A 115,343-nucleotide genomic window follows, 5' to 3' on the forward strand; every position below is an offset into this window, starting at 1 on the left:
GCAGTCACTCGTACCACCAATCCAGCGGAGCTGTCCGGACTTCCGGGTCCCGCGGGAAAGAGGAACAATGACCGTCTCAACCAGCACCGTCCGCGCCGTCGGAGTGACGACCTACGGGGGCCCCGACGCCCTGCAGGTCGTTGATGTTCCCGCCCAGGAACTCGGGCCGACCGAGGTTCGCGTCCGCGTCACGGCCGCCACCGTCAACCCCACCGATACCTACACGCGCAACGGTTCTCGTTCGAAGACCGCAACCCCGCGCGGAGCTGCAGACGTCCCGGGCATGGACATCGCCGGAGAGCTCGTCGAGATCGGCGAGGACGCGCAGACCTCCCTCTCGGTCGGCGACCGTGTCATGGGGATCGTGGTGCCCCGCGACGAGCACGGCGCGTACCGCGAGGACATCGTCCTGCCCGCACAGTCGATCGCCGCCGCGCCCCGCGATGCCGACGACATCGCCGCGTCGACGCTGCCGATGAACGGGCTCACCGCCCGGCGCGCTCTCGATCTGCTGGGGTTTAAGCCCGGTGAGGTGCTGGCAGTCACCGGCGCGGCCGGATCCACCGGTGGGTACGTGGTGCAGCTGGCCAAGCATGCCGGCCTCGTGGTGGTGGCCGATGCGTCCGAGTCTGACGAGGAGCTGGTGCGGTCGCTCGGCGCCGACCAGATCGTGCGGCGGGGCGAGGGCGTCGCCGACCGCATCCTCGAGCTCTACCCCGACGGCGTCGACGGCCTCTTCGACGGAGCCGTGCAGGACGCCGCCGTCCTCCCCGCGGTCAAGACCGGTGGCGGGGTCGCGACGGTCCGGTGGTACCAGGGCGACGGCAGCCGCGACCTCAAAGTCCACGCCGTGAGCGTGGCGGATATGGCCGAGGAGCAGGGCAAGCTCGACGAGCTACGGCAGTTGGCGGAGGACGGCGTGGTCACCCTCCGTGTGGCGGACAGCTACGCGCCCGAGGATGCGTGGCGGGCGCATGAGCGACTTGAGGCCGGTGGGACTCGCGGGCGGTTGGTGATCGACTTCAGGCGGTGATGGTGGGGGCGCAGCGTGGGCCCGTCGCGAGCCGGTTTCGGTCGCGGGCCGGCGTCGTCGGTCGTACCGTTCTCCCGCCGACCTCTCACCGGCAGCGCCAACAGCTCCGATCGGTCAGCAACACCGCCGAGCCCCTCAGCGGAGTGCGCAGCCTGCTTGCCTCACCATAGCTGTACGCTCCCCGGAAAAAATTCGTACCGTACACTTTGCGAACGCCCACCAGCAATTTCATCACCAAGTCGAACGGTTCGATTACTTCTTCCCACGCGTACACATTGGAGCGACATGGCACGAGGCCGACCATCGCGTTCAGACATCTACACCCGCCTCGACACCCAGATCGCCGAACTCTGGCAGCGTCTTGGGGGCCTACCGAGTCCCGCCGAGGCAGCGGACATCTGGACCGACATCTGGACAGAGGAGGCCCATCATTCGACGGCGATCGAAGGCAACACGCTCATTGGCCGCGAGGTCGAGCAACTGCTGAAAGAGGGACGAGCCGTCGGAGGGAAGCAATTGCGGGAGTACATGGAGGTCCGCGGGTACGCCGATGCCTCGGAATGGGTGTACAAGCAGGGAATTCAACCAGAGAGCTTCGACCCCGAGCGGGCCATAACACTGACGGAAATCCGCAACATCCACCACCGGGTCATGCAGCCAGTGTGGGATGTCGAGCCGCACCCCGAGGCGACCCCGGCAGAGGGGCCCGGCTCGTTCCGGCAGCACGAAATCGCCACTTTTCCGGGCGGGATGAAGCCACCGAGCTGGCCTATGGTGCCCGCCGAGATCGACAGCTGGCTCGAGCGGGTAAGCGCACTCGAACCCCGCACCCCCACGTTCGCTGAGGATATCGCCTCACTCCATCGCGATTTCGAATACATCCACCCCTTCCTGGACGGAAACGGGCGGACGGGCCGCCTGGTCCTCAACCTGATGCTTGTTCGGCTGGGCTACCCGCCCGCGATCATCTACAAGAACGACAGGTCGCGCTACCTGCGGGCGTTGCAACGGGCCGACGGCGGCGATTGTGGGGCTCTGGGGGAATTCATTGCCAGAGCAATCCTGGACAACCTCTACAAATTCATCGTTCCAGCAATCGCCGGGCCCACGCGGATCGTCCCGCTCGCTGCACTCGCGACACCCGAGGTGTCGGCCAGCGCCCTACGAACCGCCGCCAACCGAGGAACTTTGCAGGCGACCAGAGGGGCCGACGGACAATGGCGTTCCAGTGCCAAGTGGGTCGAGGACTACCTGACGAGTCGCTACAAGCGGCAATGACACCGAGCCCCGACAATGTGAACTGAGCCTCTAGCAGCGGGCGGGCCGGTCGCTGATGTCCGACCCGAGTGCCAGAGTGGACCCATGGCGAGCAAGGGGACCAAGGAGTCGGTCGAGGTCGACGGGCGCACCATCCGGTTCACCCACCCCGACAAGGTGCTCTACGAGGCCACCGGCACCACCAAGGCCGACGTGCTGGAGTACTACCTGGCCGTCGCCCCGCTGCTCATGACGTACGCGGGGCGGCGGCCGGTGACGCGCAAGCGGTGGCCCGACGGCACCAACGCCGACTCGTTCTTCGAGAAGAACCTCCCCTCCCACGCGCCCGACTGGGTGCCGCGCGTGGCGATCGAGCACTCCTCGCGCACCGTCCGCTACCCGGTGCTGGACTCCCCCGCCACGCTCGCGTGGTTCGCACAGCAGGCCGCGCTCGAACTGCACGTGCCGCAGTGGACCCTGGAGAACGACGAGCCGGGGCGAACGCGCCGGATCGTGATCGACCTCGATCCGGGCGAGGACGTGGATCTGGATACGACGGCGAAGGTGGCCCTCCGCGTCCGCGACCTGCTGTCCGAGGCGGGACTCGACTCCTTCCCTGTGACCTCCGGGTCCAAGGGGATCCACCTCTACGCCCGCCTGGAGAAGGCCGTCACCGCCGCCAGCGCCTCCAAGGTGGCCAAGCAGATCGCGCAGTCACTCGCCAAGCAAACCCCCGACCTGGTCACCGCCACCATGAAGCGCTCCATCCGCGAGGGCAAGGTGTTCGTCGACTGGAGCCAGAACAGCGGCGCAAAGACCACCGTCGCGCCGTACTCCCTGCGCGGGCGGGCCGAACCGTGGGTCGCCGCTCCCCGCTCGTGGGAGGAACTCGGCGACGGCGGACTCGCGCACCTGCACTGGGACGAGGTCCTGGGGCGCCTGGAGTCCGATGGCGACCTCCTCGACGGGCTCGAGAGGCCGGCCACAAAGAAGCCCACCAAGAAGAAGTCGACCTCCTCCACCGGTTCGGCATCCCGGGCGAAGAAATCGGGAAGCGGCAAGAAGAGCTCGTCGTCGTCCGATGACGAGGACCCCGAGCCCGCCGACACAGCCTCCACCGACGACAACACCACGCAATCTACGGACGTCGAGGGCTGCGACGCCGAACCCGCCAACGAGGACGCGGTGGTCACCAGCCTGGCCGAGTACCGGCGCAAGCGGGATCGTCGGAAGACGCCGGAGCCGTTCGACGGTGAGGTCGAGACCGATCGCGACGACGTCGACGGGCCGATCTTCGTGATCCAGGAGCATCACGCCCGCCGCCTGCACTTCGACCTGCGGCTCGAGCACCACGGGGTGCTGGCGTCGTGGGCCGTGCCCAAGAACCTGCCGACCGAGCCCAAGGACCGAAGGCTGGCGGTGAACACCGAGGACCACCCGCTCGGCTACGAGACGTTCGAGGGCACCATCCCCAAGGGCGAATACGGCGCCGGCCACATGACCATCTGGGATCAGGGCTGGTACGAGTGCCAGAAGTGGCGCGAAGACGAGATCATCGTGTGGCTCCACGGCGAGAAGGTCTCCGGCCGCTACGTGCTCGTGCGCACCAGCGCGGAGAAGAACCAGTGGATCGTGCAGTACATGAAGGACCAGTCGCCGGACTCCTTCTACGGCGGGCGCGACAACCCGAAGTCGTCGTATCCCGAGGGCGACAAGCGCGCGCGGTCGGGCGGCTCGTCGTCCGGCGGCTCGGGCGGCGGGGCGTCCCGCGACTCGGACAGCGCCGACCGCCCCGACGCTCCCCCGCTGCCGATGATCCCCACCGCCGCGACGGTGACCGAGCTGCCCGACGACAAGTGGGCGTTCGAGGGCAAGTGGGACGGCTACCGGGTAACCATCGCGACGAGCGGCGCCGGCGGGCAGGCGCGCCTGGTCAGCCGCAACGGCAACTCGATGGACTGGCTGACCGACGGATTCCCCGGGCTCGCCGACGCGCTCGAGCGGCCCGCGGTGATCGACGCCGAGCTGGTGATCCTGGGCTCCGACGGCGTCCCGGACTTCGCGTCACTGGCAAAGCAGGCCGCGGCCGAGGGGCAGGACTCGTCGCTGCCCGCCGTCGAGCTGTTCGTCTTTGACGTGCTGGAAGTCGACGGCGTGGACCTGCGGACCCAGGCGTGGGAGCGGCGACGCGAGGTGCTGGACCTGCTGGCCCCGGCGCTGACCGGGGTGGATCGGGTGCACGTACCGGAGGTGCTCGACGGCCCCGGCGACCGCGCGCTGGCCGAGGCGGAGGAGTTCGGCTGGGAGGGCATCGTGGCCAAACGCCGGGACTCCCGCTACGAGTCGGGCCGGCGATCCAAGGCTTGGCTCAAGGAGAAGCTGCTCACCACCACCGAGGCCGTGGTGGGCGGCTGGCGGCCGGGCAAGGGCGGGCGCTCCGGGTCACTGGGCTCGCTGCTGCTGGGCCTGCCCGCCGAGACGGGCCTCACCTACATCGGCCGCGTGGGCACCGGCTTCTCCGACAAGCAGGCCCGCGCGCTGCTCGACGAGCTCGAGCCGCTGACGCGCAAGACCAGCCCGTTCGTCGAGCAACTGCCCGCCGATGCCCGCCGCGACGCCATCTGGGTGCTGCCCAAGCTCGTCGTGGAGGTTCGCCACCAGGGCTTCACCGAGGACGGCCACATGCGCCAGTCCTCCTGGCGCGATATCCGCCGCGACAAGCTGCCCGGGGATCTGTAGGCGAGCTGCGGCAGATCTGCGGAGCAGTCAGCGTCCGCAGCTGCGGGTCCGCTCCCCCCACGGCAAAGCCAGCCGGTTCGGCGCACCGAGCGAGTGAATGCGTTGGCGGAGGCGGCCGGCCCTCGTCATCGTCGTACCCCTCCCGGCGGGACCGGCAGCATGCGCACCCACAGCCACTGATCCCCTGCCTTCTAGAGCTGGCCGGTGGCGGAGAACTCCCCGTGACGGGCTCGCTGTAGCGCGGCGGACCACCTGGTGGTCGCCGAGGGTCTCTCTTCTGTACATACCGTCCAGGACGGTCGTCCAGACCGGTCGGTTCAGCATTCTGCCCACTTCAAACCTGAAGTAGACCTCATATGTGCTGGTAAGGAGCATTTGTCAGCCGATCCGGCGGATTGTGACGTTACAGACAAATGTCAACTGTCAGGTTGCTACTGGTTGGTAGGTAAGCGATAATAAATGAGATGCATCAACAAGGTGTGTTGATGCCAGGCCCTCCCTCTCAGAAAGGCTCCCCCCGATGAGCACCGCGCCCCAGACCCCCCAGCCCGCCGCCAAGAACCAGAACCGCCGCAAGAAGGTCCGCGCCGTCATGGCCTCCGGTCTCGTGCTGGGCGTCGGCGCCGCCGTGACCCTGGCCGCCTGGTCGGACACCGTGTGGGGCGAGGGCACCTTCGGTACCGAGAACACGTCGTTCAACATCCAGGGCAACTTCGAGGGTGGCGACAACTGGGCGGAGTACGTCTCATCCGCGGCCGTCGACGGCGAGGGCGGGCCCGGTTCGATGGCATTCGCTCAGAAGGCCGACTCCCTCATCCCCAACGAGCCCGTGTACCAGCTGGTCGGCCTGAGGGAGACCAAGCGCAATCTGGGCGCCGACATCGTGCTCAACCGCACCAACGCCGACGAGTCAGCGCTGGCATCGCATGTATCGGTCGCTGTTGTCGACCTCGGCAAGACGGCTACGGATGACGCTCCCACCTGCGACGCCAGCACCGACTTCAGCGGTGCCAAGGCCTCGACAATTGGCGCGGAAGCACCCGAGGTCATGGCCACCACCGACATCGACGCCGGCGGCTACCGCTGGGTATGCTTCTCCGCCACTCTCGCCGACGGCGCCCCCCTCGAGGTCGGCGACGAGCTCTCCGACGCGATCCTCTGGGAGTTCACCGCCACCTCCAAGGACCCCGTCGCGTAATAACTCGTGACCGCGGTGGCGGGCGACGCTCCCGCCGCCGCACCCATCCCGACTTCTCCCTCCCCTCCCCCTTTTGACTCCCAGCCCTCACCAGGAGAACGCCATGAGCACACCGACCGTGCAGACCCCCTCGGAAGGCCCGGCCTCAGCTGCCACCTCCCACCGGGCACCGCGCACACGGTCGGTGTGGTCGTACATCGGCGGCGGCATCGCCAATCTCCTGGCGGCGGGCGGAGTCGTGGCAGTGGGGCTCGTGATCGCCGCGGTCACGATGAACATCTCGCTGATCATGTTCAAGACCGGATCGATGAGCCCCACCATCCCCACCGGAGCCGTGGCGGTGGTCAAGGAGATCTCCGCCGACGAGATCCGCGTGGGCGACGTCATCACGGTCGACCGCGGAGAGGGCAAACTCCCGGTGACCCACCGGGTCGTGGAGGTGCACCCGCAGACGCCCGGCGAGGCGCTCGTGCAGATGAAGGGCGACGCCAATCCCAACATCGACCCCGGCATGTACCGGGTCGAGACAGTCCGCAAGGTGCTGTGGTCGGTGCCCGAGCTCGCGAACGTCATAGTCTGGTTCAGCAACCCGATGGTGCTTGGCGGCATCACCGGACTGGCCGCGCTCGGAGTGCTGTGGGCCTTCTGGCCCAAGGACGAGGACGAGGACGAGGTCGAGGTCGACGGGGGGCCCGCTCATGCGTGAGTCAATCAAGCAGCCGCGCATTCTCCTTGCACTCGCCGGCGTCCTGGCGCTGCTCGCGACCCTGACTCTCGGGGCCGCCACCATGCGTCCGACCGAGGCGACGTGGCAGGACACGGTCAATGGTCAGTCGGTGTTCGGCGCGGACCCCGCCGGGATCAAGAGCTACGCGCGGGCCATCTCGGGCAACGGTGTGATCAAACGCCCCATCACCTCGGACGCCATCGGTCCGGCGCGCGCCGTCGCGAACCCGGCGACCCGGAGCGCCTCTGCTCGGTTGGCGTACGACGACAGCGGGGCCTTCGACGTTCTGCCCCTGGAAATGTCGGGCAACGCGTGCGCCGGTGTGGGCGCGCAGCAAGCCGCGAGTTGCGGGGCCACTGCGACCGTTCCCCCGGCTGGCAGCTTCGCAAAGTCCGACGTACGAAACCTCAAGTTGTGGGCGGCGGGCATCAGAGGCGTTCAGAACGTGACGTTCGAATCGTCGTCGACCCAAGCTCCCATCACCGCGACCGCAACGTGTGTGGCAGGTCAGACGATTGAGCCTCGCGTCTCCGCCGGCGGCCCAATCCTGCTTCGCGGGCGGACGCCTCTCTACCTGCCGCCGGCCAATCGCCAGACATCCGCCACCGACCGCGGGTTCCTATCGCACAACATCAGCGGCGTCTTACAGGTCCACCAGGCGCAAGGGCCGGGCTGGGCCAAGGTGGAAGTTCGACTCCACGTCGAGAACGTCTATCCGCTCTCGGATTGGACCCTGCACGTAGTCCTCGCGTCCGCCGAATGCGGCATCGCGCAGGACATGCCCGCCGAATCGCCCCGGCCCACCACCGCCCGGCCGAAGTCTCTGACGGAGGCCCCCAACCAGCCGGCAACGGCAACCTTCGCGAGCAGGACTGCTCTGCGGATGAGCCCGGAGGTGGAGCCGACCGTCGAGTCCACCACGGTGCTTCCCACCGAGGACAGCAGTGCGATCGACGGTGACACGCCTGAATCGGAGCTGCCCACGCTCGACGACGCCGCGAGCGACCGCGAGACCGCCGACAACTCCGCGGCCACCACCACGACGAGCGCAACTCCGTCGCCGACGACCTCTACTTCCGCGACGACCACAGCTGACGCGACGTCGACCACCTCGAAGCCGGAGTCCTCCGAGTCGAGCACGACCGTGCCCGGGACCTCCGAGCCGGCCAGCAGTGAGTCTTCCGTCCCGACCGAGGAAGCGGCGCCGGAGACCACCGAGCAGACCGCCGTGGCCGAGGGGCCGCAGGACCCAGAGGCGGTGCGAGTCGGCCAAGAGTTCGCCGTGATCAACCGCGAGGGCGTTGAGCTCGGCATTGCGAGGATCGACGACATCGTGCGGACACCCGGCTGCGGAGTGGAGCTCGCCCTCAGCATCCGCACCTCTTCCGAGGCTGGTCCGGAACGGTGGGCGTCCATCGGCCCGCGCGACTTCGCCGAGGTCCGCGCCGGCGGGTCCACCCGCGAGGCCACCAAGCTCAACTCTGACTGCGCGCAGGCCGCCAACTCGACGACCACCGCCCTATCACCGGGGCGGGGCTACGAGATCGTCATCGCCTTCCAGCTCGACGACTCCGCACAGCAGGCCATGCTCCGGCCCGACGGCACCGCCGGGTGGATCTTCGACCTGCCGCCCCTGCCCCGGGTGTCGGTGACGACCAGCCCGTCGTCGCCGGCGACCACCGAGAGCCCGACCCCCGACGCGAGCGCGCCCACCGTCGAGAGCTCCGTGCCCACTGCCGAGGCGTGAGCACACCTCGGTAGGCATGCTCCGAGGCGCCGCGGGGCCCTCGTCGTCAGAATCGTCTGAACGTACGACACACCCGGCTGACCTGGCCAGATACCTTCGACGGCCGTCCCGACAGTCCCACTCATCACGCTGGCCCATCCGGCACCACCCTGTGCGGTGAGTACGACCGTCGAGACGACCACATCGGATAAGCGAAGCCTTAACGTCAACTCCGTCAGATCCACTCCGGCGTCCGCCGCCCGATCGACGGGACCACGTTATGCCACCTTCCAGACGACCACTCCGGGCCACGTTCAAAGCGTCGGCAGTCGCCCTCGCCGCCGCCCTCCTGGTGACCACCGCCGGCACGCCCCTCGCCGGAGGCCAGAACTCCGGGTCACTCGACACCGACTCCCTCAGCCCGGGCACCGGCTCGAGCGGCTCGCTCGGATCGGCAGGCAGCTCCGGCGGCGGTGCCAACGACGAACTCGTCGGCCCCGACGCACCGCCGCTGCAGGACATAGAGCACAGCATTATCCCCAAGGACGACACGACGATCGCCGATCCCGGAACGGTGGTGAGCGTCACCGGCGAGACCGGCGATAACCAATCCACCGTGATCACCCCTGACCAAGACGATCTCCCGACAGTCGGAGATCCATTTGTCGTCGACGTGGCTCCGGGTTCGCCGGTCGGCGTCCTCGGCAGAGTCACCGGGCTCACGACCCTGCCCAGCGGACTCGTCCAAGTAACAACTGAACCGGCCGACATCGACGAGGTATACGACGAGTTCTCCATCAACACAACGGTCCGGCTCGAAGATGCGGTGTCCACCGATGGCGGGTCCGGGACAGGGCCGATGGGACGGATGCAGGCGAGGTCCGGGGCGTCCATGCCATTCAGGGGGCTGGGTTCCCACCTCGTGTGCGAGGACTCCGTTCCGGTCGACTTCGACGTGGACCTCAACATTGCAGACATGTCCGCGCAGGTGGTATTCAATCCCCTCGACAAGTACCTCAAGATAGTCATGACCTACGAGCAGTCGGTCGAGTTCTCCCTCTCGTACAACGACGGGTTCGAATGTCACGTTCCTCCGGAGCGCATGCCACGCGCCCTCCTGCCGCTAGCCGGACCCCTCGGACTCCAAACGGGCCCCGCCCTCGAAATCGAGGGAGGCTCAGCGATCACACTGAGCGCCACGAGCAGGTCAACGCGCTCGGACGGCATCGAGATCTCCGACGAAAGATCGCGTGCCATCTCCGATGCCGATTACTCACTCAATGAAATCAGTCTCGATGCCGGCGCCGAGGCCACGGTGTTCCTCGGCATCAAGGCCGAAATCGCGGCCGATATCGCAGCCGTGAGAGCCGCCGCCGGAGTTTCGGCCGGGCCCGAATTCACCGGGAGCCTGAACTCACGGGACTGCGCCGAGCTCACCGCGTCGATCCGGCTCGCCGCGACGGTATCTGCATCAGCTTTCTGGACGTTCCGGTGGACCGTCAACATCGTGCTTGCCCGCATCGGATTTCTCTCGCTCATCATCGAGTGCGGATCCACCGGCACCACGACGACCCGTCCGACCGGAACGACGACCACCACCCCGACGACCACCACGAGCGCGCCCCCGCCCGGATTCCAGGACGGCGCGATCACCAACCTCGTTGTGGGCCAGGGCCTGAACTGCGACGTCCAGTCCCCCACCGACGGCAGAAGCGTCTACTACGGGCCCGGCGCCTGCGCGACGATCGCGTTCGTCGACGGCCAGTCCTACGGCACCGCCGTCCCCGCGAGCGGTGGATTCAACACCGGCTGGACCCCGGTGGCCCAGTCCACCACGGGCAGCGCGACCGCAGCCGACCCTCTGGTCATCCGGACCACCGTCCGCGCCGGCGACACCGGGATCGAGCTCACCCAAGTGGACTACTTCGTCGACGGCAGCCCCGGCTACCAGACCGACATCACGGTCCGGAACTCCAGCGGAGTGGCGAAGGACGTCACGATCTACCGGGCCGTGGACTGCTACCTCAGCCGCAGCGACTACGGCACCGGGTCGGTGTACAGCCGGTCGGTCTCCTGCAACGACAACAGCGGTCGACGCATCGCCTTCACCGACCTCACCGGAGGCGCACTACGGCAGGAATCGAGCTACGGCCAGATCTGGGACGTCGCCCGGACCGGTGCCGATTACAGCGATACCTCCCTGTCCACCGAGCACGACAACGGGATGGGCATCAACTGGAACCGGACGATCCCGGTCGGAGGGTCCGCAATCCTCAGGTCCCGCTTCCAACTGGACGAGCCCGTCAACCCGGCCAACGGCCGTGCCGCCGCCCGAATCGCCCCGCTCGGCGCCGGCCCCGACGTCAAGCGCGACCAGCCCACCGAGGGGGTGCAGAACCTACCGACGAGCGTGCCGACCAGTTGATGCGCTGAGCGTGACACACACGGCCCCGGCCAGGAGAACTCCTGGTCGGGGTCGCTGCGTCTCAGTCGCCCGGACTCGGGCCGGCTCGGGGACTGTCGACGACCCGAGCCGGCTACGTCGGCCGGTTCGGCATGGCGGGTCGGCGCGCGCTTGAGGAGAAGGGCGCACCTCGTCGTCGTCGTCGTCGAAGGGCCGATCAGTCCCACCCGCGTGCGGAACCGGCGCGCTTCACATCAGAGGGTGATGACGCGGGGACCCACCGAGCCCGACTCGGGATACCCGGGCGAACCGCGCACGAACCTACTGAACTCCCAGAGCACCCGATCCCACCACCAGAACACCATCTCGGACATGGCCCTACCTCCTGCTCGGTGAGCCAGACGGACTCCGGCCCGCTGGACCAAGTGTGGACCGGCACCCTGGGAATCGCCCCTGCGGTGGGCTGAGAGTCAGGGAGGAGAGTGCGAGGATCTCCTACTTCACCCGCTGACTTACAACGAAAAAATCACCCATCCGTCCGAGTGGGCGAGCAGCCTCTCGGCGCGGAATGGCGTTGCGCGGCGCGGCGCGGAATGGAGTTGCGTGGCGATCACTTCGCGGCGTACGGATTGGTCGCGGCATGACGGCGGACGCGGGCGGGGACCACGAACAGCATGACCGCCACGAAGGCCGCCATCACCGCCGCCGCAGCAAGGCCCCACGCGGTCCCCAGCACCAGCGGGAACACCAACGCGACCAGACCCACGAGCGCGATCGACAGGATCGCCAACCCGATACGAGCGAGCGTCGCCGACAGCCGGAGCACCCGGTCCTTGCGGTGAGAGCGGAACACCGCGCGGTGGATCATCACCGGCGCCAGTAGGAGCACCGTCGACACCAGCGCGAGAGACAACACCGCCAGATAGAGGGCGCGAGCGCCGCCGCCGATCTCCGCGAAACGATCCTGGAACGGCAGCACGAGCAGGAAGCCGGTGAGCACCTGGCCGCCGGTCTGCACGATGCGCAGCTCCTGGAGCAGCTCGATCCAGTTGCGGTCGATGCGCTGCGCCTCGGTTTCGTCTCGTTCTCCGTCTGCCTCACCGTGCATAACGGTCCTCTCGCCGCGTGTCCCCCATCGTCGTCCCGTCGACGCGGGCGCCGGACGGCTTCCGCGGAATCCGTGGGCCGTGTCCTTGCTATGTGTCTGCCCGTCGTGGGGTCGCAGTTCGGCTCCCTCGGCTGGCCGCGGTGATGAGGCGGGCCGGTCGCGGGCGTCGTACTCCGGTGCCAGACGGCACCGCCGAGTGGAGCTACGACCTGCCGCCGCCGACCCAGGTCGCAGCCACGACCAGTCACGAGGCGGCGCCGGTCAGCAGTCCGACCTATATAGCGAGTCAGGCAACGGCGGCCTCAGCTGTGCCACAGGACAGCTCCGTAGCGTCAACTCCGTGAGAGCTCGCCCCCGGCACCGCCGAGTCGCACTCCTTGCGGCGACTCTATGCTCCTGGCGGTAGCAGTAAGCAGGCTGACCGCCGCACGCGCGGCGCTGTCCCCTCGGGTCGACGCACCTGATCGCGCCGACGCAATCGTGGTAGCAGCGGAGTCGAGGCCGATCCCTAGACCATCTGACCGATCCGGCCCGAATACCACCGCTCCCGGCTCCTACTGCGCCACGCCCCCAGTCGTCGCCCCGTCCGAGCCGTGCGGCGCAATTGCCGGCGACGGGCGGAGAGTACCTCGATGTTTTGCTCCTCCCCTCCGCAGTGGCATAGCTCAGTGGCCGGGGATTCGCGTTGAGGCTCGACGAAGAAGTGTAGCCGGCACAGTCCGGTTCGCGTCCGGTCCGGGGTCCAAGCGTCGGACCATCATCGCGACCAATTCCTCGCCGAGTCGTTCCGGGTGGAGGTCAAATGACGTGAGGGGCGGCGCTCCATTCCGTGAGACGGCGCTATCGCTCGACGTGACCACTTGGATCTCTCGCGGGATGAGAAGACCAAGCTCCTCGATCGCCTGCACAGTGGGCTGCACCAAGGCCTCTACCAGAATGTAGACGGCGTCGATTGCATCCGGCGATGTGCACGCCGAGCCGGACGAGGCGCCGACACTCCTCCGCCGAGATCGAGGGCGGAACCTCGAGCACGGTTCCTCTACCTCCGGTCAGTTCGCGGAAAGCGACCGCGTTGTCGTGCATATAGGACTGTCCGGAAGAGGCCACAAGGAGGAGCGGACGCCGAGCGCCTGTCTCGGCAAACAGATTTAAGACGATTCGGCACTGCTCGTACTTGTCGTTGTCTGCCCACACGGTGCGCGTCGGATGGTCGAGATCGCGCCCCATCGTCACGGTCGGCACGCCGCTGCGCTCCAAGCCAGTCAAGAGCGGGTCCGAGGGGACGGGGTCGATCACCACGGCCCCATCGACTGGCAGGCCGGCAAGTGGGAAGTCGATGGCGTCAGCCGGGAGCAGAACTGGGTAGAGTCCCCGAGCCCAGACCGCGCCGCAGATCGCGTGCGTCAGGCGGACGGTGAATTCGAGGTCGGTCCAGCGCCAGGTGCTATGGTGCGGCACCCTGTCAACGATGGCCACCAGCCCTGATTTGCCCGACCGCAAGGCTGCAGCTCCCGGCGCCGGCCGATAGCCGAGCTCTTCAGCGGCACGCCTGACCCGAGCCCGGGTGAGATCGCTAATGCGTCCGGTGCCATTGAGTGCAAGGGAAACGGTTGCTGTCGAGACGCCTGCACGGGCGGCCACCTCCCGGATGCCCACTCTTGCAGGGCGGGACTCATCCATCAGACGTCCACCTCGGCCTTCACTCGAAGGAATCACACTTCGCACCAGCTTAACCCCATCGTTACCAGGCGTAATTCCGGAGAAACTACTTCCCTTTACGGTTTCAGCTCGTGAGGTTAAACGGTTAATCAACGGAGGTGCTTGTACATGGACAATGTCTCTTTCAAAGTTGGCTTCGAGGACCGGGTCACCCCTTTTCGCGCCATGTTCTACGGCGGACAACACCTACTGGCGCTCACCGGGCTATGGGTCTTCCCCGCGACCCTCGGAGCGGCGCTCGCGCTCCAACAGACGGACGTCGCCAAGATCATCCAGGGTTGCTTCTTGCTAGCGGGGATTGTCACAGTCCTCTCGTCCTCCCGCATCCTCAAACTGCCCATCGTCCAGGGGCCTACCGCAGCGATCCTCGTTGCGCTAATCGCGATCGGAGCCCAATCAGGCCTCGGCACTGCTTTCGGGTCGATGATGGTGGCCGGGTTGCTCTCGATTGCGCTCGCGATCCCTTTCAAGCGCCTCGGTGTCTACGGGCACATCTCGCAATTCGTCGCCAATCCCATCGTTTTCGGCACGATGTTCCTTGTCCTTGGTGCCCAGCTGGCCGGGATCGGCGTAGGCGGATGGGTGGGCACCGCCGGTACGCCGGGGTACGGATGGCCTAGCGTGATCGTCGCACTATCCGGCCTCGTGACGGTGTTCCTGTGTATGGCGCTCGGAGGAGAGACGCTCATCAAGAGAGGCGCCGTGGTGTGGGGCATCGTAGTCGGGACGTTGGTCGCCTGGACGACCGGTGTCTCCACCGTTCCCGACGTCTCGAACACCCCGCTCTTCGGAGCCCCGGAGTTCCTGCCGTTCGGCTTCTCTGTCTCGTGGGCTGGTGTGGTGCTCATGATGATCGCCTTTCTCCAGGCGGCATCCGAATCCATGGGGGTCTACGGACTGCTCGGACGGTGGAGCGGGACGCGAATTTCTGTCGACCGCGCTAACCGCGGACTCACCGCGGAGTTTCTTGGCTCCGCTCTCGGTGGACTTTTCGGCGGAATCGGAACGACCTCGTATCCGGAGAACGCGGGGGTGCTCCGGATGACTGGTATCGCTAGCCGGATGGTTACTGGAGCTGCGGGCGTGTTGTGCATCGTGCTGGCCTGCATCCCCAAGTTCGCTATGTTTCTGGCCGGACTGCCCGGGCCCGCGCTATCCGCCGCGGCAACGATCCTGTTCGGTGTCCTAGCGTTCTCCGGCGTGCAGCAGCTGGCCACCGTGGAATGGGACGACCTCAACATCCTCATCGGCGCCGTGTGCTTCATAATCCCGATCGGACTGCAATTCCTTCCGAGCGATCTGGTGGAGACGCTCCCGGAGGTTGTCTCCGGGGTGATCACGAGCCCGATGATGGTCAGCACCATCCTGCTCCTGACCATTCATCCCCTGGTCAACTTCGGCATCCGGAGACTTCTGAACGCACGCCACAACAAGATCGCGGCGACGACCGCCCCTGAGAACGTAGGAGCAAGTAAATGACCTCGACAGATGGACCCAACGATGTTCCCCGCCAGCGACCGCCAGTAAGGGCAGCGAAGCCGGAATCGCCCCAACGTCAACACTGCATCGCGGTCATCGGCCCGTCTAACCCCGCGCGCGTCGCCCGGGCCAGCGGGATGCCGGAGGAGGCCTACGCTTTGGCCGCTTACCGCGTCGGTGAGCTCCTCGCCGCCCGCGGCGCCCGTATGGTCGTCGTCCCCGACCGCGGTGTGGCCTTGGACGCAATGTCCGGGTACCTGGACGCAGGGGGGACCGATCTCATCGGCCTCGCGCCGTCCAGCGGCGTATGCGAACCTGCTGCGCGTGAATCGATCTCGGCGAACCGCGATCGGTGTCACGCAATTGTCGACGACCTGTCGTGGTACGAACAGCACAGCCGGATAGGAGCCGTGTCGGACGCAATGATTTGCGTCGGCCTCAGCAGTGGCACCCTCGTCGAGATTGCGTGGACCAAATGGAATCCCGGACCCTCGATAGCCCTGGTGGAAGGAACGTGCACCGCGTTGCCGCCGGAACTCGAGGCCGAGGTCGACGCTAAAGTGCTGCCACTGGTCGAACTCAACGCCTGGATCGACGCGCAACCCCTCACTGGCATACCCATACCGCGCACCATCGACCCAGATGTCAAAGAGTGGATCGGTGGTCGATCATGAGCGAGCGCACGTACACCGCCCAGCTCGGGAGTCAGTCGGTGGAGCTTCCCCTGGTCGACATAGACGACAATCTGACCATCGCGCTTCTGATGACTATCGATCACGGCATCAAGTTCAACGAGATCGCAGGGCAGGAGCTGGCCGCGGTGCTCAGCGACGACCGCATCGACGTGGTCGCATCCGCGGCGACACTGGGAATCCCGGTCGCCATGGAGGTGTCGCGGACCCTGGGACTAGACGACTTCCTAATACTGCAGAAGTCTAGGAAAGTGCACCTGCGGGACGCGATGAGCGAAGAGGTGAAGTCGATTACGAGCGATGGAGGGCAGCGGTTGCTCCTCGACAACGCCAGGGTCCCTTGTCTCGCTGGGAGACGAGTGGCTTTCGTTGACGACGTCATCTCCACGGGCGCCTCGGTCAGGGCTGCGGTAGCCCTCTTGGAGAGAGCAGGGGCCGAGGTGGTCGCCATCGGAGCCCTCTTTACCGAGGGCAGCCTGTGGCGTGAGGCCCTCGGCCCTCGGGCAAATTTGGTGCGAGCACTCGGGACACTCCCGACGTTCGCCAGGTCCGGGACACCGCGATAGCGGCTGGCTGGAAGTCACCTCCTACGCTGAGCACCCCAGGGTGCGCAAAGTATGGCCGGGATACCCGATACCAGTCCGCCCCTAATCAGCGCACCGCTGCACGTCGGTTTCGTTGAAGGTGCAAAACGCCAAAGCGAGAAAACGGCAGCGCCGCCGTAAATCACAACTATCTCGCCGATGGCTGCGGCACCGTGAGGGCACGGAGTACCGGCTTTGATCGAAGGAGGCCAAGTGCGAGCCACGCCCTCTGGAGCGAGAGCTTTACAAGGGTGCCTCTACTACCGGCAACATCGATCTCGCCATATCCGAGGTTGAGGCGGGGCTTCTTCGCCTTGAACTCGACGCGCTCGGCGGCGAGGTGTTTGCAAGGGTCGAGCAATCTCCGACCGCGCGTTCGATTGCCGCCGATCCGGATCCTGCCGGATCGGCGGCAATTGCGTACCGGGCGTACTCCTCCACCAGGCCACATTGCACGCCCGGCCGCCTCAGGGGGACTCACGAGGGAGAACGGTCGGACCGCATAACGGGATGGGAAGACCTACCACGCCGCCCCCGCTGGTGCGGCACCATGAACACATGACCAAGCCCTCCATCACCACGGCCATCGCCTCCGCCACCGGCCGCCCGTGGGATGAGTGGGTCGAACTGCTCGAGGAAGCCGGGGCGCGGGAGATGAACCACACCGCGATCGCCCGGCTCACGCTCGAGCAGATGCCCGAGTCGGTGGAACGGGCCGAATGGTGGGCGCAGGGCACGGCCATCGCCTACGAGCAGCACGCCGGCCTGCGCGTTCCGGGGCAGTCCTGCGACGGCGACTTCCAGCTATCCACCTCGCGGACCGTGGCCGGGGACAAGGACTCGGCCCTGCAGGCGTGGACCGAGCTCGTCGCCGGACGCGAGGAGTTCGGCGGAATCCCGGTGGACGGCGAGGCGTCGGTGACGCGGTCGGAGAAGTGGCGCTACTGGCGCGTCCCGCTGGCCGACGGCACACGCGTGGCGATCAACTTCAGCGACAAGGCCGGCGGCAAGGCCAGCGTGGGGCTGGCGCACACCAAGCTCGACTCGGCCGAGGCGATCGCCTACTGGCGGCCGGTGTGGAAGGAGCTGCTGGGCCAGCTCAGCTGAACCGGTTCGGCGGACCCGGTGGACGGCGTCGGCTGTGGGTGGCTGCGCTCGTCGTCGTCGTCGATTCCACGCCCGCGATCCGGAGGGCACCCAACCCGGCGAGCACCCGCCCCGCCGGGCCTCTGACCTGCGGTGCCCTGAACGGCGTGAGCAGGGCACCGCAGGTCGGCGCCACTCGGCGCGCCGTCCGCCCTCACGCGGGCCGCTTCTCCGCCAGCGCCGCCGTCCGTTGCTCGATCCAACTGCGGAGCGTCGCCGCGTCTGCGTCGAGCGTGGCGCTGTCGACCTCGTCGCTCAGCGGGAACTGCTGCAGCACGCGGTCGAGCGTCTGTCCCGCCAGGCCGCTGCCGTAGACCTGGTCGTACAGCCGCCAGTAGGTCTGCTCGTAGAGTTCGTTGAACGCGTCGGACTCGAGGAACCGCGTCTTGAGCGGGTGATCCATCGACGGGCCGCCCCGCCCCTCGGTCGCCGCGTCCGTCGGGGCCTCGTCTGACTGGTTCTCGCCGGCCTGGCCGCCTGCGTTCCCGCCGCCACCGGGCGGTCCGTCCATCGGCATGCCGGCCGGGGGCTCCATCCCGGCGGGAGGCTCCATTCCGTCCGGCGGTTCCACGCCATCCGGCAGCTCCATCCCGGCAGGAGGCTCGGCGCCGGAGGGGCCACCCATACCACCGCGCCCGCCCATCGACACGGTGTCGTGCGGGCCGGCGGTCGCATCCCCGCTCATCGCCAGGTTGAGATCCCAGGACACGACGGTGAACTTCTCGGCGGTGAGGTCGTACCAGAGGTAATAGTTCTGGCCGGGGCCGGACATGTCGTCGGAGTTCGACAGCAGATTCTGCGTGGCCACGTACTCGGCGAACGACTCCACGTCGATCCACTGGTCGAGTTCGGCGGCGAACTCCTCGTCGCTCGCCGAATCCACCCACCGCAGGAGGTCGATGATCGGCTGCATGGTGCCGTCGCCCTCGGCGTTGACCTGAGTGAACTGGTCGGAGTAGTCCGACTGGTCCTCACCCACGTACTCGAACAGCGAGTTCGCGTCCGCCTTGTACAGGTAGCCGGGGCCGTCGAAAGCCGAGGACGTGTACCCGTCGTCGGGGTGCTCCAGCACGAGGCGCGTGGTGGTGTCGCCGTCGTTGACCGAGTACTCGCCGTACGCGTACCTCTGCGTAGCCTGCCCGGTGGCCTCGGTGAGTTCCAGCGCCACCGCCTCGTTGAGCACCGGCGTGCCCGGGCGCACCGACAGCTCGGTCATCCCCTGGTAGGCGCGGCCCTCGTAGTTCTTGTCGAAGCTGATGAGCAGGGGCAGCGACGCCGGATCGTCGGCCGAGATGCCCGAGCCCATCCCCTGACGCGCGAACCCAGCCGGCTGCTCGACCCTCTGCTGCTCGAACCCCTCCGGCGGCACAGGTCGCTCGTCGGCCTGGCGCTCGCCGCCGCCGGGCCCGGTGCCCTCGCCGCGCAGCCCCTGCAGCGTCGAGTTGCCCTTGAGCCGCACGGCCACGTCATTGACGAACTCGCCGTCGATCGTCAGGTCCGCGGTCACCCAATCCTTGTCGCCGTTGCGCTCGAACGCGTCGATCATCCGTGCGTACTCCGCGTCGTCGATCTCCAGGTGCAGTTCGTGCGCCACCGTGTCGTCGAACAGGTCCACCGTGCCCGTGATGTTCTGCGTGACCGCCGACGCGATCACGCTGGTGTCCCCGGTGATGTACGGCCGCACTCGGGTGTCACCGAAGACCACGACGACGACGAGGAACGCAGCCACCGCACCCACCAGCAGCTTCCAGTGTTGCCGCACGGACAGGGGCACGCGGTGCCGCAGCCGACGACGGGACGCGTCGGCGGAGACGCCGGAGTCGACGGGGCCGGCGGGGTCGGCGGGGTCGGCGGGGTCGACGAGGTCGGTGGGGTCGTCGGCCATCACAGGTCGGTCTGGTCGTACCCGGTCAGGACGGTGACCCGCTGTCCGGAGTTGACCTGGTTGAGCGCGGCGATGAGGTCGGCCGAGCTGCTGCCCTTCTTGAGCTGCGCGGTGAAGCTCATCTCCACGAGCGCCCCGCCGCGGGCGGAGTCGGTGGAGACCAGCTCGAACTCGGAGCAGTGGGCGACCAGGGCGTCCTCGACGAGCGCGTGGTACTCCGGCCCGGGCGGGACCTGTACCTTGACCACCTGACGCTGGACGTCGAGCTTGAACCAGTTGAAGCGGGACATGAGAACGATCACCACGCAGATCGCCACGGCCGCGGCGGCGGCGAGCAGGTAGAAGCGGGTGCCTGCGGCCATGCCGACGGCCATCACCAGGAAGATGAACCCGACGTCGCGGGTCTCTTTGATGGCGTTGCGGAACCGCACCACCGACAACGCTCCCACGAGGGCGAACGCGCGGGCGATGTTGGAGCCCACCACCAGCATGATCAGCGCGATCACCATGCCCACGATCACCAGTGTCTGAACATACGACTGGCTGTAGGAGACGTTGCGGTGGGTGTAGCGGTAGACCCAGCCGATGAGCGAGGACAGCACGAAGGACAGGGTCAGGGCCACCGCCACGTCGAAGGCGGTGAAGGTCCCGCTGAGGTCTTGTAGGTCGAAGTTCATGATGCTTCCTGTTCGATGAGGTGGGAGCCGCCCAGGACGGACCGCGGAGCCAGCCCGACGGTTTCCACGGAGCGGCAGTACTTGGAGATGCGCGCCACGCTGAGGTCCAGCCGGGCGGCCAGGTCGGTGGCCCAGTACGGGACCCGCTCGTCGGCCTTGAGCTCGACGATCGCCAGCTTGGGCGGGATGATGAACCGGTTCTCGGCCCCGGACGCGAAATGAAGGTCGCGGTCGCGGCCGTGGACACGGTGGTCGATGGTGACCCGCAGACCGGCGTCCGCCCCGCGGCCGACGAAGGCCTCCCGCAGGTACCCGGTGGTCGCCACCGGCCGCAGGTCCAGGGCGGCGACGAGACCGGTCACCTCGGCCACGAACCCGCGATGCTCGTCCGGCAGATCCGGCCGGTGCAGCTCGTCCAGCCACCTCCGGGCCTCACCGTAGGGCAGGCTGGCCCGCCGCTTCTGGGTGACGCGGTTGACGCGCTGCTTGATCTCCACGTGCACGGTCGAGTCATCGGTGCACGCCGCGGGCTCGCCGTAGAGTCGCATCCGCAGCTTGCGCCGGAACCGCAGGCCCTCGATCTTCTCCCAGTAGAACCGCAGGTCGGCGGTGTCGTAGTAGAGCGAGGTCACCGGGTACCCGCCGTGCGGCGAGTACGGGTCGGTGTCCATTCGGGCGGCCAGTTCCTCGCGGAGGGCTGGCACGTCCTTCTCATCGATCAGGTACTTGATCTCGTACCGGTTAAAGGCATGAGCCATGGGCGGCGACTCCTCTCCCGTCCCCCGCGCCGGCGGTGGATCCCGCCGGCGCAGACGGACTCTGTCTGACTGTGAAGTCAGTACAGCGGGTGAACTGTCGGGAACGCTCCGGTGAAGCTGGCAGTTGCCTGGCAGCTTGTGTCGGTGGTCGCCGCCGCGTCAGTCCCGGGCGCGCGGCAGCCGCACCCGGAATGTCGCACCCCGCCCCGGGCTGGTGTCGACCCCCACCGTCCCGTGGTGCGCCTCGACGAGAGCCTGCACTATCGCCAGCCCGAGCCCGCTGCCGCCGGTCGTGCTGGTCCGTGAGGCGTCCGCTCGGTAGAACCGCTCGAACGCCCGCGCCGCCTCCTCCACAGCCATCCCCGGCCCCGAGTCGGCCACCTCGAGCAGCGCGTCGCCCGCCTCGGTGCCCACCCGAACGGTCACCGGGACGCCTGCCGGGGTGTGGCGCAGAGCGTTATCCACGAGGTTTCCCAGCACCTGACGCAGCCGCACCTCGTCGCCCAGGACCTCCGGCGTGCCGGGGCCGTCGATGACCTCCAGCCCGATCGTCCTGTCGGGGGCCAGCACGCGGGCGTCGTGGACGGCGTCCGCCGCCAGCGACAGCAGGTCCACCCGGTCCCGAGCGATCGGGCGCTGCTCATCCATCCGAGCGAGGGTGAGCAGGTCCTCGACCAGCACGCCCATTCGGCGGGCCTCGGACTCGATGCGCCGCATGAGACGGTCGGTGTCGTCGGCCGCGCCCTGACGGTGCAGCTCGGCGAACCCGCGGATCGTGGTGAGCGGGGTCCTCAGGTCGTGGCCGGCGTCGGCGACGAAGCGCCGCATGGCCGCCTCCGACTGACGCGCGGCGGCCGCGGAGTCGCGTGCCGCGTCCTCGGCTCGGGCGGCGTCGGCCATCGAGGTCTGGATGCGCGCCAGCATTTCGTTGACCGCCACCGCGAGCGTGCCGACCTCGGTGCGCGGATCGCCCTCGGGCACCCGGCGGGAAAGGTCGCCGCCCGCGATCGCCGCCGCCGTGTGCTCCACCTGACGCAGCGGCCGCAGACTCCTGCGGACCGTGAGATAGGCGGCCAGCGCGAGCGCCACCAGGATCGCCGCCCCGATACCCACCTGCAGGCGCACGAGCCGCTGCACCACCGCGTGGTTCTCCGTCAGCGGGGTCGCCACCGTCACCGTCTCACCCTCGGGCCCGTCGAACCGCAGAGCCCGCCACGGCGCCGAGCCGTCCTCCTCGGACGGCACGGTGGCCGGCTCCCCGACTTCGAGACCGTCGACCACGGGGGCGGAGTCCTCGTCGTTGATCTCCACCACCTCCGCGCCGCCGGCATCGCGGACCTGCACGTAGAAGCGGCTCGGCGGGCTTTGCGGGCCGGGCGCCCGCGCCGGCGGCGGCGGGTTCGCGGGCAGCTCGCCCGAGGGCCGGGCCCAGCCGCGCTCGGCCTCGTGCAGCGCGGCGTCGGTGCGGGCGAGCATCGATGCGTCGAGCGCCCGGGTCACCGCCACTCCCGACCCCACCAACGCAAGCGCGGTGAGCGCCACCGCGAGCAGGACCAGGCTCACCCGCAGAGGCAGGCGGCGCACGGCGGGCACCCCCGCTGCCGGCCGGTCGGCCGGCATCAGCGCGGCTGGCGCAGGACGTACCCCACGCCCCGGATAGTGTGGATCAGTCGCGGTTCTCCGGTGTCGAGCTTCTTGCGCAGGTACGAGACGTAGGACTCGACCACCCCGCCGTCGCCCCCGAAATCGTAGTCCCACACGTGGTCGAGGATCCGCGCCTTGGACAGCACCGTCCCCGCGTTGAGCATGAGGTAGCGCAGCAGGGCGAACTCGGTAGGCGAGAGCGCCACCGGGTGGCCGGCCTTGTAGACCTCGTGGGTGTCCTCGTCCAGCTCCAGGTCGGCGTACGTCAGCCGCGCACTGCGCTCGGCCGCCGACAGCGTGCCGGTACGCCGCAGGATCGTGCGCAGCCTGGCCACCACCTCCTCGAGGCTGAACGGCTTGGTCACGTAGTCGTCGGCACCCAGCGTCAGACCCGCGACCCGGTCCTCGATCGCGTCCCGGGCCGTGAGGAACAGCACGGGGGCGTCGCAGCCGTCCGCCCGCAGCCGCTTCACCGCGTCGAACCCGTCCATGACCGGCATCATCACGTCGAGGATCACCGCATCCGGACGGAAGGTGCGGGCCCTGTCGATCGCTTCCGCACCCGTGCGGGCCGTAGCCACCTCGAATCCCTGGAACTTCAGGGAGACCGAGAGCAGCTCGACGATGTTCTCCTCGTCGTCGACCACCAGCACCCGGGCCTCTGGTGCGGCGGCTCCGGCGGCATCTGGACCGGCAGCAGGGCGGGGCATCGGGGCGGTGTTCACGGTTCTCAGTATGGCGGCTGTTCCCACGAGTCCCCGGCGGATTCGCTGGGAGATTCCTGTGTGCCACAGGTCACGGGTGGCTGGCGAGCATCACCGGTCAGGCGTCGACGGCGGCCAGCCGCTTCTCGTCGATGGTGCGGTCGAAGACGAACGCGTACAGCAGCCCCGCGCCGACGGCCGTGTAGGGCCAGACGAAGTAGACGATCACGCCCATCGCCATGGACAGGCCCCACAGGGTGGAGTCGCCGGCTTCGGCGAGGACCGACCACAGCACCAGAACGGACAGGCCCGCGCAGTAGGCCACGATCGCGATCGAGGAGGGCTTGTCCCAGGTGCCGTTGGAGCGCAGCGAGCCGAGCAGCATGGTGGTCACGGCGAACAGCGGGACGGCGAGGAACACCATCTGCCAGACGTCGAAGATCATGCCGAGCAGGGCGAAGGCGGCTACGCCGACGAACACGTGGATCAGGGTGCCGGCGCGCTTGTGCTCGGGCACGGGGACGCCGGCGCGGTCGAGTGCGGCGAGATCAGACATGGTCGGGCCTTTCGGTGGTCGCGGGAGCCGAACTGGAGGTGGTCGCGGTGGCGGTCGCGCCGGCGAGCGCGCCGTCGGTGCGGGCGCCCGGGCCGCCGTAGAGGAATCCCAGGGTGGCGTCGGGATGTCGGTTGGAGGTGACCAGCGAGATCCCGTAGAAGAGCAGGATCGACACGAGCAGCGAGATGCCGCCGACCTGCATGTACTCGGGCACGGTGATGACCTCGCGCGCGGCCAGCGAGCTGATGACCAGGTTGCCGACGATCGCGAAGATGACCGTGACGGTCGCCGCGGTGGCGGTGGCGCGCTCCCAGTAGATCGACATGACCACCGGGCCGAGAATCGCCGCCGCGAACGCCGCCCAGCCCAGCGCCCCGAGCAGGAACACCACCTGCGACAGGAACAGGGTGAGCAGCACCGAGAGCACGACCAGTGTCAGCGTGGCGATCCGGCTCCATAGCAGTTCACGGACCACGCGGACGCCGAACGCGGCGGGCAGGTCGCGCATCATCGACGAGGCGCCGATGGTGATGAAGCTGGAGGCCGAGGACATGATCGCGGCGAGTAGGCCGGTCAGCGCGATGCCGCCGACGATCGGGTGCGTGACCGAGTCGAGGAACCATATGGCGGTGTCGTCGATGTTCTCCAGTTCGGGGGCGTCGCCGGTGATGGTCATCGAGCGGGTGGCCAGGCCGATGCCGACCGAGAACAGGGTTGTCACCGCGTAGGCGATGCCGGCGACCGCGGCGCCCCACTTGAGCTGCGTCATGTCACGGAGCATGAGGAACTTGGTGAGCAGCTGCGGCTGCCCCACAGCACCGACGAAGATCAGCAGGCCGAATGCGAAGATGTAGGTGGGCGACTTCACGCCCTCGATCGCGAGCATCTCGGCGCTGGTCGTGGAGATGGTGTCGAGCATGGGAACCCAGCCGCCGGCCATCTGGACGGCGAAGAAGAACAGTCCGACGGACATGACCACCATGAGCACGCCCTGGATGAGGTCGGTCCACACGGCCGCGAGCATGCCGCCGGCCATCGTGTACGCGGCCACGACGAGCGAGCCGATCCACGCGCTGGTGGACACGGAAGTCCCCAGCAGCAGGGAGATGATCACGCCGATCGCGGTGACCTGGGCCGTCATGTAGGCGACCGAGGCGATGAACACCGCGACCGACATGGTGGCGTGCGAGGTGCGGTCCTGGAAACGGATGCGGATGAGGTCGGGCACCGAGTAGACGCTGTGCTTCTTGCCGATCCAGTTCAGGCGGCTCCCGAGGAGAAACCAGGCGACGGCGAAGCCGAACGGTGCGAACAGCCCGACGGCGATGAGTGCCTGGAAGCCCCACGCGTACGTCTGCCCGGTGCCGCCGACCATGCCCCAGCCGGACTGGATGGACGAGAAGCTGGCGATGGCCATCACGAAGAAGCCCAGCGACTGGCCCGCCACGAGGAATTCCTTGGCCGACTTCATCTTGGTGTTGGCCCAGGCGCCGATGGCGAACATGAGCACGAAATAGACGATGACCACGCCTATCACTACGGGATTGTTCATTTCGTGTCCTCTGAGTGGGTGGCACGCAGGTGCGCGCGGCGGATCTTGCCGGTGTTGGTGGTGGGGAGTTCGTCGAGGAAGACGACCTCCCGCGGGTACTGGTAGAAGGCCAGGCGTTCCTTGACGAAGGCCTGGATCTCGGCGGCGAGGTCGGCGGTGTGCTCGGCGGTGCGGTCGACTCCCTCCGCGGGGACGACGTACGCGACGATCGCCTCTCCGCGCAGCTCGTCCGGCACGCCGATCACGGCCACCATCTCGACGGACGGGTGGCGCAGGATCTGGTCCTCGATCTCGCCGGGGCCCACGCGGTAGCCGGCCGACGAGATGAGGTCGTCGTTGCGGCCGGAGAACCAGAAGTTCCCCTCGTCGTCGACCTTGGCGAGGTCCCCGGTGTGCAGGACGCCGTCGGCGGTCTTCTCCGCGGTCTTCTCGGGCGCGTTCCAGTAGCGCAGGAAGGCGTTCGGGCTGGGCAGTTTCACGCAGATCTCGCCGACCTCCCCCGCCGCGACCGGCTCGCCGAGGTGCTCGCCAAGGCTGTCGAGCAGCACGAGGTCGAACCCGGGCGTGGGGCGGCCCATCGAGCCGGGCGGGGCCTGGAACTCGGCGTGACACGTGCCCACGATGAGATTGCATTCGGTCTGGCCGTAGATCTCGTTGACCTGCACGCCCAGCGCTTCGCGCGCCCATTCGGCCACGGCCTCGCCGAGCGCCTCGCCGCCGGAGAACGCGGCCCGCAGCCCGGTGCGCGAGTAGTCCACGTCGGAGGCGCGCATCATCTTGAGGATGGTCGGCGGCAGGAATGAGCAGGTCACGCCGTGTCGACGGAGGATGTGCTCGACGGTCTCCGGGCTGGGCCGCCGGGTGGAGGCGACCACGGGCACCCCGCTGTAGAGGCTGGGCAGCAGCACGTCGAGCAGCCCGCCGGCCCACGCCCAGTCGGCAGGCGTCCAGAACACGTCACCGGACTCGCCTGACTCGCCGGCCGTCGAGCGCCGCGGGAACCCGTCGAGCGCGCGGACCACGCCGGGCATGTGGCCCAGTACGACCCGGTGCCCGTGCAGCGCGCCCTTGGGCTGGCCGGTGGTCCCGGAGGTGTAGATGAGCAGCGCGGGGTCGTCGGGTCCGGTGTCCGCGACGACGACGGCAACGTCGGGCTCCTCCGCCACCGCGAGCGGCAGCACGGTGAGCGCGCCGGCAGCAACGCCGGCTCCATCGGCGGCCGCCGCAGCGGACTCGTCGATCGCCGGCGCCGTACCGGCCGCGTGCATCGCCCCGGCGACCGGCGACGTCGCGTCCGGCACCGCATCGCCGGTGACGAGGACGGTGCGCAGCTCGGGCAGCTCGGTGAGTTCGTCGGCCAGGAGGGCGTAGCAGTCGGCGTCGAACACGGCCGCGACCGCTCCGGAGTCGCCCATGCGGAACAGCGCCGCCTCGGGACCGAACTTCACCGACAGCGGCACCGCGATGGCGCCCATGAGGTACGCGGCCATGTGCGCCACGGCGGTCTCGGCGGACTGCGCGCACATCACGGCGACGCGGTCACCCTCGCCGACCCCGCGCTCCCGCAGGAACGTGATGAGCCGGCGGGCGCGCTCGCCGAGTTCGCCGAAGGTGGTGATCTCCGGTGGGTCGTCCCCGCGGTCCACCACGATCGCGGGTGCGTCCTGGGGATGTGCGTCCATGCACGCGGCGCCGATGTTGAATCGATCCGGGATCTCCCAGTGAAAGCCCTCGGGCCGCAGTGGCGGACTCCACGGGCGCCGCTTTGTGATCTCGTTCACGTCGTCTGGCATGCCCTGAACCGTAGGAGTGGCTTGGACCACATACAATGGGGATTCCCCCTAGCTTCGGAGTGTGCCCATGTCTGAATCTCCATCCACCCCGTCCACCTACGAGTTCCTCACCCTCGAGGTCACCGACGGCATCGCGCTGGTCACCCTGGGCCGGCCGCCGGTCAACGCCCTGTCCCGCGCAATGCAGGAGGAACTCCGCGCGGTGGCCGGCGAGGTCTCCGGCCGCGACGACGTCGACGCCGTGGTGTTCACCGGCAGCGAGCGCGTGTTCGCCGCCGGTGCCGACATCAAGGAGATGCGGAACATGCCGTATGCCCGGATGGTCGCCGAGGCCCGCGAGCTGCAGTCCGCGTTCACGGCCGTCGCCGCGATCCCCCAGCCCACCGTCGCCGCCATCACCGGCGCGGCCCTGGGCGGTGGCATGGAACTGGCCCTGTGCTGCGACCGGCGCATCGCCGAGGACAAGGCCAAGCTCGGCCAGCCCGAGATCCTGCTCGGCATCATCCCCGGCGCCGGCGGCACGCAGCGCCTCACCCGGCTCGTCGGCCCGGCCGTGGCCAAGGACCTGTGCCTCACCGGCCGCACGCTCACCGCCGCCGAGGCCCTCGAGCTGCGCGCGGTCGAGGAGGTCGTGCCGGACGGGCAGGCCACCGCCCGCGCCCTCGAGTGGGCCCGGCAATTCGTCGGCGGACCCCGCATCGCGCTGCGAGCCGTCAAGGAGGCCGTCGACCGCGGTATCGAGGTGGACCTCGACACCGGCCTGGCCATCGAGCGCGCCCTGTTCGCCGGGCTCTTCGCCACCGAGGACCGCGAGATCGGCATGCAGTCGTTCATGGACTCGGGCCCCGGCAAGGCGCAGTTCACCGGCCGCTGAACCCCGCTCGAGCCATGGCCGTCGACCTCGCCCTGGGGCTGCGCGACATCCTCGACGCCTCCGCCGAGCTCGCCTCGGCGGAGGACGAGGACGCCGTGCTGCACATCGCCATCCGCCGGGCCCGCCAACTCGTGGGCACCGACCTGGCGTACGTCATGCTGCTCGACCCCGAACGAGGCGACACCTACATGCGGATGGCCGAGGGCGCCACCAGTCCCCGGTTCGACACCATCCGCCTGGGCATGGGCCTCGGCCTGGGCGGGCAGGTCGCCGAGGCCATGGCACCCCGCTGGACCCGCAACTACCTGGCCGACGAGCAGTACACCCACGTCATCGACCCGATCATCCGCGACGAGGGCGTCAAGGCGATCCTCGGCGTCCCCGTGCGCACCCACGGCCGGCTCACCGGGACACTGTTCACCTCCGACCGGCGCGAACGCGCCTTCTCCCAGGACGAGATCACCCTCGTCGCCCTGCTGGCCGACCAGGTCTCCGCCGCCCTCACCGCCGCCGAGCGCGCCTCCCGCCGCCAACGCGACCTCGACTCCACCCGCGACGCCCTCGACATCGCCCACGCCGAGACCGCGCGCCTGTCCGCCACCGTCGACCTGCACGAACGGCTCACCCGGCTGGTCATCGCCGGCACCACCGTCCCCGAGATCGTCGACCTCGTGGTGGACCTCGAGGGCGGCACCGCCGCCGTGTTCGACCTCGCTCACCGGGATATCGGCTCTGCCCGCTCCCCCGAGGGACCGCCCGCCGACCTGCTGCGGCAGGTGTTGGCCGAGGTCGGCACGGATTCCGAGCGATCGACCAGTGCGGTCACCCGGTCTGTGGACGGCCACCTCGTCGTCGTCACCCCTGTCGTCACCGGACCCGACCACCTCGGGTACGTCACGTTCGCCAGCCGCGGCTCCGTGCCCGCCATCCGGCCCGTCCTGGCGCGCGTGAGCTCGGTGATCGCGCTGATCCTGCTGGGGCACCGCGCGCGCGACGAGGCCGACAACCGCGTCCGCGGCGAGCTGCTCGCCGAGGTCCTGGCGCCCGGCGAGCACGACCTCGACGCCATCGCCCGGCGAGCCGCCCTGCTCGGGGTGGACGTGGACGCCGACCTCGTGGCGCTGGTGATCACGCCCGATGGCGCCCGGATGACGCGGGCGCTGGAAACCGAGTGCCGCTCCCTCGCCCGCGCCGACGACGGGCTGGTCACCACCTACGGCGACCGCGGCGTGATGCTGCTCCCCGGCACCGACGCAGGCGCCACCGCCCGCGACGTCGCCGCCCGACTGGCCGCGCACCGGGCGACCGTCGGCGCGTCCGGGCCCATCGCCGGGTTGGCCGGGCTTGCCGTGGTGGCCGGGGCCGGTGGGCTGGGCGACCACGTCGAGCGGGCCGGACGCGCCGCGCGACTGCTCATTGCGCTCGACCGGGCCGGCGACGGCGCCGCCACCGACGAGCTGGGACTGTACGGGCTGCTGTTTAGCGAAGTCGACCGCGAGACCGTCACGCAGCTCATCGAGCGCAACCTCGGCCCGGTGCGCGACTTTGACCGCACCCGCGGCACCGCGCTACTCGAGACGCTCGAGGCGTGGTTCGGCGCCGACGGCAGCCCCTCCGCCACCGCCGAGCGGCTGTTCGTGCACGTCAACACCGTGTACCAGCGGCTCGATCGGCTGGACCAGGTGCTGGGCACCGGCTGGCGCCGCGGCGACCGCGCGCTGGAGCTGCGGCTGGCGCTGCGGTTGGCGGAGTTGCGGAGGGCGTGAGGTGCGGGGGCCCGACCCAGACCTGGGGTGCCCTGAACGGGCCGTGCAGGGCACCCCAGGTCAGCGGCGGTTTCGACGCAATGCGGCAGGGGCCGGCTGTCCGGCGGCAGGCTCAGACGACGGTGCCCGGCACGACCACGGGGTCGACTGCCGGGAAGTTGCTCTTCGCGTAGCCGGCGATCGATCGGATGCCCGCGATGTTGATCGTCCCGCCCACGGCTGCGCCCGCCACGGGCACGACCTTGACCAGGTTGATGGACCCCGTGGTGCCGAACTTGGTGACCAGACGGAAGCCCACCGCCTTGTTGATCTTGGTCAGGACAGCGCCCGGAACCCTTTTCAGGGCCGCGACGGCCGTCTTGGTGCCGATCTCGACTCCGGCCTTGGACATCGCCTCGACACCGGCGGATCCGATCAGCGACACCGCGATGACACTGCGGACCTCCTCGCTGTGAACGTCATATCCGCGCAGGTGTGCGACCGCCGCGATCATGCGGGTGGCTCGCGTGTAGAAGACGGTGACATCCGTGGGAATGGCCACCGCCATCGTGGCCAGCCCACCGAGTCAGGACACGAACCCCGACGCGCCCACGACCCTGGTGTGCGTGGCGATGATCCGCTTGATGGCCTTTTCGGCGTCGCCACCGGAGTGCTTGAGTGCCTCGGCGGCGATGGTCTCGGCACCCTTGACCGGTCCGAAACCGTTCACTCCCGAATCGAGGATGAAGTTGATGGTGGCCGTGGCCGCCGTCTCCATATCGCCTTCAGAGATCGACTTGGTGATCTCCTTGACACGCTTGGGTTGGGCAATCGCCATGAGGGGGCGCCTTTCGCACAGGCCTGAGGGAACGGTTCGCTCTCACTGCGGCCGATCAGTGAGCCCGCGGCGCCGGGGAGGGAGTCTCGGCGCCGAGAAGAGAACAAGCAGTCTTTGCCCCGAGCGGTTAACGGTGTCGACAATTCGGTGTGGGACGCGCGCCCGCGGCGTGGCCGGTCCGACCCCTCTGACCTGGGGTGCCCTGAACGGGCTGAGCAGGGCACCGCAGGTCAGAGGCGGTATGTGCGGGCGGCGGCCCGGATGCAGGCGGTGGCGTGGGCGCGCGGGCGCGGAGTCAGATCGCCAGTGCCGCCGAGACCTCGTGGGCGGCGGTCGCATCAGAGGCGCCTGAGTGCGAGATCCGCCCGGACTCGATGACGTAGTAGACGTCCGAGGCACGTAGCGAGAAGCCCACGTGCTGTTCGACGAGCAGGACCGAGAGGTCGCCGCGGGAGGCGAGATCCACGATGATGCGCTCGATCTCGGCGACGACGTTCGGCTGGATGCCCTCGGTGGGCTCGTCCAGCACCAGCATCCGGGGTTCGGTGATGAGCGTCCGGGCGATCGCCAACTGCTGCCGCTGGCCGCCGGAGAGCAGGCCGGCCTTGCGGTCGAGCAGCTCCTTGAGCGCCGGGAAGAGGTCCAGCGACTCGTCGATCAGCGCCTTGCCGCGCTTGCGCCCATCGGCGACGAGCTGCAGGTTCTCGGCCGTGGTGAGCTGGGTGAACGACTGCTGCCCCTGCGGGACGTAGCCGATCCCGCGGGCCACCCGCGCGTGCGGACGCAGGGAGGTGATGTCCTCGCCGTCGAACTCGATCGTGCCGCCCTTGCACGGCAACAGTCCCACCGCGGTCCGCAGCAGCGTCGTCTTGCCCGCGCCGTTGTGACCGAGGATCGCAGCCACTCCCCCGGCCGGAACCTCGAGGTCGACACCGTGGACGACCTCCGAGCCGCCGTAGCCCGCGCGGACGCCGGTCATCTTGAGCAGTGCGGTCATCGTGGGGTCTCCTCGGTCTCGTCTGCCAGCTCGGTGCCGGTCGCGGCGGCGGTGCCCAGGTAGACCTGCTGCACCTTGGGGTCGGCCTGGATCTCGGCGACGGTGCCCTCGGCGAGCACCTTGCCCGCGGCCAGGACGGTGACGGTGGTGGCGAAGGCCCGCATGAAATCCATGTCGTGCTCCACCACCACGACGGTGCGGTCGGCGGCGATCCGCTGCAGCAGTTCCCCGGTGGCCTGCCGCTCCTCGGCGCCCATCCCGGCGACGGGCTCGTCGAGCAGCATGACGTCGGAGTCCTGCACCAGCAGCATGCCGATCTCCAGCCACTGCTTCTGCCCGTGCGCCAGCACCCCGGCTTTGGTGCCGGCCAGGTGCTCGAGCCCGATGGTCTCCAGCGCCTCGGTCACCTTGTCCTCCCGGCCGTGGCGGCGCCGCAGCAGGGTGAGCGGGCCGCGGCGGGCGCCGGCGGCGATGTCGAGGTTCTGCTCGACGGTGAGGTCCTCGAACACCGACGCCGTCTGGAACGTGCGGCCGATGCCCATCTTGGCGATCTTGTGCGTCTTGAGCCCCAGCACCGGCTGGCCGGACTTGTCGACGGTGCCGGTGGCGGGCACGAGCCCGGTGATCGCGTCGACGACGGTCGTCTTGCCGGCGCCGTTCGGGCCGATGAGGAAGCGCAGGTCGCCCTGGATCAGGGTGAGGTCGACACCGTCCACGGCCTTGAATCCGTCGAACCTCACCGTCAGGTCGCGGACCTCGAGGTAGGTGCCTGCGCCTCCTTCACCGGAGCGAGTGCGGGCGGACGCGCGGGCGGCGGAGCCGGGCAGGCCGATCTCGGCGCCGGTCAGGGTGCCGGCCGACAGCGCGGCACCGATGCCGAAGGCGGTGGACGGGGTCATCGGGACTCCTCGGGGGAAGCGGCGCCTGACGCCGTCGCATCGGGTTCAGGTTCGGCGGTGCCGGTGGTGGCGGGCCGGTCGGAGGTGGCGGAGTTCGTCGTCGTCGTGGTCGTCGTGGTCGGCTCCTGGCCCTTAGCGCGCCGACGTCGCATCACGAACAGCGACGCCAGGCCGCCGGGCAGGAACCCCACCACCACGATGAACAAGATGCCCTGCAGGTAGGTCCACTGCGACGGGTAGGCCTCGGAGAACGCGGTCTGCGCCCACGCCACCCCGATCGCGCCGAGCACCGGGCCGAGCAGGGTGGCGCGGCCGCCGATCGCGACGCCGATGAGGAACGCGATCGAGGGCGCGATACCGATCGCCGACGGCGAGATGATCCCCACGATCGGCACGAACAGCGCCCCGGCGAGCCCGGCGGCGAACGCGGCCACGGCGTAGGCGAACGACTTGACCATCGCCGGGTCGTAGCCGAGGAACCGCACGCGCTCCTCCTGGTCGCGGACGGCCACGAGCAACTCGCCGAACCGGGAATTCATGAGCTGCCGCACCAGCAGCACCACCGCGAGCAGCGCGCCGCCGGCGAGGAAGTACAGCATCCGCCGGTTCGCGGGGTCGGACAGCGCGAAGCCGAAGAACCCGGTGAAGCGGTTGAGGCCGTTGGAGCCGCCCAGCTCGGGTCGACTGACGAGGAAGATCGCGGCCGCGGCGGCCAGGGCCTGCGAGAGGATCGCGAAGTAGGCGCCCTTGACCTTGCGGTTGAATACCAGGTAGCCGAACCCGAACGCCAGCAGCGGCGGGACCAGCAGGATCACCGCGAGCGTGAACCCGGGCGAGGCGAACGGCACCCAGTACCCGGGCATCTCGCGCATCCCGGCGATCTGCATGAAGTCGGGCAGCGCGTCGGCGCCTCCGCGGTCGCGGGCGTCGGAGATCTTGAGGAACATCGCCATCGCGTAGGCGCCCACGCCGAAGTACACGCCCTGGCCGAGGGTCAGCATGCCGCCGCGCCCCCACGCCAGACCGATGCCGCTGGCGACGATCGCGTAGCAGAAGAACTTGGCCAGCAGGCTCAGCCGGAAGTCGCTGAGCAGCGCGGGCGCGAGGCCGAAGATGATCAGCGCGGCCACCGCGAGCGCGGCCCAGAACATCCACCGTGGCCGCTCGGCGTCGCCGGTGAGCAGGCGTCGGGCGCGGGTGCTCCGGGGCGGCGAGGCCGCGGGATCGGGGGCGGTGGTGGCAGCGGAGTCGGCGGAGTCGGCGCCGCCAGCCGCTCGGGTGACGGAGATGGTCTTGGTCATGCCAGGCTCCTGGTCTTGACGGCGAACAGGCCCTGCGGTCGCACCTGCAGGAAGAAGATGATGGTGACAAAGACGAGGACCTTGGCCACCGAGGCGGTGGTGGAGTACTCGAAGAACGAGTGGAGGACGCCGAGCGCGAACGCGGCGATCACGGCGCCCCGCAACTGGCCGAGACCACCCACGACCACCACGAGGAACGCGTCGATGAGATACGACTGGCCGATCGTCGGGCTCGTTGAGCCTATGAGCGTGAGCGCCACCCCGGCGACGCCGGCCAGGCCGGAGCCGATGAAGAACGTCGTGATGTCGGTCCGGCGTGAGCTGATACCCGACGACTCGGCGAGGTCCCGGTTGAGGGTGACGGCCCGGATGCGGCGGCCCATGGGCGTGAACTTCATGGCGGCCATGACGGCGGCGACGCACGCGATGGCCAGGACGAAGATGAACACGCGGGTCAGCGGCACCGACGCGCCCAGCAGCTCGACGCTGCCGCGCAGGAACTCCGGCACCTCGACGTTGACGGCGGGCGCGCCCCAGATGTCGCGGGCGATCTGCTGCAGCACCAGGCCCACACCGAACGTGACGAGCAGGGTGTCCAGTGGACGGGCGTAGAGGCGCCGGATGAGCGTCACCTCGAGCAGCACGCCGAGCAGGCCGCCGACGACGAAACCCAGGGCCAGGGACAGCAGCAGGCTCATCCCAGAGGCGGCGGTGATTTGCTGGACGACGTAGGCGGTGTAGCAGCCGGCCATGATGAACTCGCCGTGGGCCATGTTGATGACGCCCATCTGGCCGAACGTCAGGCTCAGGCCGAGGGCGGCGAGCAGGAGGATGGAGCCGATGCTCAATCCGGTCGCGAGTTGTCCGATGAGGATGTCCACATCGGCTCCTTTCTCCGGGTCCCGCCCTCCCCCTCCCCCGCTCCCGACTGACGGGCCGGGAGCGGGGTGGGTCGGGCGGGGTGGGCGGGGCTGGGTGATCCGGGCTGACGGTCGGGCGTCAGTTCCCGGACAGGTCGCCGGCCCAGTCGTAGGACTCGAGGAACGGGTCGGGCTCGATCGCCTCGCCGGAGCTCCACACCTCGTAGATCAGGCCGTCGGGGCGGATCTCGCCGACGATCGCGGTCTTGGAGATGTGGTTGTTCTCGCCGTTGATGGTGACGGTGCCCTCGGGGGCGTCGAAGCTGACGCCGTCGGCGGCGTCCTGGATGGCGTCGACGGCGAAGGAGTCCGCCTTCTCGACCGTGTTCTTCCACAGGTAGACCGACGTGTACGCGGCTTCCATCGGATCGGAGGTGACGCGGTTCGCGCCGTACTTCGCCTTGAACGCGTCGACGAACGCGGTGTTCTCCGGCGAGTCGATCGTCTGGTAGTAGTTCCACGACGTCAGCTGGCCGTCGATGTTCTGCGCGCCGATGCCCTGGACCTCCTCCTCGGCGATCGACACGCTCACCACCGGGGTGTCCTCGGCGGACAGGCCGGCGTTGGAGTACTCGCGGAAGAACGCCACGTTGGAGTCGCCGTTGAGCGTGTTGAACACGGCGTCCGGGTTGGCGGTGCGCACCTTGTTGACGATGGTCGAGAAGTCGGTCGAGCCGAGCGGGGTGTAGTCCTCGCCGAGGATCTCGACCTCGTTGGCCTCGGCCCACGCCTTGATGACGCGATTGGCGGTCTGCGGGAAGACGTAGTCCGAGCCCACGAGGTACATGGACTCCACGCCCTGCTCCTTGAGGTACTCCAGGGCGGGGACGATCTGCTGGTTGGTGGTGGCGCCGGTGTAGAAGATGTTCTCCGACGCCTCGAGGCCCTCGTACTGCACCGGGTAGTAGAGCAACGCGTTGGCGTCCTCGACCACGGGCAGCATCGCCTTGCGGGAGGACGAGGTCCAGCCGCCGAAGATCGCGGCCACGCAGTCACTGGTGATGAGCTTCTGCGCCTTCTCCGCGAACACGGCCGGGTCGGAGGCGCCGTCCTCCACCACGGGTTCGATCTGCTTGCCCAGCACCCCGCCCTCGGCGTTGATCTGCTCGATCGCCAGCGCAACCGAGTCACGCACGGTCTTCTCGGAGATGGCCATGGTGCCCGACAGCGAATGCAACGAGCCCACCTTGATCGTGTCGCCGGAGGTGTCCACGCAGGACTCGGCGGCGGCCGCGGCGGTGTCGCCGGTCCGGCTTCCGCAGGCGGTGAGCGCACCCGCACCCAGGATCACGAGGCCGGCGGTGGCCAGTGCACGCCGGGTGCGGATCGAGCGCGGCGTCTGGCTCGCGCGAGCTGTCTTCCCAGAGGAGATGGAGGTGGAGTTCACGTGATTGACCTGACCTTCACTGACCGGCTGTCGAGTGCTCCCGCGGGCTGCGGGGCTCGAAGCGCGATGTGGATAAAGGTAAGGACATGATGTGAGTCAGCTGAGTCGCCGGTGTTTCGCCACCGTTGCCTCTACCTGCGTTGTGTGAACGCTGTGTGACGCAGGACCGCGGGTGGCCGGGCGCGGAGCGCGGTCAGCTCTTGCGCAGGTCCGGCGCCGGCGCACCGAGGAGATGCACTCGCGCGGCGGACCAGACCGCGCGCACCGCTGCCTCCACGTTCTCCTGCCCGCGGCCGAGCACCCGCAGCCAGGCGCCGCAGCCGTCGGGCAGGGTGCTCACCCCGCACCGCACCGCCGCATCAAGGCCATCCGAGTTCGGGGTCGCGGACCCGATCGCCTCGGCCGCGTCGCGCATGACCGCCGCGAGCTCCTCCGCCGGGCCGGGCGCCACGACGAACAGGGTCCCGATCGCGTCGGCGTCTCCTGTGACCAGCGGGTGGCCGGCCTCGTCGCGGGTGATGTGGGTGGTGTCCACGGCGAGCAGGGTGCCGCCGGGGCGAGAGATCTCCACGGCCGAGACGTAGGCGTCCACGTCCCAGCTCTCCCCGCGGGCCACGCGTCCGGCGGTGAGGACGTCGCCGGCGATGAGCACGGCGTCCTCGGGCACCTCGGCCCGCAGCTGCTGCTGGAACCTGCTGCCGCCGTACGGAATGAGCGGGTCCGGCAGCCACTCGCACACCGCGCCCTCGCCCAGCGTCAGGGAGACGGTCTGCGTGGCGTAACCGACGTCCATCCGGTGCACCCGGTTCGCGGCCTGCGTGGTGACCAGCGCCTGCGCGCCCTCGGCCAGACGGACCTCCATGTCCAGCCGGTCGCCGCCGACGATCCCGCCGCCGGTCGACATCACGTACACCGTCGGCATCTCGCGGAGGACCGGGTCGATGTACAGCGACCGCATCACCTGCAGCGGCGACTTCTGGAACCGTTCGGCCAGTACCGTGCGGCCGCGGCCGTCCCGGCGGAAGGCCAGGTCCAGCACGCCGACCTTGCCGGGCGAGCCGACGGGCAGCGCGCCGGGCCCGGACTGCGGTCCGGCGGCGACGGCGGGCCACACGAACCCCGGGTCGGCGGCCCGGGTCAGCCGGTCGCTCACCGTGCGGGCAGCAGTTCCACCCGGCGGGACTCGAAATAGTCGAGCACCTCGGCGATGCCGGTCCCGGAGAGGCAGTCGGTGAGCGCGACGGGCTTGCCCGAGCGGACGCGGTCGGCGTCCGAGGACATGATTCCCAGATCGCAGCGCACGTACTGGGCGATGTCGATCTTGTTGATCACCAGCAGGTCGCACTCGGTGATGCCGGGCCCGCGCTTGCGGGGCATCTTCTCGCCTTCGGCGGTGTCCAGGACGAAGACGAACAGGTCGACCAGTGCCGGCGAGAACGTCAGGGTGAGATTGTCGCCGCCGGACTCGTAGATGAGGGTGTCGACGTCCGGGTGGTCCTCGAGCATCTCCGCCCCCACCGCGAGGTTCATGGTGGGGTCGTCGCGCACGGCGGTGTGCGGGCACGAGCCGGTCTCCACGCCCACCACCCGGGCGGGATCGAGGACTCCGGCCAGGGTGCGGCGGACGTGCTCGGCGTCCTCCTGCGTGTAGATGTCGTTGGTGATGACGGCCGGGGTGCGTCCCCGGGCGATCAACTCCGGGACCAGCGCCTCGATGAGAGCGGTCTTGCCCGAGCCCACCGGCCCACCGATCCCGATCCGCAACACCTGCTGTGCCTCTGCCATGCAACGAACGCTAGTGCAGCCGTGTTTCGGCAGTGTTGCGCGGCGTACGCAGCGCGGCCCTGCCCTCGGCGGGATCCGCCCTGACCTGGGGTGCCCTGCACCCGTCCTTCAGGGCACCCCAGGTCAGAGCGCTACCGGGTACGCAGGTACTCCGGTCAGGAGGGTGGAGGCCGGGTCACGAGGCGAACAGCCGGGCGTCGGCGCGTTCGTGGTGGCAGGACGCCAGGTCCAGCACTGGCGCGAACCCGCCGAGTTCCTCCAGCGACCGGCCCACCGCGGCGTCGGCGACCTCGGCGATCACCGGAGCCGCCCCGCGCACCAGCGCCTGCGCGGTGCGGTGATCGGCCAGTCGCAGCCGCAGCGCGGCCCCCGACAGGCTGATGACCAACGCTGTGAGGTCTGCGGCCACGGCCTCCCGCCGGCTCAGCCCGCCGCGGGCGTAGACCACGCCCATGACCACCGACTGCGACCCCGGCGACCGGCGGGCCCGGACGTGGTCGTTCCATGCGGACACCACCGGGTCGTCGAGTAGCTCGGCGGCCAGGTCGAGCACCTGTTTGCCGGTGCGGGTGGCGCCGTCGCGGAACTCGCGGGTCAAGCGGGTGGCGTGCAGCCGCCGGTCGATGCGGGTCAGCGCGGCGAGCAGGGCCTCGGGATCGGCGGACGCGGTTTCGCCGGCGTGCTCGTGTGTGGCCGCCCAGGCGAGGGCCAGCGCGGTCGCCTCGGCCGGGCCGGCGGAGTGGCGCAGGATCCCGTGCACGGCCTCGGCCACGGACCGAGCCCCGGCCCCGGCGCCGCCCTCCACAGCGCCCAACTGCCGGAGCCCCTCGAGCCCGTGCGAGAGCGTGTACATGCCCGAGGGGAACGACGAGTCGGTGAACTGCAGGGCCAGCAGAAGCGTCGACAGTTCGGCACGGCCCGCGCCCTGCACAGGGCCCGCAGGGCAGCCGCCGGCCGCGTCGTCGTCGTCGTGGTCGTGGTCGTGGTGGTCGGTCATCACGCGAGGTAGTGCAGCTGGGCCAGCGGCAACGTGGTGGCGGGGGCGATGGTGGCGGGCTCGCCGTCGACGGTCACCACGTAGGTCTCGGGATCCACCTCGATCGTCGGGCAGCGGTCGTTGCGGACCATGTCCTTCTTGCCGATCCCCCGGCAGCCACGCACGGGCAGGCACGGCGAGATGAGGCCCAGCTCCTCGGGCACGCCCGCCTCGATCGCGGCAGCGGACAAGAACGTCACCCGCGTCGACTGCAGCGCCCCGCCGTACGCGCCGAACATCGGGCGGTAGATCACCGGCTGCGGCGTGGGCAGCGACGCGTTGGGATCGCCCATCGGCGCCCACACGATCATCCCGCCCTTGATGATCAACGACGGCTTGGCGGCAAACGAGTCGACCGGCCACAACACGAGATCGGCGAGCTTGCCGGGTTCGACCGAGCCGAGGTGGTCGGCGATGCCCGCGGCGATGGCGGGGTTGATGGTCATCTTGGCGACGTAGCGCAGGACGCGCTCGTTGTCGTTGCGGTCGCTGTCCTCCGGCAGCGGGCCCCGCTCGACGCGGCAGTGGTGGGCGGTCTGGAACGCGCGCTGCCACGACTCCCCGATCCGGCCCATGGCCTGCGAGTCCGACGAGAAGATCGAGATGATCCCCTCGTCGTGCAGGACGGTCTCGGCGGCGATCGTCTCGGCGCGCACGCGGGAGTCGGCGAAGCTCACGTCCTCCGGGATGTCGTGCGACAGGTGGTGGCACACCATGACCATGTCCAGCAGTTCGTCCACCGAGTTCACGGTGTACGGCAGCGTCGGGTTGGTGGAGGCGGGCAGGACGTTGGGCTCGCCGCACACCCGCAGGATGTCGGGGGCGTGGCCGCCGCCTGCGCCCTCGGAGTGGAACGTGTGGATGGTGGAATCGCCGAACGCGGCACGCGTGTCCTCGTAGAAGCCCGACTCGTTGAGGGTGTCGGTGTGGATCGCGACCTGCACGTCGTACTCATCCGCGACCTCCTGCACGCAGCGGATCGCCGCAGGCGTGGTGCCCCAGTCCTCGTGGATCTTCAGCCCCGCCGCGCCTGCCACGATCTGCTCGACCGCCGACTCGGGCTGCGACGTGTTGCCCTTGCCCAGCACCCCGATGTTCACCGGCAGCCCGTCGGCGGCCTGCAGCATCCGCCCGATGTTCCACGCGCCCGGCGTGCAGGTGGTGCCCTTGGTGCCCTCGGCCGGGCCGGTGCCGCCGCCGAACAGGGTGGTCACGCCGTTGCTCAAGGCTTCCTCGACCTGCTGTGGCGCGATGTAGTGGATGTGGGTGTCCACGCCGCCGGCGGTGACGATCTTGTGCTCACCCGCCACCACCTCGGTGCCGGGCCCGATCACCAGCTCCGGATGCACCCCGTCCTGCAGGTGCGGGTTGCCTGCCTTGCCCACGGCCACGATCCGCCCGTCGCGCACACCGATGTCGCCCTTGACCACACCGAGCACCGCGTCGACGATGATCGCGCCCGTGATCACCAGGTCCAACGCGCCCGACGCCCGCGTGCCCGCCGGGTCCTGCGCCATCCCGTCGCGGATCGCCTTGCCGCCGCCGTAGACGGCCTCGTCGCCGTAGCCGCTGCTGCCGTCGGTGGTCACCGCGTTGTGGTCGGTGGCGATCTCGATCACCAGGTCGGTGTCGGCCAACTGAAGTCGGTCGCCGACCGTGGGTCCGTAGATATCGGTATAGGTGGCGCGCGGGAGCACGGTCGGCGGGCCCTCGGCTGCGGGCACAGCGTCCGGGGCGGGCGCGACCTCGTCGTCGTCGTTGTTGTCAGGGCTGTCGCCGCCCCCGCCGCTGTGCAGGAACCCCCGGCGACCATCCGCTCCAGCGCGCGCTCGCGCACGGCCGGGTCGTCGAGCGGGCCGTCGACCAACCCGGAGAACCCGTGGCACACGCGCTCGCCCGCGAAGTCGACCAGTCGCACCGTCCGCGTCTGGCCCGGTTCGAAGCGCACCGCCAGGCCCGCGCCGATCGCCAGGTGCCGCCCGTACGCCGCGAGCCGGTCGAAGCGCAGCTCCCGGTTGGCCTCGAAGAAGTGATAGTGCGAACCCACCTGGACGGCGCGGTCGCCGGTGTTGGTCACGCGCACCTCGATGGTCGCGCGGCCGGCGCCCAGCTCGATGTCCCCGTCGCCGTAGAGGTAGTGCACCGAACCGGACATGTGTGGCTCCTGGGGTCGTCGGGGTGGGGTGAGTCGGGGTGGAGTGGCTGGGGTGGCTAGTGGGAGTGGGTGTAGACGGAGCCGTCGGCGGCGACGTGCGAGTGGGCGTACCCGTGGCCGTCCTCGGCGTCGAGGGCGGCGTCGATGCCGTCGTCGCCGTGGTCGAGCCGGTGCACGGCCTCGCGGACGCGGGTGTCGATCACGCTGCGCAGCACGGCCGGGCCGAACAGGTGCTCGCCCTCGCCGGGCAGCTCGAGTCCGGTGACCGGCGCGGGGGCGAGGGTCGCCGAGACCAGCACCGGCCGTCGGCCGCCGAGGGCGCGGACGCGCTCGAGCCCCTCGGCGAGGTCGGGATCGGGTTCGTCGCCGCCGTGGAACGCCACCTCGACCAGGCCGGGCTGCCCGTACTGCCGCGCGAGCCGGGCGAGGCGGTACAGCTCGGCGTCGGCGAACGGGTCGATCGCGCGGCTCACCAGAAGCGCCGAGCACACCGCGCCGTGCCGCCGGATCACCGCGCGCAGGCGGGTGACGAGCATGGTCGCGTCGCCGAGCGGCGCCGCCAATGCCACCGGGCCCATGGAACCAGCGGAGCCCGGGGCGAGCCGTGCGCGGTCGGTGCTGCCCCGGACGTCGCGCAACGTCCGGGAGCAGTCGGCGACCATCGCGGGCGCGCGGCCGAACGTCATGGGGACGACGACGACGACACCGGCACCCTCTCCCGCCGAATCCGGTCCCCCGGGCCTTCGCGCCTGCTCCTCCACCAGGTCGGCCAGGTCGCGGCCCGGCCGTGCGGCGGGGATGTCCAGGTCCGGCATCTGCTCGGACTCCGGGCCCAACGCGAGGACGATCCGGGCGGTCGCCGGGTCGGTGGGCTCGTGGCCGTGCTCGTGGGCGTCGCCGTGCCCGTGGGCGTCGCCGTGCCCGTGGCCGCTCACGCGCTCTGCTCCACCGGCCCGATGGGGTCGTGCACGGTGACGAGTTTGGTCCCGTCGGGGAATGTGGCCTCGACCTGGATCATCGCCAGCCGCTCGACCACGCCGTCCATCACCCGGCCGGCGTCGAGCACCTGCCGGCCGAGGTCCATGCACTCGGCGACGGTGCGGCCGTCGCGGGCGTGCTCGACGATCTCCCACGAGATGAGCGCGGTGGCCTCGGGGACGTTGAGCAGCACCCCGCGCTCGAGCCTGCGGCGCGCGACCTCGGCCGCGGTGAACAGGGTGAGCTTGTCCAACTCGCGGGGGGTGAGCTTCATCCTGGGGTCCTCTCGTGCTCGGGCGGCGGCGCGTCGACGCTTCTGAACGCTAGCGACGTTGTGTGTCGGCAGTGTTACTTGGTTCCGGCCCGGCCCTTCCTCCCGCCGCGCCCTCGCCGCGCCCTCGCCGCGCCCTCGCCGCGCGAGCCCCTGACCTGCGGTGCCCTGCGGGCGGCGTGCAGGGCACCGCAGGTCAGGGCGCCGGGGCCGATTGTTACGCCGTGTTACGACTGCCGCGTCGGCGGTGTTCCGGGCCCCTGCCGCTGCGATGATGAGCCCGTGCCCGAGACCACCACACCCCCCGTTTCCTCTAATTCTGCCGAGACCGTCGATCCCGCCGTGAGCGGATTCGATGCCGCGCGCACAGAGGAACTGATGCCGGTCCTGACCGAACTCTCCGGGTCGAAGACCTGGGCGCGCGCGGTGTTGGAGGGGCGGCCGTACGGCTCCCGCGACGCGCTGCACGCACGGGCCCGGCGGGTTCTCGCCGAGCAGAGCGACGCCGAGGTACTGGCCGCGGTCGACGCGCATCCGCCGATCGGCGCGGGTTCGGGCGGCGCGGGCTCGGGCGGCGCGGGCGGCGGCGCAGACACGGGCGCGCCCCGGGAGGTCGGTCAGGCCTCGGCGCGGGAGCAGAGCGCAGCCGCCACCGCGGACGCCGAGCTCGCGCGCCGGCTCGCCGAGGGGCAACGTCGGCACGCCGAGCACTTCGGCCACGCGTTCCTCGTGTGCGCGACCGGGCTGTCGGCCCGGGACATCGTGGCCGAACTCGACCGGCGGATCGACCTCACCCCGGCAGAGGAGCTCGCGACCACCCGTGACCACCTGGCCGCCATCAACGCCCTGCGGCTGGACCGACTGCTCGAGACCGGAGCCCTCTGATGTCGCTGAGCACCCACGCCCTGGACACCGCCACCGGCACCCCGGCGGTCGGCCTGGGCTACCGGCTCACCGACTCCGCTGGCACTGACCTCGCCTCCGGGGTCACGGACGTCGACGGCCGGGGCCCCGATCTGGCGCAGGTCGAGGTCGGGGCCGGGGTGTACCGACTGGCCTTCGACACGGGCGGCTATCACCGGGCCGCCGGAGTGAGCGGCTTCTACCCGGAGGCGGTGGTGTGCTTCGAGGTGACGGACCCGGCCGCGCACCACCACGTGCCGCTGATCCTGTCGCCGTTCGGGTACAGCACCTACCGCGGATCCTGAGGCGCGGGGCTCTCCGACGCTCTGACCTGCGGCGCCCTGCACCGGGCCTGCAGGGCACCCCAGGTCAGTGCCGGTCAGCGTCCGATGCCCCGCCGGGCGCACTGCTCGCGCAGATCCGCGGCCAGGGCCCGCTCGTCGGCGGTGACGAGCTCGAAGTCCCGCACCACCACCTGGCCGCCCACCACCACGTGGCGGGGCCGGCGCCCGGGTGCGGCCCACAACAGTCCTCGGATCGGATCCGCGACGCCGGCGTCCGCGACCCCGCTGACGTCCCACACCACCAGATCCGCCGCCGACCCCGGGGTGAGCCGGCCCAATTCGGGGCGCCCCAGGCCGTCGGCGCCGCCGGCGGTGATCATCTCCAGCACCTCGAGCGCGTCCAGAGGCCTACCGGCGAGCGGGGCGACCTGTATCGCCAGGCGCGCGTCGGCCAGGAGGTGTCCGGCGTCGTTGCTGCCACCGCCCGAGGTCCCGAGTCCCACGGTCACCCCGGCGTCGCGCAGTCGGGCCACCGGCGCCACGCCCCACCCCATCGGAAGATCGCAGGCCGGGGCATGGGTCGCGGTGACCCCGCTCCCGGCGATCGACGCGATCTCGGGGTCGGTGATGTCGCAGAGGTGGGCGAGGGTGACGTCGGGGGCGAGCCAGCCCCACTCCTCCAGCAGGTCCAAGGGGCGACGGCCGTACAGTTCGGCGGCCCGGGCCACGTCGACCTGCTCGTTGGCCTGGGTGCGCCGCCGCAGACCGAGCCGGCGCGCGACCTCCCCCATGGCGGCGAAGGTCGCGGGCCCGTCTGCGTGCACACCCGACGGCCCCACGGCCAGCTGGCGCATCCCGTCGGCGGTGGTCCCGCCGGACGCGCCGGGCAGGTGCGCAGCGTGGATCGCCTCGACCGACGCCGCTGCGGCATCCGGGTCGTCTCCGGCGGTGCCGCGGACGAAGGCCAGTCGCGATCCCAGCGCCTGCGCGCCGGCGTACGCAGCACCGGCGATCTGCATGGGGTCCGCGCCCGCCGGCCAGGTGAGGTGGTGGTCGGCCACGGTGGTGACGCCGCACAGCAGTGACTCGGCCAGCGCCACGCGGGCGGACAGTTCGACCAGCTCATCGTCGACCCGCGCGGCGACGTAGGCCTCGCGCATCCGGGCCAGCCACACGGCCATCTCCACGCCGCGGGTACCGGGCAGGGTGCGGAACGCGCTCTGCAGCAGGTGATGGTGGGCGTTGACCAGGCCCGGGGTGACGACGCCGCCGCCAGCGTCGAGGGTCTCGACCACGGCAGCGCCGTCGGGCGCGGCGGCGATCCGCCCGTCCACGCACTCCACCGTGGAGGCGTCCGCCGACTCGAGCCCCGGCGACCAGACCGCCGAGGCACCGGTCACCCGCAACACCCGCGCGCTCACGCGCGGCCGCCGGTCGACACGGCGGCGGACGGGGTCCGGCCCGTCGCCGTGAGAGCCCGGCCGTCGCGACGCGCGAACGACCTCATCCACACCAGGTCCGGGGTCAGGGGGATGAGGTCCTGCCGCACGCCGGTGGCCCGCCGGACGGCGATCCCCACGGCCGCGGCGACCGGGCAGTACGGGGCCTCGGACATGGACTTGGCGCCCAGGACGCCCTCGGGCTCGACGGTGTCGGCGAAGAACACCTCGGTGCGCGGGACGTCGCCCATGCGGGGTGGGTGGTAGTGCCGCAGGGTCGCGTTGGTGACCACGCCGGTCTCGTCGAGCATCACCTGCTCGTACAGCGCCGCCCCGAGAGCCTGGGCGACGCCGCCCTCCACCTGTCCCCGCAGTTGCTGCGGGTTGAGGACCCGCCCGGCGTCGACGGCGTGGACACTGTGCAGGACCTTCACCGTCCCGGTGTCGGGGCACACGGCCACCCGCACGCCCTGCACGGTGAACGCGGCCTGCCGACCCAGCCCGTCGGCGCACCCCTCGGCGGACACCGGCAGGTGGGCTCCGGCGCGGAGCAGCTCGGCGACCCGGGTCGCCGCGCGGTGCAGGGCGCGCCCACCGACCACGGTGCCGGCGGAACCGAACGCGCCCGTGTCGTGGGTGAGCAGGGCGGTGTCGGAGGCGTGCAGGACCACCGAGTCGGACGGCACGCCCAGCGCCTCGGCGACGATCTGGGTGTGCACGGTCGCGGTGCCGTTGCCGAATTCGGCCGTGCCCACGTAGGCGTGCACGGTGCCGTCGGCGGTGATCTCGACGCGGGCCGAACCGTGGTGGCCCCCGGGCGGATTGGTGGCGATCATGCACAGCGCGATCCCGGTCCCCTCCGCCCACCCGGGCGGCGCGGTCTCCCCGCGACCGGAGGCCAGGGCACCTGCCACCAGGTCCAGGCAGTGGTCGAGTCCGTAGGAGGACAGGGCCAGCTCGTCGTCGTCGCCCGCGGAGCTCACCAACGTGTCACCCGGGCGCACCACGTTGCGCCGCCGCAGCTCCACGGGGTCCAGCCCGGCGGCGTCGGCGAGTTCGTCCAGCGCGCTCTCCAGGGCGAACCCCACCTCCCCCAGCCCGTACCCGCGGAACGCCCCCGACGGCACGGTGGTCGTGTAGACGGCCTCGGCGGTCACCCGCTTGGCCGGGCAGCGGTACAGCTCCACGGACTCGGTGATGGAGTGGAACATCACGCCCGCGGAGTGGCCCCCGTAGGCGCCGGCGTCGGACAGCACGTCCAGGTCGAGGGCGGTGAGCCGGCCGTCGTCGTCGCAGGCCACGGTGACGGTGGTGCGGTACGGGTGGCGCACGGTGGCGGAGGTGAACTGCTCCGCGCGCGAGTACTCCCACACCACGTCGCGGCCGGTGCGCAGGGCCGCGAGCACGGCCAGGTCCTCGACGATCATCTCCTGCTTGGCGCCGAACCCGCCGCCCACCCGCGCGGCGTGGACGCGCAGCTCATCGCGGTCGAGGCCGAAGATCCACGCCAACTCGTCGCGCACGAGAAACGGCACCTGGGTAGAGGAGCGGATGTCGAGCGACCCACCGACCCGGGGCCCGCCGTCGACGTGCCGCACGATCACCGCGTGGGTCTCCAGGTGCGTGTGCTGGACCCGCGAGGTGCTCCACGTGCCGGTCACCGTGTGCGCCGCGCGGGCGATCCCGGCGTCGACGTCGCCCACCTCGCCGAACCAGTCGGCCACCACGTTGCGCGCGGGGTCGGCGATCCGGGACTCCGGACCCTTGTCGCCGTGGATCGCTGGCGCTCCGGCGGCACGCGCGGCCTCGGGATCGAGGACCGACGGCAACACCTCGTAGCGCACCTCGATCAGCTGGCAGGCTCGCCGGGCGAGTGCCTCCGACTCGGCGACCACCGCCGCCACACGCTGACCGTGGTGGCGCACGACCGGGTCGAGCACGCGGGTGTCGTCGGGATCGTCGGTACGTCGCTGGTGGCGGGCGGTGGAGAACAGGACGTCGGGGTCGTCGTGGTGGGTGAGCACGGCGACCACCCCGTCCATCGCGAGGGCGCGGGAGGCGTCGATCGACACGATGCGGGCGTGCGCGTGCGGGGAGCGGAGCACCGCGAGATGCGCGCAGCCCGTCTGGTCGGTGTCCAGGGTGAAGGGTTCGGCGCCGCGCACCACGCGCTCGGTGGCCGGGGCGGCGACCGGGCTCCCGATCCCCCCGGCGGCGCACGCATTCCGGGCGCCGTCGAGGGCGTCCTCGACCGCCCGGTAGCCCGTGCAACGGCACAGGTTGCCCTTCATGGCGGCGATCCTCGGCGCCGGCCCGCCGTCCCGGGCGCACGGCGCGTGCCCCAGCCCGGTGACCGTGGTGACCATCCCCGCCGTGCAGAACCCGCACTGGAACCCGGCGGCGCGGGCGAACGCGGCCGGCACCTCGTCGGGCACCCCGGCGGCGGTGCGAACGTCGGCGCCCTCGGCGCGGTGCGCGGGCAGCACACAGGAATGGGTGGGCACGCCGTCGACCAGCACGGAACACGCACCGCAGTCGCCGGTGTCGCAGCCCTTCTTCACCGCGTGCACCCCCGACTCGCGCAGCAGCGTCCGCAGGCACTGTCCGGGGCGCGGGTCGGTCTCCAGCGCGCGTCCGTCGACGGTGATCAGCATGGTGCCTCCCGGTAGATGGGGTGGGTGAGTTCGGCGACGACGGCGAGGGCCGCGATTCCCGCCACGTGACGCCGCCAGCCCGGGTCGCCCTGGGGGTCGTCGTGCCAGCGGGGCAGGTCGCGCACGGCGGCCTCGGCCTCGTCGGGCGTGGGGGGCCGGTCCCAGGTGAGCACCTCCGGGGCGGGCACGGCGGCGGTCACGACGAGCGTGCAACGGCCGCCGGGGTCCAGTCGCCCGGTGACCAGCGAGCCGGAGCGGCCGCTGGGCACCAGCGAGTGCCGCCGGACCGCGTAGCGCGCCCGGCTCGCCGCCGCGGGGATGACGAGCGCGCGCAGGATCTCGCCCGGGGCCAGGCAGGTGCGACCCGGACCCACCACCACCTCGGCGGCGGGGACGGTGCGGGTGCCGCCGTCGGGGGTCCAGATCTCGGTGGTCGCGTCGAGCGTGCAGGCCGCGGCCGTCCCGGCGCCGGCCGGCAGGGCTGCGCAGAGGTTGCCTCCCCAGGTGCCGCGGCCCCAGATCTTCCACGAGGCGAGCAGGCAGGAGAACGCGTCGTGGAGGAACGGGCGCAGGGGCGCGGTGAGCGGGTGGTCGAGCACGGTCCGCAGCGTGGCGGTAGCGGCGACCCGCAGTCCGCCGTCGGGCAGCGGTTCGACGTCGGGCCAGCGCAGGTCGAGCAGGTCCACGAGCGCGGTGAGCGGGGTGGTCTCCCCCGGCGGGGCCGCGGCGCCGGCCGGGTGCAGGTGCGCCTCCCCGTGCAGGGCGGTCCCGCCGGCCAGGGCCGTGGCGCCGGCGAGCAGGGCCGCGTGCGCCTCGCCCCGGCTGCGCGGTCGGTGCAGTTCGGTGACGCTGACCAGGTCCACCGCCCTCACCCCGCCCGGGCCAGCAGCCGCCGGCGGGCGGCCACCACGTCGCGGGCCACGGCGTCGGTGTCGACGGTGAGCACGCGCCCGTTTGCCACCACCCGGCGGCCCTGCACCCACACCCCGGCCATCGGCGGGCGGGACCCCAGGACGAGCGCGGCCACCGGGTCGTCGATCCCCGCGTGGGCCGGGGTGTCCAGGCGCCACAACGCGACATCGGCCTGGTATCCGACGGCCAGCCGCCCGATCTCACCCTCCCGCCCGAGCGCGCGGGCACCGTCCACGGTGGCCATCCGCAGCGCCGTCCGCACGTCCATCGCCCGGGGCCCGCGGGTGGCGCGGGCGAGCAGGAGCGCGGTGTGCATCTCTTCCCACAGCACGCCCGACTCGTTGCTCGCCGAGCCGTCCACGCCCAGCCCCACCGGGATCCCCGCGGCGAGCATGTCCGGGACGCGGGCGATGCCGGCGCCCAGGCGGCCGTTGGAGACGGGGCAGTGCGCGGCCGCCATCCCGCCGGCGGCCATCGCGGCGATCGCCGGGTCGTCGAGGTGCACGGTGTGGGCGAACCATACGTCCGGGCCCACCCAGCCCACCGACTCCATGTACTCCATCGGCGTGCTGCCGAAGCGTTCGCGGCAGAATTCCTCTTCGTCGTCGGTCTCGGCCAGATGGGTGTGCAGGCGCACGCCCCGCTCGCGGGCGAGCTCGGCGCTGGTGCGCAGCAGGTCGCCGGTCACGGAGAACGGTGAGCACGGCGCCACGGCGATGCGGCACATCGAGTCGGGGCCCGCGTCGTGGAACCGATCGATCACGTCGGCGGTGCCGGCGAGGATCGCGTCGATGCCCTCCACCACTGAGTCCGGCGGCAGCCCGCCCGAGCTGCGGCCCAGATCCATCGACCCGCGGCCGGGGTGGAAGCGCAGGCCGACGGCGGCGGCCGCCTCGATCTCGGCGGCGAACACGTCCCCGGCGTCGGCGGGCACCACGTAGTGGTGGTCCGTGGTGGTGGTGCAGCCGCCCAGGGCCAGGTGCGCGAGCCCACCGAGGGCGGCGGTGCGGACGTCGTCGGCGTCGATGCCCGCCCACACCGGGTACGAGGCGGTGAGCCACTCGAAGAGCGTCGCGTCGGCCGCGAGCCCCCGGGTGAGCCACTGGTACAGGTGGTGATGGGTGTTGATCAGGCCCGGGGTGGCCAGACAACCCGTGCCGTCGACACGTTCCGCGCCGTCCGGAACGAGCGCCGGATCGCACGGCCCCTCCCCCACCGCGGTGATCCGGCCGCCTTCGAGCAGCACGTGGCCGGCGGTGTACTCGGCGCCGACGCAGTCCCCGTCCCCACCCCCGGCCCCGGCCCCGGCCCCGCCCATGGTCGCGACCGCGCAGTTCTCGATGAGCACCGCCGCGGCTCCGGAGGTCATGCCCGCACCAGGCCCGGCGTGAACGCCGGCGCGAACCCCCGCGCCCGGGCCGAGCGGATCATGCGCTCGGTGAGCTGGGCGTCGGCCTCGTCGGCGAGCGGGTGCAGGCTGCGCGCACCCTCCGCGACAAGGCGTCCGCCCACGTAGACGCGGGTGAGGTTGCGCAGCGAGCACGCCAGGACGTACGTGGCGACGGGGTCCCAGATCGGTCCGGTCGCAGGCCTGGTGGGGTCGACGACGACGAGGTCCGCGTGCTTTCCCACCTCCACGCTGCCCACCCGGTCGGACAGGCCGAGGGCTTCCGCGGCCCCCAGGGTGTGCATGTGCAGGACCTCGCGGGCGGCCAGCACCGCGGCGTCGGAGTGGACGGCGCGCTGGGTGTACAGGCCGATCCGCATGTTCTGGAACGGGTCGGACACGTCGGTGCAGGACTGGTCGTCCAGGCCCATCCCCACGCGGATGCCCGCGTCCCGGTACCGGGTGATGTCGGCGATGCCCGAGCCCAGCCGGCCGTTGGAGGTGGCCTGCCAGATCACGGCGGAGTCGGTCTCCGCGACCCGGCGGACCATGTGGTCGGTGGGGTGGACGAAGTGGCCGAACGCGAAGTCGGGGCCCAGGACCCCGGCGCGGTCGTACCAGTCGAACTTGGCCCGCTGTACCTCGAGGTGCTCGGCGGTCTCGACGAAGTGCGCCTGGTTGCCCACGCCGTGGGTGGCCATGGCGTGGCGTTCACGCTCGGCGGTGACCGGCGACGAGGACCACTGCACCGACCCGAACACCGACCCGCCCAGGTCCAGCTCGCGGGGAACGGTGCGCAGTCGGTGCTCGGTGACGTGGGCGAACGCGTCGAAGCACTCGGCCTCGGGGAGCTGCTCGTCGTCGAGGCGGGTGGAGGTGACGCAGCGGAGCCCGGAGTCGGCCTGGGCGTCGATCTGCCGGGTGAGGAAGTCGATGTCGTGGACCCGCTCGGCGACCAGGGTCGAGGAGGCGTGGTCGAACACCGCCACGACCCGGCTCTGGGTGAAGTTGTAGGCGCTGGTCACACCGTTGCGCAGGAAGTCCAGGCAGCCGGCGAGGGTGAACCAGTACAGGTCCTCGGCCTCCGCCCCGACCATCATCTCGCCCAGCGTCGACACCCAGCCGTAGAGCGTGTCGTCGGGGGCGGTGCCGCGCATCCCGGCGGTGAACAGGTGGCTGTGCGCGGAGACGAACCCGGGGGCGAGGATGGCGCCGCCGAGGTCGTGGACTTCGCCCGGCAGGCCGGGCGGCGGGTCGCCGGGGCCGAGCCCGGCGATGAGGCCGGCGGCGTCCACGTGGACCCAGCCGTGGAACCAGGCGGGGGCGGCCGGGTCTGCGGACACGGGCAGGACCAGCGCGTCGGTGAAGGTGATCATGGGGTTCTCTCGTTCTCTCGTGTGTCAGCCCGGAAGTTCCTCGGCCCGCCACCGCTGCCCGTCCGTCACGAAGCGGCGCCGATGGGAGGGCTCGTCGCGTCCGGCGGCCCAGAAGGTCACGGACCCGGGCCGCAGTCGCATGCCCAGCCACGTCTCGGGCGGCTGCGCCGGCGACGGGCCGAACCGCTCCACCGCCGCGGCCCACACCCGGCGTCTGCCCGGCGGGGCGAGTTCCGCCGTCGCTTGGTCGTTGGTCCAGGCCAGGAGCTTGAGGTACTCGCTGCGGGAGTAATAGCTCGCCAGGTGCTCGTCCCGATCGGTCGGCTCGGCCACGCCGGTGACCGTGAGTTGCCGCGTCCGGTCGGCGGACACCACGACCAGCGTCGCGCGCGGGTCGGTGGCCAGGTCCAGGGCCTTCTGGGACCGCGAATCGGTGTGGAACGTGGGCCCGTCGGTGGTGGCCCCGGAGACCAGCAGGTGCCGACAGTGCGGGGTCCCGTCCGGGCCGACCGTGGCCAGGACCCCCAGCGGCGGGTCCGCCGGGTCGATCGACAACCACGCAACCATCGTCTGCAGCGGGTCATCAGCGGGGCCGGGCATGGTGACCACGGGCATCTCGGTGGAGGTCACGGCGCACCCCCTGCCGCGGCGGCCGGGGCGGCCGGGGCGGTCACGGTGGCCGCGGCGGACACCCCGCGCGCCGGGTCGAACTCGGCGATCTCGGCCAGCGCCCCGGCCACGGCGTCCACGTGATCGGCCACCAACCGCCGCCCGGTCTCGGGGTCGGCCCCGGTGGGGTCTCCGATCACCCCGGTGTCGGACAGGTCGTCGGCCAGCCAGCCGAACCTCACGGGGCCGGTGAACCCGATGTGCTGACACTCCGCGATCCCGGCCGGGACCCTCGCCTCGGCCGCCGACATGTCGACGAGCTCGGGGTGCAGGTGGAGCATCATCGACGTCTCCGCCCACCCGGCGTGGATGCCCATCCCCAGTTCGGTGGGGCCCGGGACCGCGCGCCCGGCGTAGAGGAAGGTGCGCAGTCCGAAGCGGCGGCGCAGTTCGCGCAGCGCCACCTCGAGCAGCGCCGAGTTGCCGCCGTGGCAGTTGACGAACAGCACCCGGGTGAACCCGCTGGCCCGCAGCGCCGAGCCGAGCTCGACCACCTCGCGCATCAGCGTTTCCCCGGAGATCCACAACGCCCCGGTGAGGTTGGCGTGCTCATCACTCTTCGTGTACCCCAGCGCCGGCATGAGCCAGGCGTCGACGGCCGCCTCCGCCGCGGCGGCCACCGCGTGGGCAGCCACGTGCTCGGCCACGAGGAGGTCGGTGGCCAGTGGCAGGTGCGGACCGTGGGGTTCGATCGCGCCGGCCGGGATGACGGCGACGGGGTCACCGGATCCGACCCGGCCCGCCTCGACGGTCGTGAGTTCGGCGTACCGCCGCTGCGGCCCGATCACGCCTCCCACCGCCCGGGGTTGAGCAGGCCATACGGGTCGGTGCGGGCCGCGAGCGCTCGGACTGCCTCGGTGTCGTGGTCCACGCGGTACTGGTGCGGCGAGTGCACGCGCACCCCCAGCTCCTCCAGCACCGGCACACCCGCGTACGCGGCCTCCGGCGAGGTGTAGTGACCGTTGAGCATCCCGAACATCCGCCCGTGTCCCGCCTCCAGGTGCAGGGTCCCGCCGGGGTACACGGCCTCCACCTCGTCGAGGCGTTCCACCAGGGCGTCGCCCTGGCACTCCATGTGGAACCAGGTGTCGGGTTCGGCCTTCTGCAGCCAGTGAGTGGGGTGGTTGTAGGACAGCGTCGAGACTTTGATCGTCTCGTTGACGCCGCTCCGGACCGCCTCGACCACTCCTCCTGCACCGTCGATGATCGCCCGGACCTCGTCCACCGCGGCGGCGTCGACGATCGCCCGCAGGCTCGCCCGGCCGGCGGGGATGGCCTCGTCGGCGGGCAGACAAGAGGCCACGTGGGCGCCGTCCGCCGAGCACAGGCGCGGCGCGGGTTCGACGAGGTGGACCCGACGCACCGCCGCGAACGCGTCGTGGTGGTCGTCGAAACTCGCGTACACGCACCGCCAGTCCTGCAGCGGTTCGATCCGCACCGTGGCGCGCACGATGATCCCGGCGACCCCGTAGGTGTGGACGAACGGCTGGGCGTCGGCACCCTCCAGGTGCACGATCTCGGCGTCCTCGTGGGCGAAGACCACGTCGAGCGCCTCGACGAACCCCTGGTGGTTGCGGCCGTGCACGATCGTGCCGGTGCCCGCCGACCCGCCGGCGAGGAACCCGCCGAGGGTCGACTGCACGGTGGACGGGTACATCCACAGCTGACTGCCGTGGTGGGAGGCCAGCCGCTTCTCGAGGGTCAGCATGCGGACCCCGGCCTCGGCGGTGACCACGCCCGCCTCCGTGTCCACGTGGTCGACGCCTCGCAGCGCGGTCAGGTCCAGGACCAGCCCGCCGTGCAGCGGGACCACCTGGCCGTAGTTGCCGGTGCCCTTGCCCCGGGAGGTGATGGGCACCCGTCGGCGGACGGCCGCGCGGACCACGGCGGGCACCTGCTCCACGTCCGTCGGCCGGCACACCACCTCGGGCCGGCCGATGGGCCACTGCGCCCGGAGGATCGGGCTGAGGTAGGACCCGTCCACCGACGCCTTGTCCAGGGCGCGGTCGTCGGTGTGCACGGCATCGGGACCGAGCAGGTCGAGCAGGTCGTCGACCAGGCCGGCGACGTCTGCGGTGGATCCGGGCGATCCGGTGGGCGGGGTGGGTGTGGCGGGTGCGGTGGAGGTCGCGGTCACGAGGGGCTCCGATCGGGTGCGGGGGCGGCGGGAACTGAAAAAGTGAACCGGGCAGCGGAGCCGGATCAGTTCATCCCGATGGCCGGGTCGATGAACTGGTTGGTGGCGACGGTCCCGGGCGAGACGTCCTCGGCGATCGCGACATCGGCGGCCTCGTAGACGCCCTTGACCTTGGCCACCATGTCGGCGAGGCGCTCGTCGTCGAAGTCACCGATCGTGGCGTTGGGTCCGTTGCCCACCAGTTCGCGCTCGAGCATGGCCTCGACGGCGAAGTCGGCCAGCTCAGCGCTGTAGACCCAGCCAGTGTTGAACTGCTCGACGGCGTCCACGATCACGGCGTTGGTGCGGGCCGGGTCCTCGAAGTACTCGACCTCGGCCTGCTGCAGTACGGGCACCAGCTTCTCCAGGCACGCCGCGCTGTCCTCGAGCTCGGCGCTGCGCACGGCCATCATCGACTTGTAGATCGGGTAGCCCAGGTCGTGGAGCAGTTGGTACTTCACCGGCTTGCCCCATTCGGCGACCTCGTTCTCGTAGATGAACGGCTCGGCGCTGGCGAAGCCCTGCTGGGCGACCGCACCGCCGGAGGCGACGAAGTTCGAGGGCGAACCGTCGTAGCTTCCGTCGACCTGGGCGGGGTCGAGGATGCCCTCGCCGAGGAGATAGTCCATGTAGGCGTTGCCCTCGAAGTACAGGACCCGCGTGTTCTCGTCCTTGAGGTCGCTGACGGTCTCGACGTCGGGGTAGGTCTCGGGGTCCCACATGATCATCTGCGGATTGATGTCCAGCGGTGCGAAGACGCCGATGGTGGGGTTGTTCAGCGAGTTCTGGACCGCCTGGTCGGCGTCCACGTAGCCGAGCATGATGTCGGTGTCCTGGTACATCTGCGCGGTGACCTGCTGAAAGCCGATCGCGGGGCCGCCGGCCCGGACCTCCACGTCCACACCGGTGTACTCACCGGAGGCGAACAGCGGCCCGGAGACCGACTTGGCGCCGGCGTCGATGGTCGGCTCCGGTCCGAGGAGTTCGTAGAGGTGGCCGTGCTCGGCCTCGGGGTTCCAGTCCGTCTGGACCACGACCTTCTCGGGGCAGACCTCGCTGAGGTCGACCGCGCCGATCTCCCCGCTGTATCCGGAAGAGGCCTCCGCGGACTCGGAACCGCCGCAGGCGGTGAGCGTGACGGCGCCGAGGGCGCAGAGCGCGGCCACGGAGACGGCGGTACGGGGGGCGGTGGTGCGTCGCATGGGAACTCCTGGGTGTGGGTGACGGAACGACGAGATGGGAGCGAGTGCTGTATTGATGTGATCAATAAAGGAGAGTGAACCGCTGCCGTGTTTCAGTGGTGTTGCGGGTTCGGTCGGGAGTCGTTACGGCTGGTCGCCGGGGGTTACGACTAGCGGTCGGCGTCCGGGTTGTACCAGCGCCCCACGACCCGACGGGACAGCAAGCCGAAGAACAGGAACACGGCCACGCCGAGCAGGGAGGCCAGGATGATGGAGGCGAACAGTTCCGGTGACTGCAGGCGGGCGCGGAAGGTGTCGATGAGGATGCCGATGCCCGGGTCGCCCTGCTTGAAGAAGAAGTCGCCGACGATCGCACCGACCACCGACAGGCCGGCCGCCACGCGCAGGCCCTCGAACAGGGCGGGCAGTGCCGCCGGGGCCTCGAGCTTGCGCAGCACCGTCAGGCGCCCGGCGTGGTGGAGCGTGAACAGCCGGCGCAGGCCCGGGTCAACGGACTTGAGACCGAACAGCGTGTTGGACACGATCGGGAACAGTGCGATCAGCACGCACACGAACACGCGGGCGGTGAACCCGAAGCCGAACCAGAAGCCGATCAGGGGCACCAGCGCGAGGATCGGGATGCACTGCAGCACCACCGCGTAGGGGAACAGCGAGCGCTCGGCCCACTTCTCCTGGCTCATGACGATCGCCCACACGACGCCGATCACGAACGCGATCGCCAACCCCGTCAGCGCGACGGTCGCGGTGCGGCCGAGCGCCTCGAGCATGCCCGAGATGCTGGGCCCGAACAGCCCGTCGGTGACCACCACGTGCGGCGCCGGCAGCAGGAACCGCCGCGACGGTTCGAGCACCACGTAGCTGACGAAGTACCACAGACCCAGCACCGCGGCCAGGACCGCCAACGGGCCGCCGTAGCGGACCACGGGCCCGTCGGCCGAGAGGCGGAACCGGGGGCGGGCGGGGCCGGCGGCGGGGGCTCCCCGGCCGGTTCGGCCACGGGGCCGGGGCCCACGTCGGCGGCGGTGACCTCGTCGTCGTCGTCGTTCTTCACGTTCGCGCGGGCGGTGATTCCGTTCATCAGTGTGCCTCTCATCAGTGCGCCTCCTCGAGTGCCTGAGAAACCTCGCCGACGAGGTTCATGTAGTCCGCCGTGTATCGGATCTCGGGGTCGCGCTCCGGGCCGAACGGCACATCCACCGAATGGGTGATCCGCCCCGGCCGACCGGACATCACCACCACGCGCGTGGACAGGTACACCGCCTCCGCGACCGAGTGCGTGATGAACAGCCCGGCGAACCGCTTGGCCGCGAACAGCCCCAGCAGCTCGTCGCCGAGGCGCTGCCGGGTGATCTCGTCCAGCGCGCCGAACGGCTCGTCGAACAGGAACAACTCCGGGTCGAGGGTCAGCGAGCGGGCCAGCGAGACACGCATCTTCATGCCGCCCGACAGCTCCCGCGGCAGCGACTTCTCGAACCCGGCCAGGCCCACCAGTTCGATCGCCGCCGCCGCGCGGTCACGGCGTTCGGTGCGGCCGATGCCGTCGAGCTCGGCGAGCATCTCCACGTTCTGCTCGACCGTCCGCCACGGCAGCAGGGTCGCGTCCTGGAAGACGTAGCCGATGCGGTCGGTGCCGGTCTGCATGTAGCCGTCGGTGTGGGTGGCGAGCCCGGACGCGAGGCTGAGCAGCGTGGACTTGCCGCAGCCGGACGGGCCCACGACGCTGACGAACTCTCCGGCGCGGATCCGCAGGTCCACGCCGTCGAGCGCGCGGGTGCCATTGGGGTAGGTCACTCCGACGCCGTCGAATCCGAGGATCTCGCTGCCGGGCCGGGCGGCCTGCGCCGCCCGCATGTCGGTGGGTGTGGTCATCGGGTCTCCTCGTAGGTGGGTGTCTGTGGGTGGGTGGTGGGGGCTTGGTCGTCGAGCAGCGCGACACCGGGGTCGACGACGACGAGGACCTCCCTCTCCGCCACCACGCAGCCCGCCCGCAGCACGATCCGGTCGGGTGGCGCGTCGGCGATCACGTCGTCGAGCCCGCCCGCCCGGACCAGCAGCAGGTCGGCCCGGAGGCCGGGCGAGGGGCCGGCGGGCGGCAGACCCATGACTTCGCGGGCGCCGCCCGTGACGAGCTGCCAGGCGGTGTCCATGTCGAGGTGGGCGGCCACGATCAGCAACATCGCCGTCTCGGTGGCGTCGGAGCGGCCGACCGGGTTGAACGGGTCGCGCACGTTGTCGGCGCCGGCGGCGACGGTCACGTCGGTCTCGAGCAGGGCCCGCACCGGGGGCAGGCCGCGCGGGACCGAGGTGCAGCCGGCTCGGCCCTGCAGGTACAGGTTGGTGATCGGCAGGGTCACCACCCCGACGTCCGCCCTGCTCAGCGCGCCGGCGGCGCGGGATTGGCCCGCCCCGTCGAGCGAGCCGATGCGGCAGCAGTGCCCGGCAGTGCGGATCTGCCCCGCCGGCCAGGTCGCGACGCGGTCGGTGAACACCTCGAGCATGGCGTGGTCGCCGTCGAGGAACTCGTCCACGTGCAGGTCTATGCCGGTGCCCAGCTCTTCGGCGAGGTCCACCAGTCGGTTTGTCTCGGCGACCGGGTCGGTCGAGATGTGTGGGGCCCCGCCGATGAGGTCGGCACCGGCCGCGATCGCGGCGCGGGCCCGGTCCGACGGGTCGACCTCGTTGACCATCACCGAGATCTGCAGGTCCATCACGCCGGCGAGCTCGTCGCGGACGCGGACGAGAGCGCGGACGCCGCGCAGCGGGTCGTGGTCGTCGTGCAGGTCCACGTGGCTGCGCACCGCGGTCGTCCCGTTGGCCACGAGCTTGCGCGCTGCAGCGAGGGCGCGGGCGTGGATCTCGTCCTCGTCGACCGTCGCGGCGTAGGCCCGCCACGCGTCGATCGCCGCCCCCAGGTCGCAGCCCGGCGGCCGCGTGGCGCCCCAGCTCAGGGCCTTGTCGAGGTGGGCGTGCGGCTCCGCGGGCGCGGTGAGCACCATGTAGCCGCGGGCGTCGATCACCGATTCGCCCCCGGTAGGACCACCGCGCGTCGGGGTGGTCCCCGCATCCGTCACGGCCACGACCACCCCGTCGACGATGTCCACGTCGACCACCCGGCCGCCCTGCAGCCGGGCCCCCGCGATCCGGTCCACGTGCCGCGGCGCGACTCGCTCGGCCCCGGCTCCGCGCTGTGCATCGCGCTGTGCCGCTCGTCGTGGTTCCATCGTTCCCCTCCTCTGCCGACTTGTGCGTTCCCCGCCGACCCTCCGACTCGGCCCCTCTCGGCAGCCCGGGCTTTCTGATCGGGTGCGGCACTTGTGCATCCGACCCCGGAGCGGGATAGTGACCCCGGGTATTGATCGGATCAATAATGATGAGTGTGGTGGCCCCGTGTTTCGGCGGCATTACCCCGCTGTTCCGGCGCGGTTCCGGTGTCCGCCGATTCCGCGCCAACGCGACTACCTGCACGAACTACCGACCCCGGCAGACCGCGTCCCACCAGATCCCGCCCCGCCAGACCCCGACCCGCCCCAACCCGCCCCGACCCGCCCCGACCCGACCGCAAGGGAGGCCCCATGACCACCGCACGAGGCGACTCGCTGGACCGTCTCGGCGCGCGCATCCGGCACCACCGCCGCCAACTCGGACTGACGCTCGTCGAGGTGGCCGACCAGGCCGGGATCTCGCAGCCCTTCCTCAGTCAGATCGAGCGCGGTAAGGCGGCGCCCAGCATGTCCACGCTCGAGGGTCTCGCCCACGCCCTCGGCACCACCCAGGCCCAACTCCTCGACGCGGTCACCGCCGGCGGGGCCTCCGACACCGGCGGACCCGGAGACTCCGGCCGGGACCCGGCCCATTCCGACCGGGTCGACGTCCAGCGCTCCACCGAGGGCGCCACCCTGACCCGTGCGGAGGGCACGGTCGGCGGTCACACCCGACTCCTGCCCGGAGGCCCGGGGGGCACGCAGTTCCTCGAGTTCGTGGAGACCAACCACGTCCCGGGCCGGTTCTTCGAACACCCCGGCCAGGAATGGCTCTACATCACCCGGGGCACCGTCCTGCTCGAGGTCGGCGATTCGCTCACCCGACTCGAGGCGGGCGACGTCGCGAGGTACAACGGCACCCTCCCCCACCGGTGGTACGTCCCCGACGGCGGCGAGGCGTGCCTCATCGTCGCCCGACCGGGTTGACCGCGACCGGGTTGACCGCGACCGGGCCGCCCGACCTGCGCCTGACCAGTACGACCACCACGACCACCCACCTCACTGCCCTGGGACATCCCCGCCCCGGCGCCCTCCCTCGCGCGCCGACCTGGGGCGCCCTGCGGGGGCCGAGCAGGGCACCCCAGGTCAGAGCACCCAAGACCGTGCACCGCCCACGGCGCCACACCCTTCACCGAACCAGAAGCCGGACCCGGACCCGGACCCCCCCGAGACCGCCCGCACCACGCATGCCCTCTACCTGCGGTGCCCTGCGGAGGGTGCGCAGGGCACCCCAGGTCAGCGGGCGCCGCGGTGATCAGCGACGACGACGAGGCCGGGCATCTCCCCGTAATGAGATGACACTCGCTCGCGTGTTCGATCCAGTCTCCCTGCCCACGATGTCAGACCTAGAACATACGGTCGAACCATGACGAGCACCTCCAAGTCCGACGCCCATGATTCCGCCTCCCATGCGGCGATCGTCCCCGATGCCCCCGACCCGTTCGTGCCGCCTAAGGGGTTCACCACAGCGACCGGTCCCGCCGTCGACGTGATCGTCCCGGAGGCCTACGCCCGGTGGGATCCACATCAACAGCGCGGATATCTCGCCCAACGCCTGATCAACGCGGCCGAGGGACGCACCGTCGCCTTCGCCTACGATTGCGTCCGGGTCGCGGGGCAGCGCGACCGCCACCGGGACCCGTGGGAGACCGCCGCCTCGATCGTCAGCGCCTCGATGGCGTTGTCCCGGCACGGCGCCTCGCGTCTGGTCACCACCGCGGTCGAGTTGACCGAGCGGCTCCCCCGTACCGCGGCCCTGCTCGCGACCGGATGGATCGGCATCCTCGCCGCCCACACGATCGCCGAGGAGACCGCGATGGTCTCCGATGAGCTCATGCCCGAACTCGACAGGCGGATCAGTGAGGCACTGGCTCCCACCAGGCGCCGCACACACCCGCCGAGACTCGGCCCGCTACGAAAGATGCTCACCAAGACCGTCTCGGCGTGCGACCCGGTCGGGGCCGACGCCAGGGCGAGGGAGGCGCGGCGGGACCAGGACGTCGAGATGGTGCCGCTGGCCGACGACAGGGCCCTCATCACAGCGCACCTCACCGCGGAGACCGCCGTGGAGATCGCCGACCGTATCGAGGCCCTCGCGCGCACCGCCTCCGAGGACGACCCGCGTTCTCTCGGTGAGTTGCGTGCCGCGGGCCTACTGGCGCTGAGTCGCGGGTGGGCCTGCCTGCCCGACGTCGACGGCGAACACCCCGGTGACCCGGACGGACAGGCGGCCGCTCGGCGGGTGACCATCTACGCCTACGACGACGGCAGTCCGGACAACCGTGGCCTCACGCTGGCCGGCTACGGGCCGATCACCGGTCACACCGCCGACCAGCTGGAGCGCAGCGCTCGTCGCCGGATCGACTCACTGGCAGATCTCGCGGACCCCGACTGCTACGCGGCCCGGCGGTACACGCCCTCCGAGGCGTTGGCACGCTTCTGCAAGGGCCGCGACGGCACCTGTGTCTTCCCCGGGTGCCAGACGCCGGCCGAGAAGACCGACCTCGACCACATCATCCCGTTCGACCATGACAACCCGGAGTGCGGCGGGCACACCACGTCCGATGATCTCGGCTCCCTCTGCCGCTTCCACCACCGACTCAAGACCGAGGGAATCTGGGCTTACTACCGGGACATCGACGGAACCTACGTCTGGCTCCACGGCCCCAATCACCCGGAGGCGGATCCGGGAACGCGCATCACGACGGCCCCCGGTGGACCGCTGGCCGCGCTCGCCCCGCCGCGGCATCCGGAGTCCAGCCGACGGCAGCAGGACGCGGCCGAAGCCGGCAGGACCGGCAGCGGCTCACCGGCGTCGAGGAGGCGCCCCCACCTGCGTCACCGCCGCGCGGCGGAGCGCAGCAGACTGCGGGCCCAGGCGCACCATCGTCAACAGGAACCCCGGTCAGGGCGCCCGCCGCGCTCGGCTCCCCCGCAGGATGACCGGCCCCAGCAGGACCAGCCGCGGTCCTCGGCGTTCGATGATGAGCCGCCGTTCTGATGGCGGGGCCGTCAGTAGCGGGGTCTCGTCGGGTACCAGCCGTCGTCGGGGCGGTGCGGGCCGATCGACCGGACCTCGCGAAACTCGAAGCCCGCGAAGTCGTCCGCGAGGCGGTCCCAGTTCTCGCGAGTGATCGCGGTGGTGACCGCCCCCGCGATGCGACCAACACCTCCGTAGATGCCGGACAGCTGGTTTCCGGTGACGCCCATGGACGTGCGCGCGCCGGTCGAGAAGTGGTGCAGCCTGGTCACCCAGGGCGCGGAGCCCGGTCGGCGTTCGGTGAACTCGAAACCCGGTCCGAGGTAGGGGTTGCGTCCTGCCGGGTGGCCGGCGGCGAAGTCGTGCACGTCGGCCCACAGGGCGATGTCGTCGACGAACTCCGCGAGCTCCGGGCGCAGTCGCAGGTCGACCTCGTACCCGGTCGCGGCGATCACCACATCGGCGTGGAACCGGCCGGCGGGGGTGACGATGGCGAGCTCGGTCCCGCCCGCGCCGTCGTCGACCACCGCGACCGAGTCCCAGGCACAGCCTGTGCGCAGTGCGAAGTCGGGATGGGCGAAGCACCGCCACACCGTGTGCTGGGTCGGCGGCTGCGGCAAGCCCCCGCTGAACAGGGTGAAGTCCCACTTCGCGCGATCGTCGAGGTCGTAGAAGCGTTCCTGCATGCCGGGGAACTCCATCCACCGCAGCGGGTTGGAGTCCGGGACGGTGTCCCGCCGCATGAACACCTCCGCTCGCGCGGCGCCGTGGTCGAGCGCGGTGGCGGCGTTGTCGAACCCGGAGGCTCCGCCGCCCAGGACGGCGACCCGCCGGCCGCGCAGGGCCTCGAAGTCGATCGGGTCCTCGGTGTGGAACCAGCGCTCGCGCGGCAGCGCACGGACCATCTCCGGCACCCGCTGTCCGCCGCCGCCGCTGAGGCCGAGGGCGAACACGATCCGCCGGGCGGTCACGGTCTGGGTGGCACCGCCGGCGGCGGCCACCTCCACGACGAACGGGCCATCCGCCGTGGCGGGGCGGTGCACGGCGGTCACCTGCGTCTCGTGGCGGACCTCGATCCCCGCTGCCTCGCGATACCAGCGCAGGTAGTCGTTCCAGTCCAGGCGCGGAACGAGGTCGATCTCCTGCCACGCCTGCTCGCCGTAGACCGCCTCGAACCAGCGGCGCACGTGCAGCGACGGGACGTCGAACTCGATGCCGCGCATGTGTTTGGGGCTGCGCAGGGTGTGCATGCGTGCGTAGCGGTCCCAGCAACCCACCCGGTCGGCGGGCCCGTCATCCACCACCAGGACCCGGTCGATCCGTTGACGTCCGAGGGCGAAGGCGGCGCCGAGTCCGGCCTGACCGCCTCCGATGACGAGCACATCGAGTTGCGCGCATCCGGGTTCGCGCGGGATCCAGTCGCGAGCATGGCTCGTGGTGGCGATGTCCTCGCGGACGCGCGCGGTCAGCGCGGCCAGCCTGGCGTCGGCGTCTGCGAGACGACGGGGGCTGCGGCCCGCGGTGGCCGGGCTGGTGTCGCCCGGAGTGGGCAGCGTGGGCGCGTCGGGCATCACGGAGGTCATGGACGTCTCCTGCGGCATCGGGACCCGGGTCCTGTGCCCGGGCGGACACCGCGCCGCTGCCTGACTGATGACTCGGCCGCCGGGGCGTCGGTCGCCCGGCGGCCGGGTCGGCTGGGCCGACCGCACCGCCGCGGTGTCGCCTCCGAGTCTGACATCAGCGCTTTTCCGCCGTGTTACGCCGACGTGAGGGCGATGTGGCGCGCCGGCCGATCCGCGTCGCCGGCGGCGACGTCCCGCGTGAAGCTCGCCAGCGCCGCGCACAGTGGGCCTGGTGCGGACAGCTGCGGGACGTGGCCCGTGTGGAGCGTGACCACCCGGGCACCAGGGGTGAGCTGCTGCATGCGTCGCTGCGCGATGATCGGCACGGTGCGATCCCCGGTGGCTTCGACGTACAACCGCGGCAGGGCGCCGAAGCGCGCAGGGGTCCAGGCGGCGGAGATCAGCCGGGCGCTCTCCCGCTGCGGACGCAACCGTCGCGCGGCAGCGATCGCCTCCCCCTCCAGGGCATCGTGGAAGAACACCGCCGCCGCGGCCTCGGGCGGGACCGAGGTCTCGCGACCATCGGCGCTCGACTCGAGCCACCGGGAGATCCCCACATCCGTGGGCAGGCCGATCCCGGCGCAGAGCTGCGCGAAGTCCACCCCCGAAGGCAGCATCATCCCGGCGACGAAGGCGACCCCGGCGACCCGGTCCGGAATCAGTTCGGCGACCCGGGTCACCACGACCCCGCCGCCGGAGTGCCCCACGAGAACGGCGGGTCGTTCGAGAAGCCGCACGAGTGCCGAGACATGGTCGGCCAGGGTGTCGAGGTCGACCACCTCGTCGTCGTCGCCGCCAACGCCCGGTAGGTCGACCACATGGGGGCGGAGGCCGGCCGCACGGAGCGGACCGGTGACGGTGTCCCACACCCAGCCGCCGGCCCACGCGCCGTGGACCAACACCACGTCCGTCACGGTGTCGACCTCCATTACCGGGCCGACGCCGCCAGGACCCGGGCCGCCTCGCGAACCGCCGCGGTATTGGCCTTGCCGTGCCGGGACCCGGCGAGCTTGGCTGCGATGTGTTCGCGGACGGTGACGGGCTCGTAGGCGTCGCCGTCGGTGCCCACGAACTCGGGCAGGGTGGCCACCACGGCGTCGACGTTGCCGTCGTGAAAGAACGCGGCAGAGCGGCGGCGGACGATGCGGCCGTCGACGATCGGTGGCGCCACGCGGTGCAGGGTCGACATCCACCGGTCGTTGGTCAGCCGCGCGGTGAGGTCGCCGAGGTTGACCAGCAGGCCGTCCTCCACGGGCTGGACGTCGTGCCAGCCTCCGTCGGTGCCGAGGACCTGGAGACCGGCAACCCGGTCGGCCCACAGGACCGTGACCAGACCGAAGTCGGTGTGCTCGCCCATTCCCTTGAGTTCGCCGTCGAGCGAGACGGGCCCCTCGTCGAGGGCGTAGTTGACCATGCGGAGAACGTCGATCGAGTGGTCGGTGAGCTGCTCGAAATACCCCGCGGGCTGGCCGAGGGCGTCGGCGAAGACGCGGGTGAGCGTGCGCGCGACACGGGAGGCCTCGGCGAAGTAGGCATCGACCCGCTCGCGGAAACCGGGCCGCCGGCCACCGGGGAGATCGGGCCACACGTTGATCCCGTAGTCGTCCTCCGACAGGTCCAGGCCGACGAACGAGCGTGCCTCGACCCCGACGTTGAACGCCTCGAAGAAGTCGTTCATCCGTCCGGCGGACTCCACCCCGAGGCTCAGACTGAGCGACTCGCTCCTGGGCGGGCTGTACCCGCGGTTCGCACCGTCCACGCGGTAGGCCTTCTTGGCCTCGAGGGGCAGGGCGAAGAAGTCATCGATCGCGCCCGCCAGACCGTCGATCACCGCGGGGGCCACACCGTGGCCGACGATCTGCATGAACCCGACGGTCGAGCAGGCCTCGTCGATCTCGCGGGCGACCCGCGCGCGGTCGTCGGAGGACCCGCCGACGACGTAGGGAGACAGGTCCACCGTGGGGACGTGGAAACCGGGGTGATCAGTGGTCATGAGCTTCTCCTGTGGCGGAGTGGCCGGCCGAGGTGACGGGGGCCGGAGTGCCGGGCCACGGCGCCCACCACGCGGGGTGGGGGCCGGTGCACGACCATGTCTACCGAGGGCGGGTTCCGTCGCCGTCACCCGCGTGTGACCACCGCATTAACGGTCAGCTCCGCGGGAGCCGGGCGGCCATCGCCTCGAGCGCGTCCGCCGTGAGCCGCCCGTGCACCCGGAGTCGCGCGATGCCGCCGTCGGGGAAGACGTCGATGCGGACGAACCGGACGGGGTCGGGGTCTGTGCCGGGAGTGCCGGGGCCGGCGGGGGCCCCGACGAGGAACCGGTGGCGGCAATCGGGCTGCAGCGGGGTGCGGGGCACCAACTCGACCCAGGTCTCGGGGCGGTCGAGGTCCTCGGCCCTGCGGATGCCGTGCAGGGACGCCGATCCGGGGGCGTTGCCGACGTAATAGGAGGTGTCGATCTCCACGTGATCGACCGTGCCCGGGCCGGCCAGGGCGATGGTGACGTGGTCGTTGCCGTCGTCGCGGCGGCGGGCGTTCTCCCAACCCTCGCCCATGTGGCGGGAGCGGCCGGGGGCGATGATGTTGGCCGGTGACGAGTAGAACAGGTCGGAGCAGTCGACGATCCGCCCGCCGTTCTCCGCCGCCGCCAGGTCGACTGTGCCCGCCAGGAACCGGGGGTCCGGCGCGGGTTCGCCGTGCACCCGCAGCCTGGCGATGCCCCCGTCGGGGATCATCCGCAGCCGCACGTGGGTCACGGGCGTCTCGTCGGCCACCGCGTAGGCGTTGCGGGTGTCGCCCTGCGCGGGGGACGGCGGGACCAGCGGCCGCCACGATGCCGCGGCGAGCTGCTCGGCGTCCGGGTAGCCCTCGACCCACGCACCGTCGAGGGCGACCTGCGGCGGGTAGTTGCCGCGGAAGAAGGCGGTGTCCACCACGACGCCGCGGACCACGCCCGGCACCCCGAGCCGGATGATCGCCGCGTCCTCGCCCGGCGTTCGACGGCGGCGGCTCTCCCAACCGTCGTAGACCTTGCCCTTGTGCCCGAACAGGGTCGGGTCGAAGACCGGCTCGCCGGGCAGGAGCAGATTCTCCTTCTCGGCGAAGAACTCGTCGTCGGCGTGGACGACCGCGCCCGCGAGGGTGCGGGAGGCCAGATCCGGCAGTGTGAGGAAGTCAGGCGTGGTGGACGGGGTCGCGGTCATGCGGGGGTCTCCATTCTGGACGAGGCCAGGGAAGGGATGGGGCGGAGCACCGGGTGGCCCGCAGCCGGGCGGTCCAGGTCCACGCGGTGGCCGGCGAGGTAGACCTCGCGCACGACGCCGGCCAGGGCCCGTTCGGCGTAGGCGGTCACGGGGTTCTTGTGCTCCAGCCGCTCGGGCAGGACCACGAAGGCGTCGTCGGGGGCCAGGACCACCAGGTCCGCGCGGGCGCCGGGACGGATAGCCCCCCGGTCGGGAAGGCCGACGAACGCGGCGGGCCCGGAGGCCATCCACCGCACCACGTCGGGCAGCCCCATCCCCCGGCGCCGGGCCTCGGACCACATTATCGGCAGGCCCAGTTGGACGGAGGCGATCCCGCCCCACGCCTCACCGAAGTCGCCGGTGTCGAACCGCTTGAGCTCGGGCACGCACGGGGAGTGGTCGGAGACCACCAGATCGATGGTCCCGTCGCGCAGCCCCTCCCACAGTCCCTCGCGGTTGCCGGCCTCCCGGATCGGCGGGCAACACTTGTAGTGGGTGGCACCGGGTTGGATCTCCTCGGCGAAGAGCGACAGGTAGTGCGGGCACGTCTCCACGGTGATCGGCAACCCCTCGGCCTTGGCGGCGCGGATCAGCGGCAGTGCGTCGGCGGCGGACAGGTGCAGGATGTGCGCGCGGCACCCGGTGCGCCGGACGCCGTCGATCACCTGCGCCACCGCGCGGACCTCCGCCGTCACGGGCCGCGAGTCGAGGAACCCGGCGTATGCCGGCCCGGACGGCGCGGGCTGCGCGTCGATGGTCCCGGCGTCCTCGGCGTGGACGATCAACAGGCCGTCGAACGACGCGATCTCCGCCATGGCCGCGAGCATCTGCGCCGGGTCCAGCGGCGGGAACTCGTCGATCCCGGAGTGCAGCAGGAAGCACTTGAACCCGAACACGCCGCGGTCCCACAGTTCACGCAGCCGGCCGAGGTTCTCCGGCACCGCGCCGCCCCAGAAGCCGGTGTCGACGTGCAGTTTGCCCACCGTGCTGCCGAGTTTGGCGTCGAGCGCGGCGGGGCCGGTGGTGACGGGGCTGGAGTTGAGGGGCATGTCGATCAGGGTCGTCACGCCGCCGCGGGCCGCGGCGCGGGTGGCGCTGGCGAAGCCCTCCCAGTCGGTGCGTCCGGGTTCGTTGACGTGCACGTGGGTGTCGACCAGGCCGGGCAGCAGGACCACGTCGCGGGCCAGGGTCACCGTGTGGGCGCCGGTGGGTGCCCGGTCGAGTGCGCCCGGGGCCACGTCGACGGTGGTGATGGTGCCGTCGGCGACGACGACGAGGGCCTCCCGCTCGGCACCTTCGACGATCGCCCGGTGGGCCCGGATCACCAGGTCGGGGTGGGTCATCTGCTCTCCTCATGGTCGGTTCCCGGGCGTGTCAGCGCGGCCAGGTCGGCGCGATCGACGCCGGCGCGGGTGGTGATCTCGTCCGCGGTGACGGCCCCGCAGTCCAGTGCGCGGACGCAGAAGTCGGCCAGGGCGCGGGCGGTGGCGGGTTCGTCGAGGTATCCGGCGTCCGGGCCCGTGCCGAGGTAGGCGGCGATCCTCGCGCACGCGGCCGGCACCGAACGCCGGTAGAAGGCGTAGGTGGCCACGTACCGGGACACCAGCTGCGCGGGATGCAGGTCCCAGCCCTGATAGAAGCCGCGGCGCAGTGACCGGTCGATCAGCCGCGCGTGCAGACGCCACCCCGCGCGCACCGCCTCCGCGTCGCCGACGGGCAGCCGGTTGGTGGAGCCGTCGGACAGCGCCACCCCGGTGCCGGCGGCCGCGACCTGCATGACGGCTTTGGCGTGGTCGGCGGCCGGGTGGTCCATGGCCTGGTACTCGGCGGCGATCCCGCAGGCGGCCGAGTAGTCGTAGGTGCCGTAGTGCACACCGATGCAGCGCCCGTCGGCGGCGTGGATCAGCCGGGCGACCAGTGCCGAACCGTCGGGGGCGCAGATCGACTGCGGGGTCTCGATCTGGATCTCGAACCGCAAGGCGCGCTCCGGCAGGCTGCACGCCGCTTCGAGGTCGCGGCAGATCCCGACCATCGCGCGCACCTGGTCGACGGACGTCACCTTGGGCAGGGTGGGCCGGAACCCCGCCAACAGCGCGTCGCGATCCGGTGCGGCGGCCAGCCCGGCGACCACGCGGGTGAACGTGAGGACACCCCGGCGGCGGGTGGCCGGGTCGAGGGACCCGAACCGCACACCCCAGAACGGCGGCGACGACGACCGCCCTGACCAGCGGGTGATCACCTCGGCCAGCACCCGGTCCACGTGCCCGTCCTCGTCGCGGTCCCGCCTCCCGGGGGGCACATCCCGCTGGGTGAAGCCGTCCTCGAAGTCGATGCGCAGGTCCTCGACCGGTTCAACCTCCAGCTTGGCCCGGACCAACGCGTGGATCGCGGGGGCGTCCGCCGGGGCCACCAGATCGTCGCCGCCGGAATCACCGCTGACCTGGGCTGCCCTGAACACCCTCTGCAGGGCAGCGGGGTCCGGCAGGTGTTCGTCGAACGCGGCGAGAGCGACCGCGCCCACTTCGCTGACAATCCCGGCGTGCACGCGATCCGCGGGCAGGTACAGGGTGTGGACGGGTTGGCGACCGGTGGGCGGCCCGGGGAACAGCTCGGCTTGCTCGGCGTCGTGGGCCGCGAGGCGGGCGTCGACGCCGGCGAGGACGACGTCCGGGTCCGGGCCGACGACCGGGTCCGGTGTGGGGAGTGGGTTCACGCGTACTCCTGGGAACGAGGGGGTGGGCGCGACCCGCCCGCTACACCTGTCTATCGACGCACGGTTCCGCCATGGTCACCCACGCGTGTCCCCCGTGTTACGCCGCGAATGGATGCGCCCGACGGCGCTCACCGGTGGATCGCGGCATCCATCCCCACCAGCGGTGCCCCGGTCCCGCCCCGGCGATGGGCGACGAGCTCGGCTGCGATCGACAGCGCGGTCTCCGCGGCAGTTCGCGCGCCCAGGTCCAGCCCGATCGGCGAGTGCACGCGCTGCAGCCCCGCCTCGGGGACCCCCTCCGCGCGCAGGTCCGTCATCCGCTGGGTGTGGGTGCGTCGGCTGCCCATCGCGCCGATGTACCCGGCGCGGGTCCGCAGCGCCTCGACCAGCAGCGGGATGTCGAACCTGGGATCGTGGGTGAGGACGCAGATCGCGGTGGAGGCGTCGACGCGGGTCCCGGCGAGGTACTGGTGCGGCCACCGCCGCACCACCTCGGCGGCCGCCGGGAAGCGCTCGGCGGCGGCGAACACCGGTCGGGCATCGCACACCGTCACCCGGTACCCGAGCTGCGCACCCATCGGTACGAGGGCCTCGGCGAACGCGGTCGCGCCGAACACCAGCAACCGCGGCGGGTCGAGCCGGTGCAGGAAGACGCGGGCCGGCAGGGCGGCGCCGTCTGCAGCGCTGTCGGCGGCAGGGTCGGCGGCAGGGGCGGCGAAGACGACGCCGGTTCCGCGCCCCTCGGCGATCGCCGCGGCCACCGGCCCGCCGGCCCAGGGCGGGGCCTCGTCGTCGTCGACCCCTGTGCCGCCGTCTCCCCCGCCACCATCCACTGCCCGGCGCACGGGCCGTCCAGAACGGTGGCCGCGACCACGGCGTGGCCCTCGCGCGCGGCGGCGAGCAGTCGGTCAACGGGGTGCGCGGGGCCCGGCGGTGGCGCGGGGGCGAGGGGTTCGACGAACACCTCGAGCGATCCGCCGCAGGTCGGGCCCACGTCGAGGAGGTGGTCGGGGAGTTCGTCGCCGTCGGGGCCGAAGCGCGCGAGGGCGGGGTGGCCGTCGGCGATGACCTGCTCGCACAGGGTGTACACCGCCGCGTCCACGCAACCGCCGGAGACGCCGCCGACCACCTCGCCGGTCGCGGAGACCGCCATCGCGGTGCCCGGGGCCAGCGGCGCCGACCCGCCCGTCGCGACGACCCGGGCCAGCGCACACGCGACGCCGGCGGCGCGCCAGCGGGCCAGGGTCTCGGCGACGGGGATGTCCATGCGCTCAGGATGGCGAGGTCACATTGCCGAGGTGTTACCGCCGGGATTCAGTCGTGGCGCGCGCCCATGAGGTGCAGGATCCGGTGCACGGTGTCGTCGACGAGGGTGTAGCGCACGATGCGGCCGTCGGCGTCGTCGCGCGTCGCGCTGACCCAGCCCTGGTCGCGCAGGATCCGCAGCGCCTGGGACGCCGCGTTGCGGGTGATGCCGACGGCGTCGGCCAGGTCGGAGACCGTCGCGACGCCCGGCCCGGCGTGGTGCATGTGCGCCAGGAGACCGAGGCGGGTGGGGTCGGCGAGCAGGTCGAAGCGCGCGGCCCAGTCGTTCACGTCCATCGGTTCACGTCCATCGGTTCCTCCGTAACAGCCGCGACACATTCCGCCTCTACGCTCGGGCGCACTAGGTGTCCGACCGGACACGTATCTCCCGTGGGTAGGAGACGCACTTGAGACCGTTCTACGCCGTCACCGGTGTGTGCCTCGCAGTGGCCCTGGCCGCGTCGGGATGCGCGATGCCGTCCGCCGCTGGTGACGGCGGGGAGGGTGGTGGCAGCGGCGGCGGGAGCGTCGGCGGCCGGGTCGTGCTGGCCGACTCGGCGCCGCTGGGCGAGTTCAACCCGGTCGCCGGCTACGGCTCCACCGGCGTCTCGCCGCTGTACGAGGGGCTGCTTCGCCCGGCGGCCGCGGACGATGAGACGCTGCCCGACCTCGTGCCCGCGCTGGCCGTGGCCGACCCGGTGGTCAGTGACGACGGGCTCACGTGGACCGTCCGGCTGCGCGAGGGCGTGCGGTTCCACGATGGCAGCGCGCTGGATTCCAGGGACGTCGCCGCCACCTACCGGGCGGTGGTCGATCCGGTGTCGGGCTCGCCGATCGCGTCGGACTACACGTCGATCGCCCGGATCGCGACGCCGGACCCGCTCACCGTGGAGTTCGGGCTCGACGCCCCGGACCCGGGGATGCCCGCGCGCCTGCTGCTGGGCATCGCCCCGTCCGAACTGCTCGCGCCGGGGCCGGCGGCGGAGTCCTCGCTCAACACCGCGCCCGTCGGCACCGGCCCCTACCGGCTCCAGCGCCTCTCCCCCGGCGAGGCCGTGCTGGTGGGCGATCCCGACCACCGCGACGGCGCCCCCGACGTCGACACCCTCGTCTTGCGATCGGTGCCCGACGAGAACGCCCGCGCCCAGATGATCGTCACCGGCGAGGTCGACGGCACCGTCCTGCCACCCGCACTGGCTGCCGGGCTGGCCGACCGCGACGGGCTGGAGCTGGTGTCGGTCAACAGCGCGGACTGGCGGGCCGTGGCCTTGCCCACCGCGCACCCGTTCACCGGCGACCCGGCGGTCCGGCGCGCGTTGTCGCTGGCCGTGGACCGCGAGTCGCTGGTCGAGCACGTCCTGGCCGGGCACGGTCGGCCCGCCACCTCGCCGATCACCGACGCCTACCCGGAGTTCGAACCGGTGGGCGTGGCCGGCGAGCAAGCCGACGCGGACCCGGCCGCGCGCCGGGCCGACGCGCGGGGCCAACTCGCGGAGGCCGGGTGGCGGCCCGGGCCGGACGGGGTGCTGGTCCGCGGGGGCTCCGCCGACAGGGCCGAGTTCGTGCTGGCCTATCCCGTCGCCGACTCGCAGCGCCGCGAACTCGCCTCGGCGGTGGCCGACCAGCTGCGCGAGGTGGGCGTGGCCGTGGAACTGTGGGGCGGGACGTGGGACGAGATCGAGGCCCGCGCTGGCGAGGTGGCGGTCCTGCTCGGCGGCGGCGACAACCCGTACACCGTCGACACCCAGGCCTACCGGACCCTGCACTCGCCGACCCCGCTGTCCGGACCGCTGGACAACCCCGGCGGCTATGGCGACGCGGACGTCGACCGCGCCCTCGACGCCGCCCGCCGCGCCGCCGACCCGGCCGAACGGACCCGCCTCTACCGGCAGGCCCAGCAGGCCTACTACCGCGACCCCGGGCACCTGTTCCTCGTGACGCTCGAACACACCTATCTCGTCCGCGACACAGGCCACACCGGCCCCGCCCCGATCCTCGAACCGCACTCCCACGGCGCGACCTGGGGACCGTGGTGGGCGGTCGCGCGCTGGACGGCCCGCCCGTGATCCGGCGACTGCGTGAACGGCGGGCCGAACTCGCCCGCGTCACGGTCCGCCGGGCGCTCGCCGCGCCGATCGTCGTGCTCGCCGTGACGCTGGCGGCGTTCGTCATGGCCGACACCTCACCACTCGACCCGCTGGCCGCCCACCTCGGCGACGGCTACGAACGCCTGACCGACGCCGAACGCTCGGCCGCCGCCACCGCCCTCGGCACCGATCGGCCCTGGTGGCAGGCCTGGACACAGTGGATCGCGGGACTGGCGACCGGCGACGCCGGCTACTCCCCCACCTACCGCCAACCGGTGCTCGACGTACTCACCGAGCGATTTCCGTGGACCGTGGGACTGTCTGCGGTGGGGCTGGGGATCACCCTCGTCGTCGTCGTCCTCTCCGGCCTCATCGCGGCGGCGCGCCCCCACGGCGCGGTCGACCGGGCGCTCGCCGGGGCGGCGGTCACGCTGAGTTCGATCCCGACGTTCGCGCTGGCCCTGGGCTCGGTGGCGGTGTTCTCGGTGGCGCTGGGGTGGCTGCCCGTCTCCGGCGCAGCCCCGCCCGGACAGGCGGCCACGGTGGGCGGCGTGGTGCGCTACGGCATTCTGCCCGCGCTCGTGCTGGCCGCCGGGCAGGTGCCGTGGATGCTGCTCGCGTTCCGGCGGGCGGTGCTCGACGCGGAGGCGTCGCCGGCCGTCGCCGAGGCGCGGGCCCGTGGACTCGGCGAATGGACCGTTCTGAGCAGGCACGTCGCACCCGTCGCGTGGGCGCCGCTTATCGCGCTGCTCGGCTCGCGGGTGCCCGAAGTGATGGTCGGATCGCTGGTCGTGGAGACCGTCTTCGCGTGGCCCGGGGTGGCGGCTGCGACCGTCGACGCCGCGCTCGGGGCCGACTTCGCGCTGCTCGCCGCGGTGACGGTGGCGGCGTCGCTCACCGTCCTGGTCGGCACGTGGCTCGCCGACTGCCTGCTGCTCGTCGCCGACCCGAGGGTGCGGATCGATGCGTGATCGGGCGGTGGGGCGGGTGGCTGGCCTGCGGGCGGCGGGCGGGGTGATGCTCGTGGCCGTGGTGGCGTTCGCCCTGGTGTGGCCCGCGATCGCGCCCGCCGATATGGCGTCGTCCGGGTACCTGTCAGCCGACCTGCCGCCGACGTGGGCGCACCCGATGGGCACCGACGGGCTGGGGCACGACCTGTCCGTCCGGGTGGCGCAGGCGCTGCGGGTGTCGCTCGCGGTCGCCGCGGGCGCCGCGGTGCTCGCCGGAGTGCTCGGGGTGGCGGTGGGCGCCGGAGCGGCGGCGTGCGGTGGCCGGGTCGACGCGGCACTCATGCGGTGCACCGACGCCGTCGCCGCCGTGCCGCACCTGCTCGCCACGGTCGTGGTTGTGGCGCTGTTCCGGGGCTCGCTCGCCGCCATCGTGGTGGCCCTGGCGCTGACGCACTGGCCGGCCGTCGCGCGGGTGGTGCGGGCCGAGGCGCAGCAGATCATGGCGTCGCAGTACGTCGCCGCCTCCCGCGTCGCCGGGGCGTCCCCGCTGCAGCTCGCGCGGTGGCACGTCCTGCCGGCCGTGGTCGGACAGGCCGGCCTCGCGATGGTGCTCATGATCCCGCACGCCGTGTGGCACGAGTCGACCCTGTCGTTCCTCGGCATCGGGATGCCGCCCGAACGGCCCAGCCTCGGCACACTGGTCGCGCTGTCCCAGTCCGGCCTCCTGCTCGGCCGGTGGTGGCCGCTGGCCTTCCCCACCGCCGCGCTCATCGCGGTGACCGTGGCGGTCGCGCTGCTGGGGCCCGGGACGCCGGGGCGCGGGTGGGTGCGGCGCGGGGTCCCCGTGGGTGACCACGCGCCCGGCGACCACCACCGCGACGACGACGAGGTGGGCACCAGCCGGGCGGTCCTGGCGGTGGGCGATCTCGTGGTGACGCACCGGGGCCCGGGCACGGTGACGGCCGTCGACGGGGTGTCCCTGCGGATCGCGCCGGGCCGGGTCGTGGCGATCATCGGGCCGTCGGGCGCCGGCAAGTCCAGCCTTCTCGACGCCTGCGCCGGGCTCACCCCTGCGCGCGCGATCACCGCAGGCCGGGTGCACCTGGGCCCAGGCGGATCGACCGGGCACGTACCCCAGTCCGCCGCGTCCGCGTTCACCCCGACCCGGCACCTGCGTGGGCAGCTCGAGGAGGGACTCGCCGTCGGGCGGCGGGGCCCCGGGGGCCGCCGCGCCCCTGACGTCGACGCCCTGTGCCGGCTCGCGGGGGTCGACCCCGCCCTGGCCGACCGGTACCCGCACCAGCTCTCCGGCGGGCAGCTGCGCCGGATGGCGATCGCGGCCGCGCTGAGCACGAACCCCACCGTCCTGCTCGCCGACGAACCCACCACCGGCCTGGACGCCGACCTGGCCCTTGCCGTCCTGACGACGCTGCGCCGACTGGCCGACGACACCGGGCTCGCAGTGCTACTCGTGACCCACGACCACGCCGCGATCGCGGAGAGTGGCGTCGCCGACGAGGTACTCGAGATGCGTGGCGGGCGGCTCCGGCCGGTCGCGGAATTGGTGTCGTCATGACGCTGTCCGCACGCGGGGTCGCCTTCCGGCACGCCGGACCCGACGGATTCGCGTTGCCGCCGACCGACCTGACCGTGCGCGGGGGCCGGGTCACCGCGCTCGTGGGGCCCTCCGGAAGCGGCAAGACCACCCTCGCGCACCTGCTCGCCGGACTGCTGGCCCCCACCGCCGGGACGGTGACGGTGACGGACGAACCCGGCGCGCTGACCGACGGCCCGGGTGTGCGGGAGGTGCGGCGCCGGCGCGGCCGACTGCCCGGGCACACGGCGCTGCTGGATCAGGACCCGATGGCGTCGGCGGACCCCCGGATGACTCTCCGCCGGATGATCGCGCTCCCCGGACGGCTGCGCGGGAGCCCGGTGGACGTGGACGCGCTCGCCCGGGAGGTCGGACTGGACCCCGGCCTACTCGACCGACGGCCCGAACAGGTCTCCGGCGGACAACTCCACCGCGCCTGCCTCGCCCGGGCGCTGGCCCAACGGCCGCGCTACCTGATCGCCGACGAGCCCACCGCGCATCTGGACCCCGAGAGCACGAACGCGATCGCGGGCGTCCTGCGGGCCCGCGCCGACGGGGGGCTCGGCGTCCTCGCGATCACCCATGATCAGCGGCTCGCGGCCGACTGGGCCGACGTCGTCCACACGATGGGCGACGCCGCCGGGAGCTAGTTCAGCCCGGCGTAGGAGTGCAGGCCCGAGACCACGATGTTGATGAAGAACAGGTTGAACACCAGCACAGCGAAGCCGGCGATGTTGATCCACGCCGCCTTCTTGGGGCCCCAGCCGCTGGTCGCACGGGCGTGCAGGTAGCCCGCGTAGAGCACCCAGGAGATGAACGACACCGTCTCCTTGGGGTCCCAGCCCCAGAAGCGGCCCCACGCGCTCTCGGCCCACACGGCGCCGAGCAGGATGCCCACGCCGAAGACCGGGAAGCCGATGACCGTGGTGCGGTACGCCAGGCGGTCGAGAGTCTCGGCTGCCGGCAGTGGACGGGCCAGGCGGGCGCCCCACCCGTGCTCCTGCCCCTGCGGCTGCCACACGCGGATGAGGTACATGATCGACACGACACCGGGGATGAGCAGGATGCCCGAGCCCAGCGCGATGATCGACACGTGGATCGGCAGCCAGTACGAGCGCAGCGCCGGCACCACGGGAGCGGCATCCGAGTACAGGTGGGTCCCGCCGAAGAACAGCAGCACCAGGATCGGCACCAGCAGATACGGCCACACCACCTGCAGTGCGGGCTTGCGCAGCCAGATCAGCCCCGCCGCCACCGCCAACAGCGTGCTGCCCAGGATGAACTCGTACATGTTGCCCCACGGGAACCGCTCCGTGGACAGCCCCCGCAGCACGAGCGACGCGGCGTGGAACACGAACCCGAGCACCACGAACAGCTGCGCGATCCGCGCCCAGCGCACGTTGCCGGCCGAGGCCCGCTCCTCGTCGCCGGTGTCGGTGAGGGACCGCGACTCGGTCAGCCCGGTCCCGCCGGCCGTGACCAGCTCCTTCTCCGAGACCTTGGCCACGCGGAAACCCGCGTAGTAGATCAGCGACGCGATCAGCGCCAGTACATAGATCCCGAAGGCCGTCCGGAACGCCAGGTCCGAGTAGGTGGCCAGCGTCTCGTCGATGGGCAGGCCCTGTGCGAGGGTCGAAGTGATCACCGGGTGTCGTCCTTCCGCGCAGCGTCGGCGGCGGTACCGCGACTAGTTGAAGTGTGGCCCGTGTCGGCCTCACCCGGCAACACGGGTGTGACAGTCGCCGCCGAGACCAGCCGGTCCCGGAGCTCGTCGAACTCGCTCCCCCAGCCCGATCGGTCCGTCTTGGCCAGGCCACCCAGATCGACACGGGTGACCTCGTCGTCGTCGACACTCACCCGCGCCCAGATCCTCCGGCGCCGCACCATCAGGCTGAGCACCAGGCCCGCCATCATCACGGCGGCGGACACTCCGACCCAGATCTGCGTGGGGTCGGAGGAGACCTGGATGTTGACGAACTCCTCGGCGCCGTCGAACCGCACCTCGGTGCCGTCGGGGAGGGTGGTGGATTCGCCGGGCTTGAGGTTGACGCGGGCCTCGCGCTTGAGCGCGCCGGACTCGATGAGGTCCGGCTCGAGCGAGAAGACCGACTGCGGGCGGCCCGTGTCCAGGCCGGCGTCCCCGCGGTAGACGTCGATCGCCACCGCCGGGTCGTCCATGCGCGGGAACCGCGAGCTCAGCAGGGTGCCGTCGAACTGGGCGGTCGGCGCGAACAGGCCCTGGATGGCGATCTGCTGCGTCCGCCGCTCGGCCAGATCGGGGTACATGCCAGCGGGCGGGTCGAAGCGCATGATGCCCGAGGACAGGAACGTCTGCAGCTCGGTCGGTGACCAGTGCTGGGTGTCCGTGCGGGTCTCGCCGTTCGGGAACGTCACCGTGAACGTCGGCGCGAAGCCGTGACCCTGCAGGTAGACGCGCGTGGAGCCGATGCGCAGCGGGTGGTTGACCCGCATCTCGAACGGCTCCCACGTGTCGGGGTCGGTCGTGGTGACCTCCTCCGTGTACCGCACGTTCGAGGTGAACATCTCGGCCTGACCGTTGGGCAGGTAGTCGGCGCGGAAGTCGGAGACCTTGATGCAGAACTGCTCGAGGTCCGTGCCGTCCACCAGCAGTCCAGCGCGGAACGAGTCGTACGCGCTGGGCGTGGTGTTGCAGAACGCCGGCGACTCCTCGTTGGCGACGATGACGCGCATGCCCTCGGCGTAGACGAACTTGCCGGCCGCGAACATGACGAGCAGCGCGAGCAGGCCGAAGTGGAAGACGATGTTGCCGACCTCCCGCGAGTAGCCGCGCTCGGTGGACAGCTCGATGGTGCCGGGGACGCGGCCGTCGCCGTCGTTGCGGCGGACCCGGCCCTTGAGCTCGCGACGGATCTGGGCCGCGGCCTGCTCCGGCGTGGCCGTGGTCCGGTATGCGGCGTGGTGCGGCAGGCGGGACAGGTTGCGCGGGGTCAGCGGCGGGGGCGTGCGCAGCTGGCGGACCAGCTCGAAGCAACGCGGGGTGAGGCAGCCGACCAGCGAGACGAACAGCAGGACGTAGATGGCGGTGAACCACCAGCTGCTGAAGACGTCGAACAGTTGGAGCTTGTCGTAGGTTTCGCCCAGCCAGCCGTTCTCGGCGATGTACTCGTTGACGTTGCCCTCGTTGAGGCTGCGCTGTGGCAGGAGCGCGCCCGGGATGGCGGCGACGGCCAAGAGGAACAGCAGGATCAGCGCCGTGCGCATGGCGGTGAGGGTGCGCCACGCGTTGCGGAGGAACGCGGTGACGGCAGCGGTTCTGGGCATGGGGTCCATCTGCGGGTCGCGGCGCGCCGAGGCGGCTCGGGGCGTGGCTCGGCGCCGGTCTCACCCAGGCTAGTTGGGCGAACCTGAGCGGATCCTGGCAGGGTGGGGCCAACTGCGGGGAGGTCGCGCCGGGTGTGGCGGGGGTCTCCGCCCGGCCGCCGGAGCCTCCCCCGCCGCGGGGGTTCCTGGCCGGTCGGGGCCGTCACCACCGATAGTCGAGAAACTTCCCGTCCAACGTGATCACCACCCGGTCGCCGTCGGGGTCGGCGCGACGGTTGATGTCGACCGTGAAGTTGATCGCGCTCATGATCCCGTCTCCGAACTCCTCGTGGATCAGCGCCTTGAGCGCCGGGCCGTACACCGACACCGCCTCGGTCAACCGATAGATCGTCGGATCGGCCATCACCTCTGCCGGCGTTCCGCGGCTCGGCTGCAGGGCGAGGCTCTCCGCCACGGCGTCGTCGAGGCCGAGGAGGTCGCACACCGCCCGTGCCTGCTCGGTTGACATCGGGTGCTGGCCGAGTAGCGCCGCGGTGGTCCATACCAGCGGGGTCCCCAGATGCTCGGCCAGGTCGGCCCAGGTGCGGCCCTGGCGGATGCGGGCGGAGTCCACGAGCGTCGCGGCCTCGTGCCTGGACATGATGGGGGTCATCGAACGGATCCTCTCGGTGGGCGAGTCGGTGGGCGGGCTGGCTGGCGGTCGGGCGTGCCCGCGGGGTCAGACCGCGGCCGGCTCTGTGGTCGGGCGCTCGGTGGTCGCGCGCTCGGTGGCGGCTCGCTCGGTCGTCGCGCGCTCGGTGGCGGTGTCCGGAGCACCGACCGTTGCCGTGTCCGTGTCAGGAGACGACGTCCGCCGGGCCTTGGTGCGCGCGTGGGTGACGTAGAGGGTCAGTCCCACGAACAGCAGCCCGCCCACGAGGTTGCCGGCGACGGTCGGGATCTCGTTCCACACGAGGTAGTCGCCGAGGGAGAAGTCGCCGCCCAGCATCAGTCCGGTCGGGAACAGGAACATGTTGACCACGGAGTGCTCGAAGCCCATGTAGAAGAACAGCATCACCGGCATCCACATGGTCAGTGCCTTGCCGCTGACGCTGGTGGACATCATGGCGGCGACCACGCCGGTGGAGACCATCCAGTTGCACAGCACGCCGCGGAAGAACAGTGTCAGCATCCCGGCTGCACCGTGTTCGGCGTAGCCCAGCGTCCGGGATTCACCGATCTCGCCGAGCCGCTGGCCCACCTCGTCCGGGGCGACGTTGAACCCGTAGGTGGTGATGAACGCGATGAGGAACGCCACGGTCAGCGCGCCGGCGAAGTTGCCGACGAAGACCAGTCCCCAGTTGCGCAGCATGCCCCCGACCGTGACGCCGCGGCGCTTGTCGAGCAGGGCCAGTGGCACGAGGGTGAACACGCCTGTGAGCAGGTCGAAGCCCAGCAGGTACAGGAGGATGAAGCCGACCGGGAACAGCACTGCTCCGAGGAGTGCACTGCCGGTCTGGACGGTGACGGTGACGGCGAATGCCGCCGCGAGCGCGAGGATCGCGCCGGCCATGAATCCGCGGATGAGTGTGTCGCGGGTGGACATGTGGACCTTCTTCGCCCCGGCGTCGATCATCGCGCGGGTGAAGTCCTGGGGTTGGACGTAGGACACGGGTGCCTCCAGCTGTGCGGCGGTGGTGGTCGTACCGCGCCAAGTCTGGGAGGTCTGTGTGTCTGGTTGGTGACCCCACTGTGCGGGCTGGTTACCCTTTGCTCACCGCGCGGGGGATCGCCCGTGAGGCCGGCGCCGCTCGGGCGGACACGCGGGCCGGCAGCGCCGGTGTTCCCAGGTCGGCGCCTTGGGTCGCATCCTCGCCTGCCGCTCGCGTTGCTTAGTGCCGGCCCGCACCCCCGCCGGTGTAGTCGCGGCCGATCACGCGCCCCCGGAACGGTTCGGGCTGGTCCGACCGCACGGCCAAGGTTGCGTCTTCCACGGGTGCGCGGCCCAGCACCGCGGGCGCGACCTTGACCGGATCGCCGATGATCGCCGTGGTGTTGGTGGCGTTGGTCAGGTAGCTCGCGGGGGTGTGGCCGCGGCGGTCGTTGTTCTGCCCGGCCCCTGCCGCGCCCATCACTCCACCCATCGGCATTGCCCCAGCTCGCCCGGCGTGTGCCGCACTTGGTGACGACGACGAAAACGCCCCTGCACCCGGTCCCGCGGCACCTGCGCCTGCCGAACCGGCCCCGGGAGCTCCTGCGGCCGGGCCGCCGCCACCGAATCCGGCCAGGGTGCCGGCGCCACCCATGCGTGAGGCTCCTGCACCTGCGGCCGCAGCCCCGCCGCCGCCGACCAGCCCGGCTGTCGAGCCGAACCCGCGATCCCGATTGCGGTTGCTGTCGCCGACGGTTCCGCCTCGGATCCCACGGATCCCGGCCGCGCCGCCGGCTCCGGCGCCAGCGCCGGTCTGCTGACCGTGTGCGCCCGGTATCGGCGCGAACGGCGCCCCCGCTGCGGTCGTCGTGGCGTTGACACCACTTCCCGCCCCTGCCTGTCCCGCTGACGGCGCTGCCGCTCCTCCCCCGTCGGCGGCGCCTGCCCTCGCAGCCAGGAGAGCTTGCTCAGTGGCGGCATCCACGGCTGCGGTGGGAGTGCTCGTCGTCGTCATCCCCGGCGCTGCGCCGCCCGCGGTCCCGGCGGCCACCTGCGCCTCGTTGCCCGCTCCGCTCGCACCACCCGTGAGGGCGGCGATTGCGGCAGCGCTCGGCGCCGCCGGCTGGGCCGGCCGCGGGATGCCATCGGTGTTCCAGACGCTCGCCATGTCGATGCCGCTGGGCCCGGCCAGCGCCGAGGTCGACACCACCCGGTACGCGGCGGTGAAGTCGAGGTCATCGAGGTTCGCGTCCATGACTGCGGGGCTGTACTCGGTGTTGACGATCGCCCTGGCCTGCTCCTCCGCCGCCGCCATTCGGGCCCGCGACTCCGCAGCGGCGCTCAGCCCCGCAGGTCCGTGCTCCTGGCCGGAGAGCTGCGCGATCTTGGCTTGCGCTGCCTGCTCGGCGACGTTGGTGCGAGTGGTGACGAACCCGTCGTGCGCGCGCCTGGCCTTGGCTGCGACCTGCTCCAACTCCCCTGACAAAGCGAACGCCGAGTTCACCAGGCCCGTCACCGAGTCCTGCGCACTCGACGCGAATTCCCCCTGCCAGCTGCTACCGAGGATGTTGTTGAGGTCGCTGTTGAGCTGTTCCGCAGCTGAGTTCAGTGCCTCCGAGACTCTGGTGGCCCGCTCATCGATGTCGCTGAACTGGCTCGGCTGCAGCCCTTCGGCACATTGTGCGATGCGCTCCAGCGGCGAATTGGACACATCCTCCGGCCCCACTCGCCCGTAGGCGCCCATGACGCACATGTCCTGGAGTGCGAAGACGTCCGATTCGCTTGCGTGGATCAGCCCCAGGCTCTGCAGCCCGGCAGGTTCCTCAGCCGCCTTCGACAACGCCCCCGCCAACGCTTCATCCTGCGCCTCGATAAGGCCTCCGGCGGCGGCGAACAAGGCGGACATCGCTCGGGCTTGGTCCACAAACCCGTTCAATAGCGTCCGCAGATCCTCGTAGGCGAACAGCGAATAGACCGTCCCTATCTGGCGAGCAGTATTAAACGCGCCAGATTGGCTTTCTGTCGAATCCATCAAATCGAAGTTGAAAGTGGCCCTAATCGAATTGGCAAATATGTCGCATATAACCATGCAAGCTCGGGCGATATCGGACTCAAGGTGAACAAGCATCAAATATCCCCCTCCGGGATATAAGGCATGATCGGCACTATCGCCTCGTCAAGCGCATCACACGCCTTAACAAACTTCGCTCCGCGAAAGCTGCCTAGACCGGTAACTATGTCCAACTTGATCCAGACAGCCCCACTCTCTGTGAAGAAGAGTTGCAGGCAAGTACTATCAGTCTGATCTCCGGATTCCACCATCCGGAGTCCTCGGTCGTCCTGCACAGCTCGGCTATCGGTCACCCTCACTAAGCTCTGATCGGCCATATAGTCTGAGCGAGACTTCCAAGAGGATGCCGCGGTTACGTGCACTTCCTCGTTTATCCACCCACATCCCATAAGACGACCCGGACGGTGTCGGGTGAGGCTCTCACTGAGCTCGACAGCTTTCCCAACCCCCTCTTCGATAGCTTCGATCGGGATCTCGGCACACGGGTCGAACAGGGCGGGCCTCTGCTCGATCGGCAGATCCCAGGGATTGCCCGGCTCCTCGGCAGCGGCTGGGCTCGTCGTCGTCGACTTATCTTCTCCCCCGTCAGCCGACGCGCACCCGGACAGCACCACACCGGCGGCCACCACCGCGGCTACGAACGCTCTACTTTTCCCCACAATCTGTACGACGGGCCGAGCCGTCGAACGGTTCCCCCGACCTGAGGTTCGCGGCGCCAAATCGCGTCGCCGCAGGTCGGAAGGGGCGTCGTCAGGTCGGTAGGCGCTCACGATCAGAGATCATCCCAGTCGTCACCGGCCGACGGGTGGGTCATCACAGTGCCGGGCCCAGAGATTTCTGTGCCGGGTATGGAACCGAACGGTGGGCTCGCGACGTCGTACCTGGTGACGGACAAGCTGCAGGAAGGGCGAGGCGTGAGCTACACGATCGGGCAGATCAGTCGCTGGGACACCACCGCGCTGACCGCCGCCGGGGACGCCATTGCCCCCCGTCGTGCCACTGCAGAAGGGTTACGGACATCCTTGGCCGACGGGCGGGACACGCTTTCCGAGGGCTGGTCCGGCGTCGCAGCAGACGCGGTCCTCGACGCGGCAGAGACCGAGAAGTCGCACGTCACAAAGCTCGTGGGCGGGCTCGAGGACCTCACCGACGCCCTGACCCGAGCCGAAGCAGCGCTGCAACCCGCAGTCCAAACGGTACGCGACCGAGTCCGGGACGCCGTCAGTGCCGGACTGGTCGTCGGCCAAGACTCCGTCGGCCCCGCACCAGGCCGCGACGACATCACCCAGGACACCGTCAACGCCCATACCGAAACGATCCGCATGGCCCTGGACACCGTGCGGTCGCTCGACGAGCACTACGGTCGCGAGATCGACCTCGTGGCCACCCGGATCCACGATGCGATCCCGCCAGAAGTCGACCGGCGACCGATACCGGGGCCAGAGCATTCATGGTTTGCAGCAGTCGACGCCGTGACCGGCGCGGCCGGCTACGGGTTCCCCATATCGGCCGACGAGCTGGACCCCGAAACTCGTGGAAAACACAAGCTCAACCCTGTTGCGGACGCCCCCGGGAAGGCGTGGGCTGGCGTCCTACGCGGCCTCGGCAGAGCGGCCGGCCCTGCCGGCGCAGCCGTCACCGTCTACGACGGCGTCGAGGGATACGCGACAGGCGAAACCACTGCTGGAGAAGCGTCCATGGAGACGGCGGGCGCTCTCATCGGTGGCACCACCAGCGGCATGGGGATCGGGGCCATGGCCGGCGGTGCCATCGGTCCACTCGGCGCGATTCTGGGCGCTGGGATCGGCGCAGCCGTGGGCAGCTACTTGGGAAAGAAGGGTGGAAGTGCGGTGTTCGACCGATACTTCGCCCCGTGACTAGAAGGAACCGAATGGACGACGACAAACCTGACGATGGCCGCAAAATCCGATGGGTCTGGTTGAGACCGCTGACCTGGGCTGACTTCAAACACAACATCCGCCTCATGGTGGACAACGACCCCTCGGTCCTCGTTCAAATTTTCGGAAGTCTGGCGGTTATCGGCGGAGTGATCATCTGGGGCGAGTTCTTTGCCTGATTGGAGGTCAGCGGCGCCGGCTCGGATCACTCGTCGAGAAGATCTCTGCAATCCTCTTCGGTCGATTGCTCGAGGCACTCCATCCAGCGAACCTGGTCGTCAACCCAGGGATGCCGCGGTTCCTGTCCGACATCCTGACGCCACACGTAGTTGTCGCACAGGATCGCAACGCCACTGGCGTCGACCGCCCTGCGGCCGATATCCGCTCCCATGCACTGCGCACCGAGGCGTGGCCCCGACTGCCGCATCGCCTCCTCGACTGCCGGATTCGGCGCCAACTGCGGGTCACGCGACCACGCGGCACCGTCGGTGTACTGCAAACGGGCGCAGTAGGCGGTCACGCCGTCAGCGAAGACGGCCAACGCACCGCGGGGCCCGCACTCAGCACCCTCGGTCACGATCGCCGGGGTCGGCGCAGCAGGACTGTGGGGTGTCTCGTAGAGCGGTGTGGAGGTCGGTGTTGCGATCTCCTGCGAGGTGGCCTTTTCGGCCGTGGTCACAGTAAATGCCGACGAAGTGGCGGATGTGGGCGCCAGCCCCGGCGCATCATCGGCACCTCCTCCGAAGTCGCCGCACCCGGACACAACGATGAGCACTGCCGTCAGCACACCGGTCACTCTCACTCGCTCCGCGGCCACGTTCATGTGATCAGTATTGACACCGTCATCGTGGTGGGAGGCCTCTTGCACAAACCAGTTCGCGCAGTCCCCCGCAAGGCCAGCTGAGCCCGGAGGCAATCGGGCGAGTAGTCCGCGAGCACTCGGCGGTGATGGCATCGGCGTTCCCCTTTCGCCGGCGCGAACTGGGACGACGCGTTCGTGTCGTACCCGGGTGATCTAATCGAACACATGAGCGACACCGGGATGGGAGCCACGGCCAGCAGTGAGCTGAGCGCCATGCTGTCCGCGCTCGATTCCCACCTTGAGCGCGACTGGACGGGAGTGTCACCGGCGGAGCTGCATGCCGAACTGGTCGCCCTCGAACAGGCACAACGCCGCATCCGGGCCACGCAGGCCCGTGTCCTGGCCGCCGCCCGCACCTCGGGTACCGCCCGGCAGATCGGGTTCGTCAACGAGCGACAGATGCTCACCGGCGGCCTGGGCCTGGCCCCCGGGGAAGCGCGCGGCCGACTCGACGACTCCGCCATCGCCGACACCGCCCGCATGCGCGCCACCGCCGCCGGCGCCCTGTCCGCCGGACACCTCAGGATCATCAACACCGCCCTGGCCGCCCTGCCCGACGACTACGACGACGAGGCGCGCGCACACCTGGAAGCGCAGCTGATCGCCCTGGCCGCCGACCAGTGCACGACCCGCCGCCTCCAGGAACACGCGCACCGACTCCTGGACGCTGCCGATCCGGGGCGCACCGAGCGCGGCGCGGCAGAGCGAGCCCGCCGCCGCTCGGTCACGTGCGGCGGCCAGGGACTGGACCTGATGGCCCGTGCGGCGATGACCATGGACCCGCAACTGGCCGCGCTGATGCGCGAAGTCCACGCCCGCTGGGGCCAGCCCGGCCGCCTGTGGCCTGCCCCCGAGGAGAAGGACACCCGCACCGACGGTCAACGCATGCACGACGCGCTCGTCCACGCCCTGACCCTGGCCCTGTCCGCAGATGCCGCCAAAACCGGCGCACCGGCGGCGATCGTTGTCCGCGTGGACCTCGACCAGCTCGCCACGCTCGCCGGCTGCGGCGAGACCGACGGCGGGATCCGCGTGCCCGTGCCGCAGGCGCTGGCCATGGCCCGCGGCAACCACTGGTTCCTGGCCCTGTGCGACAAGGAGATCGACCTGCGACTGTTCCGCAGTCGCCGCACCGCCTCCCGCTACCAACGCCTGGCCCTGTTCGCCGCGTATGGAGGCTGCACACACCCCGACTGCGACCAGGACGCCCGACACTGCGAAGCCCACCACGCGGGCAGACCCTGGGCCGCCGGAGGCCTCACCAACATCGATGAACTCGCCCTGGCCAGCGGCGACTGCCACGCGATGATCCACGACACCGGCTGGTCCACCATCCCCGACCCGCGGGCGCCCCAGGGCGTCAGGTGGATCCCACCCGCCGGAACCCCCCGCGCGGCCGACGCGCCACGGCCCAAACCCGGACCACCACCACCGTCACCACTCGAAGCGCCGATACTTCCGTTCGCGCTCCTCCACGACCTCGACGCCGCGATCACGCGACGCCACGACGCAGTCCGGGAGGCGGCGTGATGACGCCCGGCGTGGGTGGGTCAGATAGGCAGCGTGGTGTCCGAGATGGCGAAGTCGCGCAGCCAGTCGATGAACAGCGCCCACCCGCCGGACAGCAGCAGCAGGCCCACGATGATGAGCATGACGCCGCCGAACACCTGAATGGTCCGGGTGTGCTTCTGCAGCCAGCCGACGGTCCGCATCGCCCAGGTGGAGCCGAACGCCACGATGATGAACGGAAGGCCCAGGCCGAGGCAGTAGGCGACGATCAGCAGCACTCCGCGCGCCGCGTCGACCCCGGTGCCCGCAGCGACCGAGAGCGCGGCAGCCAGGGTCGGACCCAGACACGGGGTCCAGCCCAGGGCGAACACGGCGCCGAGCATCGGGGCGCCGATCCAGGTGGACAGCGACTTAGGCTGCATGCGGGTGTCCCGCTGCAGAGTGGGAACGAGGCCGATGAAGACGAGCCCCATGAGGATCGTCACCACGCCCCCGAGACGCTGCAGCAGCTCCTGCTGGGGTGCCAGGTACTGCACGGTGCCCAGCACCATGGCGCTGAGCATCACGAAGACCACGGTGAATCCGCCAACGAACAACAGCGACGCGCCCACCACACGGGCGCGCGAGGACCGTCGGGTGCGGCGCTCCTCCATCGTGAGCGTGGCGGTGGCGGCGCGTTGGCGTTCGGCGGCGGCAGCAGTAGCCGGCGGACGCTCGGCGCCCACGACGCTGGCGAGGTACGCCAGATAACCGGGCACCAGCGGGATCACGCACGGCGAGGCGAACGACACGAGTCCTGCCAGGATGCACGCGCCCAATGCGAGCAGGATCGGGCCGCTGGCCACGGTCTGCTGGAACGTCTCCCCCACGCTCTGCGCGAGCAGGATCGTCTCCGGGTTCACGTCTGGTCGACCTCCTCGGCGAGGAGCTCGCTGACTGTCTCGCGCAGCTCGTCGTCGGTGATCTCGGCCAGGTACACGGCGGCCACCCGGTGCTGCTTGTCGAGGATGATCGTCGCCGGCACCACGGACGTCGGGAAGCCACGCAGCGCGGCGACCGCAGCATTACTGGGATCCCAGATCGAGGGGAACGTGATGCCGTTGTCCTTGACGAAGTCCACCGGCTTCTGCCGGTTGGGGTCGCGCAGGTTGATGCCGAACACGGTGGCACCCTGGGGCTCGAATTCCTCCTGCAGGCGCTGCAGGTCGTCGGACTCGGCCCGGCACGGTCCGCACCACTGGCCCCACAGGTTGAGGATCACCACCTCACCGGCGAAGTCCTCCTGCACGGTGAGGGTGCGGTCCGGGTCGAGCAGGTCGGGACCGGTGAGCGTGGCGACGGGCTTGCGCTCGGCCGGGGGGTCGTAGTGGATCTCGATCTGCCCGTCGGGACTGACGAACTCGAACGTCTCCGGGCCCACCACCACGGCGTCGTCGCCGGTCGCACAGCCGCCGACGAGGGCGCCGGTCACCAGCAGCGCGCCGAGGGCGGCCTTGGGCTTGCGCATGATTCAGGCTCCAGTCTGCGACGGGTCGGATGCCCCCGCCGGTTCCGAATAGACGATGTCGCGCAGTGTCGTGCCCTCGAACACCAGCGAGGTGATCGAGGCCAGCGAGCACTGCCGCTTGCGCGGGTCGTGCCAGAGCCGTCGCCCCTCGAGGAAGCGGCGTGTGGTGTAGACCGGCAGCTGGTGGCTCACCAACACGGCTTCGTGCCCGCGGGCGGTGTCAAGGGTGGAGTACACGGCGCCGATCATGCGGTGCGCGATCTGCAGGTACGGCTCACCCCACGACGGCCGCATCGGGTTGAGCAGGATCGGCCAGTACTGCGGGTCGCGGAGGGCGCCGCCGGGGCCGCCGACCTTGCGCCCCTCGAAGCGGTTGTCGGCTTCGATGATGTCGGCGTCGATCCCCACCGGGAGTCCCAGGGCCTCGGCGAGGGGGGCCGCGGTCTCCTGGGCACGCTGCAGCGGCGAGGCGACGATCGACACGATGTCGTGCCCCTGCCCCAGCACCCGGCCGACGGTCTCGGCCTGGCTCCGCCCCAGCTCGGACAGTCGGAACTCGGGCAGCCGCCCGTAGAGGATGCCCTCGGGATTGTGGACCTCACCGTGACGCACCAGGTGCACGATCGTCTGCGTCTCGCCGGCGCGGGCCGAGGTGTCGCGGGGGGTCGACGACGATGAGACCGGCTGCCCCGGAGCGGCGATCGTCCCCGGCTCGGCCCCGTAGGCCGCGGACCCCTCCGGCTGCGACTCGAGGGGAGGCTCAGCCGGGGCCGCGGTGGCCCCGGACCCGCCCAGCGACGGTGGCGCCACGGCGGGGGCGGGATGATCTCCCCGGAGGGGGATCGGCAGTGAGGTGGGTCCCGTCGACGGGACGGCGAGCCGCCCGCGCAGTCCTCGTCCGCTGCTGCTCATCGGCCCGTCTCCGGGGCGGACGCCGCGGCGGCAGCTTCCGCAGCCACCGGCAGCGCGTCGGAGATGTGCTGGAAGTCGTCGTCGGTGAGCGCGGTGGAGACGAACCAGGTCTCGAACGCGCTGGGCGGAGCGTAGATGCCGCGGTCGAGCAGCGTGTTGAAGAACGGCGCGTAGCGGAAGGTCTCGGCGGCCTTGGCCCCGGCGTAGTCGGTGACCTGATCCTCGGAGAAGAACATGCTGAGCATGGTGCCCGCCCGCTGGATGGTGTGCGCGACACCCGCGGCCTGCAGAGCGTTGCTGATCAGCGCCTCGAGCCGGTCGGCGTTGGTCTGCAGCGTGTAGTAGCAGGAGTGGTCGGCCAGCCGCAGGGAGGTCAGACCCGCGGCCACGGCGACGGGGTTCCCGGACAGGGTGCCGGCCTGGTAGACGGGGCCGGCGGGGGCGAGGGCGGCCATGACGTCGGCGCGACCTCCGAACGCGGCGGCGGGCAGTCCTCCGGACATGACCTTGCCGAAGGTGGTCAGGTCGCCGGCGACACCGTCGATCCCCCACCAGCCGCGGTCCCCGGCGCGGAATCCGGTCATGACCTCGTCCATCACGAGCAGTGCCCCGTTGTCGGAGCACAGGGTGCGCAGTTCTTCGTTGAAGCCGGGCAGCGGCGGGACGGTGCCCATGTTGCCGGCGGCGGCCTCAGTGATCACGCAGGCGATCTCGTCGCCGTGGTTGGCGAAGGCCACCCTGACGGCGTCGATGTCGTTGTACGGCAGCACGATCGTGTCGTGGGCGGTCGCGCCGGTGACGCCGGGCGAGTCCGGCAGCGCGAACGTGGCCAGGCCCGACCCGGCGTCGGCGAGCAGTGCGTCGACGTGTCCGTGGTAGCACCCGGAGAACTTGACGATCTTGGAGCGGCCGGTGAATCCGCGGGCCAGGCGCACGGCGCTCATGGTGGCCTCGGTGCCAGAGTTGACCAGGCGCACCTCGTCGACGGAGGTGCGGGCGACGATCTCGCGGGCGAGGTCGACCTCACCCTCGTTCGGGGTGCCGAAGCTCAGTCCGCGGGTGGCGGCGTCGCGGACGGCGTCGACGATCTCGGGGTGGGCGTGCCCGTGGATCATGGGGCCCCACGAGCAGACGAGGTCGATGTAGGTGTTGCCGTCGACGTCCGTCATGCGGGAACCCCGCGCTTCACGCATGAAACGCGGGGTTCCGCCGACGGAGTTGAAGGCGCGGACCGGGGAGTTGACTCCGCCGGGGATCAGCTCGCAGGCCTCGGCGAAGAGCTCGGCCGATCGGGTGGTGCCGGACATGCCGGACGGGGTCTTGAAGGCATCACTCGAAGAGGTCACCGGACCAGTGTCTCAAAGTCCGGCCGCGAGCACCCCCTCGCGGTCTCAGCCCTGCGGCGGAGCCGGCGGGGCGAGGGGGGCGAACAGCGACTTCGCGGCGGCGTCGACCTGTCCGGCGAACTCGTGTACCGCCTTCTCCGCGTCGGCGACTGCAGTCTCCGCCTGCTGCTGCAGTTCCTGCGGCGTGGGCAGCGGTACGGGTGCGGGCGCCGGCGCGGCGACGGACCCCGAGGCGGGCGTCGGCGCGGCGACGGAGCCGACCGCCGGGGCCCCGACGGAACCGGTGCCGGCCGCGTTCACGGCGCCGGTACCGGCGTCGCGATGTGTGCCGTACCAGTCGTCAGCACCGGCGACGGGAGCGGACATGCCCTGCTGGGCGGCGGCGATGCGCTCGGCCTGGCCCCACTTCGGCAGCGGCTCCGGCGACGGCTTGCCCGCGACGTGGCCCGGCACGGCGACCCCGGTCTCCAGGAACTCCATCACGAGCTTGTCGATGGCCTCGTTGCCCATGCGGAAGGTGCCGTGGTCGCCGCCACCGACGGTGACCAGTGCGCCACCCATGGCCTCGGCCACGCGGTGCGCGCCGGCGATGGGGGTGATGGCGTCGTCCTCGGAGTGCAGCACCAGCGGCTTCTCGTCGAGGGCGTCACCGTTGGGGCTGATGGTCTTGGCGACCGGCTGCCAGCCCACGCAGTCGTCGCCGGCGGCCTCGACGGCGGCGCGGGCGGTGAGGCGGTTGCCGCCGGTGTACTTGTCGGCCTTGGCCGCGATGACTCCCAGCTGGTCGGCCGGGGCAGCGGTCTCGTTGCAGGTGATGATCGAGTTCATCTCGATGTCGGTGCGGTACACCGGCGAGCGGTTCTCCTGCGCGGCCAGCATCAGGGCCACGGTCTCGTAGTCGGCACGCGCGATGGTGCCGCCGTCGTTGTAGTACTTGAGGATGTGGGCGAGCATCGGCCAGGCCTGCTCGGAGTAGGTGGCGCCGACCGTGGCGTCGTAGAGCCCGGTGGTGGCGTTGTTCGTCAGCCCCTGCAGCGCGGCGGCGCGGGCGAACCCCTCGACGCGTGCGCGGGCGGGGGCGGTCCCGTTGATCACGTCGAGCGCGGGCTTCTCGACGGCGCTGCCGCGGAGCTCCACGGGCAGGTCGCCGGTCTGCGCCGGCGGCGGGGTGAGGTTGGCGGGGCCGCCCACCTCCTGGTCGGTGACCCACTTCCAGGAGTGGAAGACCTTCAGCGGGGTGTCCCCGAGGCCGTAGTAGTCGTCGCGCTCGGCGATCCAGGCGAAGATGTCGTTGACCCGCTGCTCCTGGGCGAGCGCACCCTGCTCTGCCTGTGTGTTCCAACGCCAGTCGGGGTGGGTGTTGGAGTCCAGCACCATACGGCCGGTGGCCTCGGGGAACAGGGTGGCGAAGTCGGTGCCGATCGCGGTGCCGTAGGACACGCCCACGTAGTCGACCTCTGCCAGCTCGAGCGCCTCGCGGACCGCGTTCATGTCGCGGGCGGCGTTCTCGGTGGTCATGGACTTCATGTACTCGGGGTCGGTCCCGTAGCACGCGTCGTGGAGCGGGTTGACCGTGTTCGGGCCCACGTAGTCCACGTTGCAGACCATGGGATTGGAGCCGTACAGCCCGCGGGGCTGGACGGCCACGAGGTCGTGGTTCTCGTACAGGCCGGCCGGGTTGGCGCCGTCGAGGGCCGGGCTCCAGAAGTTCAGGGCGTAGTTGCCGGGCCCGCCGGGGTTGCCGAACACGGTGGAGCGCGCCTGGCCGGACGAGGCCTTGATGCGGGTGAGCGCGATCTGGGTCTTGGCGGCGTCGGGCGCGGTGTAGTCCACGGGGACCTCGACGGTTCCGCACTCGAGACCGGCGGGGACGTACTCGGCCTCGATGCCGAGCATCTCGGTACAGTCCTGCCATTCGACCTGGGCGGCCGAGGCCACTCCCGATCCCAGAAGTGCGATCGCTCCCACGACCGCGGTGGTGCCAACGAAAGTGCTGGAAGGCTGCACCGATCCCCGTTTCCCTGTGCTGTAGGCGTCACTCCGGCGAATCGGACGCATCGACCACTCATTTTTACGAGCGTCACATACGTCCGAACCGCTCCAAATGTAGCCTGTGGCCGACGCCACGACGCACCGCCCCGGGCACACTCAGAAAACCGTCATCCGATCGTTACCGCGGCGTTCGCTGCGCCCGCAAAAGCCCTGGCAGAAGTAGATCTGTCAGGATTCGACCCGGGGGGCGCGCCGGAGGACTGCGAGGGTGGTCAGGACCATCGTCAGCCCCGCCAGGACGGTCGCGGCCAGGAGCAGCCGGGGATCGGTGTGGATGCGTTCGATGCTGCCCTCGACGGGCGGGTCGATGACCGGCGGCGCGCCCGTCACGATGTCCCTGGCGAACCACCACAGCACCACGGCGAGTACAGCGCAGGCGACCGCGGCCACGCCGAGGCGACGCGAGTTCACTCGGGTCCCGGCTCGCGCGGGAGACTGTCGACAGCGCCGGCCAGGGCGGCGTGCAGGGCCGCGGGGTCGCGGGACCAGGCGCGGACCTCGCCCCCGGTGTCGAGTCGCAGACCCACAGCCGCCCGCCGGCGGGGCATCTCCCGCAGCTCGCCGAGGAGTCGGGCCGTCTCCCACGAAGCTACGGAGTCGTCGGCGGCGGGGAGGGGCAGCACCTCCTCGATCCGGCGCAGTTCGAGCTCCTCGGTGCCCTGGAGGTACACGTCGGGGGTCAGGCGGACACGACCGTGGACGCGGGTGGCGGCGATCATCACGCCGTGGCAGAGGGCGGTCGCGATCGCGCAGACGGTGAGCATCAGCCAGTGCACCGGGGCGCCGGTGGCGAGCTCGAACCCTGCGGCAGCGGCGCAGAACGCGGGCGCCGCGAGGATCCAGGCCCAGCTCCAGCCGTCCTCGGCGTACAGGATCGGCCCCTCGGGTTCGATTCCCGGCCGGGCGGCGGTGGGTTCACTTGCCGGCACGCGCGCCGCCTCCCGGGGTCGTGTACTGGATGGCCTCGGCCTTGTGCTGGCGCCACACGGCGGCTGCGGCGCACAGTCCGGCGAGGATCTGGAGGGCGATGACGACGAAGCTGATGACGTCTCCCCGCTCCCCCGCGGTCGCGACTCCGCCGAACACACCGATCACCACGGACACGGCGTCGACGACGAGGAAGATGGCGACGATGTCGAGCATCGTGCGGGCCCACCCCTTGCCCGCTCGCAGCCGGAAGGCCAGCCACACGGTGACGGCGGCGACGATGAGCGCCAGCACCGCCCCGGCCGCCAGAGCGATGGAGAACATGCTCTCGACGGAGACGTCAGCGGACCCGGTGTTGGCGACCGCGTCGCGGAAGGCGTCCCGCGTGGCGGTGGGCAGGTCCCCGAAGCTGGCGGTCGCGGAGTTGATCAGCATGCCGAGCAGTCCGAACGCGGCGGCGGCCAGCCACAGCACCCACGCGGTGTGGATCTCCTCCGGCGGCGGACCGGCCGGCTCGGCGGGCGGGGCGATGCCGGGGTCGGTGGGCGGCTCGCCGGGCGCGGGGCTCCCCCCGTGGCGCCTCCCGCATCGGGGCCCGGTCCGGTCCGGGCGGGCGGGCGCCACGGCCCGCTGCCGCGGGTCACCGGGACCCCCACCCGTCGGCGAGGAGGCGCGCGGCGTGCAGGGCCCAGTAGGTCAGGACGATGTCCGCGCCCGCGCGGCGGATGGAGGTCAGCGATTCCATGACGGCCGGGTCGTGGTCGATCCAGCCTCGCTCGGCGGCGGCGGAGATCATCGCGTACTCGCCGGAGACCTGGTAGGCGGCCACCGGCACGTCAGAGATCTCGGCGGTCTGGCGCAGGACGTCGAGGTAGGACATGGCGGGCTTGACCATCACCATGTCGGCGCCCTCCTCGAGGTCGAGCTGCACCTCGCGCAGCGACTCGCGCAGGTTGGCCGGGTCCTGCTGGTAGGTGCGCCGGTCGCCGCGCAGGGACGAACCGACGGCCTCGCGGAACGGGCCGTAGAAGGCGCTGGCGTACTTGGCGCTGTAGGCCAACACCGCGACGTCCTGGTACCCCTCGCGGTCGAGGGCTTCGCGGATGGCGGCGATCTGGCCGTCCATCATCCCGCTGGGCCCCACGACATGGGCTCCGGCGGCGGCCTGGGCGACGGCGAGGTCGTTGTAGGCGGCGAGCGTGGCGTCGTTGTCGACGATCTGCTCGCCGCGCGGGTCGATGCCGAGCACACCGCAGTGGCCGTGGTCGGTGAACTCGTCGAGGCAGGTGTCGGCCATGATCACGAGGTCGTCGCCGACCTCGGCGCGGACGGCGGACAGCGCGCGGTTGAGTATGCCGTCGGGGTCGGCGCCGCAGCTGCCGGTGGCGTCCTTGTCCGCGTCGAGGGGCACGCCGAACAGCATGATGCCGCCCAGCCCCGCCTCGGCGGCGGCGACGGCCTCGCGCCTCAGCGAGTCGACGGTGTGCTGGACGACCCCGGGCAGCGACGAGATGTCGCGCGGGGCCTCGATCCCGTCGGCCACGAACGCGGGGAGCACCAGCTGTCGCGGGGCGAGCGTGGTCTCGGCGACGAGCCTGCGCATGGCCGGCGTCGAGCGGAGTCGACGCGGGCGCACCAGCGGCGCGGGAACGGACGTGGTCTCGTCTGGCGGTGTCGTCACGACCCCCACTGTACGAAAGTCGCCGGTGGTCGGGCGCGGCGCTCACCCGCGCTGCGCCGGGACGCGGGCTCGTCGACCCCTGAACACGCGCCTGCCCCGCGCGGCTGGTCGGCCGGGCGGGGCAGGCGGTGCTGGCGGTGCGGGCGGCGGGGCTGCGGCTCAGCGGCGCCGGGCGCGGCGGCGCGGGGGCGGCAGTTCGCCGGCCGCGCGAAGTTGGTCGGCGTGCGCGGCGAGGGCGTCGACCAGGTCGAGGACGGACGCGTTCTCGGGCTGGACGTCCACTCGCAGGCCGAACTCGGCGGCGGTCTCCGCGGTGCGCGGCCCGATGCAGGCGATGAGCGTGCGTGCGTGCGGCTTACCGGCGATGCCGACCAGGTTGCGGACGGTCGAGGAGCTGGTGAAGCACACGGCGTCGAACCCGCCGGTCTTGATCATCTCGCGGATCTCGGCGGCCGGCGGGGCGGCGCGGACGGTGCGGTACGCGGTGACGTCCTCGATCTCCCAGCCGCGGCCGGTGAGGCCCTCTGCGAGGGTCTCGGTGGCGATGTCGGCGCGCGGCAGCAGGACCCGGTTGACGGGGTCGAGCACGTCGTCGTAGGGCGGGAACACCTCGAGCAGGCCGAGGCTGGACTGCTCGCCGCTGGGCAGCAGCTCGGGCTGGATGCCCAGTTCGCGGACGCGGGCGGCGGTGCCCTCGCCGACGCAGGCGATCTTCACGCCGGAGAAGGCGCGGGCGTCGAGGCCGAACTCGACGAACTTCTCCCACACGGCGCGCACGGCGTTGGAGGAGGTGAACACGACCCACTGGTAGCGACCGTCGACGAGGCCCTTGACGGCGCGCTCCATCTGGGCGGGGCTGCGGGGCGGCTCGACGGCGATGGTGGGCACCTCGACGGGCACGGCGCCGTGCTCGGCGATGCGGTCGCTCATCTCGGCGGACTGCGCCTTGGTGCGGGGCACGAGCACGTTCCAGCCGAACATGGCGCGCGACTCCCACCACTGGTGGCGGTGACGCTCACCGGCGGACTTGCCGATGGTGACCACCAGGTCCCCGTCCATGTCGCGACCGACCTCGGCCATGGTGGCCAGGGTACCGTCGGCGGACTTCTGGGCGCAGAGCGAACCGGAGCAGGTGACGGTCACCGGGGTGCCGGCGGCGAGTCCCTGCTCGGCGAGGCTGGAGGCGGCCTCGGCGAGGTGCCGGCCGGTGGTGCGCAGGACGATCGGGCCGGGCGAGCCGACGAGGGCGGCCCAGTCGACCTTGCCGCGGCCGTCGGCGAACACGTAGCCGGAGCCGAGCGCGATGCCGGCGAAGGCGGGCACGGCGGTGGCCTCGGCGACGCCGGGGACGACCTCGAACGGCACGACGGTGCGGCCGACGGCGGCGATCTCGGTGACGGTGGCGTCGGTGGTCATGGGGTCGCCGGTGACGAGACGGACGACGTCGCGACCCTTCTTGGCCTCGGCGACGAGCTGCTTGGCCACGGCGGCGGGCTCACCGAGAACGGGGCGGACGTCGGCGGCGGTGGGCGCGGGCAGGGCCTTGAGACGCTTGATCTCGGCCTTGTCCTCGGCGGCCACGGCGGCGTCCATCTCGGCCCGGCGCGCGTCGAGCAGTTCCTGCGGCACCGGGACCTCGGTGGCGACCAACGCCAGCACGTCGGCCGAGACGTCGGCGTCGGCGAACACCAGCGGGTTGCCGGTGAGGACCTCTTGGGCCCGGCAGGTGAGCATCCCCGCGTTGCCTGGACCGCCGCCGACGAAGCGGACGGTTCCGGGGCGGGTGGTGCGTGCTCGAGTCATTGTTCGTCTCTCCGTGGGGTGGGTGCCGCGCGCTGGCTGCGCGCGAGATGGGAGTTCGGGGATCAGGGATCGGTGACGGTCGGTGGCGCCGTCGTGGATTCCCTCGGTACGAGTGGGGCGCGTTGCTCGGGCGGTTCGGCGGCCATGAGGTCACGGGCGCCGCGGTCGAGCAGTTCGGCCGCGAGTCGGCGGCCCAGCTCGTCGGCGGCGGCGATCGGTCCGTCCGGGTGGTCTGCGGTGGCGGTGGTGCCGTGGGTGCGCAGGACGGTGGAGCCGTCGTGGGCGGCCGCCACCGCGTGCAGCGTCAGTTCGCCACCGCTGTCGAGTCCGGCGCCGTCGAGTTCGGCGCGCGCGCCGACCGGGGCGGTGCAGCCGGCCTCGAGGTCGCGCAGCAGCCTGCGCTCGGCGGTGATCCGGACCCGCGAGGGCAGGTGGTCGACGACGGTGAGGGCCTCGGCGGCCTCGGTGTCGTCGGCGCGACATTCGACGGCGAGGGCGCCCTGCGCGGGGGCGGGGAGCATCTCGTCGATGCCGAACCGGTGGGTGGCACGCTCTCCCACACCGGTGCGGTCGAGGCCGGCCGCCGCCAGGACGACCGCGTCGAGGTCGCCACTGGTGACGTATCCCATCCGCGTGTCGATGTTCCCGCGCAGGGGGTGCAGGTCGAGGTCGGGGCGCAGGGCCGCGAGCTGGGAGCGCCGGCGCGGGGCGGAGGTCCCGACCCGGGCGCCCTCGGGCAGCGTGTCCATGGTGAGCCCGTCGCGGGCGATGAGCACGTCGGACGGGTCGACGCGCGGCGGCACGGCGATGGGGGCGAACCGGTCGTCGGGCGCGGTCGGCAGGTCCTTGTACGAGTGGACGGCGATGTCGCAGTCCCCGCGCTCGAGGGCGGCGCGCAGTTCGAGAGTGAACACGCCCACGCCGATGCGCTCGACCGGCGCCATCACCACGTCGCCGCGGGTCCGCACGATCACCAGTTCGGCCGGGTACCCGGCGGCGATGAGGGCGTCGCGGACGTGCCCGGCCTGGGTGGTGGCCAGGGTGCTGCCCCGCGTGCCCACCTTCAGGGTCCTGCTCATGACGCCTCCTCGCTTCTACCGTCCACCGTGTTGTCCAGGTCGAACAGTGTGCGTACGACCGCCGCGTAGTTCTCGCCGTCCGGTTGGGCGGCGAGTTCCCGGAACCGCACCGTGGGCGGGTGCAGAAGCTTGTCGACGACCCGGCGGACGGTGTTGGCGACCTCGTCGCGGACCTTCTCGTCCATGTCGGGCAGCCGGGACTCGAGCCGGCGCATCTCGGCCGCGACGACCTGCCCACCGCGCCCGCGCAGCTGCCCGATGAGCGGCCCGACGCCGGCCATGCGCTCGGCCTGCGTGTACGCGGTGAGCTCGGCGTCGACGATCGTGCGGGCGGCGTCGGCGTCCGCGGCGGCGGCGGAGGTGGCGGGGTCGGCCTTGAGTGCCTCGATTCCCAGGACGGTCACGCCGGGCAGGCCGGCGACGGCGGGGTCGACGTCGCGCGGCATGCCGAGGTCGCAGATGACGAGCGGGCCGCGGTCGCCGCGGCGGGCCAGCGCGGTGTGCACGTCGCCCAGGGTGACGACGGTGCCGACGGCCCCGGTGCAGGTGAAGAGGATGTCGGCGCGGGCGACGGCCTCGGCGAGCCCGTCGAGGGGGAAGGCCGTGGCCGGGGTGCCGGAGTCGCCGGCGATCTCGGCCAACCGGTCGGCGCGCTCCGGGGTGCGGTTGGTGATCTCGATGTGGGAGATCCCGCCGCGGCCGAGGTGGGCGACGGCCAGGCCGCCCATCGCGCCGGCCCCGAGCACGACCGCCCGGCGTCCGTCGAGACTGCGGCTGGCGCCGTCCGAGAGGATCTCGGCCGCGCGGTCCAGCGCCACGGACACGACCGACGCGCCGGCCGAGTCGATGCCGGTCTCGGTGTGCACGCGCTTGCCCACGTGCAGCGCCTGCTGGGCGAGCCGGTGCAGAGTGGTGCCGGCCGCGCCGATCTCGGACGCCGACTGGTAGGCGGTACGGATCTGGCCGATGATCTGCTGCTCGCCCACGACCATCGAGTCCAGCCCCGAGGCCACGGAGAACAGGTGCTCGGCGGCGGACTCGGAGTAGCGCACGTACAGGTGGCGGCTCAGTTCGTCGGCGCCCAGGCCGGAGTGGCGCGAGAGCAGGGTCACGACGTCGTCGAGCGCCGGGTGGAACGCGTCCACGGCGGAGTAGACCTCGACGCGGTTGCAGGTGGTGACGATCATCGCCTCGTCGACGTTCTCGCCGGCGATGAGTTCCTCGGTGAGCCCGTCGCGCTCGGACTCGGAGACGGCGACCGCCTCGAGCAGTGACACCGGCGCACTGTGATGGGACAGCCCCACCAGGAGAATGCTCACAACCGACCCCCGGACGCCAGGGCCTCGGGGGCCCATGCCAGAATGGATGCCAACTCGTCAACTCGGCGAGGAGACGGTCGGAGAACAGACGGGGCCCCGCAGGACGAACTCGCGGAACGCTGGTCCACAGTCGGTCGTCTCCCGTCGGTGTGCACGGCTGCGTACAAGGCGCTCCCATGGCGGAAACACCCTGCCGGGACGGCCGTGGCCTCAAGCCTGCGTACGACCCGTAACGGGCTCCACCGTAACCCGCCTGACACCCCGGGACAAAACCGTGACAGGGGCGGATGCTATATCCGGCCGCCCTCCCGCGCGCACCGTGAACCGCACGGACCGCAGTACGGTGACATCCGTGCCCCCTCGCCGCAGGTCCTCGTCGACCATGTCCGCCGCGACCCGCGCCCGGTACGCGAAGCGTCGTCAGCGGCGCCTGTCCCGCGTGGACAACGACCTCACCGACCCGCAGTGGGCCCGGATCCTCGACGCGTGGAAAGCCTGCGCCTACTGCTCCGCGACCGGGCCCGCGCTGCAGAAGGACTGCGTCCAGCCCATCTCACGCGGCGGGCGCTACACCCTGGAGAACGTGGTCCCGGCCTGCGCGTCGTGCAACGCGAGCAAGCACAACAGCGAGGTCACCGGGTGGCTGCGGCGCAAGAAGCTCGACGAGGGCGCGTTCCTGCTCCGGCACGCGACCATCCTGCGGGACCTGCGCGACGCGCCGCGGGAGGAGTGACCGCCCACCGTCGCGGCCACCGCCGCGCGCACCCCCGGCACCGCCCGCGCCCGTCGGCCGGTTCAGTCCCATCCCGGGAACGGGCCGGCCCCGGCGAGGGTGGCCAGCAGCTCGTCGTCGTCGACCTCCCAACACGAATGCTCCGCGCCGTCGACCAACACCACCGGCAGGCGGTCGCCGTATTCGGCGGCGAGTTCGCGGTCCGCGGCGTGGTCGACGTCGGTCACCTCGAGCCGGGCGCCCGCACCCTCGCACAGTGGGATCAACTGGCCGTGGACGCGGACGCAGCTGCCGCAGCCCTCGCGGGTCAACAGGGTCACCGTGTGCACCATGGCTCGATAGTGCACCACCCCCTCGGGGCTGCCCTAGGATGGGGTCCCCGCGCCCCTTGAGGAGGTCCCGCCCGGTGAACGACTCCCGCTCGGTGAACGACGACGCCGACGACAACGACGACGACAACGCGCCCACCCCCGGCGGCGAGGCCTCCGAGGACGCCGCCGAACCGGTGGAGTCCCACCGCTCCCGGTCCGGCCCGCGGCTTCCCGGTCGTGCCGATCTCGGCTCGGCTCTGGGTCGGCTGCTGTGGCGGCGCCGCGACGCGCGGATCCAGCGGCGCGCCGGTGAGGCCTCTGCCCAGCACGCCGTCAAACTCGAGCCCGGTGCCGAGCCCGGCCCGCCGCTGGCCGACTACGACCCCGCCGAGGGCGAGGGCGAGGGGTCCGGCGCGGGCGCGGGCGCGGGCGCCGGGACCGCCGTCGCCGACCGCCCCGCGGACGCCGTCGCGGAGCGTGCGGCAACCGACCGTGCCGCCGCCGACCGTGCCGCCGCCGAGACCGACGAGTCGCTCGAGCCGTTTGTGCCGGACCCGCGGGTCGCGGCGTTCTTCGACGTGGACAACACCCTCATCCAGGGCGCGTCGATCATCCTGCTGGCCCGCGGGCTGGCCAAGCATCGCTTCTTCACCGCGCGCGACGTCGCCGGGTTGGCGTGGTCGCAGGCCAAGTTCCGGATCTCCGGGGAGGAGAACGCCGAGGACGTCGCCACCGGACGCGACAAGGCCCTGAGCTTCGTCAAGGGTCGCACCGTCGCCGAACTGACCGAACTGAGCGAGGAGGTCGTGGACACCTCGATGCTCGACCGCGTCTGGCCGGGCACCCGCTCGCTGGTGCAGATGCACCTGGACGCCGGGCAGCAGGTCTGGCTGGTCACCGCGACGCCGGTGATGCTGGCGCGGGTGATCGCCGCCCGGTTGGGCCTGACGGGTGCGCTGGGCACGGTCGCGGAGGAGGAGTACGGCGTCTACACCGGCCGGCTCGTGGGCGACATCCTGCACGGGCCCGGCAAGGCGCACGCGATCGCCAAGCTCGCCGAGGCCGAGGGCTTCGACCTGGCCAAGTGCTACGCGTACTCGGACAGTTTCAACGACATGCCGATGCTCACGATGGTGGGCAACCCGGTCGCCATCAACCCGGATTCGAAGCTGCGCAAGTACGCCTCGGAGAACGGCTGGAACATCAAGGACTTCCGCACCGTCCGCAAGGCCGCGAAGAAGGCGATGCCGGGTGTTCTCGCCGTCGGCGGGCTCGCGGGCGCCCGGGCGGCCGCGCGCTCTTACTACGGCAGCCGCGCGATGGACCGGGTGCGCCGCATCTTCTGACGCGGGCCCGCGCCGGGGCGCTCCCCCGCCGCCGGCTCAGCCGAAGAAGACGCTGCCGCGGCGGGCGAGGTTGCGGAACAGCGTGTTCTGGATGGTCTCCCGGACCTGGTCGGTGATCTCGAAGACCACCATCGGGTCCTCTGCGGCGTCGGGCCCCAGGTGCGAGGTCTCGATCGGCTCGCCGAACTCGATCGTCCACTTGGTGGGCAGCGGGATGCCGCCGAGCGCGCCGAGGAGCGGGAACGCGGGCGTGACGGGCATGTACGGCAGGCCGAGCAGCCGCGCGAGCGCCGGGACCTCACCGATCTTGGGGTAGATCTCCTCGGAGCCGACCACCGAGCACGGGATGATCGGCGCGCCAGCGGCCAGGGCGGTGGCCACGAACCCGCCGCGGCCGAAGCGCTGCAGGCGGTAGCGGTCGGCGAACGGCTTGCCGAGCCCCTTGAAGCCCTCCGGCCACACGGCCACCACGTGACCGCTCTCCAGCAGGCGCTCGGCGTCGGCGGCACAGGCCAGGGTCGCCCCCGCCCGGCGGGCCAGCGGCGCGGACACCGGCAGCGACATGGCCAGGTCGGCGGCGAGCAGACGCAGGGCGCGTCCGGCGTGGTCGTGGACGGCGACGGTGGTCATCATCCCGTCGAGCGGAAGGACGCCGGCATGGTTGGAGACGATCAGGCCGGCGCCGTCGGCGGGGATGTTCTCGGCACCGATCACCTCGACCCGGAACCAGTGCTCGAACAGCGGCCGCCACAGGGGCAGCCACACGTTGGTGTGGAAGTGCTCGTCGAACCCGAACTCGTCGACCTCGTACCCGCCGGTGACACGGGTGGCCAAGAGCTCGCCGGCGGCGTTGACGGCGTCGGCGAGGGTGGACAGGGCGCTGACGTCGCCGGTCGCGAGCATCGTGTCGACACCGCGGGTCAGTTCGCGGACGGGCGCCAGGACCTCGGCGTCGAGGGGCAGTGCGTCGACCACCTGACCGATCGAGCTGCGCAGGGAGGTGAGGAACCTGTCGACGATCCTGCCGAGCTCGGTGGCCGCGGCATCGCTGTTGGTGGTCTCCCCTACGAAGCCCTCGCCGACGGTTCGGTAACCGGGGGCGTCGCGTCGGCCCTCTCCCCAGCGGGGGCCGCCGAGTGGTTGGGACAGGTCGAATTCCGGGCCCTTCACGGCGCCCCCTCCTCGATCGGGTCGGGCTCGTTCGTCTCCGGCCGGTTCGAATCGGGCTCGATCGGCTCCGGCAGGGCCCCTATCGACTCGAGCTCGCCGATGGTCGAGTTCACGCCCGCGCGCAGTCGGCTGGCCACCGGGCCGGGCAGTCTGCTGGCGATCTTGGCGGTCTTGCGCTCGAGTGCGGCGCGCGTGACGAGGGGCTCGGCCCCCGAGTCGACGAGGTAGGCGTGCAGCGCCTCCTCGGTGGTGTACCGGGGCGTGAACCCGAACCTGGTGCGCATCCGGGTGGTGTCCATGGTGCGGCCGTACCGCAGGTAGCGCAGCTGCGAGGGCCCGATGTCGCGCAGTCCCTGGCTGGAGAGCAACCGCGCCGCGAGTTTGAACGTCTGCGGCATCACCGGCAGCGGGATGTGGCCGGCGCGGCGGATGGCCTGCGTCAGGGTGAGGATGCCGTCGGCCGCGATGTTGTACGTCCCGGGGGGCGCCCCCGTCGCGGCGTGCAGCAGCGCATCGAGTGCGTCCTGCGGGTGCAGCAGCTGGATGCGCGGGTCGTACCCGGCCAGTACCGGCGCCACCGACGGCAGCAGCAGCTCGCCGACCACCGTGGGCTCGGGCAGCCCGAGGATGGCCGGGATGCGCAGGATCGTCACGTCGATGTCCGGGCGCTTGCGGGACATCCCCCGCACGTAGCCCTCGACCGACGAGTGGTCGAGGGGGATGCCGCCACCGGGCAGGCGCCGGGCGGCCATGTCCTCGGTGAACATCGCCGGGTCGACCCCCGAGGAGCCGTACACCGAGGTCGACGAGATGAGCACGAACCGCTTGACCGTCGCGGCCCGTCCGCACGCGGCGATCACGTGCATGGAGCCCATGATGTTGGCCTCCTTGACGGCCGCGCGGCCGCCGGGGGCGAAATCGGTGTGGTGCAGCCCGGCGTGCACGACCGTGTCGATGCCGGCCTCACGCAGAATCCCCTGCAGGCGCGGGGACTGCGGGTCGAGGCGCACGAACTCGGCGTCGCGCATCCGTCGGCGGTGCTGCGGCGACGGCTTGACCGAGTCGATCGCCAGGACGCGCTCGACGGAGTCGTTGCGCAGCAGCATGCCGACCAGGTGGGCGCCGAGATACCGGCTGCCGCCCACGACCGCGACGGCACGAGCCGGGCTACGGTCGGGCAGTTCGGTGTCCACCCGCCCGAGTCTAACTGCGGACCCCCCTGCCCATGTGCGCGGACCTCACAGCCCGCGCGATCCGGACAACGCCCTGACCCGCCCTGACCCGCCCCGCCCCGGGTCGACGCCCCACCCCGCGTCGACACCCCGCCCCGAAATACACCGATGCCCGCCACCACTGTCGGTGACGGGCATCTGCTACAGGCGTGAGTCCGGGCGCTACCGAGGCGCCGCCGGACTCACTTACCGAGTTTGCGACGCTGCACGCGGGTCCGGCGGAGCATCTTGCGGTGCTTCTTCTTGGACATACGCTTGCGGCGCTTCTTGATCACAGAACCCATATCGGGGTCACCTACCTGTCGACTACTGGTCTGGGGCCTTACAGCCCGCGAAGGGCCTTGACTTGCGCTCCGGCGCCTGAGAGCGAGCTCGAAAGCCGGGACGGAACCCGTCCAGACTACCTCTCGCTCCCCGCGGCCACGAAAACGGGCCGGACACCGCCCCGCCGGGGCGGTTCAGTGCGTCAGCCCGCGGAGAAGTACGACGTGTCGAGGTACTCGTGCACGGCCTTGGAGTGGACCCGGAACGACCGCCCCACCCGCACGGCGGGCAGTTCGCCCGAGTGGACGAGCCTGTAGACCGTCATCTTGGACACGCGCATCAGCGCGGCGACCTCGGCCACGGTGAGGAACTGCGAGCCCCCCGCCGCCTGTGCGCCGCTATCGGTCTTGTCGGTAGTCGCCATCGTCACAACCCTTCGTGGCACGCGTCGTGCCGCAGGCTTCCCCTCCTGCGGTACGGACACGCACGTGCTGGGTATGAGCCTAGCGTGAATGGTGTGATCAATGCGACGGGAGTGGGCGAATTACATCGACGACACGCCGCCCGATCCGCGCCTCACCCGCCCTGAACTGGGCTTGTGCTACATAAGCGACCCGCCGGGTGGGTCACATCTCACCCGGCGGGCCGGTTCGGTACGCGCACACCCGGCCCGTTCGGTCGCCTCGGCGACGGGCCCGGGTGGCGGGGTCAGTCGATCTCGTCGTCGTCGTCGCCATCGGTGGAGGCCAGTGCCAACGCCCGCGACCGCGACGCCGCCGCCTCGACCGCGTCCGCCACCGCCGAGCGCAGTCCCCCGGCCTCCAGCCTGCGGATCGCCGCGGCGGTGGTGCCGCCCGGGGAGCTGACGTTGTAGCGCAGTTCGGCGGGTCCCTCGCCGCCGCCGGTGAGCATCGCGCCCGCGCCGAGCGCCGTGCCGGCCGCCAGCTTCAGCGCCACGTCGCGCGGCAGCCCGCGCTCCACGCCGGCGTCGACCATCGCCTCCGCCATGAGGAAGAAGTAGGCGGGGCCGGACCCGGACACCGCGGTCACCGCGTCCATCTGGGCCTCGGTGACGACGACGACGAGGCCCACGCTCTCCATGATCGTGGACACCTGCTCGAGATGCTCATCGCGCGCATAGCGGCCCTTGCAGAGCGCGGAGACGCCGTGCCCGACGAGCATCGCCGTGTTGGGCATGACCCGCACGACCGGCGAGCCGGCGCTGAGCTTGTTCTCCAGCACGGTCGTCGGCACGCCGGCCGCGAGCGAGACCACGATCGACTCGTGGACGCTGTCGGAGATGGCGTCGCCGATGCGGCCGACCACCGCCGGCACGTCCTGGGGCTTGACGGCAACCACGATCACGTCGGCGCCCTCGCAGCCGATGTCGAGGCTGGTGGACAGGATGTTGTATTTCTTGGCCAACTGCTCGGCGCGGGCCTCCACGGCCTCGATCACCACGATGTCCGACGGCTCGGTCCCGGCCTCACGGAGTCCCGCGATGAGGGCCTCGCCGATGCGTCCGCCACCGACCACTGCGATTCTCGTCATGCCCTTTACAGTGCCACACGCGTGCGCGGCCGGCCGCCGGCCGCGGGGGACGGGGCTGCCCGCCGGCCGCGGTCGAACGGGGCCGCCCGCTCGCGCCACCCATCGAATCGCGCCCGCCGCCACCGCCGCCTATTCGATGTCGCTCCACCTATCGCATCCGGTGGGTGGAGCGACATCGGATGGGCGGCGGGAGGGATTCGGTTGCCCGTCGCCGGTTCCCGCTCGCGCACCGCGGCTGAAACGGCCCCGCCCGCACCTGGAGCAGGCGCGGGCGGGGTGCGGGTCGTGGCCGGGATGCGGCTAGGAGACGAGTCTGAGCAGGAGTGGCCCGCACGTCACGCCCAGGCCGACGATCACCGCGAGGGCGATGCTGACGGAGTCGTTGCTCCTGCGCAGGACGCGGACCATGGCCACCAGTCCGACGATCACGACGATCGCCAGCGCAAAGGCCACCCACGGCAGGTCGCGCCAGAGCAATTGGAAGCCGATGAACAGTGCCGCGCCCGCGACCGCGGAGGCGAGCACCTGCGCGACGAGGATCAGCCACTGCGACGCCGGCGACCGCTCGGGCTCGGCTCCGCCGGGGGCGTCGTCGATGTCACGGTACTGCGAGCTGTCCGGCTCCGCCGGGGTCTGCTGCGACGCGGGCGCGGGGGTCGGAGCGTCGGCCCGGTCGGCGCCGGGTTGGTCTGTGCTCGTCCGGTCGGCGACGGGGGCGTCGGCCCCGGGCCGGGCGACCGGCTGCTGGTCCGCTGTCGTTGCGCCGGCCTTCGTCGCCTCGGTCTGCGCCGCGTCGGTCTGCGCCGCGCCGGACTTCGTCTCGTCGAGCTTCGGCCGCTCGGTTCCGGTGCCCGCGCCGGCCACTGCCGCGGCCATTCCCGCGACTCCCGCACCTCCGGCGGCGGCAGCGGTCGCCGCACCCAGGGCACCCCCGCGCGTGGCGGAGTCGGAATCGTCGGACTGCTCGGCGGTCGCCTCGGGGGCGCGGCGGGCGGTCGAGCCACTGCCCGACGGCACACCCCATGCGGAGGCATCGGCCCCTGCGGCGGGCTTGTCTGCGGCGGCGGGCTTGTCGGCCGCCGGAGCGGCGGGGGTCCCGGCGGACTTCTCGGTGACGCGCTTGTCTGCTGTGACGGCCGTGTCGGTGGCCCCGGAAGCCTTGCCGACCTCGGCAGAACCGGAGGTCGCGGCAGACTTGTCGGTACCGGACTTGCCGGTGGCGGGCTTGGCGGTGGCGGGCTTGTCGGTGCCGGGCTTGACCGCCGGGGCGGTGGACGAGGCCGGCGCGGCCTTGTCTGCCGTTCCGGCCGCTGCGGACGGAGCTGACTTGTCGCCCGAGCCCGGGGCTGCGGTGCCGGCGACACCGGCAGCAGCAGCGCCCGCAACACCTGCGGCCGCGGCGCCGGCGGGCCCCACGCCCCCACGATCAGCGGGCGTCGGGCGGGTGGCGGGAGCGTCGGACCCCGACTGCTCCGCATCCTTGCGCTTGCGGCCGAACAGCCCGCGCAGACCGCCCTTCTTTCCCTGCTGGCCGGCGTCATCGGAGGCGGAGCGCGACGGGGCGGGCGCGGACGGAGTCGCCGACGTCGGGGCCTGCTGCGGTGAGGCGGCCGGCATCCGCGTGGTGGCCTGCTGCGAAGCCGGCGGTGTGGTTGCCGACGGCGGGGTGGACGGCGTCGTGGTGGCCGTCGACGAGGCCGGCGGCGTGGTGGTGCCCGATGGCGTGGTGGCCTTCGCCGCGGACGACTTCTCGGCCGACCCGGCCGGCGTGGACGCGGGCGCCCCTGCCTCCGGGGCCCGCCGCCGTCCCGAGGGCCGCGGGGTCTGCGGGGCCTCAGAGGTGGACGACCTCGTCGTCGTCCCCGGGGTCTCCCCGGCGCCCGTCGGGGCACCACCGTCGGCACCCGACTCCGCGTCCCGCTCGGCGTCGCCACCGGCGGCCGCGGCCTCTTCGGCCTCCCGCGCCCGACGCCGCGCCGCGCGACCACCGAGCACGGTGTCGTCGGTGATCTTGGGGATCTCACCGGTGAGCTCGGAGACGCTGAGTCCGCCGCCCTCGTCGGCCCGGCGACGCCGACGCCCGGCCGGGGCGTCCTGCTGCTCCGCGCCCATGCGCTTGAGCAACTCCGCCACGGTGATCTGCTGACCGTCTGAATCCTCGGCCATCGTCAGCTCCCCTTCCCGTCGCCGCCCACGTCCCGGTCGAGACGCTGCAGGATGAGCCCCTCTCGCAGAGCCCACGGACAGATTTTCACACTTTCCAGACCCAACGCACGCATGGACGCCTCCGCCACCAGCGCTCCCGCCACCACCTGATGCGAGCGGTCGGAGCTGATGCCCTCCAACTCTGCCCTGTCGGCGGCCGTCATGCGGGAGATAAACGCGATCACCTGCCGCAGACCGGCGGCCGTGAGGACCCGCTCCACGCGCGGGCCCTCCGACGACGGCGCCGCACCCGTGAGCCGGGCCAACATACGGAACGTCTTGGAGGTGGCGCACGCGAGGTCGGGCTCACCGGCCGCCCGGAGTTCCCGGGCCGGCCCGTCGAGCTCGGCGTCGATGTAGTCACGCAGCTGGTTGATGCGCTTGCGCTCCGGCGGGTCGGTCTTGAACCAGTCGTGGGTGAGCCGGCCGGCGCCCAGCTGCAGACTGAACGCCTGCTCGGGCAGCTCGTCCTCCCCGTGGGTCATTTCCAACGACCCACCACCGATGTCGAGGTTGATGATCCGCCCCGCGCTCCAGCCGTACCACCGACGCGCGGCGAGGAACGTCATGCGCGCCTCGTCCTCACCGGAGAGCACCCGCAGCTCGATGCCGGTCTCCTTCTCCACCTTGGCCAACACGTCGTCCGAGTTGGCCGCGTCGCGCACGGCGGAGGTGGCCAACGCCATGACCTCGCGGCACTTGGTGGCCTCGGCGAGCTCGGCGGCCTCGTTGACCGCGTCGATGAGCCGGGCGATGCCGGTCTTGGAGATGTTGTTGTCGTCGTCCAGGTACTCGATCAGGCGTAGCCGGGTCTTGGAATCGTTCATGGGCGTGGGATGACCACCCCGGTGGGCATCGACCACCACGAAGTGGACCGTGTTACTTCCCACGTCCAGGACACCTAATCTCACACGACCACCCTAAACGGTCTACGGTCGCAGGTTGTGACCGCCACCGAACGCCCCCCGACCCCGGGCGCCCCTCAGCCCGAGGTCCCCCTCGACTTCCCGCGGGAGTGGTACACGTTCCCCGACCCCGCGAATGACGAACATCTGATCTCCGCCGACATGACCTGGCTGCTGTCGTCGTGGACGTGCGTCTTCGGCACGCCCGCCTGCCACGGCATCGACCGCGACCAGCCCGACTCCGGCTGCTGCACGCACGGCGCCTTCCTCTCCGACGACTCCGACCGGCAACGGCTCGAGGCCAACGTCGCCCTGCTGCGTCCGGAGGAATGGCAGCACCGCGAGGCCGCCCACGCCGCCGCGACGGCGGAGGGGGCCGCGCAGGAGGCGTGGCTGGAGGAGGACGAACTGACCGGCGACGACGGCGAGATGGAGCCCGCTCTCAGGACGCGCCGCCTGGGCGGGAGGTGCGTATTCTTCAACGACGTCGGATGGCCGACCGGGTCGGGCTGCGCCCTGCACCACTTGGCCGGGCGGACGGGGCGGAGCCTGCCCGAGTCCAAGCCGGACGTGTGTTGGCAGCTGCCGATCCACGTGACCCGCGAATGGGAGACCCGTCCCGACGAGGTGGAAATCCTCCACACCCGCGTCGGCGAGTACGACCGCCGCGGCTGGGGCCCGGGCGGGCTGGACCTCGACTGGTACTGCACAGGCTCGCCCGAGGCTCACGTCGGCGTCGACCCCGTCTACATCTCCCTGCACGACGAACTCGTCGAGCTCCTGGGCGCGCAGTGCTACGAGGTGCTCGCCGCGGCGTGCCGGCGTCGGCGGCAGCTCGGGATCGTGGCCGTGCACCCGGCGACCGAGCGGGCGCAGACCGAACGAGCCAGCGAGACCTGACCGGGAAAGTCCGGAATCCAGCGGGGGCGGATGCTCCTATGGATGTCAAGCGGCTTTGGCGAGGTCGGCGGTGGTCGGTGCTTTGGTGGCGGGGTCGCGAGCCTGCAGGTCGTTGATCAGGGCATGGTAGATCTCGCGCGCGATGTGGCGTTTGAGGCAGCGCATGATGTCTTTCTTGGACAGGCCTTGCGCGGTTCGTCGGTGAACGTATGAGCGGGTGCGTTCGTCCCATCGCATGCGGCTCAGTGCGATGGTATGCAGGGCGTGGTTCGCGGCCCGGTCGCCACCGCGGTTGAGTCGGTGTCGGTCTCGTCGTCCTGAAGAGGCAGGGATCGGGGCCACGCCGCACAGGTGCGCGAACGCCGCTTCGGAGCGCAGCCTGTCTGGGTTGTCGCCCGCGGTGGCCAGAAGCTGCCCGGCGACGTCAGGTCCCACGCCCATGCGGTTCATCAGGGTCGGAGCCGTCTGCGCGGTCAGGGCTTTTAGCTCGACGTCGAGGTCGGCGATCTCCTCACTCAGTGCCAGGATCCGGCGGCTCAGAATGCGTAGTGCCGCCTTGGTCGCGCCGAGGGGACTAGCGAGGTCGCTGGGACGGAACCGGGCGCAGACTGCGGCCAGCTCGCGGGCGGGCAGGCCACGCAACTGGGCTCGCAATTCCTCCGGAGCGGTGATCACCAGCTGCCTGGCCTGGTTGATCGCTTGGGTGCGGGCCTTGACCGCGGAGCGCCGAGGCACACGCAAGGCCCGGACGGCCTCCACGATCCCGTCGCGGGTCTTCGGCACGCCAGTGGCACGCCCGGAGGCGACCGCGGTAGCAGCGGCATAGGCGTCTATCGGGTCGGACTTGCCCTTCATCCGCCGGGTCTTGCGGTCGGGTCGGTCGACTTCGACCACCGGTAGTCCGGCCCGGGCCAGCACCCGAGACAGCTCGGCGCCGTAGGCTCCGGTGCCCTCGACCCCAACGGCCTGCACGGTGCCGTGGCCGCCGAGCCATGAAAGTAGCTGCCGGTACCCGGAACCCGTGGCCGGGAACTCTCGGTCGGCCAGATGCCGCCCGAGGGAGTCGATCACCGCCGCGTGATGGGTCTGGCCATGCGTATCCACTCCGGCGATGACATGCACGTGCTGATCGGACATCATGGTCACTGCTGCCTTTCTCGTTGATCCCGGTGGGGCAGCACGCGCCGGCCAGGCGGGCGGACAAGACAGTGGCGGGGCTTCTGAACCAAGCTCCTATGAGGTCACAAACGCCCGTCCGGTCGCGTGCGTAGCGATCCCCCGAGCGGGCCGACAAATCCGCTTCTAGTCAGCCACCGCGACGGTCAGCCCGTGAGTCAGACCCGCCCGAAGAACCACTACACACATCATCACTGTCAGCCCTCGAACTTGTAGCCCAGCCCGCGGACGGTCACCAGGTGCACCGGCTTGCCGGGATCGGACTCGATCTTCGAGCGCAGACGCTTGACGTGGACGTCGAGGGTCTTGGTGTCGCCGACGTAGTCCGACCCCCACACCCGGTCGATGAGCTGTCCGCGCGTGAGGACCCGGCCCGAGTTGCGCAGCAGGTACTCCAGCAGGTCGAACTCCTTGAGCGGCAGCGTGACGGCCGTGCCGCGGACCAGCACCGTGTGCCGCTCGATGTCCATCCGCACCGGCCCCGACTCCAGGACGCCGATGTCGCTGACCGGCTCCGCCTCGGCCTCGGCGCCGCGGCGCAGCACCGCCCGGATGCGGGCGATGAGTTCGCGGGCCGAGTACGGCTTGGTCACGTAGTCGTCGGCGCCCAGCTCCAGGCCGACGACCTTGTCGATCTCACTGTCGCGGGCGGTCACCATGATCACCGGGACGGTCGACGTCGTCCGCAGTCGCTTGCACACATCGGTGCCGGACATCCCGGGGAGCATGAGGTCCAGCAGCACGATGTCCGCGCCCTCGGACTCGAAGTTCTCCAGCGCGGTCGGGCCGTCCCCCGCGACGGTGACCTCGAAGCCTTCCTTGCGGAGCAGGAACGCCAGCGGATCCGCCAGCGAGTCCTCGTCCTCCACGATCAGCACCCTGGTCACGGCACCTGGTCCTCTCCTTGGTCGGCGTGCTCAGCGCCGGGGGTCCCCCCGGCGCCACCCGGCTCCACATGAGCCGGAAGTTCGAGTGTGAAGGTCGACCCCGTACCGGGGCGGCTCCACAGGCTGACGGCGCCGTTGTGGTTCTGGGCGACGTGCTTGACGATCGCCAGACCCAGCCCGGTCCCGCCGGTGGCGCGGGAACGGGCCTTGTCGACGCGGAAGAACCGCTCGAAGACGCGGGCCTGGTGCTCCGGGGCGATGCCGATCCCGCGGTCGGTGACCCGCAGCGTCACGGTGTCCCCGGTCGCGGACCGGGTGATCGACACCGGGGTGTGGTCGGGCGAGTAGTTGATGGCGTTCGAGATGAGGTTCGACACCGCCGTGACCAGGAGGGTCCAGTCCCCCTTGACCTCGAGCCCGGACGGCGCATCAGTGATGAATTCGATCCCGGCCGCCTCCGCCGCCGACGCCGACCGACGCAGGGCCTCGGCCACCACGTCGTCCACGTCCACCGGTTCCGGGTCGCGGATCCGCTCGGCGCCCTGCAGGCGCGAGAGTTCGATGAGCTCGGAGACCATCTTGCCGAGCCGCTGGGCCTCGCTCACCACGCGTCCGCCGAAGTACTCGACCGACTCCGGGTCGTCCTTGGACTCCAGCAGCGCCTCGGCGAGCACCGCCATCGCCCCGACCGGGGTTTTGAGCTCGTGCGACACGTTGGCGACGAAGTCGCGGCGGGCCGCCTCCATACGACGGTGCTCGGAGTCGTCGTCGGCGAAGACCACGACGAACTGCTCACCGTTGCCCTCGAGGATCTCCCCGCGCCCGCTCACCGACGGGATGCGGCGGCGGCCGGGGGCCATCTTGGCGGGCAGGTCGAACCGGGTGGGGTGGCCGTCCGTGAACGTCGACCGGGCAGCGCGCCAGACCGGCTCCACCAGCAGGCGGTCATCGACGATCCCCAACTCCGCTGCACGACGGTTGTAGAGGACCACGTCCTGGTGGCGATCCACGACCGCCAGTGCGTACGGCGCCTGCTGATAGACGCCCCGCAGGACATCCAGCCGGCTGGGCCCGGCCTGCTCCGCGCGCCGACGCTCACCGCGTCGGTGGATCAGTGGGACGACGAAGCCGCCCACGATGAAGCCGATGATCCCGGCGACGATCGCGAGGAAGATCCCCAGACTGACCTGCACGACCCCGATCCTACGGTGTGGCGTTCCGGCGCCCGAATCGCCAAACCCCCGGCCACCTGCGCGAAGTTCGCAGGCTGCCGGGGGTTCGCGACCCGTTCACCGGGCCTTCACCTACTACTTGCCGCCCTGGTTGGCCACGGCGGCCGCACCCGCGGCGGCGGCCTCCGGATCGAGGTAGGTGCCGCCCGGGTTGGCGACCAGCCCGGTCTCGTCGAAGTGGTAGACCAGCGGGATCCCGGTGGGGATGTTCAGGCCGGCAATATCCTCGTCGGAGATGCCGTCGAGGTGCTTGACCAGGGCGCGCAGCGAGTTGCCGTGCGCGGCCACCATCGCGGTCTTGCCCTCCGCGAGCTTGGGGGCGATCTCGGCGACGTAGTACGGGATGAACCGGTCCACGACGTCCTTGAGGCACTCGGTCAACGGCACCTCCGGCAGGTCCGCGTAGCGCACGTCGGAGGTCTGCGAATACTCGCCCGCCGGGTCGATCGGCGGCGGCGGGGTGTCGTAGCTGCGGCGCCACAACATGAACTGCTCGTCGCCGAACTGGTCCTTGATCTCCGCCTTGTTCAGGCCCTGGAGCTTGCCGTAGTGACGCTCGTTGAGCTTCCAGTGCCGGATCACCGGGACCCAGTGGCGGTCACAGGCGTCCAGCGCGATGTTCGCGGTGGTGATCGCGCGACGCAGCAGCGAGGTGTACAGGATGTCCGGCAGGATCCCGGCCTCGGCGAGGAGCTTTCCGCCGCGGACCGCCTCCTCCCGACCGAGATCGGTGAGGTCGACATCGACCCAGCCCGTGAACTGGTTGGATGCGTTCCACGTGGACTGCCCGTGACGCAGGAGGACGAGTGTTCCGTAAGCCATACGGCCATTATGACCCGCGCTCCGAGGACTACGGTGCAGACATGACCGCACACGCCGGAGACACCCCCGAATCGACCGGGCGGCCGTGGACCGTCCACTACACGCCGGGGACCACGCAGGATCTCGACTACGGCACCACCACGCTGATCGACCAGTTCGACGACGCCGTGAGCTCCTACTCGTCCCGGCCCGCCACCGAGTTCTTCGGCCGCCTGACCACCTACGCCGACCTGGGCAGGCGGGTGCGCCGCGCCGCCGAGGGCCTGCGGCGCCTGGGCGTCGACCGCGGCGACCGCGTCGCCGTGCTGCTGCCCAACTGTCCCCAGGGCGTCGCGGTCTTCTATGCGGCCCTGCGCATCGGTGCGATCGTCGTGGAGCACAACCCCCTGTACACCGCCGACGAGCTCGAGGGCCCCTTCGCCGACCACGGGGCGAAGGTGGTCGTGACCTGGAACGTCGTCGCGCCCGTGGTGCGGGACCTCGCCGACCGGCCCGGCACCGCGATCGAGCACATCATCTCGGTCGACCTGCTCGACGAGCTCCCCGCCGCCAAGAGGCTGGCGCTCAAGCACCTGCCGGTGCCGTCACTGCGCGCCTCCCGGGACAAGCTCTCCCGGCCGGCACCCGGCACGCTGGACTGGGCGGACCTCGAGACGGGCGCCGAGCTGGATTTCTCGTACCCGCGGCCGGCGGCCGAGGATCCCGCGTTGATCCTCTACACCTCCGGCACCACCGGCACCCCGAAGGGCGCCGTGCTCACCCACGCCAACCTGGTGGCCAACGCGAAGATGGGTCGCGCCTGGGTTCCCGAACTCACGCCGGGCGAGGAGAAGTTCCTCGCCTCCCTGCCGATGTTCCACGCCTACGGCGTCACGCTGTGCGTGGTGTTCGGGATCGCCGAGGGCGCGCGGCTCCAACTGGTCCCGACCCCCGACATGGACCTCATCATGCCGATCCTGAAGAAGGAGCTGCCGACCTTCATCCCGGCCGTCCCGCCGATCTACACCAAGATCCTGGAGGAGGCCGAAAAGCGGAAGATCCCGCTGCACGGCATCCGGCACTCGCTGTCCGGCGCCATGAGCCTGCCCGCCGAGCTCATCGAGAGGTGGGAGTCCGCCACCGGCGGCCTCCTGGTCGAGGGATACGGGATGACCGAGACCTCCCCCATCACCGTCGGCAACCCCATGTCGACGGCGAGGCGGGCCGGCTCCATCGGCGTCCCGTTCCCGGACACCGATATCCGTGTCGCGGACAAGGACGACCCCTCGGTCGACGCACCGGCCGGCGAGCCCGGTGAACTGTTGGTTAAAGGACCGCAGGTGTTCCCGGGCTACTGGCGCAACGAGAAGGCCACCGCCGAGACCTTCCACGACGGTTGGATCCGCACC

At 71.1% G+C, this 115,343-nt stretch carries 102 protein-coding genes and 2 pseudogenes (1 of these 104 only partly in view); 28 read left to right on the plus strand and 76 right to left on the minus strand.

Annotated features, from left to right (window positions below; genetic code table 11):
• The first annotated feature begins 67 nt into the window (after nt 1-67).
• The 7 genes from OVA21_RS12480 (at nt 68) to OVA21_RS12510 (ending at nt 11,105) form a co-directional block, all read left to right on the plus strand.
• A complete protein-coding gene (locus OVA21_RS12480) occupies nt 68-1,033 on the plus strand; it encodes an NADP-dependent oxidoreductase (RefSeq protein WP_268092510.1) in 966 nt (321 codons plus the stop codon).
• Between the two features lie 285 nt (nt 1,034-1,318).
• The gene (locus OVA21_RS12485; RefSeq protein ID WP_268092511.1) at nt 1,319-2,311 is read left to right on the plus strand and encodes a Fic family protein; all 993 of its coding nucleotides are present in this window, start codon (nt 1,319-1,321) and stop codon (nt 2,309-2,311) included.
• An 84-nt stretch (nt 2,312-2,395) separates the two neighbouring features.
• On the plus strand, nt 2,396-5,029 hold the full coding sequence (locus OVA21_RS12490) for an ATP-dependent DNA ligase (RefSeq protein ID WP_268092512.1): 2,634 nt from the start codon (nt 2,396-2,398) through the stop codon (nt 5,027-5,029).
• Nucleotides 5,030-5,549: 520 nt separating this feature from the next.
• Nucleotides 5,550-6,227, plus strand: a complete 678-nt coding sequence (locus OVA21_RS12495) for a SipW-dependent-type signal peptide-containing protein (protein WP_268092513.1) — start codon at nt 5,550-5,552, stop codon at nt 6,225-6,227.
• 103 nt (nt 6,228-6,330) lie between these two features.
• On the plus strand, nt 6,331-6,933 hold the full coding sequence (locus tag OVA21_RS12500; RefSeq protein WP_268092514.1) for a signal peptidase I: 603 nt from the start codon (nt 6,331-6,333) through the stop codon (nt 6,931-6,933).
• Entirely contained in the window at nt 6,926-8,701 is a 1,776-nt protein-coding gene (locus tag OVA21_RS12505; RefSeq protein WP_268092515.1) for a hypothetical protein, read from the plus strand. Before OVA21_RS12500 ends, OVA21_RS12505 begins: the two co-directional genes overlap by 8 nt.
• A gap of 259 nt (nt 8,702-8,960) precedes the next feature.
• A complete protein-coding gene (locus OVA21_RS12510; protein WP_268092516.1) occupies nt 8,961-11,105 on the plus strand; it encodes a hypothetical protein in 2,145 nt (714 codons plus the stop codon).
• Nucleotides 11,106-11,694: 589 nt separating this feature from the next.
• On the opposite strand, the gene OVA21_RS12515 is transcribed toward OVA21_RS12510, so the two are convergent.
• The 3 genes from OVA21_RS12515 to OVA21_RS19380 all read right to left on the minus strand — a co-directional run bounded on the left by OVA21_RS12515 (nt 11,695) and on the right by OVA21_RS19380 (nt 13,872).
• Entirely contained in the window at nt 11,695-12,192 is a 498-nt protein-coding gene (locus OVA21_RS12515) for a DUF6328 family protein (RefSeq protein ID WP_268092517.1), read from the minus strand.
• 665 nt (nt 12,193-12,857) lie between these two features.
• The gene (locus tag OVA21_RS19375; RefSeq protein ID WP_442778954.1) at nt 12,858-13,145 is read right to left on the minus strand and encodes a substrate-binding domain-containing protein; all 288 of its coding nucleotides are present in this window, start codon (nt 13,143-13,145) and stop codon (nt 12,858-12,860) included.
• Nucleotides 13,033-13,872, minus strand: a complete 840-nt coding sequence (locus OVA21_RS19380; protein ID WP_442778930.1) for a LacI family DNA-binding transcriptional regulator — start codon at nt 13,870-13,872, stop codon at nt 13,033-13,035. Before OVA21_RS19380 ends, OVA21_RS19375 begins: the two co-directional genes overlap by 113 nt.
• 147 nt (nt 13,873-14,019) lie before the next feature.
• Between OVA21_RS19380 and OVA21_RS12520 the strand changes: the two genes are divergently transcribed.
• From OVA21_RS12520 to OVA21_RS12535, 4 genes are all read left to right on the plus strand, one after another.
• Complete coding sequence (locus OVA21_RS12520; protein ID WP_268092518.1) at nt 14,020-15,390, plus strand: uracil-xanthine permease family protein; 1,371 nt, start codon at nt 14,020-14,022, stop codon at nt 15,388-15,390.
• A complete protein-coding gene (locus OVA21_RS12525) occupies nt 15,387-16,064 on the plus strand; it encodes a hypothetical protein (RefSeq protein WP_268092519.1) in 678 nt (225 codons plus the stop codon). The genes OVA21_RS12520 and OVA21_RS12525 overlap by 4 nt, the downstream gene beginning before the upstream one ends.
• Entirely contained in the window at nt 16,061-16,648 is a 588-nt protein-coding gene (locus OVA21_RS12530) for a phosphoribosyltransferase family protein (RefSeq protein ID WP_268092520.1), read from the plus strand. The genes OVA21_RS12525 and OVA21_RS12530 overlap by 4 nt, the downstream gene beginning before the upstream one ends.
• A gap of 576 nt (nt 16,649-17,224) precedes the next feature.
• On the plus strand, nt 17,225-17,773 hold the full coding sequence (locus tag OVA21_RS12535; protein WP_268092521.1) for a hypothetical protein: 549 nt from the start codon (nt 17,225-17,227) through the stop codon (nt 17,771-17,773).
• A 193-nt stretch (nt 17,774-17,966) separates the two neighbouring features.
• On the opposite strand, the gene OVA21_RS12540 is transcribed toward OVA21_RS12535, so the two are convergent.
• From OVA21_RS12540 to OVA21_RS12575, 8 genes are all read right to left on the minus strand, one after another.
• Complete coding sequence (locus OVA21_RS12540; protein ID WP_268092522.1) at nt 17,967-19,697, minus strand: CotH kinase family protein; 1,731 nt, start codon at nt 19,695-19,697, stop codon at nt 17,967-17,969.
• Nucleotides 19,697-20,374, minus strand: a complete 678-nt coding sequence (locus tag OVA21_RS12545; RefSeq protein WP_268092523.1) for a DUF4956 domain-containing protein — start codon at nt 20,372-20,374, stop codon at nt 19,697-19,699. The genes OVA21_RS12540 and OVA21_RS12545 overlap by 1 nt, the downstream gene beginning before the upstream one ends.
• Nucleotides 20,371-21,132, minus strand: a complete 762-nt coding sequence (locus OVA21_RS12550) for a polyphosphate polymerase domain-containing protein (protein ID WP_268092524.1) — start codon at nt 21,130-21,132, stop codon at nt 20,371-20,373. Before OVA21_RS12550 ends, OVA21_RS12545 begins: the two co-directional genes overlap by 4 nt.
• 159 nt (nt 21,133-21,291) lie before the next feature.
• Entirely contained in the window at nt 21,292-22,725 is a 1,434-nt protein-coding gene (locus OVA21_RS12555) for a HAMP domain-containing sensor histidine kinase (RefSeq protein WP_326493481.1), read from the minus strand.
• 26 nt (nt 22,726-22,751) lie between these two features.
• On the minus strand, nt 22,752-23,486 hold the full coding sequence (locus OVA21_RS12560; protein ID WP_268093149.1) for a response regulator transcription factor: 735 nt from the start codon (nt 23,484-23,486) through the stop codon (nt 22,752-22,754).
• Between the two features lie 112 nt (nt 23,487-23,598).
• On the minus strand, nt 23,599-24,036 hold the full coding sequence (locus tag OVA21_RS12565; protein ID WP_268092526.1) for a hypothetical protein: 438 nt from the start codon (nt 24,034-24,036) through the stop codon (nt 23,599-23,601).
• Complete coding sequence (locus OVA21_RS12570; RefSeq protein WP_268092527.1) at nt 24,029-25,588, minus strand: sodium:solute symporter family protein; 1,560 nt, start codon at nt 25,586-25,588, stop codon at nt 24,029-24,031. The genes OVA21_RS12565 and OVA21_RS12570 overlap by 8 nt, the downstream gene beginning before the upstream one ends.
• Nucleotides 25,585-27,381, minus strand: a complete 1,797-nt coding sequence (locus tag OVA21_RS12575; protein WP_268092528.1) for an AMP-binding protein — start codon at nt 27,379-27,381, stop codon at nt 25,585-25,587. Before OVA21_RS12575 ends, OVA21_RS12570 begins: the two co-directional genes overlap by 4 nt.
• A gap of 67 nt (nt 27,382-27,448) precedes the next feature.
• Between OVA21_RS12575 and OVA21_RS12580 the strand changes: the two genes are divergently transcribed.
• Nucleotides 27,449-28,255 (plus strand): enoyl-CoA hydratase/isomerase family protein, encoded by an 807-nt coding sequence (locus OVA21_RS12580; RefSeq protein ID WP_268092529.1) that lies wholly within the window; start codon nt 27,449-27,451, stop codon nt 28,253-28,255.
• Nucleotides 28,256-28,269: 14 nt separating this feature from the next.
• Entirely contained in the window at nt 28,270-30,021 is a 1,752-nt protein-coding gene (locus tag OVA21_RS12585) for a helix-turn-helix domain-containing protein (protein ID WP_268092530.1), read from the plus strand.
• A 112-nt stretch (nt 30,022-30,133) separates the two neighbouring features.
• Here the strand turns inward: OVA21_RS12585 and OVA21_RS12590 are convergent, their stop codons facing one another.
• The 13 genes and pseudogenes from OVA21_RS12590 to OVA21_RS12655 form a co-directional block, all read right to left on the minus strand.
• The gene (locus OVA21_RS12590; RefSeq protein ID WP_268092531.1) at nt 30,134-30,562 is read right to left on the minus strand and encodes a hypothetical protein; all 429 of its coding nucleotides are present in this window, start codon (nt 30,560-30,562) and stop codon (nt 30,134-30,136) included.
• Between the two features lie 24 nt (nt 30,563-30,586).
• Nucleotides 30,587-30,838 carry a hypothetical protein gene (locus OVA21_RS12595; protein WP_268092532.1) on the minus strand — a complete coding sequence of 84 codons (252 nt, stop codon included), beginning with the start codon at nt 30,836-30,838 and terminating at the stop codon, nt 30,587-30,589.
• Between the two features lie 295 nt (nt 30,839-31,133).
• Entirely contained in the window at nt 31,134-31,835 is a 702-nt protein-coding gene (gene urtE, locus OVA21_RS12600) for an urea ABC transporter ATP-binding subunit UrtE (RefSeq protein ID WP_083249765.1), read from the minus strand.
• Nucleotides 31,832-32,734, minus strand: coding sequence for an urea ABC transporter ATP-binding protein UrtD (urtD, locus tag OVA21_RS12605; RefSeq protein WP_119192222.1), 903 nt, complete (start codon nt 32,732-32,734; stop codon nt 31,832-31,834). Before urtD ends, urtE begins: the two co-directional genes overlap by 4 nt.
• Nucleotides 32,731-33,885, minus strand: a complete 1,155-nt coding sequence (gene urtC / locus OVA21_RS12610; RefSeq protein WP_268093151.1) for an urea ABC transporter permease subunit UrtC — start codon at nt 33,883-33,885, stop codon at nt 32,731-32,733. Before urtC ends, urtD begins: the two co-directional genes overlap by 4 nt.
• A 146-nt stretch (nt 33,886-34,031) precedes the next feature.
• On the minus strand, nt 34,032-34,916 hold the full coding sequence (gene urtB, locus OVA21_RS12615; RefSeq protein ID WP_268092533.1) for an urea ABC transporter permease subunit UrtB: 885 nt from the start codon (nt 34,914-34,916) through the stop codon (nt 34,032-34,034).
• Between the two features lie 118 nt (nt 34,917-35,034).
• The gene (gene urtA, locus OVA21_RS12620) at nt 35,035-36,282 is read right to left on the minus strand and encodes an urea ABC transporter substrate-binding protein (RefSeq protein ID WP_420197500.1); all 1,248 of its coding nucleotides are present in this window, start codon (nt 36,280-36,282) and stop codon (nt 35,035-35,037) included.
• 253 nt (nt 36,283-36,535) lie between these two features.
• The gene (locus OVA21_RS12625; RefSeq protein WP_268092534.1) at nt 36,536-37,495 is read right to left on the minus strand and encodes an urease accessory protein UreD; all 960 of its coding nucleotides are present in this window, start codon (nt 37,493-37,495) and stop codon (nt 36,536-36,538) included.
• Nucleotides 37,492-38,127, minus strand: coding sequence for an urease accessory protein UreG (gene ureG / locus OVA21_RS12630; RefSeq protein WP_061228858.1), 636 nt, complete (start codon nt 38,125-38,127; stop codon nt 37,492-37,494). Before ureG ends, OVA21_RS12625 begins: the two co-directional genes overlap by 4 nt.
• A 175-nt stretch (nt 38,128-38,302) precedes the next feature.
• Nucleotides 38,303-39,124, minus strand: a complete 822-nt coding sequence (locus OVA21_RS12635) for an urease accessory protein UreF (RefSeq protein WP_268093153.1) — start codon at nt 39,122-39,124, stop codon at nt 38,303-38,305.
• A pseudogene (gene ureC / locus OVA21_RS12640) lies at nt 39,124-41,318 on the minus strand (urease subunit alpha). The gene OVA21_RS12635 and the pseudogene ureC overlap by 1 nt, the downstream one beginning before the upstream one ends.
• A gap of 56 nt (nt 41,319-41,374) precedes the next feature.
• Complete coding sequence (locus tag OVA21_RS12650; protein WP_268092537.1) at nt 41,375-42,253, minus strand: hypothetical protein; 879 nt, start codon at nt 42,251-42,253, stop codon at nt 41,375-41,377.
• On the minus strand, nt 42,250-42,570 hold the full coding sequence (locus tag OVA21_RS12655; RefSeq protein WP_067713537.1) for an urease subunit gamma: 321 nt from the start codon (nt 42,568-42,570) through the stop codon (nt 42,250-42,252). Before OVA21_RS12655 ends, OVA21_RS12650 begins: the two co-directional genes overlap by 4 nt.
• A 339-nt stretch (nt 42,571-42,909) precedes the next feature.
• On the opposite strand from OVA21_RS12655, the gene OVA21_RS12660 reads away from it, so the two are divergent.
• Both OVA21_RS12660 and uraH read left to right on the plus strand, forming a co-directional pair.
• Nucleotides 42,910-43,452: a 2-oxo-4-hydroxy-4-carboxy-5-ureidoimidazoline decarboxylase gene (locus OVA21_RS12660; RefSeq protein WP_268092538.1), complete on the plus strand. Its 543-nt coding sequence runs from the start codon at nt 42,910-42,912 to the stop codon at nt 43,450-43,452.
• Nucleotides 43,452-43,775 (plus strand): hydroxyisourate hydrolase, encoded by a 324-nt coding sequence (uraH, locus tag OVA21_RS12665; RefSeq protein ID WP_067713539.1) that lies wholly within the window; start codon nt 43,452-43,454, stop codon nt 43,773-43,775. The genes OVA21_RS12660 and uraH overlap by 1 nt, the downstream gene beginning before the upstream one ends.
• Nucleotides 43,776-43,849: 74 nt before the next feature.
• Here the strand turns inward: uraH and OVA21_RS12670 are convergent, their stop codons facing one another.
• The 12 genes from OVA21_RS12670 to OVA21_RS12725 form a co-directional block, all read right to left on the minus strand.
• Entirely contained in the window at nt 43,850-45,154 is a 1,305-nt protein-coding gene (locus OVA21_RS12670) for an amidohydrolase family protein (RefSeq protein WP_268092539.1), read from the minus strand.
• Between the two features lie 17 nt (nt 45,155-45,171).
• A complete protein-coding gene (locus OVA21_RS12675; protein ID WP_268092540.1) occupies nt 45,172-47,847 on the minus strand; it encodes a molybdopterin-dependent oxidoreductase in 2,676 nt (891 codons plus the stop codon).
• Entirely contained in the window at nt 47,841-48,710 is an 870-nt protein-coding gene (locus tag OVA21_RS12680) for an FAD binding domain-containing protein (RefSeq protein WP_268092541.1), read from the minus strand. Before OVA21_RS12680 ends, OVA21_RS12675 begins: the two co-directional genes overlap by 7 nt.
• Before the next feature lie 5 nt (nt 48,711-48,715).
• Nucleotides 48,716-50,128, minus strand: coding sequence for an 8-oxoguanine deaminase (locus tag OVA21_RS12685; RefSeq protein WP_268092542.1), 1,413 nt, complete (start codon nt 50,126-50,128; stop codon nt 48,716-48,718).
• Nucleotides 50,125-51,522: an amidohydrolase family protein gene (locus OVA21_RS12690; protein ID WP_268092543.1), complete on the minus strand. Its 1,398-nt coding sequence runs from the start codon at nt 51,520-51,522 to the stop codon at nt 50,125-50,127. Before OVA21_RS12690 ends, OVA21_RS12685 begins: the two co-directional genes overlap by 4 nt.
• A gap of 24 nt (nt 51,523-51,546) precedes the next feature.
• Nucleotides 51,547-52,152: a pyridoxamine 5'-phosphate oxidase family protein gene (locus OVA21_RS12695; RefSeq protein WP_268092544.1), complete on the minus strand. Its 606-nt coding sequence runs from the start codon at nt 52,150-52,152 to the stop codon at nt 51,547-51,549.
• The gene (locus OVA21_RS12700) at nt 52,149-52,988 is read right to left on the minus strand and encodes a creatininase family protein (RefSeq protein WP_268092545.1); all 840 of its coding nucleotides are present in this window, start codon (nt 52,986-52,988) and stop codon (nt 52,149-52,151) included. Before OVA21_RS12700 ends, OVA21_RS12695 begins: the two co-directional genes overlap by 4 nt.
• Complete coding sequence (locus OVA21_RS12705) at nt 52,976-54,328, minus strand: FAD-binding oxidoreductase (protein WP_410494166.1); 1,353 nt, start codon at nt 54,326-54,328, stop codon at nt 52,976-52,978. The genes OVA21_RS12700 and OVA21_RS12705 overlap by 13 nt, the downstream gene beginning before the upstream one ends.
• Nucleotides 54,329-54,393: 65 nt before the next feature.
• Nucleotides 54,394-55,569: a nitrate ABC transporter substrate-binding protein gene (locus OVA21_RS12710; RefSeq protein ID WP_069390404.1), complete on the minus strand. Its 1,176-nt coding sequence runs from the start codon at nt 55,567-55,569 to the stop codon at nt 54,394-54,396.
• 149 nt (nt 55,570-55,718) lie between these two features.
• Nucleotides 55,719-56,492 (minus strand): ABC transporter permease, encoded by a 774-nt coding sequence (locus tag OVA21_RS12715; RefSeq protein WP_069390405.1) that lies wholly within the window; start codon nt 56,490-56,492, stop codon nt 55,719-55,721.
• 169 nt (nt 56,493-56,661) lie between these two features.
• Nucleotides 56,662-57,438 carry an ABC transporter ATP-binding protein gene (locus OVA21_RS12720; protein ID WP_096906811.1) on the minus strand — a complete coding sequence of 259 codons (777 nt, stop codon included), beginning with the start codon at nt 57,436-57,438 and terminating at the stop codon, nt 56,662-56,664.
• Nucleotides 57,435-58,790, minus strand: coding sequence for an amidohydrolase family protein (locus OVA21_RS12725; RefSeq protein ID WP_216824138.1), 1,356 nt, complete (start codon nt 58,788-58,790; stop codon nt 57,435-57,437). Before OVA21_RS12725 ends, OVA21_RS12720 begins: the two co-directional genes overlap by 4 nt.
• A gap of 351 nt (nt 58,791-59,141) precedes the next feature.
• Here OVA21_RS12725 and OVA21_RS12730 point away from each other — a divergent pair, with 351 nt between their 5' ends.
• Both OVA21_RS12730 and OVA21_RS12735 read left to right on the plus strand, forming a co-directional pair.
• Complete coding sequence (locus OVA21_RS12730; RefSeq protein WP_268092546.1) at nt 59,142-59,756, plus strand: helix-turn-helix domain-containing protein; 615 nt, start codon at nt 59,142-59,144, stop codon at nt 59,754-59,756.
• Nucleotides 59,757-60,195: 439 nt separating this feature from the next.
• Nucleotides 60,196-61,830, plus strand: coding sequence for an HNH endonuclease signature motif containing protein (locus OVA21_RS12735; protein ID WP_254050605.1), 1,635 nt, complete (start codon nt 60,196-60,198; stop codon nt 61,828-61,830).
• Nucleotides 61,831-61,841: 11 nt separating this feature from the next.
• On the opposite strand, the gene OVA21_RS12740 is transcribed toward OVA21_RS12735, so the two are convergent.
• The 9 genes and pseudogenes from OVA21_RS12740 to OVA21_RS12780 form a co-directional block, all read right to left on the minus strand.
• Nucleotides 61,842-63,392 carry a SidA/IucD/PvdA family monooxygenase gene (locus tag OVA21_RS12740; RefSeq protein ID WP_096907485.1) on the minus strand — a complete coding sequence of 517 codons (1,551 nt, stop codon included), beginning with the start codon at nt 63,390-63,392 and terminating at the stop codon, nt 61,842-61,844.
• A 173-nt stretch (nt 63,393-63,565) separates the two neighbouring features.
• A complete protein-coding gene (locus OVA21_RS12745) occupies nt 63,566-64,360 on the minus strand; it encodes an alpha/beta fold hydrolase (protein ID WP_061228881.1) in 795 nt (264 codons plus the stop codon).
• Nucleotides 64,360-65,424: an isopenicillin N synthase family dioxygenase gene (locus OVA21_RS12750; protein WP_096906810.1), complete on the minus strand. Its 1,065-nt coding sequence runs from the start codon at nt 65,422-65,424 to the stop codon at nt 64,360-64,362. Before OVA21_RS12750 ends, OVA21_RS12745 begins: the two co-directional genes overlap by 1 nt.
• 154 nt (nt 65,425-65,578) lie before the next feature.
• A complete protein-coding gene (gene alc / locus OVA21_RS12755; RefSeq protein WP_096906809.1) occupies nt 65,579-66,634 on the minus strand; it encodes an allantoicase in 1,056 nt (351 codons plus the stop codon).
• Entirely contained in the window at nt 66,631-68,016 is a 1,386-nt protein-coding gene (gene allB / locus OVA21_RS12760) for an allantoinase AllB (protein WP_096906808.1), read from the minus strand. Before allB ends, alc begins: the two co-directional genes overlap by 4 nt.
• Nucleotides 68,013-69,386: a DUF6986 family protein gene (locus OVA21_RS12765; RefSeq protein WP_268092547.1), complete on the minus strand. Its 1,374-nt coding sequence runs from the start codon at nt 69,384-69,386 to the stop codon at nt 68,013-68,015. Before OVA21_RS12765 ends, allB begins: the two co-directional genes overlap by 4 nt.
• 128 nt (nt 69,387-69,514) lie before the next feature.
• Nucleotides 69,515-70,231, minus strand: coding sequence for an XdhC family protein (locus OVA21_RS12770; protein ID WP_442778931.1), 717 nt, complete (start codon nt 70,229-70,231; stop codon nt 69,515-69,517).
• Between the two features lie 245 nt (nt 70,232-70,476).
• Nucleotides 70,477-70,653: pseudogene (locus OVA21_RS19385) on the minus strand (XdhC family protein); the annotation flags it as partial.
• Nucleotides 70,654-70,700: 47 nt separating this feature from the next.
• The gene (locus tag OVA21_RS12780) at nt 70,701-70,988 is read right to left on the minus strand and encodes an ArsR/SmtB family transcription factor (RefSeq protein ID WP_061228888.1); all 288 of its coding nucleotides are present in this window, start codon (nt 70,986-70,988) and stop codon (nt 70,701-70,703) included.
• A gap of 110 nt (nt 70,989-71,098) precedes the next feature.
• On the opposite strand from OVA21_RS12780, the gene OVA21_RS12785 reads away from it, so the two are divergent.
• The 4 genes from OVA21_RS12785 to OVA21_RS12800 are packed head-to-tail and all read left to right on the plus strand — an operon-like array spanning nt 71,099 to nt 75,972.
• Nucleotides 71,099-72,757 carry an ABC transporter substrate-binding protein gene (locus OVA21_RS12785; RefSeq protein WP_268092549.1) on the plus strand — a complete coding sequence of 553 codons (1,659 nt, stop codon included), beginning with the start codon at nt 71,099-71,101 and terminating at the stop codon, nt 72,755-72,757.
• Nucleotides 72,754-73,749 carry an ABC transporter permease gene (locus tag OVA21_RS12790; protein ID WP_268092550.1) on the plus strand — a complete coding sequence of 332 codons (996 nt, stop codon included), beginning with the start codon at nt 72,754-72,756 and terminating at the stop codon, nt 73,747-73,749. The genes OVA21_RS12785 and OVA21_RS12790 overlap by 4 nt, the downstream gene beginning before the upstream one ends.
• On the plus strand, nt 73,742-75,304 hold the full coding sequence (locus OVA21_RS12795) for an ATP-binding cassette domain-containing protein (RefSeq protein ID WP_268092551.1): 1,563 nt from the start codon (nt 73,742-73,744) through the stop codon (nt 75,302-75,304). Before OVA21_RS12790 ends, OVA21_RS12795 begins: the two co-directional genes overlap by 8 nt.
• Nucleotides 75,301-75,972 (plus strand): ATP-binding cassette domain-containing protein, encoded by a 672-nt coding sequence (locus OVA21_RS12800; protein ID WP_268092552.1) that lies wholly within the window; start codon nt 75,301-75,303, stop codon nt 75,970-75,972. The genes OVA21_RS12795 and OVA21_RS12800 overlap by 4 nt, the downstream gene beginning before the upstream one ends.
• Here the strand turns inward: OVA21_RS12800 and ccsB are convergent.
• The 6 genes from ccsB to OVA21_RS12830 all read right to left on the minus strand — a co-directional run bounded on the left by ccsB (nt 75,969) and on the right by OVA21_RS12830 (nt 82,952).
• Nucleotides 75,969-76,967 (minus strand): c-type cytochrome biogenesis protein CcsB, encoded by a 999-nt coding sequence (gene ccsB, locus OVA21_RS12805; RefSeq protein WP_067713592.1) that lies wholly within the window; start codon nt 76,965-76,967, stop codon nt 75,969-75,971. The two genes, OVA21_RS12800 and ccsB, sit on opposite strands and share 4 nt — an antisense overlap.
• Nucleotides 76,964-78,625 carry a cytochrome c biogenesis protein ResB gene (resB, locus tag OVA21_RS12810; protein ID WP_268092553.1) on the minus strand — a complete coding sequence of 554 codons (1,662 nt, stop codon included), beginning with the start codon at nt 78,623-78,625 and terminating at the stop codon, nt 76,964-76,966. The genes ccsB and resB overlap by 4 nt, the downstream gene beginning before the upstream one ends.
• A gap of 202 nt (nt 78,626-78,827) precedes the next feature.
• The gene (gene cynS / locus OVA21_RS12815; RefSeq protein WP_268092554.1) at nt 78,828-79,277 is read right to left on the minus strand and encodes a cyanase; all 450 of its coding nucleotides are present in this window, start codon (nt 79,275-79,277) and stop codon (nt 78,828-78,830) included.
• A gap of 66 nt (nt 79,278-79,343) precedes the next feature.
• Nucleotides 79,344-80,276, minus strand: a complete 933-nt coding sequence (locus OVA21_RS12820; RefSeq protein WP_256821192.1) for a formate/nitrite transporter family protein — start codon at nt 80,274-80,276, stop codon at nt 79,344-79,346.
• A gap of 220 nt (nt 80,277-80,496) precedes the next feature.
• Nucleotides 80,497-82,383, minus strand: a complete 1,887-nt coding sequence (locus OVA21_RS12825; RefSeq protein WP_268092555.1) for a hypothetical protein — start codon at nt 82,381-82,383, stop codon at nt 80,497-80,499.
• Entirely contained in the window at nt 82,383-82,952 is a 570-nt protein-coding gene (locus OVA21_RS12830; RefSeq protein ID WP_268092556.1) for a DUF3558 family protein, read from the minus strand. Before OVA21_RS12830 ends, OVA21_RS12825 begins: the two co-directional genes overlap by 1 nt.
• A gap of 288 nt (nt 82,953-83,240) precedes the next feature.
• Between OVA21_RS12830 and OVA21_RS12835 the strand changes: the two genes are divergently transcribed.
• Nucleotides 83,241-84,203, plus strand: coding sequence for a WXG100 family type VII secretion target (locus tag OVA21_RS12835; RefSeq protein WP_268092557.1), 963 nt, complete (start codon nt 83,241-83,243; stop codon nt 84,201-84,203).
• Nucleotides 84,204-84,217: 14 nt separating this feature from the next.
• Nucleotides 84,218-84,403, plus strand: coding sequence for a hypothetical protein (locus OVA21_RS12840; protein WP_206472715.1), 186 nt, complete (start codon nt 84,218-84,220; stop codon nt 84,401-84,403).
• 26 nt (nt 84,404-84,429) lie between these two features.
• On the opposite strand, the gene OVA21_RS12845 is transcribed toward OVA21_RS12840, so the two are convergent.
• Nucleotides 84,430-85,047, minus strand: coding sequence for a hypothetical protein (locus OVA21_RS12845; protein ID WP_268092558.1), 618 nt, complete (start codon nt 85,045-85,047; stop codon nt 84,430-84,432).
• A 204-nt stretch (nt 85,048-85,251) separates the two neighbouring features.
• Between OVA21_RS12845 and OVA21_RS12850 the strand changes: the two genes are divergently transcribed.
• Complete coding sequence (locus OVA21_RS12850) at nt 85,252-86,616, plus strand: HNH endonuclease signature motif containing protein (protein ID WP_268092559.1); 1,365 nt, start codon at nt 85,252-85,254, stop codon at nt 86,614-86,616.
• A 20-nt stretch (nt 86,617-86,636) separates the two neighbouring features.
• Here the strand turns inward: OVA21_RS12850 and OVA21_RS12855 are convergent, their stop codons facing one another.
• From OVA21_RS12855 to OVA21_RS12910, 12 genes are all read right to left on the minus strand, one after another.
• Nucleotides 86,637-87,497 (minus strand): cytochrome c biogenesis CcdA family protein, encoded by an 861-nt coding sequence (locus OVA21_RS12855; protein ID WP_163376369.1) that lies wholly within the window; start codon nt 87,495-87,497, stop codon nt 86,637-86,639.
• Nucleotides 87,494-88,102, minus strand: a complete 609-nt coding sequence (locus tag OVA21_RS12860; protein WP_120286037.1) for a TlpA disulfide reductase family protein — start codon at nt 88,100-88,102, stop codon at nt 87,494-87,496. The genes OVA21_RS12855 and OVA21_RS12860 overlap by 4 nt, the downstream gene beginning before the upstream one ends.
• A gap of 3 nt (nt 88,103-88,105) precedes the next feature.
• Nucleotides 88,106-89,014 carry a histidine phosphatase family protein gene (locus OVA21_RS12865; protein ID WP_268092560.1) on the minus strand — a complete coding sequence of 303 codons (909 nt, stop codon included), beginning with the start codon at nt 89,012-89,014 and terminating at the stop codon, nt 88,106-88,108.
• Entirely contained in the window at nt 89,011-90,321 is a 1,311-nt protein-coding gene (gene hemL, locus OVA21_RS12870) for a glutamate-1-semialdehyde 2,1-aminomutase (RefSeq protein WP_069388627.1), read from the minus strand. The genes OVA21_RS12865 and hemL overlap by 4 nt, the downstream gene beginning before the upstream one ends.
• 84 nt (nt 90,322-90,405) lie before the next feature.
• The gene (locus OVA21_RS12875; protein ID WP_268092561.1) at nt 90,406-92,328 is read right to left on the minus strand and encodes an alpha/beta fold hydrolase; all 1,923 of its coding nucleotides are present in this window, start codon (nt 92,326-92,328) and stop codon (nt 90,406-90,408) included.
• A gap of 252 nt (nt 92,329-92,580) precedes the next feature.
• A complete protein-coding gene (locus OVA21_RS12880; RefSeq protein WP_069389510.1) occupies nt 92,581-92,823 on the minus strand; it encodes a hypothetical protein in 243 nt (80 codons plus the stop codon).
• Nucleotides 92,820-93,341, minus strand: coding sequence for a hypothetical protein (locus OVA21_RS12885; protein WP_268092562.1), 522 nt, complete (start codon nt 93,339-93,341; stop codon nt 92,820-92,822). The genes OVA21_RS12880 and OVA21_RS12885 overlap by 4 nt, the downstream gene beginning before the upstream one ends.
• A complete protein-coding gene (locus tag OVA21_RS12890; protein ID WP_268092563.1) occupies nt 93,328-93,963 on the minus strand; it encodes a hypothetical protein in 636 nt (211 codons plus the stop codon). The genes OVA21_RS12885 and OVA21_RS12890 overlap by 14 nt, the downstream gene beginning before the upstream one ends.
• Before the next feature lie 16 nt (nt 93,964-93,979).
• Nucleotides 93,980-95,020 carry a porphobilinogen synthase gene (hemB, locus tag OVA21_RS12895; protein ID WP_268098685.1) on the minus strand — a complete coding sequence of 347 codons (1,041 nt, stop codon included), beginning with the start codon at nt 95,018-95,020 and terminating at the stop codon, nt 93,980-93,982.
• 159 nt (nt 95,021-95,179) lie between these two features.
• Complete coding sequence (locus tag OVA21_RS12900) at nt 95,180-96,823, minus strand: uroporphyrinogen-III synthase (protein ID WP_268092564.1); 1,644 nt, start codon at nt 96,821-96,823, stop codon at nt 95,180-95,182.
• Nucleotides 96,824-96,885: 62 nt separating this feature from the next.
• Complete coding sequence (gene hemC, locus OVA21_RS12905) at nt 96,886-97,902, minus strand: hydroxymethylbilane synthase (protein WP_268092565.1); 1,017 nt, start codon at nt 97,900-97,902, stop codon at nt 96,886-96,888.
• On the minus strand, nt 97,899-99,221 hold the full coding sequence (locus tag OVA21_RS12910; RefSeq protein ID WP_268092566.1) for a glutamyl-tRNA reductase: 1,323 nt from the start codon (nt 99,219-99,221) through the stop codon (nt 97,899-97,901). Before OVA21_RS12910 ends, hemC begins: the two co-directional genes overlap by 4 nt.
• Nucleotides 99,222-99,603: 382 nt before the next feature.
• Here OVA21_RS12910 and OVA21_RS12915 point away from each other — a divergent pair, with 382 nt between their 5' ends.
• On the plus strand, nt 99,604-99,954 hold the full coding sequence (locus OVA21_RS12915; RefSeq protein ID WP_120286044.1) for an HNH endonuclease: 351 nt from the start codon (nt 99,604-99,606) through the stop codon (nt 99,952-99,954).
• 62 nt (nt 99,955-100,016) lie between these two features.
• Here the strand turns inward: OVA21_RS12915 and OVA21_RS12920 are convergent, their stop codons facing one another.
• The gene (locus tag OVA21_RS12920) at nt 100,017-100,286 is read right to left on the minus strand and encodes a glutaredoxin family protein (protein WP_082923762.1); all 270 of its coding nucleotides are present in this window, start codon (nt 100,284-100,286) and stop codon (nt 100,017-100,019) included.
• Between the two features lie 74 nt (nt 100,287-100,360).
• Between OVA21_RS12920 and OVA21_RS12925 the strand changes: the two genes are divergently transcribed.
• Nucleotides 100,361-101,611, plus strand: coding sequence for an HAD family hydrolase (locus OVA21_RS12925; protein ID WP_442778932.1), 1,251 nt, complete (start codon nt 100,361-100,363; stop codon nt 101,609-101,611).
• A gap of 36 nt (nt 101,612-101,647) precedes the next feature.
• Here OVA21_RS12925 and OVA21_RS12930 read toward each other — a convergent pair whose 3' ends face one another.
• The 7 genes from OVA21_RS12930 to OVA21_RS12960 form a co-directional block, all read right to left on the minus strand.
• Nucleotides 101,648-102,781, minus strand: coding sequence for a lysophospholipid acyltransferase family protein (locus OVA21_RS12930; protein ID WP_069389582.1), 1,134 nt, complete (start codon nt 102,779-102,781; stop codon nt 101,648-101,650).
• Nucleotides 102,778-103,974, minus strand: a complete 1,197-nt coding sequence (locus OVA21_RS12935) for an NAD-dependent epimerase/dehydratase family protein (RefSeq protein WP_268092567.1) — start codon at nt 103,972-103,974, stop codon at nt 102,778-102,780. The genes OVA21_RS12930 and OVA21_RS12935 overlap by 4 nt, the downstream gene beginning before the upstream one ends.
• A 221-nt stretch (nt 103,975-104,195) precedes the next feature.
• Entirely contained in the window at nt 104,196-104,297 is a 102-nt protein-coding gene (locus OVA21_RS12940) for a 30S ribosomal protein bS22 (protein ID WP_003855542.1), read from the minus strand.
• A 182-nt stretch (nt 104,298-104,479) separates the two neighbouring features.
• Nucleotides 104,480-104,701 carry a helix-turn-helix domain-containing protein gene (locus OVA21_RS12945; RefSeq protein ID WP_067718677.1) on the minus strand — a complete coding sequence of 74 codons (222 nt, stop codon included), beginning with the start codon at nt 104,699-104,701 and terminating at the stop codon, nt 104,480-104,482.
• 284 nt (nt 104,702-104,985) lie between these two features.
• The gene (gene proC, locus OVA21_RS12950; RefSeq protein WP_096906784.1) at nt 104,986-105,828 is read right to left on the minus strand and encodes a pyrroline-5-carboxylate reductase; all 843 of its coding nucleotides are present in this window, start codon (nt 105,826-105,828) and stop codon (nt 104,986-104,988) included.
• 300 nt (nt 105,829-106,128) lie between these two features.
• Nucleotides 106,129-107,994: a hypothetical protein gene (locus tag OVA21_RS12955; RefSeq protein ID WP_268092568.1), complete on the minus strand. Its 1,866-nt coding sequence runs from the start codon at nt 107,992-107,994 to the stop codon at nt 106,129-106,131.
• Nucleotides 107,995-107,996: 2 nt separating this feature from the next.
• Nucleotides 107,997-108,944 (minus strand): Ppx/GppA phosphatase family protein, encoded by a 948-nt coding sequence (locus OVA21_RS12960; RefSeq protein ID WP_172815755.1) that lies wholly within the window; start codon nt 108,942-108,944, stop codon nt 107,997-107,999.
• A 33-nt stretch (nt 108,945-108,977) separates the two neighbouring features.
• Between OVA21_RS12960 and OVA21_RS12965 the strand changes: the two genes are divergently transcribed.
• Entirely contained in the window at nt 108,978-109,838 is an 861-nt protein-coding gene (locus OVA21_RS12965; protein WP_159147904.1) for a hypothetical protein, read from the plus strand.
• A gap of 45 nt (nt 109,839-109,883) precedes the next feature.
• Here OVA21_RS12965 and OVA21_RS12970 read toward each other — a convergent pair whose 3' ends face one another.
• The 4 genes from OVA21_RS12970 to OVA21_RS12985 all read right to left on the minus strand — a co-directional run bounded on the left by OVA21_RS12970 (nt 109,884) and on the right by OVA21_RS12985 (nt 113,955).
• The gene (locus tag OVA21_RS12970; RefSeq protein WP_216824185.1) at nt 109,884-110,975 is read right to left on the minus strand and encodes an IS110 family transposase; all 1,092 of its coding nucleotides are present in this window, start codon (nt 110,973-110,975) and stop codon (nt 109,884-109,886) included.
• 236 nt (nt 110,976-111,211) lie between these two features.
• Nucleotides 111,212-111,901 (minus strand): response regulator transcription factor, encoded by a 690-nt coding sequence (locus OVA21_RS12975; protein WP_067717069.1) that lies wholly within the window; start codon nt 111,899-111,901, stop codon nt 111,212-111,214.
• Nucleotides 111,898-113,094 (minus strand): sensor histidine kinase, encoded by a 1,197-nt coding sequence (locus OVA21_RS12980; RefSeq protein ID WP_120286049.1) that lies wholly within the window; start codon nt 113,092-113,094, stop codon nt 111,898-111,900. The genes OVA21_RS12975 and OVA21_RS12980 overlap by 4 nt, the downstream gene beginning before the upstream one ends.
• Before the next feature lie 114 nt (nt 113,095-113,208).
• Nucleotides 113,209-113,955 (minus strand): phosphoglyceromutase, encoded by a 747-nt coding sequence (locus OVA21_RS12985; RefSeq protein ID WP_268092569.1) that lies wholly within the window; start codon nt 113,953-113,955, stop codon nt 113,209-113,211.
• A gap of 41 nt (nt 113,956-113,996) precedes the next feature.
• On the opposite strand from OVA21_RS12985, the gene OVA21_RS12990 reads away from it, so the two are divergent.
• Nucleotides 113,997-115,343 carry the 5' portion of a long-chain-fatty-acid--CoA ligase gene (locus OVA21_RS12990; RefSeq protein ID WP_268092570.1) on the plus strand. 363 nt of this gene lie beyond the right edge of the window, so the window shows 1,347 of its 1,710 coding nt (coding positions 1-1,347); it begins with the start codon at nt 113,997-113,999; its stop codon lies beyond the right edge, outside the window.

The sequence above is a fragment of the Dietzia sp. SL131 genome (assembly GCF_026672565.1).
Taxonomy (GTDB): domain Bacteria; phylum Actinomycetota; class Actinomycetes; order Mycobacteriales; family Mycobacteriaceae; genus Dietzia; species Dietzia kunjamensis.

Excerpts from the sequence above, each read along its gene's own strand:
- OVA21_RS12570 (WP_268092527.1), bottom strand. The coding sequence starts at position 25,588 with ATGAACAATCCCGTAGTGATAGGCGTGGTCATCGTCTATTTCGTGCTC.
- OVA21_RS12800 (WP_268092552.1), top strand. The coding sequence starts at position 75,301 with ATGACGCTGTCCGCACGCGGGGTCGCCTTCCGGCACGCCGGACCCGAC.
- OVA21_RS12480 (WP_268092510.1), top strand. The coding sequence starts at position 68 with ATGACCGTCTCAACCAGCACCGTCCGCGCCGTCGGAGTGACGACCTAC.
- OVA21_RS12545 (WP_268092523.1), bottom strand. The coding sequence starts at position 20,374 with ATGAACTTCGACCTACAAGACCTCAGCGGGACCTTCACCGCCTTCGAC.
- OVA21_RS12840 (WP_206472715.1), top strand. The coding sequence starts at position 84,218 with ATGGACGACGACAAACCTGACGATGGCCGCAAAATCCGATGGGTCTGG.
- urtC (WP_268093151.1), bottom strand. The coding sequence starts at position 33,885 with ATGTTCTGGGCCGCGCTCGCGGTGGCCGCGCTGATCATCTTCGGCCTC.
- OVA21_RS12540 (WP_268092522.1), bottom strand. The coding sequence starts at position 19,697 with ATGGCCGACGACCCCACCGACCTCGTCGACCCCGCCGACCCCGCCGAC.
- OVA21_RS12595 (WP_268092532.1), bottom strand. The coding sequence starts at position 30,838 with ATGGCGATTGCCCAACCCAAGCGTGTCAAGGAGATCACCAAGTCGATC.
- OVA21_RS12565 (WP_268092526.1), bottom strand. The coding sequence starts at position 24,036 with ATGTCTGATCTCGCCGCACTCGACCGCGCCGGCGTCCCCGTGCCCGAG.
- alc (WP_096906809.1), bottom strand. The coding sequence starts at position 66,634 with ATGACCGCGACCCCGTCCACCACGCCTGACTTCCTCACACTGCCGGAT.
- OVA21_RS12520 (WP_268092518.1), top strand. The coding sequence starts at position 14,020 with ATGGACAATGTCTCTTTCAAAGTTGGCTTCGAGGACCGGGTCACCCCT.
- ureG (WP_061228858.1), bottom strand. The coding sequence starts at position 38,127 with ATGGCAGAGGCACAGCAGGTGTTGCGGATCGGGATCGGTGGGCCGGTG.
- OVA21_RS12510 (WP_268092516.1), top strand. The coding sequence starts at position 8,961 with ATGCCACCTTCCAGACGACCACTCCGGGCCACGTTCAAAGCGTCGGCA.
- urtD (WP_119192222.1), bottom strand. The coding sequence starts at position 32,734 with ATGACCCCGTCCACCGCCTTCGGCATCGGTGCCGCGCTGTCGGCCGGC.
- OVA21_RS12725 (WP_216824138.1), bottom strand. The coding sequence starts at position 58,790 with ATGGAACCACGACGAGCGGCACAGCGCGATGCACAGCGCGGAGCCGGG.
- OVA21_RS12560 (WP_268093149.1), bottom strand. The coding sequence starts at position 23,486 with ATGCCCCGCCCTGCTGCCGGTCCAGATGCCGCCGGAGCCGCCGCACCA.
- OVA21_RS12915 (WP_120286044.1), top strand. The coding sequence starts at position 99,604 with ATGTCCGCCGCGACCCGCGCCCGGTACGCGAAGCGTCGTCAGCGGCGC.
- OVA21_RS12525 (WP_268092519.1), top strand. The coding sequence starts at position 15,387 with ATGACCTCGACAGATGGACCCAACGATGTTCCCCGCCAGCGACCGCCA.
- OVA21_RS12970 (WP_216824185.1), bottom strand. The coding sequence starts at position 110,975 with ATGTCCGATCAGCACGTGCATGTCATCGCCGGAGTGGATACGCATGGC.
- OVA21_RS12865 (WP_268092560.1), bottom strand. The coding sequence starts at position 89,014 with ATGAGCAGCAGCGGACGAGGACTGCGCGGGCGGCTCGCCGTCCCGTCG.
- resB (WP_268092553.1), bottom strand. The coding sequence starts at position 78,625 with ATGCCCAGAACCGCTGCCGTCACCGCGTTCCTCCGCAACGCGTGGCGC.
- cynS (WP_268092554.1), bottom strand. The coding sequence starts at position 79,277 with ATGACCCCCATCATGTCCAGGCACGAGGCCGCGACGCTCGTGGACTCC.
- OVA21_RS12900 (WP_268092564.1), bottom strand. The coding sequence starts at position 96,823 with ATGACTCGAGCACGCACCACCCGCCCCGGAACCGTCCGCTTCGTCGGC.
- OVA21_RS12985 (WP_268092569.1), bottom strand. The coding sequence starts at position 113,955 with ATGGCTTACGGAACACTCGTCCTCCTGCGTCACGGGCAGTCCACGTGG.
- OVA21_RS12860 (WP_120286037.1), bottom strand. The coding sequence starts at position 88,102 with ATGCGCAAGCCCAAGGCCGCCCTCGGCGCGCTGCTGGTGACCGGCGCC.
- OVA21_RS12585 (WP_268092530.1), top strand. The coding sequence starts at position 28,270 with ATGGCCGTCGACCTCGCCCTGGGGCTGCGCGACATCCTCGACGCCTCC.
- OVA21_RS12535 (WP_268092521.1), top strand. The coding sequence starts at position 17,225 with ATGACCAAGCCCTCCATCACCACGGCCATCGCCTCCGCCACCGGCCGC.
- OVA21_RS12825 (WP_268092555.1), bottom strand. The coding sequence starts at position 82,383 with ATGCTTGTTCACCTTGAGTCCGATATCGCCCGAGCTTGCATGGTTATA.
- OVA21_RS12655 (WP_067713537.1), bottom strand. The coding sequence starts at position 42,570 with ATGAAGCTCACCCCCCGCGAGTTGGACAAGCTCACCCTGTTCACCGCG.
- OVA21_RS12505 (WP_268092515.1), top strand. The coding sequence starts at position 6,926 with ATGCGTGAGTCAATCAAGCAGCCGCGCATTCTCCTTGCACTCGCCGGC.
- OVA21_RS12945 (WP_067718677.1), bottom strand. The coding sequence starts at position 104,701 with ATGGCGACTACCGACAAGACCGATAGCGGCGCACAGGCGGCGGGGGGC.
- OVA21_RS12750 (WP_096906810.1), bottom strand. The coding sequence starts at position 65,424 with ATGACCACTGATCACCCCGGTTTCCACGTCCCCACGGTGGACCTGTCT.
- OVA21_RS12845 (WP_268092558.1), bottom strand. The coding sequence starts at position 85,047 with ATGAACGTGGCCGCGGAGCGAGTGAGAGTGACCGGTGTGCTGACGGCA.
- OVA21_RS12530 (WP_268092520.1), top strand. The coding sequence starts at position 16,061 with ATGAGCGAGCGCACGTACACCGCCCAGCTCGGGAGTCAGTCGGTGGAG.
- OVA21_RS12720 (WP_096906811.1), bottom strand. The coding sequence starts at position 57,438 with ATGACCACACCCACCGACATGCGGGCGGCGCAGGCCGCCCGGCCCGGC.
- allB (WP_096906808.1), bottom strand. The coding sequence starts at position 68,016 with ATGACCCACCCCGACCTGGTGATCCGGGCCCACCGGGCGATCGTCGAA.
- OVA21_RS12710 (WP_069390404.1), bottom strand. The coding sequence starts at position 55,569 with ATGCGACGCACCACCGCCCCCCGTACCGCCGTCTCCGTGGCCGCGCTC.
- hemC (WP_268092565.1), bottom strand. The coding sequence starts at position 97,902 with ATGAGCAGGACCCTGAAGGTGGGCACGCGGGGCAGCACCCTGGCCACC.
- OVA21_RS12690 (WP_268092543.1), bottom strand. The coding sequence starts at position 51,522 with ATGATCACCTTCACCGACGCGCTGGTCCTGCCCGTGTCCGCAGACCCG.
- OVA21_RS12575 (WP_268092528.1), bottom strand. The coding sequence starts at position 27,381 with ATGCCAGACGACGTGAACGAGATCACAAAGCGGCGCCCGTGGAGTCCG.
- OVA21_RS12740 (WP_096907485.1), bottom strand. The coding sequence starts at position 63,392 with ATGACCTCCGTGATGCCCGACGCGCCCACGCTGCCCACTCCGGGCGAC.
- proC (WP_096906784.1), bottom strand. The coding sequence starts at position 105,828 with ATGACGAGAATCGCAGTGGTCGGTGGCGGACGCATCGGCGAGGCCCTC.
- OVA21_RS12735 (WP_254050605.1), top strand. The coding sequence starts at position 60,196 with ATGACGAGCACCTCCAAGTCCGACGCCCATGATTCCGCCTCCCATGCG.
- OVA21_RS12550 (WP_268092524.1), bottom strand. The coding sequence starts at position 21,132 with ATGGCTCATGCCTTTAACCGGTACGAGATCAAGTACCTGATCGATGAG.
- OVA21_RS12940 (WP_003855542.1), bottom strand. The coding sequence starts at position 104,297 with ATGGGTTCTGTGATCAAGAAGCGCCGCAAGCGTATGTCCAAGAAGAAG.
- OVA21_RS12675 (WP_268092540.1), bottom strand. The coding sequence starts at position 47,847 with ATGCTGATCACCGTCGACGGACGCGCGCTGGAGACCGACCCGCGCCCC.
- OVA21_RS12495 (WP_268092513.1), top strand. The coding sequence starts at position 5,550 with ATGAGCACCGCGCCCCAGACCCCCCAGCCCGCCGCCAAGAACCAGAAC.
- uraH (WP_067713539.1), top strand. The coding sequence starts at position 43,452 with ATGTCGCTGAGCACCCACGCCCTGGACACCGCCACCGGCACCCCGGCG.
- OVA21_RS12635 (WP_268093153.1), bottom strand. The coding sequence starts at position 39,124 with ATGACCGACCACCACGACCACGACCACGACGACGACGACGCGGCCGGC.
- OVA21_RS12955 (WP_268092568.1), bottom strand. The coding sequence starts at position 107,994 with ATGGCCGAGGATTCAGACGGTCAGCAGATCACCGTGGCGGAGTTGCTC.
- OVA21_RS12780 (WP_061228888.1), bottom strand. The coding sequence starts at position 70,988 with ATGGACGTGAACGACTGGGCCGCGCGCTTCGACCTGCTCGCCGACCCC.
- OVA21_RS12580 (WP_268092529.1), top strand. The coding sequence starts at position 27,449 with ATGTCTGAATCTCCATCCACCCCGTCCACCTACGAGTTCCTCACCCTC.
- OVA21_RS12515 (WP_268092517.1), bottom strand. The coding sequence starts at position 12,192 with ATGCACGGTGAGGCAGACGGAGAACGAGACGAAACCGAGGCGCAGCGC.
- OVA21_RS12920 (WP_082923762.1), bottom strand. The coding sequence starts at position 100,286 with ATGGTGCACACGGTGACCCTGTTGACCCGCGAGGGCTGCGGCAGCTGC.
- hemL (WP_069388627.1), bottom strand. The coding sequence starts at position 90,321 with ATGTCCGGCACCACCCGATCGGCCGAGCTCTTCGCCGAGGCCTGCGAG.
- OVA21_RS12490 (WP_268092512.1), top strand. The coding sequence starts at position 2,396 with ATGGCGAGCAAGGGGACCAAGGAGTCGGTCGAGGTCGACGGGCGCACC.
- OVA21_RS12730 (WP_268092546.1), top strand. The coding sequence starts at position 59,142 with ATGACCACCGCACGAGGCGACTCGCTGGACCGTCTCGGCGCGCGCATC.
- OVA21_RS19380 (WP_442778930.1), bottom strand. The coding sequence starts at position 13,872 with ATGGATGAGTCCCGCCCTGCAAGAGTGGGCATCCGGGAGGTGGCCGCC.
- OVA21_RS12500 (WP_268092514.1), top strand. The coding sequence starts at position 6,331 with ATGAGCACACCGACCGTGCAGACCCCCTCGGAAGGCCCGGCCTCAGCT.
- OVA21_RS12795 (WP_268092551.1), top strand. The coding sequence starts at position 73,742 with ATGCGTGATCGGGCGGTGGGGCGGGTGGCTGGCCTGCGGGCGGCGGGC.
- OVA21_RS12485 (WP_268092511.1), top strand. The coding sequence starts at position 1,319 with ATGGCACGAGGCCGACCATCGCGTTCAGACATCTACACCCGCCTCGAC.
- OVA21_RS12745 (WP_061228881.1), bottom strand. The coding sequence starts at position 64,360 with ATGGAGGTCGACACCGTGACGGACGTGGTGTTGGTCCACGGCGCGTGG.
- urtE (WP_083249765.1), bottom strand. The coding sequence starts at position 31,835 with ATGACCGCACTGCTCAAGATGACCGGCGTCCGCGCGGGCTACGGCGGC.
- OVA21_RS12850 (WP_268092559.1), top strand. The coding sequence starts at position 85,252 with ATGAGCGACACCGGGATGGGAGCCACGGCCAGCAGTGAGCTGAGCGCC.
- OVA21_RS12685 (WP_268092542.1), bottom strand. The coding sequence starts at position 50,128 with ATGACCTCCGGAGCCGCGGCGGTGCTCATCGAGAACTGCGCGGTCGCG.